Raw genomic sequence first — 115343 nt, forward strand, 5'->3', positions numbered from 1 at the left:
TTTACTTTTTTGAAATAGCAAAAGTTATTGTCAGTATTCTAGTCAAAAAAATACATGGTCTTGAAAAAAATTTTTTTCAAGACCATGTACTTTATTTAAGTCGATCTAAGCTTTTTCTCTAAATAGAAATGAGTTTCATTTGACCAATAATCTAAAATGTTGATTGTCCAATTATTGCATCTTGACTAAAGAATGGCTTCGATTGCTTCTTTCATTTTTAATGGTGAAGTTTTTGGCGCAAAACGTTCAATTACTTGACCGTCTTTATCAATAAGGAATTTTGTAAAATTCCATTTGATTGCAGGTGTCAAAGTACCTGGTGCTTGTTCTTTTAAATAATCAAATAGGGGATCAGCATCCCCGCCATTGATTACCGTTAGTTGATGCATGGGAAATGTAACACCATACGTTGTTCGGCAGGCTTCCGCAGCCTCATTTGCAGAAGCTACTTCTTGCTTGAATTGATTCGATGGGAAACCTAACACTACTAACCCTTTTTCCTGATACATCTGGTAAAGCTCTTCCAACTGTTCAAATTGCGGCGCCAAACCACATTTTGTTGCAGTATTAACGATGATCATAGGGTGGCCCTTGTATTTGTCCAATGAGTAAGTTGTCCCATTTTCTAATGTGACGTTAAAATCATAGATATCCATTCGTTTTTTCCTCCTATTTGTTGATGTATAATAAAGGGTTTGCTGACGTAGTCCCCTAAACTGAAAACATAATGAGCGAAAGTCAATGCCTTCGATCATTAGCCAACATGGAAGACTAAGAGATATTATTTGAGTTTTCTCTTAAAGTTCACGCCAAATTGTCTTTCTCATAACTTACCAAAACAAGCCGTAAAAGACAAAGATTTGGCATGTTCTTTTGTCTTTTACGGCTTATGACTATGAGATAGAGGTCACTTTCCTCAATCTCTATTATGATTAAATAAATGTATGGTCTGTTTATACTCCGACGTCTGACCATTCATCTCGTTTTGCTAAAAATTCACGCGCTAAAGCTTGTGCGCCTTCTAACGTATGGTTTGCAGCCCAGCCACATTGGATTTCGTTACTTGCTGGAACTTCTGTTGCTTGTAGCACATCTTTCATCGTTTTTTCTAAAACATCTAAAATATCGTCATAATTTTCATGATTGATGACAGTAAGATAGAAGCCTGTTTGGCATCCCATTGGTGACCAGTCTACAATATAATCTGCATGATTACGGATGTTTTCGGCAGTTAAATGTTCTAAAGAATGCAAACCTGCCATATCCATGTGTTCTTTGTTTGGCTGTTTGAAACGGACATCATATTTGATGATCAAATCGCCATGCTCGCCTTTTTTACGATCAGCTACACGAACATAAGGGGCTTTTACTTTACGGTGGTCTAAATTAAAACTTTCGACATTCATTTTCATATTGAATTACTCCTAACTATCTGATGATTCTTTTTAGGGAAATGAAAATCCTCTAAAAAGATTGGGTCGATTTATCTAAATTCTAACACTTATTGCAGGTCAGGTGTAGAAAACTGATTGATTTTTTTTCAATTCTTTAAAGATAAAATGGATCAGTGATTTTTCAATTGGGTAAAGGCTTGGTTCAAATCATCTAAAAGATCTTGGGCGTACTCGATTCCTACGGATAAACGAATCAATCCGTCTTTGATTCCAGCTTTTTCGCGTTTTTCTTTAGGTACAGAGGCATGAGTCATCACAGAAGGAATTTCCACTAAACTTTCGACACCACCTAAGCTTTCAGCGAGGATAAATAGTTGCAAAGCTTCTACAAAAGGAATTGCATCTGCGTCGTTTTTCAAGGTAAAGGAAACCATTCCGCTATAGCCGGACATCTGTTGTTTCGCAATTTCATGATTATTATGGGTTGTTAGACCAGGGTAATAGACTGCTTCAACTTCAGGATGGTTCGCTAATAATTCTGCTACAGCATAGGCATTTTTTTGATGTTCTTCCATACGCACACTAAGAGTTTTGATCCCGCGTTGCATCAACCAACTATCTTGTGGACCTAATACGCTACCGATGGCATTTTGATAGTAACCAATTTGTTCCGCCAACTCTTGGTTGTTTGTCGTAACTAATCCAGCAACGACATCACTATGCCCGCCTAGATATTTTGTGCCACTGTGTAAAACAATATCAGCGCCTAATTCTAAAGGTTTTTGAAAGTATGGTGTAGCAAATGTGTTATCCACGATTGTTAACAGGTCATGATTTTTTGCAATGGCAGCCCCTGCTTTCAAATCGGTGATTTTAAGTAGAGGATTACTTGGTGTTTCTAGGTACAAAGCTTTTGTATTGTCTTGAATTGCTTCTTCAATCTGTGCAAGATTACTTGTATCGACGATCGTATACTCTAACCCATTTTTTGTAAGAACATTATCAAATAAACGGAAAGTTCCACCATAGACATCATCGCCTAAGAGAATGTGATCTCCAGATTGGAATAAGGAAAAGACTGCATGGATTCCTGCTAGACCTGAGGCAAAGGCAAAGCCACGAACGCCACCTTCTAAGTCTGCGATCAATTCTTCTAAAGCAAAACGTGTTGGATTACCTGAACGTGAATATTCGTATTCTTTCGGTTGTCCAACTGCATTTTGGCGGTAAGTCGATGTTTGATAGATCGGTACGCTAACTGCACCGGTTGTCGGATCTTCACTAATACCACCATGGATCAATTTTGTTTGAATATGCATAATTATTTCCTCCAATTTCTTCATTGAGTTTATTGTGTCGTTTGTTGCTTACAGATAAATATTTTTTGATAAGTAACGATCGGACGTGTCTGGAAATATGGTCAGGATAGACTGTCCGTTCGGTAGACGTTGTGCTTCTTTTAAGGCTGCGGCAAAAGCGGCTCCGCTCGAGCTGCCTACTAATAATCCGTGTTCTTTTGCTAGTTGACGTGTGTAAGCAAATCCTTCAGCATCAGAAATCGTTTCAAATCGATCAATTGTCAACTCACTAAGAAAAGGGGGGACAAATTCAACGCCGATGCCTTCAATTTCGTGCCCATGTGAAGGACCACCATTCAAAATTGATCCTTCTGGCTCAACACCAATCAGGCGAAGTTCAGGTAAACGATCTTTTAGAAATTTTGCGGTTCCAGCAAACGTACCACCACTTCCAATACCGGCAACAAAACTATTGATTGACCCTTCCAATTCTTGAAACAATTCAGGCCCCAATGTTTGGTAATAAGTGGCTGGATTGTCTGGGTTTTCAAACTGCAAGGGAACATAACTATTTGGGATCTCAGAAGCTAATTGTTTACTTTTTTCGATCGCACCAACGATTCCTTCTTCTGTAGGAGTGTGTACGATTTTTGCGCCTAGTGCCTGCATGATTTTTTGTTTTTCTATACTAAATTTTTCTGGTACGACAAAAATTGTTTTTAAATTGAATTTCAAAGCTGCCAGACCTAAACCAATCCCTGTGTTACCAGCAGTTGGCTCAATGATCGTTGTTTCTTGATCGATTTTTCCGCTCTCAAGACCGGAAGTCAATAAATACAAACCTAAACGGTCTTTGATACTACCTCCTGGATTCAAGTATTCCAGTTTTGCATAGATCACGGAATCTTTTGGCATAGGAAAATCTTGCGCAGTAAATTTATAGACGGGTGTATGCCCGATTGCTTCAGTAATTGATGAAATGATCACGAATCCAAACCTCCAAAAAAGTAAAATAAAAAGGAGCTGACTATTTAATCAGCTCCTCGTAAGATCATAAATTGAAAAGACCAAGAAAGAAAACACTTTCACTACAGAAAGAGATCTTTCATTCAACTATGAAGGGCAATTAATAGACATGGCAAACAGTATGCTGTTTTTATACACCATACAACAACACTTCAATTGTTTTAAGTAATTGATTGCCATGTTTATCCCTCCAATAATGATTTAATTAAAAATAGCATGAAAAAATAAGAAAGTCAAAGACTATCATTTGAAAAGCAATAATTTCCTAGTTTTATAGACGTTTGTCTGATACAATAAGGGTGATTATGATTAAGAAAAAAAGGAGCAAAAAATAATGATCTCAGCAAGCGATTTAAAAGCCGGAATGACATTTGTCCAAGACGGAAAATTGATCAAAGTAATTGATGCAAGCCATCACAAACCTGGTAAAGGAAATACTGTGATGCGTATGAAGCTAAAAGATGTTCGTACTGGTGCTACTTATGATACGACACTAAGACCAGACGAAAAATTTGAAAAAGCACACATTGATACAAAACCAGTTCAATACTTATACACAATGGATGATACAGCATTCTTTATGGATCTAGAAACATACGAACAATATGAGATCCCTGTAGAAACTGTAGCTGAAGAAATGAAATTTATCTTAGAAAACATGGAAGTTAAAATCCAATTCTTCGGTAGCGAAGTGATTGGTGTCCAATTACCAACAACAGTTGTCTTACGTGTCGTTGAAACACAACCATCGATCAAAGGTGCGACAGTGACTGGTTCTGGTAAACCTGCAACGATGGAAACAGGCTTAGTAGTCAATGTTCCTGATTTCATTGAAGCGGATGAATTACTAGAAATCAATACAGCAGAAGGTTCATACGTAAAACGTGCAAAATAACCGAGTGTAGTAAAAAAGCTTTTAAGCAGGATGCTTAAAAGCTTTTTTTTATATTAATCAGTTAATCAGCAAACAATGTTTGTAGTTTTAAATGATGGACTTCTAACAGTCGTTGATACAGATTTGTCTCAAAGTCTCTATAATGACAAAAATCAAGGACTGTATACTTAGAAGAATCAAGACCATTAGGAATCAGCAGGGGGGAACCAAAGATGAAAAAGTCATATTCTTCAGTGATGGGAAGCGTGAGTCGCTCGATATCTACAAAGGGGATCTTCTTGCCTAAATTCAAGATTTCTGCGGAGATCAGATGCTCAGAGACGTTGACAAACCCAACTTTCAATTTATAGTTTTCATCGATTTCTGAATAATATGGATAAAGTAAACTGGCTTGTAGAAAGGCTAATTCACTTACGCAAGATTTCAACCAGGTATAGTTTTTTCGTTGTGCGATTTTTTTCCAAAACCCTTCGATTTTGATTGTCAAGATACGTAAAAGTGGGTATTTATCTTGAATATAAGAAGAGATAAATAATGTGGTCAAAGGAATTTTTTGCTTGAACATGCTAAAGTTACCGATGGATAGATAGAGATTCAAAAGCAAAGCGGGCTCTTTTTCAAAATGGAATGTACCAATAAATGTCTGACAGTGCTCTTGAAATTCCTCTAAAATAGCTTTGATCTCATTACTCGGTTGTTGATAGGAATGTTGCACGATCGGCACACGAATATCTTGATTAGAGGTAAGAAACGGCCAATAATAGAACAAATAAAACAAAGAGTTTACCTCTAAGATATCTAAACGAAGATTCGCAATTTTGAAGAAGTCGTAAAAAAAGTCAATGTTTGTTTCACTTGGAATAAAGGAATCTCTCGATAATCGATAGATATCCGTAAAATGATTATTTTCGATCCTCAGCAAACAAATCAGACAATGGAGACTAGCTTGTTTTTTTCCTAAATCAAACTTATTCTTGTGTTGCGATCCTTCGTGCTTATAAATCAATGCGCGAACTTCTTGGCTGTAAGGAATACTATCCAGACTTTCTCCTAATGAAACAAACCAAAAGAAGTTGAAAAAAATGATACGAATCAGCATTTCAGAACCAGATAAGGTAAGATTCGATAAATTCAAATTGATATTGTACTCCTTCAAATATTCAGCCAATTTTTTTGTTTGTCGAAAACATGTTGAGCGGCTGATAAAATGGCGATTGCAAAAAGCTGCAAGATCTTCATCTTGTTCAGTCAGAAGACTGATCAATAATTTATAAGGAACACTTTCTGTTGATAGGAAATGTTGGTATTGGGTATATTGAACAAGTTGTTCAGGAATGGATAACTTGTTTTTAGTATGTAACAGTTTAATATCAGTAAATTGTTCTAAATCATCTTGTATAGCACATAGGATTTTTTTGAAACGGGTCGGACTGAAATAGAAATCTAAGTTTTCTCGTACATGATCTAAACTATATTCCCCCGGCCATAAGGTCATTATCTTTCCATACACATTTAATTTCATTCTTGCATGGTCATCTAATAAAATTTTTTCAATCAATTCTTCACCTTCTTTTTATATTTTTATTATTAATACCGTATTTATTTTTCCTTGTAAATACTTGTCTCAATTTTCTAAAAAAACTCTACCGGATTTAGAAATATTTTTTTAAAATTTGTCTCAAAATTATTGCTCAATGAGTATATTTTGTGAGAGAAAAGAATAATAAATCGGTTTTAAATAACTAATCATTCAATGTATTCGTTTTACTATATCAAATTTAAAGCTCCTTAAAATAACTGTAATTTAATAGTTAGAGACAAAAGAGAAGAGAACTAGAAAGATTAGTGAATTTTTTCTTTTTTTTATATTATCTAATTGAATTTTAAAGTTTTTCTAAGGAGGTATCCATAAATGAAGAAGCGAAATTATTTCATCGTTTTCTGTCTATTTTCTCTATTTTTCGTCACCTATTTCTATTTCCAAAAAGGAAAGACTGTGGCAGCTAATGAAGAGGCAACCATTGAAGTCTTAAATAATGAATATGGCAAAGTAAGTATTAGGAAAATAGATCGTCAGCTAACGGTCGTGTATCGATTAAATGAGCAAACACAAGAAAACAGATTTTTATTCCAGTTACATCCAAAAGATGCACCTGAAACGAATCTGCTTTCCTCTGTTTCTCAGGAATATCAAGAATACACAGATGAGCAACAACGAAAATGGCTAGCAGGTGATTTTTCTCAAGCCATTGAAGAAAAAGAATTGACCATTGAATTGCCGAGTACGAGCAAAGAATTTCAACTCAATATTCAGATAGAAGAAAAAACGGGTCAGTTACTTTTATCTGACCCAGCTTCCTTTTCATTTTCTATAGATAACGAGAATCAGGAAACTGCACAAACGAGTGAACCAACGTCTGAAACCACGACTTCTTCTGAAAACAGTGAGGTGTCGGATGATTCATCGATAGCTAAAAACGAATATCGTCCGTTTGAACAACCAAAATTATTCAATGAACAGTTGAAACCGAAAGGGTTAGCGACGATTGAACCGGAATATACCACAGATGAGCAAGGAACCTATCCGCAAGCGATGTGGCAACCGGAAAATGACGAGAATGTACGAAATCATCAAGGGAATCGTCATGGTCAATCACAATGGGATGGATTGACGAATTGGGATGGTGACCCAACCAATCAAAACAATTCTTATATTGAATATGGTGGGGAAAAAGAAGAAGCCGATTACGCAATCCGTAAATTTGCCAAAGAGACAGCGACTCCTGGATTGTTTGACTTGTATCTGAATGTTCGAGGAAATACCCAAAAAAATATCCCTCCTTTAGATGTCGTTCTGGTTGTTGACTGGTCTGGCAGTATGAATGAGGACAATCGTATTATTGAAGTGAAGAATGGGATTGATCGATTTGTCGATACCTTATCAGAAAGTGGTGTAACGGAAAAAATCAATTTAGGTTATGTTGGTTTTTCTAGTGAAGGCTACGACAATCGAACGATACCGATTGCAGGATTTGATTCTGTAAAGGAAGAAATCCAAGCAGCCACACCTGATTCAACAAGTGGTGGTACGTTTACTCAAAATGGTTTACGTCAGGCAGGCGAGATGTTGTCTGAACAAAATGGTCACAAAAAGGTGATCGTTCTTTTGACTGATGGTGTTCCGACATGCTCCTATCACGTATCAAGTGTGGTGACTGAAGAGGACGTTAGTTATTATGGCGCGACTTTTAGCAATCAAGTCGATCATCCCGAATATACTTCAAAAATTTCCCCGCCTTATCTTGTACCTGTTAGAGACCAATATTCACAATGGCGTTGGATCAATTCAACGTTTACAGCAACGATTGGTGAAGCAATGGCATTGAAACAACGAGGAATCGAGATCCATGGCTTGGGTATACAGTTGCAAGGAGATGAAACTGAAGGCATCACGAAAGAGGAAGTAGAACGTCGAATGCGTAAGATGGTTTCCACTGGCGAAGACGGCACGGCATATTATGAATCTGCCAATGAGTCTACAGATATTGCTGATTATCTAGCCAAAAAAGCTGTGCAGCTTTCTGGAACAGTCGTTGATGGAAAAATCACTGATCCAATCATTGATCCATTTGTTTATCAACCAGACAGCGCTTCTGTTACAAGTGTAGGGACAACCCCTCTATCGATTGAGCCACTTCTCTCTATTGATGGGCAAACGATCAACGTCGATAAAATCTATTTAGAAAAAGGGCAAGAAATCCAACTACATTATCAAGTGAGACTCCAAACAGAAAGCAAAATGTTCGAGACTGATACTTGGTATCAAATGAATGGGCAAACAATCTTCCAACCAACGAGCAACCCAGATGTTCTTGCTAAATTCGGTGTGCCGTCAGCCAAAGCACCAGGTGTATCTCTTGATTTTTTCAAAGAATGGGAAGAATTTGATCAAGATACGACGACTCGACCAGAGAAAGTGATTTACGAAATCAAGCGAACAGGAATCACCGAAACATCTAGTTGGGAAAGTGGCTATGTACAATTAAGTAAACCGGAAGAGGAGAACACCAATGTTTGGGAGCGAACCAATATCACCAAACTTCTAGCGTCCAGTGAAGCGTCTCGTGAAACCCTCAGCTTGCCAAAACACAACAATCAAGGGCAAGAATTTCACTATGAAGCGGTGAATGAGTTAGATGTACCAGGATATCAATCAGAAAAAGTCAACGCAACGACTTGGAAAAATAAAAAACAATTTGTTCCTTTAGATTTAAAAATAACCAAGAAAACTTCGTCAGCTGACCATCTCCTAAAAGGAGCAGTGTTTCAACTAACGATTGAAGGTCAGGAGATTCAGCTGATCGACCATGAGGATGGTACCTATTCATTGCCAGAAGGCACACGCCTTGAAAAAGGAAAATCTTATACATTGACAGAAATCAGTGCACCTGCTGGACATGAAAAATCGGAAAAGCAGGCGTGGGAAATTGCTATTTCTGACAATGGGGAAGTAACAGTGGACAAACAACAAGCTACAGTCACTGATCAAGTGATCCAATTGACGATTGAGAATCCATTTGCAGACCTTCCGATAGCCATAAGAAAATATACCGAAAAGGACAAACAAAAAATCAATCTGGCAGGAGCAACTTTTGCTTTACAAATAAAAGGAGAAACAGGAACCTATCATACACTGAAAGAGGAAGTTACCGCGTCATCAGGATTGGCAGAATTCGTGATACAAAAAGCGGGTGAATATCGCTTAGTAGAAACAGCAGGACCGCTTGGTTACGATACGATTCCAGGAAACTATGAATTTAAAGTTGACCCTTACGGTACGATTCTCTATGACGGAGAAAATGTAGAGGAAGATACCGTTTGGACATTGACGCATATGAATCAAATCAAACCTTTTGATTTAACAGTCCTAAAGCAAACGGATACAGGACAGGTGTTAAAAGGGGCAGTCTTCCGACTATCCGGTTCAGATGGACAGGTTGAATTACCAAACGACGATAAAGCAACTGATACATTTGTTTTTGAGAACCTAAAACCGGGTGAGTACACGTTGGAGGAAATCAAAACACCAGAAGGTTATCTGGGGTTAGAGCAACCCGTACAGATCGTTATCCAAACGGATGGAAAAGTAACTGTAGATGGTGAACCATCAGAAATCCAGTTACAAACTGATCATACGAACAACCAAATCCATTTGGTCATCACCAATCAGGCATTGATCCCACTGCCTGAAACCGGAGGATCTGGCCGACTTGGCTTCCTATTATTAGGTATCCTTGCGATTGTTTCATTTGTCGTTTATTTAAGGGGGATGAGACGAGGAGGCATTTCAAGTTGACCAAGTATTATTGGTTCTTGCTGTTGTTGCCTTTTCTGTTAGTTGGTGGTGCCAAAACGTGTATCGCCCAAACACAAGAGATGGTCCAGTTGATTGTCCATACTACGCAACCCTCATCAGATAAACAAACGGAATCTCATAAAGCGAGTTTTGCGGTTTACGATGTGACAAAATCATTTTATCAATTACGTAAAAAAGGATTTACTGTCGAAGAAACACAACAAATCATTGCGCGACAAGGTACTTCAGCAGGTTCTTTTCTAATGGAAAAACTGGTGAAGTCGAACAATGATGGAGAAGATGTAGCAATCTTTGATCTACGTGAGTCAACGAATCAAATAGGTAACGTTTATTTAGTGAACGAAACCACTCACATAGCAGATGCGTTTGTAGGATCACAAAATGTAGTCGTGGTTTTGCCTCTTTATGATTCATATGATCACCCACAAAAGGCAATCCATCTCTATCCTAAAATGAACCAAGAGCCATCTGCGATCGTCTTTGAAAAAAAGCTTGTAGAGGAAAAAAACACTTATTCGATTGGTGAAAAGATCTACTATCAATTGGATATCCAGTTTCCAAATGGAATAGCAACTGAAGAAACATGTGTAGTCACTGACAGTGCGACGAAAGAGTTGGAGTTGCTAACTGAATCGCTCAAAGTCCACAGTGAAGAAAAACGCTTGGAAAATCTGACGTTTCATAGCCATAGTCAAGGATTCAGTATTGCGTTTAACGGTCAAGACTTGCAAGATCTGGCAGGTAAAACAGTGAGGATCAACTATCAGATGCGTTTACGACAAGATGCAATCGCTGATCAATCGATCATCAATCAAGCGACATTAGATATCGGAACAGCATCATTGTCACGAAGTACACGTATTCGAACAGGAGGGAAGTGGTTTCAAAAAGTTACAAAAGATAAGGAACAACAGGTGCTAGAAGATGCAATGTTTATGATCAAAAACCAACAGGAAGAATACCTGCATTTGAAAGATGGAAAATATTGCTGGAAAAAACGAGCAAGAGATGCAATAACGCTGACTTCTGATCGAAATGGCTTATTTTCCATCAATGGCTTAGCAGACGGAGAATATTTACTTGAAGAAATCAAAGCACCAAAAGGGTATAAAAGAAATCCTTATGCTGTCTCGTTTGTCGTAAAAAGTATGTCATATGCCATCAATGGACAACCTAGTGAACCTTTGAAAATCACTAATCAGAAACAAGAAACGAGTTTTCTTTTTCCAAAAACAACTGACGAAAAAATAAGTGTTGGTATGATTGGTGGCATATCGATCATAGGTAGTTTCATTATTTATCAAAAGAACAGGAGTAAAGAAGAATGAAGAATAGAAAAAATTTCAAAAAAGTATTACTATGTCTTATTTCATCACTACTTACACTGGTGGCATTACTTCCTAATCCACAAGTGTTTGCTGAAGGAATGGATGCACAATTGGTGATCCACAAAAAGAAAATGTTAGATTTCCCACAACAAGAGATCCAAAATACAGGGAAAGAAATGACTGAATTCAACAACTATCAAGGGTTGGCAGATGTGACGTTCCATGTGTATGATGTCACTGAATCATTTGCTGAAGCAAGAAAAAATGGCGCGACGATTGAAGAAGCAAAAGCGATCGTCCAATCACAGACTTCTGGCACAGCTCTTCTTTCTGGTACCACAGACGCTCAGGGGGATCTTTCTTTAGCATTGCCAAAAAAACAAGCTGGAAAAGATGCAGTTTATGTGATTGAAGAAGAAGCAAAATCAGGAGTAACAGCTGCTGCAAATATGGTTGTGGCATTTCCAGTATATGAACTGATCAAACAATCCGACGGTTCATATCAATATGGGACAGAAGAACTAGACGTAGTTCATTTATATCCTAAAAATGTCGTGGAAAATGAAGGAACGCTGAAGGTCAAAAAAGTAGGTTCAGCAGAAGGTGAAGCACTAAACGGTGCGGAATTTGTCATTGTGAAAGAAGATGCAGGTGTTGCCAAATATTTGCAAGGTGTAGCACAAGGAATGTATACATGGACAACTGATAAATCTAAAGCAAAACACTTTGTGACTGGCAAAAGCTATGAAATCGGTGAAGAGGACGTTGCTGAAAATGAAGCAGAGAAAGGTCAAATGCTCATTACTGGATTAGAAGTTGGCGAATATGTGTTAGAAGAAGTAAAAGCACCTGAAAATGCAGCGATGATCACTGAGCAAACGAAGACACCATTCACAATTGTTGCTGGTAGCCAAACGCCAGTTGAACTTACAGTGAAAAATGATACGACGAAAGTAGAAAAAGAAACGCCGCAATTAGATAGGCAAGACGTAGCAATCGGAGAACCGATCAATTATGAGATCAGCGTCAATATTCCTCTTGGGATCGCGGATAAAGAAGGATCAAACAATAAATATACCACCTTCAAATTGATTGATACACATGATCCAGCTTTAACATTCATGAACCAATCAACGGGAGAAACAGGTTATGCACTTTACGATGGTGAAACGATCATTGATTCAACAAATTACCACGTAACTGAACAAACAAACGGCTTCACAGTAACGATTGAACCAACTTATATTCCTTCATTGACTCCAGGTGGTACGTTGAGTTTTGTTTATTACATGCATTTGAATCAGTTAGCAGAACCAACCCAAGGCTATAACAACGAAGCAAATGTTGATACTGGACATACGACAGATCAAACACCACCAACTGTGGAAGTACTGACAGGTGGGAAACGATTCATTAAAGTAGATGGAGCAGTAGCTGATATCAAACCATTAGCAGACGCTTCGTTTGTGGTACGTGATCAAGATGAAGCAACAGCGAAATATTTGATCATTGATCCAGTAACAAAAGCAGTAGCGTGGACGACTTCACAGGAAGAAGCAACGATTTTCACGACAACAAGTGATGGATTAGTGGATATCACAGGCTTGTCTTATGGTACGTATTATTTAGAAGAAACAAAAGCACCAAACAATTATGTGAAACTAACTGAACGAATTGCGTTCAAGGTCGATCAGCAATCTTATGCTGTTGCAGGTGAATTGGTTGCACCAGAGAAAGTACCAAACAAACACAAAGGGACATTACCAGCAACTGGTGGCAAAGGCATTTCATTGTACATTTTCTTAGGTGTGGTTTTACTGACAATCGTGGGTGCATACTGGCTAAAACGACCAAAAGTTAAATAGTATCAAATGAAGAACAAGTGACTCGCTGAGGAGAATAAAATGAAACAAAAAAAATGGCGTCTGTTAGATCTAATCATGTTCTCGGTATTTTTTATCGGTGTCCTCAGCTTGGCGTATCCTTTTGTCAGTGATACGTTGAATAATTATCTCGACCAGCAGATCATCAAAAATTATCAAAAAAAGGCAAAGTCTGAACATGCGACAGAACTTGCTGAATTACAAAAGCGGATGATCAAAAAAAATGAACAACTGGCATCAAACGTAGCGATGCCAGAAGCAGACCCATTTTCCAAGAAAAAAAAGAATGATCAAAAATCTCAGAAATCGTATATCGAATCACATGCCGTTGGTGTTTTGACGATCCCCAAAATCAATGTCAGCTTACCGATTTTTGATCAAACAACGACGAAACTATTGGAAAAAGGCGCTTGTCTGCTCGAGGGCACCTCATACCCGATCGGAGGCAAATCGACACATGCGGTACTTTCCAGCCACCGAGGCTTGCCGCAAGTAAAATTGTTTACAGATTTACCTCAATTAAAAATAGAAGATCACTTTTATATTGAAATCAATGGACAGTATCTTGCGTATCAAGTCGATCAGATTAAAACCGTAGCACCGACAGAAACAGAAGCGCTACAAATCCAAGAAAATCAAGATTTAGTCACACTGGTTACTTGTACTCCGTATATGGTCAACAGTCACCGTTTATTAGTACGCGGACACAGGGTCGCTGTTGAACCAGAAGAAATAAAAGAATCGTTAGAAAAAGTGAAACAGGCGAAGCGTACTGCATTTTTACTCGTAAATGGCTTGATCAGTGTGTTTTTGTTGCTATTTATTATCATGATGATAAAATATTTTACAAAAGTTATTAAAAAATGATATAGTTTTGGAAACTAGATGCTAAAGTTTTTGTAAACAGAACATCCTTCATGTATAATGAAATTGAACAAACGAAATGGAGTGGATCAAGATGGAGATAGAATTTAGCCGAAAGTACCAAATCGTCAATGAAGTATTAAATGCGGTGACCCATGGGATTGCAGCTTTGTTAAGTCTGCTTTGCTTCAATTTGCTGATGGATCGCGCCCATACAACCTTAGATTATGTCGCTTTTGCGATTTATGGTAGTTCTCTTTTTCTGCTATTCTTTTCTTCTACGTTATTTCATAGTTTGATTTTTACGAAAGCAAAAAAAGTATTTCAGGTATTTGATCATTGTTCGATCTACCTTTTGATTGCTGGAACCTACACGCCATTTTGTCTGCTAGTCGTGCAAGGAACGACAGGACTAGTTTTGCTAAGTGTTATTTGGGCGACAGCAGTGATCGGTATCATCTATAAATGTTTGACTTTAACAAAGACAAACAAGGTATCAAAAGTTTCAACGATCATTTACAATGTGATGGGGTGGGCAATCATCGTTGTGCTACCTAAGCTCTATCAGAATATCGATTTGACTGGCTTGCTACTGCTAGTTGGCGGAGGAATCGCCTATTCTGTGGGATCACTATTTTATAGCATGAAAAGCAGACGATTCACCCATGTGATTTGGCATCTATTTGTCATGTTAGGTGCAGCGTTGATGTTTTTAGCAATCTATGTAAGTAATTGATTTAAGGAAAATATGCTTCAAAAAACTGACCAATTTATTGGTCAGTTTTTTTGTCTATTTCTAAGAGAATTATGTGAAAATAAATAGTGGTTTTTATTTTTTGTTTTCTGTATGCAATAAAATTGAAAAATTAAACATTTTTGCTGAAAATAGCGATTTAAACTAGACAATTCAAACAATTTTGTTTAATATTATTCAAATAAAATTCAAATTATAATCTAAGGATATTTCAATTTGATGAGAAAATAATTTTTTGAAAAGAGGGAAAAGAGAATGACAGAATTAACGATCGGCGAAATTCCAGTGAGTCAATTAGCAAATGAATATCAAACACCCCTATATGTGTATGATGAAAAAAAGATGGAAGAAACGATAAAGTCGTTTAAGCTGAACTTTGATTCTGATTCTTTTCAAACAAAGATCTTGTATGCGTCTAAAGCCTTTCAAACGGTAGAATTACTCCATCTAATTGCTGAACAAGGGTTAGGTCTAGATGTCGTAAGTGGTGGGGAGATTTATACCGCGTTACAAGCTGGATTTCCTTTAGAAGATATTTATTTCCATGGCAACAACAAAACGATTGATGAATTAAGATATGCCATTGAAAATGATATACGCCATTTTGTTGCAGATAATGGGATGGAAGTCGAAGTCTTGGAAGAGTTAAGCCGAGAATATCAGAAAAAGCTACAGATCATGTTGCGATTGAACGTAGGGATCGAAGCACATACCCATGAATACATCGTCACCGCACATATCGATTCAAAATTCGGCATGCTTTACGATAGCGATGTTTGCCAACAAGCGATTGCACGTATCCAACAAAGTGAATTTCTTAGATTGGAAGGCTTTCATGCCCACATCGGCTCACAAATCTTTGATATGACTGCTTGGCTGGCTGAGATCGACCAGCTGGTTACCTACCTTGAAGATTTTCAACAACCGCTTTCTTTAAATCTGGGAGGGGGCTTTGGTATCCGTTATACCGAAGCGGACACACCTTTACCAATTGCAGAATCAGTCAAACATCTGGTTACACACACAGAGCAGACGCTAGCTGACAGAAACTTAACGATCGATCGCTTATTGATTGAACCTGGGAGAAGTATCGTTGGTGAAGCCGGAACAACACTTTATACAGTCGGCTATATCAAAGAAACACCTCACAAGAAATATTATTTTGTGGATGGTGGGATGACAGATAATATTCGACCGGCACTTTATCAAGCAGAATATACCTGTGATTTGGCAAATAAACTAGACATTGAAAAAACAGAAAAAGTGACGGTTGCCGGAAAAATGTGTGAATCAGGAGACGTGGTGATCCAAGAAACACAGTTGCCTCCTGCAGAGCCAGGTGATCTTCTGGCAGTGTATGCCACAGGAGCCTACGGATATTCGATGAGTAGCAATTACAATCGTGCACTGCGACCAGCAGTTGTTTTTGTCAAAGATGGCGTGTCGAGAGAAGTCGTGCGTCGGCAAACTTATGCGGATCTATTGAGAGGAGAAGTCTATGCAGATTTATAAATATAATGGTTGTGGCAATGACTTTATTCTCTTAGATTACGATGAAACGATCGACTATAGTCATTTGGCTCAAAGCTTATGTGCACCTACGGCTTACGATACGGATGGATTGATTGCTGTTAAAACCGAACCTTTAGAAATGATCTACTACAATAAAGACGGTAGCCGTGCGCCGATGTGTGGCAATGGTATCCGTTGTTTTGCCAATTATGTCAGCGATCAACAATTACTTGAAGCGCCACAATTTGCGGTCAAAACGCTTGCTGGGATGATCCATGTGACAATCCATTCACGAAAGCCTTTTTATTGCACAGTCGACATGGGTTCGCCGGACTACCGACCAGAGAAAGTAGGCGTAGCGCAATCAACACCTATCATCAAACAAACGCTGACGATTGATGAGCGAAAGGTAGAGCTGACTAGTTTATTCATGGGGACGATCCATACAGTTGTTTTTGTTGAAGATGCGTTGGCTGAATTAACCAAAGAGACTGGAGAAAAACTCTGCCATCATCCCTTATTCAAAGAAAAAACAAACGTCAATTTTGTCCAATCTGTCAATGAAGAAGAATTGATCGTCCGCACGTATGAACGTGGGGTCGGTTGGACACTAGCTTGTGGTACAGGTTGTTGTGCAGCGTATGTCGTCGCAAGAGATCAAGGATACCTTTCCGGCTTACAAGCGACGATTCATTTAGAGCAAGGCGATTTACTGATTTCTGGCGATAAAACGATCACGATGGCGGGACCAGCCACCTATGAATGGCATAAAAATTTGGAGGTAGAGGCATGATCAAAGGTTCGATTGTCGCGTTAGTGACACCAATGACGGAAACAGGTGCAGTGGATTATCTAGGCTTGGAGCAGCTGATTGCGTTTCATCTGAAAGAACAAACAGACGGCTTACTGGTCCTTGGAACAACTGGGGAATCACCCACACTATCTGAGGAGGAAGAGGAAGAGATCGTACGATTCACCGTTGAAAAAGTCAATGGACGTATCCCAGTGATTGCTGGTGCAGGATCAAATGCAACGGCGAAAACGGTCAAGAAAGTCCAACGCTTTGCTGAACTTGGGGCAGACCAATTATTAGTGATCACCCCTTACTATAATAAAACGAGTGATGTAGGGTTACTGGCTCATTTTAAAGCGATCGCAGACGCTTCCTCGCTACCAATCATCATATATAACGTACCGTCACGAACAGGGATGACGATTTCGTTACCTGTATTAACAGAACTAGCGAAGCATCCACGAATCATCGGCATCAAGGAAGCCTCTGGTGATATGTCCTATACAATGGAAGTGGCGCAACTGATTGATGAATCATTTGCACTATACAGTGGCAATGATGATTTGATTTTACCTATTCTAAGTATTGGTGGTATCGGTGTGATCAGTGTTTGGGCAAATATCCAGCCAAAAGTAGTCCATGAAGTAGTTCATGATTACTTAAACGGAAACAGTCCTTCAGCAAAAGAAAAACAATTGACTCATTTAGCGTTGATCAATGCCTTATTCAGTGAAACCAATCCAATTCCAGTGAAAGCAGCAATGAATCATTTAGGCTTACCTGCTGGACCATTAAGACTACCACTGATTGAATTAGGCGAGGAGAAAAAGCAACAACTTATCGCACTGTTAACAGAAAACGGAGGGGCAAGCACATGAATATAGGGATCATCGGAAGTGGAAAAATGGGTAAGCGAATTGCAGAAGTTACCGAAGAATATCAACATCAGCCATTGAGTTTGACCGAATCCTTACAAGCAACGGAGGAATTATCGTTTGCTCAGACACCAGCAGTCATGATCGATTTTTCTCATCCAGCTGGTTTGGATAAAATCTTGCGATACAGCAAAGCTCACCAAGTCCCACTGGTGATTGGCACAACAGGCTATACCGAAGAGCAATTTGCTGAAATCGCCCAAGCAGCTCAAACGATCCCTGTACTCTACAGTGCTAATTTTTCATTAGGGATCATGGTGATGAATCGCTTGATCAAACAAGCAGCTAAAGACTTAGCCAGCTGGCAGATCGAATTAATCGAAAAACACCACAGCCAAAAAAAAGACGCACCTTCTGGCACAGCCAAGCGCTTAGTAGAAACACTACAATCTGTTCGAGAGCTGACGCCTGTCTATCAATGGGCGGACAAATCACGAGAAGACCAACAAATCGGTGTCCATAGCCTACGTGCAGGCTCTTTTCCAGGAGAACATGAAGTCCTTTTTGCAACCAAAGATGAAGTTCTTTCAGTGAAGCACGAAGCCTTTTCAAATCGAATTTTTGCAGAAGGGGCAGTTCAAGCAAGTATCTGGTTGGCCGAGCAGTCAGCCGGTTCATATCAATTAGAAGATTTATTTGAACCTAGAGGAGGAGCCTAAGTTGAACGCACAAGAAATCATTCGTTTTATTCAAACAGCAGAAAAAAAGACCCCAGTCAAAGTTTATTTAAATGTATCAGAACCTGTCGAGTTTCCGAATGCGAAAGTATTTGGTGAAGTGCATAGTCCAATCGTTTTTGGAGATTACAAAGACATCGCGCCGGTACTAGAAAAAGAAGCGGAAAAAATCTTAGCGATCGAACTAGAACAAACTGCTAGAAACAGTGCAGTTCCTTTACTGGATGTCAAAGACATCAACGCTCGCATCGAACCAGGCGCTGTCATTCGTGATCAAGTGACCATCGGCGATCAAGCAGTGATCATGATGGGCGCTGTGATCAACATCGGTGCTGAGATCGGGGATCATAGCATGATCGATATGGGAGCAATCCTAGGCGGACGTGCGACTGTCGGTAAGAATTGTCATATCGGTGCTGGAGCTGTGTTAGCTGGAGTCATCGAGCCAGCTTCCGCTCAACCAGTAGTGATCGAAGATGGTGTATTAGTTGGTGCGAATGCAGTGATCGTCGAAGGCGTTCGTGTTGGAAAGAATGCAGTCGTCGCAGCAGGTGCAGTCGTTTTAGAAGACGTTGCCCCTGAGACGGTCGTTGGTGGTACACCGGCACGTGTATTAAAAATAAAAGATGATCAAACCAAAGAAAATACCGCATTGATTGCAGCACTAAGAGAATTGTAGGCAAAGAAAGGATGAAAAACATGCGCGAAATAGATACCTGTATTGTCGGAGCGACGGGATTAGTCGGTCAAACTATGTTAAGAGTATTAGAGGAGTACGATTTTCCAGTAGGAAAACTCAAGCTTTTAGCATCCAAACGCTCTGCGGGGAGTCTGTCTGTGTTTAAGGGAAAAGAGTATGTTGTCGAAGAACTGACTGAGACTTCTTTTTCTGGGTATGATTTGGCGCTTTTTTCAGCTGGAGCATCCGTGTCTCAAACATTTGGCCCAATTGCACGTCAAGCCGGCTTAGTAGTCATCGATAATTCTTCAGCGTGGCGAGAAGATCCTACGATCCCGTTGATCGTCCCTGAAGTAAATCTAGAGGATCATACGTTAGATCCATTGATTGCCAACCCAAATTGTTCGACGATCCAGTCCGTGTTACCACTGAAAGCACTACAGAATACCTTTGGTGTGACACGTGTCAATTACACGACGTATCAAGCTGTTTCAGGTTCAGGGCAACAGGGAATCGCTGATCTACAGGCGACAAAAAATGGTGAACCAGCAACTTTTTATCCCCATGACATCAGTCAAACGGTCATTCCAGAAATCGATCGCCCAATGGAAAATGGGTATACCAAAGAAGAACAAAAAATGATCAATGAAACAAAAAAAATCTTGCATCAACCAGATTTGCCTGTATCTGCGACTTGTGTCCGTGTACCGATTGAAAATGGCCATGGTGTCTCGATTGCTGTTGAGTTAGAAAAGGAATTTTCATTGGAACAAATCCGTGCTTGCTTCAGTCAGTTTCCAGGGATTTTGGTTGTCGATAACTTAGCAGAACACCAATATCCCACAAGTACATTAGCAAGAGGCACAGACCAAGTATACGTTGGGCGTATTCGTCGCGACCTCTCTGTTGAAAATGGCTTACTCTTTTACACCGTGGCTGACAATATTCGCAAAGGCGCTGCGGCTAACGCGGTGCAAATTGCTTTGGCGCTTCTACAAGAGGAGGTCCTTTCATGAAAGTCGCAAAATTTGGTGGAAGCTCGATGTCTCATGAAGAACAGTTCCGTAAAGTCCGTGAGATCGTGTTAGCTGATCCTAATCGAGAAGTCGTTGTCGTTTCCGCTTTAGGAAAAAGAACCGATGAAGACGATAAAGTGACCGATTTACTCTATTTGATCCATGCGTATCTTCAACATAAGGTTGATTGGACGCCACTATGGGAACGGATCACACAACGTTTTATTCAAGTTAGGGATCTTCTGTCACTCGACTTTCCGATTGAAAAAGAATTAACCACGATCGAAACACATCTAAAACAGGAAAAAGTGACGATCGATTATTTAGTCAGTCGTGGGGAGTATCTGACTGCGCAATTGATGGCGGAATATTTAGGGTATACCTTTGCAGACGCAAGTGAGCTGATCTACTTTGATTATGAAGGAGGCATCGACTTTCCGCGTACAGAGCAAGCAGTACGCGAGATGTACCAGAAACACCAAAAGTTGATCGTCCCAGGATTTTATGGTGCCAACCCAGCAGGAAAAGAAAAATTACTTGGTCGTGGGGGCAGTGATATTACCGGCTCCGTTTTAGCAAGTGCCTTACAGGCAGATCTTTATGAAAATTGGACGGATGTTTCAGGCATCATGATGGCAGACCCAAGAATCATTGACTCACCGAAAGTCATTGAAGAGATCTCTTTCCGTGAATTACGAGAAATGGCTTATATGGGTGCCAATGTCTTGCATGAATCCGCGATTTTTCCTGTACAAGAAGCTGATATCCCGATCCAAATCAAAAATACGAATCGACCGAATGATCATGGAACAAAAATCTCAAATCATGAAGTCGAAAAAGAAAATGGATTGACGGGGATTGCAGGAAGAAAAGACTTTCTTTCAATCACCTTGTTCAAACGACATATGTCAGACGAGATCGGTTTTATTTGGAAAGCCATGAGTATTTTTGCAAAACATGGCATCTCGATCGAGCATATCCCCTCTGGCATCGATAATATCGGTGTCGTCGTTTCGGCGGAATTGATCATGGATAAATTGTTTTTGATCACGAAAGAATTACGTGAGGAATTAGGCGTAGAGGAAATCGAGATCATCGAAGACTTGGCTTTGATTTCTGTTGTAGGTGGCCCACATAAGGAACCAATTGGACTTTCTGGAAAAGTATTATCGATTTTGAATGAGTTAGAAATCAGGACCTCGATTTTATCGCAAGGTGCGCAAGAGTTGAATTTGATCATCGGCGTACCCAATACACAATATGAAACCGTGGTAAAAGGAATCTATGAAGGGATGGTGAGGCGACATGTTGGCAACACACCGAATGGCGTTACATCAAATTCCTGAACTTGGCTTTCATGAATTTAAAACGAAAGAATACCTTTACGAACAAATCAAAAACTGTGGTGGCGTGATCCATGAAATCGATGAGACAGGCTTGTTGGTTTATTTTGATCAGCAACAAGACACAACGATTGCTTTTCGGACAGATATCGACGCGTTGCCCATCACTGAAGCCACAGGGTTACCTTTTGCGTCTACACACCCAGGATTCATGCACGCCTGCGGACATGATGGTCATATGGCAATGCTCTTAGGATTGACCGATTATATTGCTACGCACCGTCAAGAGATGCGGCACAATATCGTCTTGATTTTTCAACCCTCAGAAGAAATTGCTGGCGGGGCAGATAGTGTGATCCGTTCTGGGTGGTTGGAACATTACAAGGTACAGGCAATCTTTGGTTTTCATTTATGGCCAGGCTTGCCAGAAGGAAAAGTATTTTCACGACCAGGTGCGTTGATGGCGCAAAGTAGTGAAACAGATATCATCGTCCAAGGCAGATCTGCGCATATCGCCTCAAGCAGTCAAGGCATCGACAGTCTAGAAGCAGCTGTGCGTTTTATGAAACAAGTCTATGACTTTGATGAATCTCTGCCAGAAAACCTTGAACATCTCTTGAAATTTGGTCAGATTACAGGTGGGACGATCCGCAATGTCTTAGCCAATGAAGTCGTGATCTCAGGCAGCATTCGTTCATACAGTCGTAAGACCCAAACGGACTTAAAGATGCAACTAGCACGACTAGCAAAAGAATTCCAACAAACTTCCCCAGCGAAAATCTCATTTCGTTATAACGATGGGTATCCTGCTGTACGTAACGATGAACAGTTGTATGCAGCACTTGCCCACTCAGAGTTATTACATGAGTTGGCTGAGCCTGTCTTACAAGCAGAAGATTTTGGTGTTTATACGGAACACTATCCTTGTGTCTTTTTCTTCTTAGGTGTAGGTGATACACCAGCCCTGCATGATGCCACCTTTGATTTCGACATGGCTGTTTTAGAAAAAGGATTGGAATGGTACCAAACAATCCTTTACACCGAGGAACTTTTCTGAAAAAATAAGGATAGTAACCAAAAGGGGAGAAGTCTATGAATCTACACCATCGTTTTAATCCAAGGCTGGCTAAAATCGAAGTCTCGCAGATCCGTATGTTCGATCAGCAAATCTCAAGCATTCCGGGCATCATCAAATTGACATTAGGTGAGCCAGATTTTTCAACACCTGAAGCAGTCAAAGAAACAGGGATCACAGCCATCAAAGAAAACTATTCTCATTATACCGGGATGAGAGGTTTACCAGAATTATGTGAAGCAGCTTGTTTCTTCCAAAAAGAACGTTACGGTCTTTCTTATGATCCGCAAACGGAAGTACTAACAACGATCGGTGCCACAGAAGCGATCGCGACAGCTTTATTAGCGGTCTTAGAAGAAGGGGATAAAGTATTGATCCCAGCACCTGCATATCCCGGCTATCAACCAATTGTTGATCTAGCAGGCGCCGAATTGATCACGATCGATACATCAGACACTGGCTTTATTTGTCAGCCAGAACAACTAGAAGAGGCGTTTGCCAAATACGGAGACGAAATCAAAGCAGTGATTTTGAATTACCCAAGTAATCCAACGGGAACATTGTTATCTGCGGAGCAAATGAGCAAACTTGCAGAAGTTTTAAGCCAGCACCCAGTCTTTGTCATCAGTGACGAAGTTTACTCGGAGTTGAACTACGTGGGAGATCATGTCTCGATGGCTACGTACTTGCCTGAACAAACGATCGTCGTGAATGGACTCTCTAAATCTCATGCCATGACTGGTTGGCGCATTGGGTTTCTCTTTGCTCAAAAACCAGTGATCGATGAATTGATCAAGGTCCACCAATATTTAGTTACTTCTGCCACAACGATTTCTCAAAAAGCTGCGGTCGAAGCCTTGACAACGAGTATGGACGAAGGGGAAAAAATGAAGGCCCGCTACGTCGAACGCCGAGATTATCTATTGCCGCAACTTACGGAATTAGGTTTTCAAATCTCTCAACCTGATGGTGCGTTTTATTTGTTCTGTCGCTTACCAGAAACAATCCAGATGAATTCGTGGGATTTTTGTTTAGCACTCGCAGAACAAGGTAAGGTTGCCTGTATCCCTGGCTCAGCTTTTGGACCGGAAGGTGAAGGATTTATCCGAATCTCTTATGCAAGTGGGATGGATGACCTACAAGAAGCGTGTAAACGTATCGGCACATTTTTAGCACAATTAAAAAAATAATATTAAAATAACTAATAAAATTTTTAGGCAAGCCTTTTCATTTGCATTATTATTCTTAGAATGATATCGTAAAATTGTTTAGAATGATTCTAAACAATTGTTATGAGGAGGGTTTTGTCAATGGAAAAAACGAAAGTAATTATTGTCGGTGCATCACATGGAGGGCATCAATCCATTTTAGAATTACTATCTAGATACGGAGAAAATGTGGATATCACCTTGTTTGAAGCAGGCGACTATGTTTCATTTATGTCATGCGGCATGGAATTATATTTAGAGGATCAAGTCACTAGTGTGAATGATGTCCGTAATTTCAGACCGGAAAACTTTCCGCAACCAAATGTGGCGATATTAAATAACCACGAAGTAAACACAATCAATGCAGATAAAAAAACAGTTACAGTTACACGTAAAGAAGATGGACATACAGAAGAGTATGCTTACGATAAATTGATTTTGAGTTCAGGTGTTAAACCAAACTCATTACCTGTTCCAGGAACAGACTTAGAAAATGTATATTTGATGCGTGGCTATAATTGGGCAACGAAAATCAAAGAACGCATGACAGACCCAGCAGTGAAAAAAGTAGCTGTGATCGGTTCAGGTTACATCGGGATCGAAGCAGCAGAAGTTTTCTTGAATGCAGGGAAAGAAGTAACGTTATTAGATATGATCGATCGTCCTTTAGGTACTTACTTAGATAAGGAAATGACAGATATCTTAGAAGCGCACTTAAAAGAAAAAGGCATGAACATCAAAACTGGCGTGAATATCAAAGCCTTCACAGGTGACGGTAAAGTCGCAGCCATCGAAACAGACAGTGGCACGATCGAAACAGATTTGATCATCCAAGCTGCCGGTGTCAAACCGAATACCGAATGGTTGAAAGGCATCGTTGATTTAGATGAACGTGGCTGGATCATCACAGATGAATACCTACAAACAAACTTACCTGATGTTTATGCAGTAGGAGATGCAACACTTGCTTATTCGATCCCAGCAGGCAAAAAAGTGCCGATCGCATTAGCAACAGTTGCACGTCGAGAAGCACGCTATGTCGTTCAACACTTATTTGAACAAACACCAAGCAAACCATTTGGTGGCTTAGTCGGCTCATCTGCGTTACGTGTGTTTGACTATCATTTTGCTGCAAGTGGCTTGAACAGCTTCACAGCTGATCGCGCTGGCGTAGCCATCAAAACAGCCTTCTATGAAGATACGATCCGTCCAAAATTCGTACCAGAAGAATTTGGGAACGGAAAAGCAGCTGTACAATTAGCCTATGATCCATTTACGCACCAATTGCTAGGTGGCGCTGTTTTATCAACGAAGGACATCACTGCACAAGGCAATGTCTTAGCACTAGCAATCCAACAAAAATTAACGATCGAAGACTTGGCAGAAGCAGATTTCTTCTTCCAACCAGGACACGACCGTCAATGGAGCTTACTAAACTTAGCGGCACAACAAGCACTAGGTGAAGAGCCATTTGTGGAGTAAAAACTAAATTTAAGTAATAGTAAATACGGAATAACAGGTGGATGGAAACATTCAGCCTGTTGTTCCGTTTTTTTATTTATTCGTAAGAGTTGTTTGGGTTGAAGGGAAATGTTGACGATTATGCTGTTAAAACAGCTTTTTAGGAATGTAATAATTTTTTTTGATATTTTTTGATATGATTAAGATGGAAGTTATTTTAATTTGTTAAAGTAATATTTTAGTGCTTTACGTATATATATTTGTAGAGAGGGATCGGTTACTATTTATACATAGAATGGAGAGATGAAAGATGACCTACATTCGAATATTCAAAATAATCCAACTGGTTTTATTGGCGCTAAGCATCTATTTTGCTGCAATGAAAAATACGATCTATACCATACTGATTATGCTATCACTATTTATTGAATATACCCAATCCGAGCAACCTAAAACTCCTTACAAATCGGGAAAAAATTCAATCTATCTACCGAATCAAACATCTAGAACGGAAGTGGTGTTTGCGCTGATTCCCACGATTTTAGTTCTTATGATTTGCTCCATTTTGGAATTAGAATTGTATCATTTTTAGTAACAGGAATAATTTGAACCACATCTATTTAGTTAGTAATAAAAATGAATACATAAAAGTATCGATCGTATGAGAATTTTAGAGAAGGTGAACCGAGTGAGTCAAATAATTGTTCTCACCTCCTATCTAGTGATTGGGAACAAAAATAAAATTCATTTTTGTTTCTAACCTTAAACTTAATAAACGGTGTTCCAGAAGTAACTCCTTCAGAAATAAGCCGAGAAATCCAAAAATTTGAAGAACAATTTTCGTTTTTCTCGGCTTATTTCTCGGAGCTAGACACTTCTGTCACAACCTCATGGAGGTATAAAAATAATAGAAAATAGTTAGAAAACAGGACAGAAAATCTACAAATAAAAGAAGAATAGAATGGAGAGATAACAATGACCTACGCTAGAATACTCAAAGGGACTAGTTTAATTTTATTAGCTTCAAGTATTTATTTTGCGGCCCAGCAAAATACTATTTACTTCACACTGATTTTATTATCAATACTTATTGAGTCTGCTCAACCCAACCGCCCTAAAATTCCTTATCAATCGGAACGAAAAGCCATCTATCTACCGAATCAAACATATGGAACGGAAGTGAAGGTTGAATTTGTTTTGACAGTTGTAGTTTCGATTATTTGTTTTGTTTTGGCATTATGACAAGACATGAATGTAGATGAACGTCATGAATCAAACGTAAATAAAATTGAATGAACTCTTTCGTAAAGAAGCACCAATCACCGAAAAAACTTCACATTTTCGGTGATTGATGCTTCTTATACTTGTTCCTCAATCCCCCTTCTTCACCCGTATCGCATACGAATCCAGCAAGATCCGCGCAATCACAGAAAGTGGCAGGCGAGAGCGGACTTCATATTCAGGGAAAAAAGAGATTTCGGATTTGAAGCCGATCAAAGATAATTCTGCTAATCGGTTCAAGCGACTTTCCCGTGATGCGGTGATCAGGATCGAACTGATTTCCTCGCGGTAGCAATTCTCCGCTGCTGCTACGAGTTCTTCTGTTTCACCGTTTAAGGAAATAAAAAGAACGACATCTTTTTTGTGCAATTTGCGACTAACGGTTTTGATGATATTTGGATCGGTATGAAGGACACAATACTTATCGAGTAGTTGGAATTTTGTTTGTATTTCTTCTCCAATCATTTCTGAAAATCCTCTGGCAAAGATAATGATTCTTTGTGAACTCCAGATTTTTTGAATCGCATCTTCGATTACCCCTGTATCCAATAGATTGATGGTACGCACGACTTCCTGTTCGTTTTTTAGAATGGAGGTTTTTATTTCTTCATCTACTTTATCGACCGTAGCAAAATTGATGGTGGTATTCTTCTTTTCCTTTAAATGATGCTTAAAAGAAGTATAGCCTTCGTACCCTTTTTTCTTCATGGTACGAACGATGGTCGTGGTGGATACGTTGGCTCGTTCGCTTAGTTTGATAATTGATAGATTTGGGATTTCTTGGATGTGATTCATCATATACTCCCATAAAAAATGTTCTGCCTCGCTTAATTTAGTTTCCATTTAGTCCTCCCCCTTTTCTTTTTATTCTACCATTGATGTAAACCCTTACTTAGATGAGTTTTATTTTGTAAACATTTACCTAAAATTTTGCTTATTTAGAAAACATGTACATCCAAAAACAGGCCATACTGTAGATAAAGTGAGGAGGGATACAGGTGGCTAACGTATATACATGTACGATGAATCTGGCGATTGATCTGTTTATTGAAGTGGCACAACTCAAACCGAATGTCGTGAACCGCTCAATCGATGATGATATCCAAGCAAATGGGAAAGGTGTCAATGTTTCATTGATTTTAAAAAAACTCGGGATACCAAATACTGCATTGGGCTTTAGCGGAGGATTTACTGGGGCTTATATTGAGGAATGCTTGACGAAGGAAGGAATCGACGCTCATTTTGTTTCTATACCCGGAATGACTCGCATCAACGTATTTACACAAGTGAATGAGGAATCAAGTGAATATAAATTGGTCAATCGTGGACCAGAAATCGACCAGTTAGCGATGGAAGAATTGCTTGAGACAATCAGTCATTTGTCAGCTGGAGATTATCTTTGTGTTTCTGGGAGTCTGCCAAGAGGTGTACCAGAAGAAATCTTAGTAATGATCAGTAAAATCTGTCATGAGAATCAAGTGCGCTTGATCTTAGATACGAGTGCTAAAATCGTTAAACGATGTCTAAAGTATCAACCATTTTTACTAAAACCGAATGAGCAGGAATTGGCAGAATGGTTTGATGAAGAAATAGCAGAAACGGAATATGTAAACTATTGCAAGAAACTATTAGCCGCAGGTGCACAAAATGTATTGCTGTCATTAGGTGGAGCGGGTGGGATCTATGTGAACGAAAACTATTGTTTGACAGGAAACGCCCCGCAAGGAAAAGTCGTTAATACCGCTTGCGCCGGGGATACACTCCTAGCCACTTTTCTGGCAGGATTGATCAAAGAAGAAAATAGTGCGGATTGTTTCAAGGACAGTTTAGCTGCGGGTAGCTCGACTGCGTTTCAAAAAGGATTGACTGATTTTACCGATGTCGCAGAGTTGAAAAAACAAATCACCATTCATAAGGAGGAATTCAGATAATGGCTAAGTATCGATTAATTGCTGCAACTGGTTGTCCCACAGGTATCGCCCACACGTATATGGCACAAGAAGCACTGGAACAGGCAGCAAAGAAAAAAGGCATTACGATCAAGGTGGAGACCCATGGACAAGTAGGGGTAGAAAATCGTTTGACAGATCAAGAAATCATTGAAGCGGAAGCAGTGATTATTGCGGCGGATAAAGATGTTCAGCCTGAAAGATTTGCCGGGAAACGGATCATTGATGTTTCTGTTTCGAAAGGGATCAAAGAAGCCGATCAATTGATTGCTGCGGCTTTAAACGGTGAAGGAGTGATTTCTGAAAAAATCGAAATGGCAGAAGGAGATAAGGAAAAACAACATGCACAACAGAGTGTTGGTCACAGCATCTATAAGAACTTGATGAATGGTGTTTCCCACATGTTGCCTTTTGTTGTCAGTGGGGGAGCCTTGATCGCCATTTCTTTTTTATGGGGGATTTATTCTGCCGATCCTGCCAATGCGCAATACAATGAATTTGCTGCGAGTTTGAATCGAATCGGTGGTTTTGCAATGAGTATGATGGTGCCGGTCCTTTCCGCGTTTATTGCTGAAGGAATTGCAAAACGTCCTGGATTGGTTGTGGGGTTTGTCGGTGGATTGATTGCCTCAGATGGTGGTACAGGTTTTTTAGGTGGAATTATCTCAGGTTTCTTGGCAGGATATGTGGTGTTGGGATTAATAAAAGCGTTACAACCTTTGCCTAAAACACTAGATGGTTTAAAGGCAATTTTCTTATATCCCGTACTAGGGGTGTTGATTACTGGATTGATCATGACAGTCATTTCAGGACCGATGGCTAGTATCAATGAAGGAATGATGGATTTTCTAGCAGGGTTTGAAAACTCAAGTCCTTTAGTATTAGGGGTGATCGTCGGTTGTATGTGCGCATTCGATATGGGGGGGCCGATCAATAAAGCAGCCTACGTTACTGGAACTGCCCTGTTAGCACAAGGAAATACTAGCTTTATGGCGGGAGTTTCTGCAGCCTGTATTGCTCCGCCGTTGATTACTGGCTTTGCGGTCTTGCTTTTTGGGAAATACTTCGAGCCAAACGAAAAGAATGCTGGTCTAGTGAATATCATTCTAGGCTCAACACATATTACGGAAGGTGCGATTCCTTTTGCAGCAAAAGATCCGCTTCGTGTCTTGCCAATCATGATGCTTGGTTCGTCGATCGCCGCTGTATTGACCTATTTCTTTCGCGTGCAAGTACCAGCACCCCATGGCGGATTTCTCGTTTTACCAGTAGTGACGCATGGCTTACTTTGGATTCTTGCGATTCTTGCTGGTTCTATTGTAGGGGGAGTATTACTAGGCTTGGTTCAAAAAAGAAAGTCACTGAGTGTGTGAAAGGGAGAGGATTCATTTGATGGAAAATTTATTTGTTTATACCAATGTGGCGGCGAATACTTGTGAAGCGGTGTTTGCGTTTCTTTCAACAAAAATCGTTGAGGTAGGTAAAGCGACCAATGAACAGGCGGTCGAAATCGGCTTGAAACAACGCGAAGCAGAAGGTACGACTGGTATGATGGATGGCTTTGCGATCCCTCATGCGAAAAGTGAAAGTATAGAAGAACCAACGATCATTATTTTGAAATTAACGAATGCAGTCGCCTGGGATAGTTTAGACGGTCAACCGATCAAGTATGTGATTGCGTTGTTTATTCCAGCTGCAGAAGCAGGAACCAGTCATTTGGCGCTTCTTTCACAAATGGCACGAATGTTGATGGATGAAGGCTTTAAACAAGCATTTATCACTGCTTCCACTCAAGAAGAAATTGTTGGCTTGATTGATTCTAAGTTAGAAGGGATGTTGAAAAAATGAGGAAAGTATCAGAGGGGAAATACCAAGCATTGGTAAACATGAGTAATCCAGACGGGATCATCGGGGCTTTAGCGATTGACCAAAGAGGCGCATTGAAAAAAATGATGGCGAGACATCAAGAGGAGGTCAAAGTGGATGATTTGATCCATTTCAAAGAACTCGTGTCCGAAGAATTGACACCTTTTGCTTCTTCGATTCTTTTAGATCCAGAATATGGGTTGCCCGCTGCTGAAAAACGCGCTAAGACAGCTGGACTATTGTTGGCTTATGAGAAAACAGGATATGATACAACGATACCTGGACGTTTGCCAGATACCTTAGCTTTTTGGTCAGCCAAAAGACTAAAGGAAGCTGGAGCAGATGGCTGCAAATTCTTGCTTTACTATGATGTAGACGAAAGCGAAGAAGTCAATGAACGGAAACAGGCATATGTAGAAAGAATCGGTTCAGAATGTCTGGCGGAAGATCTTCCTTTCTTTTTAGAATTGCTATCTTATGATGCAACGATCCCAGATACGACCTCCAAAGAATATGCCAAGATCAAACCGAAAAAAGTCATTGAAATGATGAAGATTTTCTCAGAGCCGAGGTTCAACGTAGATGTCTTGAAGGTAGAAGTACCTGTCAATATGACTTATGTTGAAGGTTTTGGAAAAGAAATCATTTATTCCAAGCAAGAAGCATCCGCTTTGTTTATCGAGCAAAGCCAAGCCACTGACTTACCGTTTATTTTTCTGAGTGCAGGTGTCAGTGCCGAAGGATTCCAAGAAACGTTGCATTTTGCCAAAAACGCTGGCTCTTCGTTCAATGGCGTTTTATGTGGGCGAGCTACATGGGCAGATGGTGTGGCACCTTTTGTGGATCAAGGGAGACAGGCAGCAATAAAATGGCTAGCTGAACAAGGGAGAAACAACATTGAGGAATTAAATGGAGTATTGAGGAAGACAGCTTCTTCTTGGCAAAATAAGATTAGTCGCTAGTTGATTAGTCATCTTGAAATAGCAAAAGAGAAACACTTTGAGCGCCTAGACGTGGGAAATGAAGTGTTTCTTTTTTTTTGTTATTTTTCATTGGAATTTAGCGGAATGCAAGAAAAAGAACCGTTGGATTTGTTCATTATTTTATAAATTTTCTAGGATAAACAAGCTTTTTAAGGCTAAGCCTTATGCTTCTTTTTATGAAGTTTATGCTGTTTTTTTATTTTAAGTGGTATTTTCGAGGTATTTAAAATGTTTTTATATATAGTTAGTGAAAACGTTGTTATATAGCGGTTTTTAAGCGATTTTTATGTTGACAGGTAGTTATTATTACTTTACGATTGTCTTGTGGTTATAACCAGTTGGAAGGGGTAAAGAAATGGAAAATTCTCGTAAAGGGAAACCGTTATATTATCAACTAGTTGATGTACTAAAGAAACGAATTGAAGCAGAAATGATCCCGCATGATAAATTGCTGTCTGAGAGGGAGTTATGTCTGTACTATGGTGTGAGTCGGACGACGGTTCGATTAGCATTGCAGGAATTAGAAACACTTGGCTATATTTATAAAAAACATGGAAAAGGCACGTTTGTCAGTGACTTATCGCATCAAGCAGCGAGTTTAGCAGGTGCTTACAGCTTCACAGAAGAAATGTTGGCATTGGGGCGTACACCGAAAACGATTATTTTAGCTTTTGAAAAACAAGCAGCGACAAAGCAGTTGGCTGAACGATTGAATCTCAATCTAGGAGAAGCAATCTTCAAAATCAAGCGGCTACGTTTAGCGGATGATGTCCCTTTGATGGTTGAACGGTCTTATTTACCAGCAAAACTGTTTCTTGGCCTTGATTTGCCGATTTTGGAAAGCAAGCCTTTGTATGATGTTTTTCTGGAAGATTTTGATCAACATGTCCAAGTGGCAGAAGAAGAATTCTATGCCAGTATTGTTTACGCAAATGATGCCGAATTACTGCATATATGCGATGGGGCACCAATTTTACATTTGAAACGGACGACCTTCAATAGCAAAAACGAGATCATCGAATACACAGATAGTGTCGCCAGAGCAGACCAATTCCATTATAAGATCCGTCATGTTCGGAGTAATCTAGGAGGAAAATAACATGTTTGAACTGTCGAAGGATGAATTAGAAAAAATAGGTGCAAGGATCACTACAGAAGAAATCAAACAACAACCAGATCTGTGGGAAGAGGTTGTGGAAATCTTAGAAGAGAAGAAAAATGAATTAGCCCTTTTCTTTGATGCACTTGAAAAACAGGCAAACAAGCAACAAATCCAAGTCATCTTTACCGGTGCAGGCTCTTCTCAATATGTAGGCGATACGCTTGTTCCTTACTTGAATGAGCATGGAGACACCAAACGGTTTGCTTTTCATAGTTTTGGTACGACCGATATTGTTGCTTCTCCAAGAGAGTATTTGTTTCCTGATCAACCCACGTTATTGATTTCGTTTGCTAGAAGTGGCAATAGTCCGGAAAGTCTGGCAGCAGTCAAAATTGCCGATCAAGTTGTGGATACGTTGTTCCATTTAGTGATTACGTGTGCAGAAGAAGGAAAATTAGCACAAGTCTCACGTAAACAATCGCAACATTTCTTGTTGTTGATGCCAAAAAAAGCAAATGACGCTGGCTTTGCCATGACAGGTAGCTTTACATGTATGCTATTGAGTGCCCTTTGGCTGTTTGATCAAACGAACCAAGAAACAAAACAAAAGTATGTCACATCCTTGAGCCATATCGGCAAAGATGTTCTGAAAAGAGAGCAAGAACTGATCCAAGTGTTAGCAGTACCATTCAATCGGGTTGCATATCTTGGCTCAGGTAGCTTGGCTGGTGCCACAAGGGAAGCACAGCTGAAAATCTTAGAGTTGACGGCTGGGAAAATCGCGACGATCTTTGATTCTTCGATGGGTTTCCGTCATGGACCAAAATCCTTTATCAATGAGCAAACTTTAGTGATCGGGTTTGTGACGAACCAAGCGTACACACGCAACTATGATTTAGATATTTTGGAAGAAATCAATGGCAATGCTATTGCTGCAAAGGTGTTAGCCATTGCTCAATCGACGCAAAGAGACTTTTCTGGAGCAAACTTTTTCCTAGAACCAGCCGCGCTAGAATTACCCGATGCCTATCTATCCGTAGTGATGATTTTGACCGCACAAATCATTGCTCTTCAGATGTCGATCAAAGTTGGTAATACGCCTGACACACCTTCACCGACAGGAACGGTGAATCGAGTAGTCAAAGGTGTGACGATCCATGAGTACCAAAATGAATAACAAGGAGGTCAATAAAAACGATGACACCAAATAAGAAAAAAGCGATGGAACAATTAGCAACAAAAGACGGCATCATCAGTGCATTAGCAATCGATCAGCGGGGAGCATTGAAGAAAATGCTGTCGGCTTTAGGAGAAACACCCACAGATGAACAATTGATTGAGTTCAAAGCGTTGGTTTCTAGTGAGTTGACGCCCTATGCTTCAGCTATTTTATTAGATCCTGAATATGGTTTGCCCGCTGCCAAAGTACGTGATCAAACCGCTGGTTTGCTCTTGGCGTATGAAAAAACGGGATATGATGTATCGACTCCTGGACGGTTACCGGATCTATTAGGAGACTGGTCTTCCTTGAGATTAAAAGAAGAACAAGCAGATGCAGTGAAATTTTTACTTTATTATGACGTTGATGAAGATCCAAAAATCAATCATTTGAAACACGTCTTTATTGAACGTCTAGGAAGTGAATGCGCAGGAGAGGATCGACCGTTTTATTTAGAACTGCTATCTTATGATGCGAAAATAAATGATAGCGCTTCACGTGAGTATGCAAAGGTCAAACCGCATAAAGTGATTGAAATGATGAGAGAATTTTCCAATCCTCGTTACCAAGTAGATGTTTTGAAAGTCGAAGTACCAGTCAATATGAACTTTGTCGAAGGTTTTGGTGACAAGGAAATCGTCTATAGTCAAAAAGAAGCAGCTGACTTTTTCAAGGCGCAAAGCGAGGCGACTCACTTGCCATTCATTTTCTTGAGTGCGGGTGTATCTTCTGAATTATTCCAACAAACGCTAGTCTTTGCTCATGAGTCAGGTTCCACCTTCAATGGTGTCTTGTGCGGAAGAGCGACTTGGAAAGATGGCGTCAAAGCTTATGTAGATGCTGGGAAAGAAGGAGCCGTCAAATGGTTACGGACACAAGGTAGACAGAATATTGAGAACTTGAATCAAGTAATCAATCAGACAGCGACACCTTGGTATCAAAAAACAGGTGAATAATGTAAGCGTTACCTTTAGTTTGAGAATGAACAATTTATTTGTAAAGGAGAATGAACAATGGCAATTATTGGTGTAAGAATCGATGGACGTTTGATCCATGGGCAAGTCGCGAATCTTTGGGTAACGAAGTTGTCGATTACTCGGATATTAGTTGTAGATGATGAGGTCGCAATGAATACAGTAGAAAAAAGTGGCTTGAAATTAGCCACACCAGCAGGAGTAAAGTTAAGTGTCTTACCGATTGAAAAAGCCGCAGAGAATATTCTCGCTGGGAAATATGACTCCCAACGCTTACTGATCGTCGCAAAAAAACCTGATCGATTATTGAAACTTGTTGAACGAGGCGTGCCGATCAAGGAAGTCAATGTAGGGAATATGTCTCAGACAAATGAAACCAGATCAATCACCAAATCGATTAATGTGGTGGAAAAGGATATTGAGGATTTCAAACAGTTAAATGCGCGTGGGGTCCATTTGACCGCACAAATGGTACCAAGTGATAAGTCAGAAGATTTTATGAGTCTTTTGAATAAATAAGGGGGTTAAGTAGATGTCCATTCAATGGTGGCAAATCTTATTATTATCTTTATATGCAGGTTATCAGATTTTAGATGAACTACAAATTTATTCCTCAATGAGTGCCCCCGTTTTTGCCGGTTTGTTCACCGGATTAGTCATGGGGGATTTACAAGCTGGATTGATCATCGGTGGTAGTATGCAATTGACCGTTCTAGGTGTTGGGACATTTGGCGGTGCTTCAAGGATCGATGCAAACTCCGGAACGATACTAGCGACTGCTTTTTCCATCTCATTAGGGATGAATCCAGAACAGGCAATTGCAGCTATTGCAGTTCCTGTCGCTAGTTTAATGATCCAATTGGATATTTTAGCTCGATTTGCGAATACGTACTTCGCTCATCGTATCGACCAACATGTCGAAACAATGAATTATAAAGCAATTGAACGCAATTATTTATTAGGTGCTCTTCCTTGGTCCTTGTCACGTTTGATCCCCGTCTTTTTAGCCTTAGCATTTGGTGGCGGACTAGTCGAAAACGTCGTCGCTGTGCTAAATGGCGATTTGAAATGGTTAGGAGATGGCTTATCTGTCGCAGGAGCCGTTTTACCAGCAGTCGGTTTTGCTATTTTACTACGTTATTTACCAGTCAAGAAACATTTTCCTTATCTGATTTTAGGTTTTACGATCACTGCTTTATTAGCAACGTTGTTCTCAAATGTCCAGTTGCTTGGCACGAGTGTCGCAAGTGTCGTCAAAGATTTGCCAGCAACCTTCAATTCATTACCGATGTTGGCAGTAGCAATGATCGGTTTCTCTTTAGCAGCGATCAGCTATAAAAACAATCAACGAACAGAAAACCAGCAAGTAGCAAGTCCCCATACAACCTCTGAGGAAGGAGAAATCGAAGATGACGAAATCTAATTACAAGTTAACGAAAGAAGACTTTACACAAATCAACCGCCGAAGCTTGTTGACTTTCCAATTAGGCTGGAATTATGAGCGGATGCAAGGTTCAGGCTATCTCTATACGATCCTGCCACAATTGCGAAAAATCTACGGAGATGATACGCCGGAATTAAAAGAAATAATGAAGACTCATACACAATTTTTTAATACCTCTAACTTTTTCAACACGATCATTACCGGGATCGATTTAGCAATTGAAGAAAAAGAGGGCATTGCTGCAAAAGAAACTGTCTCTGGGATGAAAGCTGGATTGATGGGACCTTTCGCCGCAATTGGCGATTCCATTTTCGCCGCATTGATCCCGACCATTTTTGGGGCATTAGCCGCAAATATGGCGATCAATGGGAACCCCGCGGGTATTTTTATCTGGATAGTAGCACAAATCGCAGTCATGGTCTTTCGTTGGAAACAATTGCAATTTGCTTACAAAGAAGGGATTTCTTTAGTGACCACGATGCAATCACGATTAACAGCGCTCACAGATGCCGCAACCTTGTTAGGGGTGTTTATGGTAGGTGCATTAGTTGCTACAATGGTGAATGTGAAAGTTTCCTGGGCGCCGAGCATTGGTGATGTGACGATGAACATGCAAAATAATATTGATATGATCCTTCCTAAACTATTACCAGCAGCGATCGTTGGCGGTGTCTATTGGTTATTAGGCAAAAAGAATATGACATCAACAAGAGCAATTTTTATCGTCTTGATTATCTGTGTCGTTTTATCCGCTTTAGGTGTGATCTCAAAATAGGAGGGTGTTGAAAATGAGCAAACAGTTAGTTCTTGTCAGTCACGGACAACTTTGTGAAGGACTAAAGGCAAGTACCGAAATGATCATGGGGCCACAAGCTCATATTCATACAGTGCCTTTATTGCCGGAAGAAGGAACAGAGGATTTCAAAGAAAAATTTCTTGCGGTGGTTTCTTCGTTGGAAGACTATGTTGTCTTTTGTGATTTGATGGGCGGGACGCCAGCCAATAGTATTGTCCAATTGATCATGGAAGGCGAAGCGATCGAATTATATGCGGGCATGAATATGCCAATGGTCATCGAGTTTATCAATAGTCAAATGGTTGGATCGGCGCCGGAATATGTTCGCTCTGGTGCAGAGAATATTTTGAATGTGAACCAAGTGATTGTTGCATTGGCTGAAGATGACGAATAAATCAATGTTTGACAACGTTTACAAAAAATAGTATCTTTTTAGATAGGATAGTGATTATTCAGTTAAGCTAGACCTGATCAACGGCCTTTTTAGGTGGTTGATTAGGTCTTTTTTTATACTCAATAATAAAATAACAGTAAGGCTATCATATCAAACTGAAAAGGGGCAATGACTGATGAGTTTTCCGAAGAATTTTTTATGGGGTGGCGCAACAGCGGCAAATCAATGTGAAGGAGCATGGGCTGTCAATGGTAAAGGAGATTCGATCAGCGATCACAATCGTGCAGGCAATCGTGAGATGGGGAAACGACGTACCTTTGATTTGGTGATCGATGAAACCAAGTATTACTATCCGAGCCATACAGCGATTGATTTTTATCATCGCTACAAAGAAGATATCGCATTATTTGCGGAAATGGGCTTTAAAGCCTATCGTTTATCGATTGCGTGGACACGGATTTTTCCTAATGGTGACGAAGAGCAGCCAAATGAAGAAGGGTTGAAATTTTATGATGCAGTGTTTGATGAGCTACATAAATATGGGATCGAACCGATCGTGACGATCTCACATTTTGAGTTACCGTTTCATTTGGGAAAAACGTATGACGGATTTTTAGACAAACGAACGATCGAGTATTACGAACGTTACGCAACGACACTTTTTGAACGCTACAAAAGCAAAGTGAAATACTGGTTGACCTTCAATGAAATCAATTTTGGTGTCTTAGAACATGGCAAACAAATCAATGGATTATTTAATCGAACTTATACGGAAACAGAAAAATATCAAGCCTTACACAATGTCTTCCTTGCTTCTGCTCGAGCGGTGATTGCTGGACATAAAATCAATCCTGATTTTCAGATCGGCTGTATGTTGGCGTATATCACGATGTATCCTAAAACCTGTCATCCATTAGATGTATTGAAGACGCAACAAATGAATGACCGGTTAAATTATTTCTGTGGCGATGTCCAAGTCAAAGGAGCCTATCCTTATTACATGAAACGCTACTTTGAAAAAGAAAAAATCGAAGTGGATATCACAGAAGAGGATTTGGCATTCTTGAAGGAAGGCGTTGTCGATTATTATACGTTCAGTTATTACATGAGTACGTGTATTGCAGATGATTTAAATACTCGGTCAGATAAAAGTGGCGGCAATTTATTTGGCGGGGTGGCTAATGAGTATCTTGAAACAAGCGAATGGGGCTGGCAAGTTGATGCGGTCGGGTTGCGATATACCTTGAATCAAATCTATTCTCGCTATGAAATCCCAGTGATGGTCGTAGAAAATGGACTCGGGGCTGTCGATAAAATTGAACCAGATGGCTCGATCCACGATGACTACCGGATCGATTATCTCGCCCAACATATCCAAGAAATGGGGAAAGCAATCGATGATGGCGTGGACTTGATTGGTTATACTTCTTGGGGCTGTATTGATTTGATCAGTGCAGGAACTGGTGAAATGAGTAAACGATACGGCTTTATCTATGTCGATCGAGATGACGAGGGCAAAGGAACGCTGGCCCGCTCGCCTAAAAAATCATTTTACTGGTATCAAAAAGTGATTGCGACTAATGGTGAAAGCGTAGAAATGAAATAATTCGGTAGAAAATAGCTCACCTCCAATCGACTGGATGTGGGCTATTTAGTGAGAGATTTTGTAGGTTATGAGTCCAAAACCAACGATTATGATCGGTTTGATCTAGACGAAGTCAACTCATGTTATAGTAAAAAAAGTTGCTTCTGGCAGATAGTGGAGGTTGGGGAGCAGAGGTAACAGAATAGAACGCTCTTTTAACCAAATAATTAAAAAATATCCTAAGAAAAAGAGAAAGGGTGTTATTGTTAGACGATAACCGCTAGGATAGAAGGAGAGAAATAGTGAGAAAAATCAAAAATATCCAAATCATTCGATTGATCAAAATCATCCAGTTCGGTCTTTATTTTATGTCATTGTTTTTGTTTGCAAAATCCAGATATAAAGTGGCACTCTTGCCTTTATCAGGTGGGATGATATTAGAAGTACAACTCCCTAGAGAGTTTGGTTGGGGATTTGTAAAAAATAAGAAAAATGTCTTTCTTTCTTCGAAAAAAACATGGGTCGAACCAATGATTGCTTTGATTGTTTTAATATTTTTGGTTGGTTTCGCATGTTATTTCCTGTAAAGATTCGAACAAATCGAGGAGGAGCAGAAACGATGGATCATATTTTTGTGAAAAGCGAGTTTGCACCGCTAAAACGGGTCGTTTTAGCACAGTCTGAATTTGGCTTTCCTACGAAAAAATTAACCGGTGTCGATTTCTTGACAGAAGAAAACCATGAATTATTTAGTGGGCCTGAAGTGATAGGCAAAGACTTTAGTGAAGCTTTCCCAGAACAACAAAAAGCTTGGGAAGTCGAACGGAAGAATTTACAAAAAGTACTAGAAAAACATGAGGTAGAAGTCCTTTTACCAAGAAAGTTGACCTCTTTTGAAAAAAAACTAGGGCTAGAGTATGGCTACAGTAACTTTTTCACTCGAGATCCCTTTTTTACGATCGGGGATCTATTGATTGAAGGCTCATTGAAGCTCCCACACCGCAGAAATGAGATTCTACCGATTCGTGAGCTACTCATGAATGAATCGAATGAGAATGACTGCTTGTATTTTTCTATTCCTAAGCCGGATATTTCGCAAGGTATCGATTCAGATCAAGGGCCTTTCTTAGAAGGTGGAGATGTTTTAGTATTAGGAAAAACGATTTTTGCAGGTAACTCAGGGTTAGCATCCAATACTCGTGGTATTGAATGGTTAAGAAATCTAGTCAAACGATTCGGCTACAAAGTGATCGAAGTGCCACTTCATCCGACGATCCTGCATTTAGACTGCGCATTAAGCCTTGTCAAAGATGGATTGATGATCGTGTGTGAAGAAGCGTTCCTAAATGGTATCCCAGAACAGTTAAGCCATTGGGATCGGGTAGAGGTGTCTTTAGCACAAGCCTCTCGATTGGCGACGAACGGACTGCCGATCAACGAGACAACGTATATCACAGATCCAGAATTTACTTTTATTGGTGAAGAATTAGAGAAACGAGGAATCACAGTCGAGTATATTGACTATAAATTGACAAGGATCTTTGGTGGTTCTTTCAGATGCAGTACGCAACCGCTTCTGAGGAACTAAGTGGAAACGATCCTAAAATATAGGAAAAGGAAGGTCATTGCAGAAATGGTAAAAATCACAAATTTTCGCGATATCGGTGGCATCAAAAATAGAAATGGCAAAGAAGTTTTAACAAATGTTTTCTTGCGTTCAGGTGAACTATCTAGTTTGACAGAAGAAGATGCTAGACATTTAGAAACCACCTATCGTTTAAGTAAAATCGTTGATTTACGCGGCGAAGATGAAATTCAGGCTCGACCAGATAAAACGGTTCCACAGACGAAATATATCCATATCGACATCATGAAAGATGTGGCAGACGAAGGCGCTGGGCTGGAAGATTTTGTGAAAATCGGCTCACCTGAAAAAGCTACGAACTATATGACAAAAATATATGAAGATATCGCATTGAATCCGACTTCGCAGAAAGGGTATGCTCATTTCTTCCAAGAAGTACTTACTTTGGATCAAGAGGAAAGTCTTTTATTCCATTGTTTTGCTGGGAAAGATCGAACGGGGATCGCAGCCTTACTAATATTAGAGTCATTAGACGTTCCTCGCAAGGCAATCTATGTCGATTATTTACGTACGAATGAACTACGTAAAAAAGAAAATGCGTTGATTTTGGCGCAAGCAAAAAAAGTCCACTTGACTGAGGGGAATCTAGCTGCTTTAGATGTTGCGTTGAATGTGGACAGTAGTTACTTGGACCGTTTTTATCAAGTGGTAGAAAAGGAATACGGGTCGATCCCAACTTATTTGAAACAAGCACTGGCTATCGATCAACTAAGTTTACAGGCAATGAATCATCAATTTCTTAAAGGTTGAGTTGCTATTTTTTATTACTTCAAAAATTTAAACATTGATTTTTCAAAAAAATTGTAAGAAACCAACCATTTATAATCAACTGTATCGATAGACTTGCTGATCTAAGAAATTAGGTCAGTTTTTTTTGTCTTCCAATAATCCAAGGAACAGTTGAAAAGGGATTCGGTTTATTTTGAGGAATAAATATCTTTTTTTAGGGGAATTGGAGTGGATCTCAGGTTGTGCATCACATTGTCTTAATGGTTATAAAGATGTGTTTTTTTAGTATAATGTAATTTTTGCTTTTAGTTTATTCTAAGTAAGGGTTTGAGCTGTTTTTATCTTTTCTTTCAAACGTTATTTTATTTTTACTTAATCATTCTTTTATATCAGGGAAATAGGCGTGAGTACAGTAATTTTTCTGAATTAGAAAAAAATAATAAATGGATTAAGATTAAATGAGGTGATATATTATTGAAAAAGAGAGAGCTTTTTTATTAATAGCTGAGAGATTAGATACATGATTAAGATATATTGTTTATTTGAGTAGGCTATAAGCTATTAATGACAAATTCTTTCACTTATATAGAGTTAGGGTGGGTGGCTACATGAGAAAGAAAGGTTTGTGGAAAAAACAACTTTTGATTTTCAATGTTGTGATGATGATGATGCTTTTGCCAGTTGGGCAAGTAATTGCGATTCACGTAGAATCGGAGGAATCACCAGAAGCACATAGCAATGACGAATTGGTTTTAAAAGACGATGTGTTCCATTTTAATAATATTCCGCAAGAAAACGGGATAGAAGAGTTTTCTCAATTTGAAGAAATTGAAAATGATAGGCTCTATGAGGGAGCGGAGATAAGTACTGAACTTATAGAAGCGCCTGAGTGGACTATTGAGCAAAGCGATGTAGAAGCGTTTGTTAATGAGACTGAAGGGTTTGATCCTGCAGTCGTTGAATCTGGTCAATTAGGAACGATTCCATGGACAGTCGATGCTTCTGGGACACTGACTCTAAGTTCTGGCATCTTCGATGAGGAAAATAATGTTGGTGGTCGATATGGAGCGACGGATTATTTTAATCATACGTCCGCGAATCAAGAAATGATCAAGGCATCGTTATCACGGGGAGGATCGAATTACGGGGAAGTTTGATTGGAACAAGAAATAGTGTCTTATCGAATGCTGAGCAGGGGGAACATAACCAAGGATTTTTTGAAAAATTTACGAAATGTCCAAACAATTGAAGGAATGGAGTATTTAGATACGAGTCAAGTAACAAATATGGAACGTATGTTTACCCAGATGCGCAATTTAAGAGAAATAGATGTGAGTCATTTTGATACAAGAAATGTAACGAATATGAACAGTCTGTTTTATCGAATCTCATCGGTTTGCTCTTTCATGTTATCTGGTCAAAAAGAATAGCTGAAAAATATCATCTTCTTATTGATCAGATAATCCGTTTAGGAGGTAACTAACAAGTTTTTCTGTGTTGCATCAAAAAAAGATCCGTTCGACTAAGAAACAGAAAGTCGAACGGATTTTCTTTTTATTGATTGACTAGCAACCATCATCTGCGTCTTGGTTTTAGAATTTTTAGACCATGTCTAAACATTGCATCAAGAAGCGGTGACCAAGCGTTGGTTGTAAATTTAGCTTCTTTACCAGTCGCTAAGCGATTCATTTGTTGTTCATAATAAGAAAGATTAATAATGCTCCCAGCTTTTTTGTCGAGATTTTTCAGATGTGTCGTTAGACGTGGTAACTGAATGGATTGAGCATGTCCTTCTGCTAGTTGATTTGGCAACTCTGGATTCATTGCTAGTGCTCGTGCTAGTCCAACCATCGCAATTTTTTCTTTAATGATTACTTCTTCCATTGTTTCTGGTTGTGTCAGTCCACCAGTTAGAATGATTGGGGTTGTCACTTGCTGTTGGATATCTTTAGCAAAATCAAGGAAAAATGCCCCTTCCCCAACCTCCATGAATTTTGTTTTTTCGTAATTACCACCAGAAATCTCAACAAAATCGATCCCTAGTTCCGCCATTCTTAAAATAACTTGACGCGAGTCTTCTTCACTAAACCCTTGAGCAGTAAAATCTGTGGAATTAAGTTTTAAACCAACAATAAATTCCGGTGTAGTGGCTTCTCTTAGCCCTTGGTAGATCTCAAGAAGGAAACGCATCCGATTTTCCAAAGAACCACCGTATTGGTCGGTTCGCTGATTATCTGCTGGAGAAAGAAATTGGTTGATGAGATAGCCGTGTGCACCATGGATCTGTACCCCAGAAAAACCAGATTCTTCCGCTATTTTACCAACTGTGACAAATTGTTCCACCAGTGTTTTGATCTCTTTAGTAGTTAGTTCTCTTGGAGGATTAAAAAATCCTTGAAGTTCTTCACCTATCGGTTGAGCAGTAGGGGCAACCGGTTGTGAGTTCATTGTTTTGGGTGACTGTTTGCCGGGATGATTGATTTGTAAAATAAATTTTGTATGGTTTTCTGTTCCAGCTTTGGCCCAGGCTTTTAAAATTGATTTATCTGTATTTTCATCTATAACAACATTTCCAGGTTCACCTAAATGATCACGATCGACCATGACATTTCCTGAAATTAAAAGTCCACTACCGCCTTGAGCCCAACGGTGATAAAGATGAATATGTTTTTCAGTTGGGTTATTTTCTTTGTCGGCAAGTGTTTCACTCATTGCAGATTTGACGATTCGATTTTTTAAGATTGTTTGATTTGGTAAAGTGATTTCTGATAATAGCATTGAATTCTCCTTTTATTTCAGTATTTTTTTTAAAAGTTTCAACGATCGATTTGAATAAGGTGGGAATAATCCAGGAACATTGAAGGTTAAACGATTTTCATAGACTCCTTTTTGATGAGAAAAGGTAAGAAAACTATATTTTCCGTGATAGCCACCGATACCAGATTCTCCTACACCACCGAAAGGTAAATGAGGATTGGCAATATGTTTCAGAACATCATTGACCGTCACATTTCCTGATGAAATAGCGGTCATGAGCTGTTCTTTTTTCCGATTCGATGTTGTAAATAGATATAGTGCTAAAGGTTTTTCATACTGTTTAACTTGAGAAATCGCATCATCGATGGTATCAAAAGTCAAGATTGGTAAGATCGGCCCAAAGATTTCTTCTTGCATGGTTGCGGCATCATGACTAGGTAAATCCAAAATTGTGGGTTCAATATATAAATCTTCCCGATCTGTTTCACCGCCAAATACGACAAAGGAGTGGTCAGCTTCTAACATCTGTTGCAATCGGATAAAATGGCGATCATTGATGATCCTGCCATAGTCTGTGTTATTTCGGATATCAGAACCATAAAATTCTTTCGTGGCAATAATCATTTCTTTGATCAATGCTTTTTTTCGTTTACGGGACACTAAAACATAATCTGGCGCAATACAAGTTTGTCCGTTGTTCTGCAATTTTCCCCAAACGATGCGCTTTGCTGCCACTTTTAAATTAGCAGTATCATCGACGATCACGGGACTCTTGCCACCTAATTCTAAAGTGACGGGTGTCAAATTCTTTGCGGCAGCTTGCATTACGATTTTTCCTACTGGGACACTGCCAGTAAAGAAGATATAATCGAATCTTTGTGCGAGTAATTCAGTCGTTACGTCCACACCGCCTTCGACCGAGGCAATGTATGTTTTGTCAAAAGTTGAATGAATCAATTTTGTCAGAACTTTAGCCACATTTGGTGCTAATTCGCTTGGCTTTAAAATCACCGTATTCCCTGCCGCAATTGCCCCAATCAGTGGTTCAATAGCTAAATGAAATGGGTAATTGAAAGGAGCAATGATCAACACTTGTCCATAAGGTTCATACTCAAGATAACTTTTCCCCCACATATAAATCGGTGTATGAACGTTTTTTCGCTTAGCGTATTTCTTTAATTTTTTGATCATCTCAGAAATACTTTGATAGACAACACCAATTTCAGTGACATATGCTTCGTGTGCTGGTTTTCGCAAATCTTTGAATAATGCTTGTGTCAATTCAATCTCTATTTCTTGCATCGCCTGTTTCAGTTTGATTAATTGGGCTAATCGAAAGTCGATTGATTTTGTTTTTCCTGTTTCAAAAAAATGTTGTTGATTCTGTAAAAGTTGGTTGATCATGCGTTTTCTCCTTTTAATATATTTATATGTTCGAACTTATGAACCTATTTATTTAAAAAGAAAGGCCGAAGCCTTTTTATATTTTTTCTAATAGTTGCATAAATCCTTTCAAATTACGTTTGATACAAGCAACATCTAAATAATAGATCCGCTCTTTGCCACGTTTTTCGACATACACAATCCCTGCTTGTAAAAGCAATTTTAAATGATGAGAAATAGCGGGGCGAGAAATAGACATTTCTTCTGTGATTTCTGTCACACTTAAACCACCTTTTTCTACTAGTAAACTGACGATTTCTTGACGATTTTCTTCTTGTAATGTCGTAAATAGGGGCGTGGAATCGCGTAATAACGCTAAAAATGTTTCTCGCATAGTGACCTCCTTCAATTTGTTAAAGTGAGTATAGCACGATATGTTTAAACTTGTCAACGCGTTATGGAAAGCCATCATAAGTATGTTATTTTTTAGTTTATTCACTTATTTATTATTAGTATTTTCACATATTTTTTGATATACATGTTTACAATCTATTTTTTTTTAGAATAGATATAAAAAGCAAAAGAGGTGTGAAAAATGCGAGAGTTACAGTTAAAATTTATTACAAATACGATTACAGAAAGGTGGATGCGGATTTTAAATGTGATCGAACAACAGAATATGTTTACGATTGTCGGATTGTCACAACAACTTGGTGTTTCTAAGCGTACGATCCTAAAAGATGTCAGTGAACTGAAAAATTACTTTGAAGAGAGTGCGATTTTTGAGTCAAATACCACTGGCTATTTTTTTAAAGAAAAAAATCGACGACTGTATCATGAAGACAAAGAAGCATTGTTACAATCGGAGATTTGGTTTGAAATTATCAGTGACATTTTTTATGGAGAGCTAGTATCTGTCGGAGAATTAGCTGATCGCTATAATTATTCAGAAAGTACGATGCTACGATCAGTCGCTCAAATCAAAGAGGTTTTAAAAGAATATCAGCTTTCACTTAGCTTAAAACCAGTGGACCTTGTGGGAAAAGAAGGAAATATCCGCAAGTTTTTTTTATGAAGGAGAACCAACACCGTATACGGTCTATCCCCCGGAAAGTATCCACCAAATGTTTTTGGATAAGTTAGGTGAGCGTCTTGGTAAGTATGAGATAGGTACAGGGGTCATGGTCACAGGATTTTATTACTGTTTGTATATCACGATGATCAGAAACAAGAATGGGCATATCATCTCTTTACCTCGTAGGATAAAAGAGATCGATTTTAGCAATGAGACAGATTTTTTATTGATGTCCGAATTGATTCCACTGATCAAAAAGGAGTATGGTATTTCGATCCATCAAGATGAAATCATTTGGCTTTTTTTGATCATAATTAGCAAACGAACAATTGATCATATCGAGCAAGAGACTGTCTTTTTGGAGAAGTATAATCAGTGGCCTGAAATAGATCCAGTGATTGAATCTTACTTCCAATTATTCAACATCGACCGTAAGACTAATCCTATATTATCCACCTTTCTTTCTGCCTTTTTTCTGGGGAGGAAAATCAATAATGAAATGGCACCAATACTGAATAAATTATTAAATGAAGAAATTATTATCATCAAAGGTCTCTATGGTTTAGCCTATGAGAAAAATCGACAATTTATTCAAAAAAATCAACCATTGCTGTCTTTCTCAGAGAAATATTTAGAAGATATCATAGCAAGTTTAACGATGTATACAGAAATCTTGTTCTCTTATTATTCACCTAAGAAAACAGTGTTGTTTCTTTTGGAAGGTAATCATTTACTCGTTCAGTTGATCAAAGTCCAAGCCAATCAACTGTTGTCGAAGCAGTATCATGTGCTGTTTGTTCCGTTACATGAATTGACAGAAGAACGTTTGAACGTTGAGCATGTTGATTTGATCGTAACGAATTATCGTCCTTATTTATTGGATTACCAGTTGAACAAGGACTATTTGTTGATCAATCGAGTCCCTAATAGAAATGATTGGGTCAACATTTTTACTCAGTTGAATCCTTTACTCAATAGTATGCTGTAAGAAGCAAAAAACGACGTTAATCGATGAAGTAACTAAAGAGATTAACTGATCTCCGCGGTTCTTCATCGATTTTTTGTTGTGCAACTAAAGGAGCGAATCTATCAAAGTCACATAGTGAAAGTGGGAACAAGCCACTTCACTAGTTAGTGAAAAATATGAATTTCTTTTCTTTTTGAGCTACGTTAATCTTATTTATGCAGAAAGTAATGATAATTACTATTATGTAAGAAAGGTTATAGGAGGAGGGAAATGAATCGTAAAAAAAAATACATACTAAGCCTGAGTATGTTACTTATTCAATGTTATGCACCCTTGGTTGTATACGGGACAGAGGTTCGATCGGTTGAAACAGAGGGGACAGTCGGTTTTACAGGCATGTATGAAATGCCTGGAGATCCAGTACCAGCTCCAGAAGTTGAAATCAAACCAGATTTCCCGAAAGAAATCGCTCAACAACCGTCAGAGGAGAGAGATGCCAGTCACAGAAGATTGCCAAAAACGAATGCACAACAAATGAGTAGTTGGATAATTTTAGGGGTTTTTCTTGTGATAGTGACACTTAGTTTTTGGTTTTGGAAATACAAAAAGAAAAAACAATCATAGAAAGTAGGACGTGTATAAATGAAATTAGTTAGATTAGCAACAATTGCAGCCTTATCATCAACAGTTTTTGCCGGAGGTATGACTGTATTTGCAGAAGATGGTTCCACAAACACATCAAAAGAAGTGCGTAATGTAACAACTAATGGAACGATTGAATTTACACCAAATGAAGATGAAGAGCTAGTCGTTGTTCCGCCAGTAAAAGAACCAGATGTCGAGATTGAGCCTGAAGTGCCAGGAACAACTGGACCTTTATCGATCATGAAAGCTGTCACAATGGATTTCGGTTCACAAGTCATTTCAAATCAAGATCGAACATACAATATGGTTGCAGAAAAACAACAAAAAAAGGGGACAACTGGTGAAGAAAACAAAGTTCCGTATGTCAGTTTTGCGCAAGTACAAGATGTCCGTGGAACGAATGCTGGTTGGAATCTGCAAGTACGCATGACCGACTTTAAAGCAACGAATACAACAAATGATACATTGCTCGGTGCAGAAATTTCATTGTTGGATCCAAGAATCCAGTATGAAGGAAGCACGCCTGGTAATGCGCCAGTAGCTCATCCAGCTGGAATGAAATTAATACCAAATGCTTCTGCGGTATCCGTGATGACAGCAGAAAAAGATAAAGGTGCAGGGGTATCTTCAGTTGTTTGGGGAAACCAAGCAGACCTAGATGCACAAGAGATGAACGATGAAGTTGAAGTAGTAACAAATAATGCGATCCAATTGTTTGTTCCTGGTTCTACAGCAAAAGACGCGACACAATATAAATCAACATTGACTTGGGAATTATCCAATACACCTGATGTTAGTGGTGTAAATTAACAAGAAAAAAAATATGAGTAACATAACGAATCATAATCATTAAAAAGCAACCGATTTTTGTTTATAGAAGTGAATGTGGTAGCGTTACAATTTTGTAGCGCTACCTCCTTTAAAGAAGGGGGTAAGTTTATGAAAAAGACAAGTACATATCGAAAAAATAAAATCCAACAAGTGGGGATCGTATTACTCGTCATGATTGTCAGCCTGATGGCTCCCATGTTGGTTGGAGCGGAAGAAGGAACGTTGAATTTTTATGTAACGCCTGAGTTCTCAGAAAATCAAAAATCAGGAAATGATCGTTATTTTCAATTGAATCTTGCACCAGACACGACAGAAAAGCTAACGTTGAAACTACAAAACGCAAACGCAGAAGCCAAAAAAATCAAAATCACCCCACATACTGCTTATACCAACGTGATGGGGGTCGTAGAATACGGACAAGATGCGGAAGAAGCAGATCCAACGCTCAAACATTCGTTGGCTGAGTTGATTGAACAACCAGAAATCATTGAGCTTGCTGGAAATGAAACAAAGACCGTTACGCTTGATTTGAACATGCCTAAAGAAGAATTTGAAGGATTGTTAGCTGGTGGATTACGAGTGTCAGAAGTCAAAGAAGAAGCAACAGAAGAAACGAGTAATGAAGAAGGTGTCGCCATCCAAAATGATTTTGCGTATATCATCGGTGTGGTTGTGAGCAACAAACAAGATGCTGTACAACCGGACTTAGAGTTGTTAGATGTTTTTGCTGACCAACTCAACTATCGCAATGTGATCAGTGCGAATCTACAAAACTTCACCCCGACATTCGTGAATCGCTTAGAAGTCGAAGCTACGGTTCAAAAAGTGGGCGAAGAAGAGATTTTATACCAAGCCAGTCAAGAACAGATGCAAATGGCACCCAATTCCAATTTTAATTTCCCGATTTCTTTAGAAGGTGATCGTTTTCGCAGTGGTGACTACGTATTGAAAATGACGGCACGTTCTGGGGAAGACGAATGGCAATGGGAAAGAACCTTTACGATCGAAGCAGATGAAGCACGAGCATTGAATCGTGCGGATGTTATGGTCGATACGAGTATTAATTGGTGGATGATTGGTTCAATCATGTTACTTGTTTTATTGCTTGGAATAATTCTTTACCTAATCCATAAAAGAAAAAAAGAGCAACCGAATAAGAGTAATGAGAAGGAGTGAATACAATGCCCTCAAGATTAAGAAGAACGATGCTTTTTTTAGGGACGACAATTTTAGTGATACAAACAGTAACTATACCGTTAGGCATGGTCTACGCAGAAACCACGATGGACAATGTGGAACATGAGCCAATGGAACGTCCTGCTATCCAAAACTCCTTAAAAGAACTATCCAGTAATCCTAACTTTTTCTTTTCTCAATCTCAATTGCAAGGAACGATAAAAGTTCCGCTACAAGTGACGTTCTTTTCTGATCAAGAAGTGTCAGAGGCACGAGTGATCTTACCAGAAGAAGCAACGCTTATCCAAGACCAATTGTCGGCAGGGATTTCAATCGAACAAGGAGAGCAGCCTCATGAATGGATCGTTCACTCAAAACATGCGCAAAATACGTTTGTTCTTCCTTTGGTATTTGACAAGATAGGAAACTATGAACTGTCTGTGGAAGAAACGACGACTCAGCTAAAAATCAGTGAGCCAGAAGCAATCAGTGATGAACTTCCAGCTGAAGAAAGTGACTCCCCTGATGATGAGCTAGGCGGACAAAAGGAATCAAAAGAGGGAGAATATATAATAGAAGAAAATCAAGAGGATGATCAGACATCCGAAGAAGTAGATGAGCCTAAGGAAGAAGCTCCGCAGGATCAACAAACAAAGGAGAAAGAGCCTTTCGTAAGTGTTTCTACATGGGAAGAATTTCAAAAAGCCATAAGTAACGATGATGTACAAAAAATTATTTTGGAAAACGACATAGTCAGAAACGCTGGATCGGCAGGAACGATCAACAGAAATATCGAAATTGACGGACAAGGATGGTCGATAGATTTTGCTAATAATACTGCTGGATTCACACTTGGAGCAGTGAGCGTAGAGACGACAATTACTTTAAAAAATATAACAATAACAAAACCAGGAACTACAGCAATTTTTACAGGTACAGCAGCCAACAGTCAAAGATGGACATTAAATTTTGAAAATGTTCATACGGGAAGTGGGAATGTATCTGGTTTAGTTAATGCACCGAATGCAAAGGCAGGATATATAGGTGGCGAAAATACTTATAGGTCGACTATGAATGGGCGTGATGATGCTGTCTTCCGAGTCAATAAATTTTTTGCTCGAAATGGAAGTAAAGTAAGTATGGACCTGCAAGCAAAGTTAGCACAAATTTCAGGCGTATTACCGGTAGTTCAAATTACGGATGAAGACACTACAGTTTCTATTAATACAACTTCAACAAGCTCGGGTAGAAACGGAGGGGTTATTAGATTTGATTCAAATGAATCGCTTATTGAGGTTAACAATGGAGCATCTTTGAAAATAGAAGCCCCTCAAACTAGTGCGCTTCTTTATGATACTGCTACGAATTCAAGAATTTTGGTAGACAATGGCTCTAAAATGGAACTTTACTCTTCTCGTCTTGATGGAAATGATGCAACAGTTAGATTTTATGGGGCTGCAAGCCGAGGTTCTCGATTTGATATAGATAATAATAGTACTGTTATTATTGAGGCTGAAGAAGGAGCTGCTCCGGCAGTAAGATTTCGTGCGGATGGTCAATTCTTTGTAAAAGGAAATAGTAAATTACAAATGTACAATGGTGGAAACGGATCACCTAATAATTCGGCGAATCAAGGTATAGAATTTGCTAATGATGGTGGAGTTTTTGATTTGAGTGGCGTGGGAACAGAAGTAAATATTGTCTCTGATTTTGGACCTGCTATTGGTGGAAACAGTTCGATGGAAATCAATGTTAGGGAAGGAACTAGTTTTACAGCAATTGGAAGATCGAGCACTGCATCAGGTGCAATATTTAATGGTTCAATTAGTAATATAACTATTGATAATCCACTTTTTTTTGATTTTAAAAATACACGTCCAAACGGAGGCAATATATATAGTGTATCGGCATCCTCTATATTTGATTTGAAAAATTCTAATTTTGCAGCATGGACTAATGGTTCTAATTTTGATCTTGAAGCAGAAAAGTATTGGAATATGATTGATTTTGAATTAACGGGAAGCAATTTTAATACTATTAGACAGACTAGCGATCCGGAATCATTTAATACAAGTACTTTTGGACCAGCTGGAATGACTGCATATAGTAGAATTAGTGCAAATAACGCACGTGCTGTTGTAGATGAATTAAGAGTTCCTACCAATGCAGATAAGTCTATTTTTGGTCATGTAAGTATTCCGGAAGGGAGTGACTATAGATCAGCGTTTGAAGGCGAGGTAGAACTAGAGATAGAAATTGAACGACTTACTGGAGAAAAAGAAACACATAGAGCAGTTACTAAAGTAGATAGTATCTATGGTGAAGCAGATAGAGAGGGAATATTTGAAGTAAAATTACCGGAACTTTTAAATGAGGGAGATCGGATTAGCGTTCTATCTGCTTTTCGCGGTGTTGGTGAAGTTGGAGTTCCCAGTTTGCCGGACGATATCAAAATAGATAGTGTTGTCGTCTTTCCAATTATCCCACCAAAACCAGCGGAGTTCCCTGTGAATATCATCGGAAAAACAGCAACACATGTTCAGGGATATGTTGAAAACAAAGAGGTTGAAATAACCGCAACTCATAATGGACAAATCTTTGACACTTCTGATGTAACGGTAGACGACGAGGGTAACTTTATCCTGAATTTATCTGACTTAACTTTAAAAGAAGACGATGAGATTCAGGTCTTTCTAAGAGATGCGGAAGGCTCGGCAGAAGCCGCAGGTGTGATCAATCCGCCAGAAACAAATAACGCACGTGGAAATATTAACCCAGCCGCTGACTTAACATTTCACGATGTAACTTTTGAACCGGCTACGACATTAATCGTTGAGGATGTAGGACCTTTCTCACCGGTAGATCCTTTGGATCCAGAATTAGAAGTGGAACCTGAAAATAAACCAGAATTGCCAGAAGATCAAGGGCAACTAAGCATTGACTTTATTTCGTCCTTCAATTTTGGCTCACAAGCTATTTCTGTTCATGAACAAACCTATTATGCCCAACCTCAACGTTTACTGAACGAAGATGGCACGGTCAATGAAATACAAGAACGACCAAACTTTATCCAAATCAGTGATCGTCGACCGGACAATGAGCGAAGTGGTTGGCAATTATCGGTTACCCAGAATGGACAATTCAGTAATCAAAATGGTCATGAATTGATTGGTTCTGAGATCCAGTTACTCAATCAAGAACTAGTGACAGCTCAAGGCGGAACAGCGCCTGCGCTAAAAGAAGAAACTGGCCAAAAAATCATACCAAATACTAAAAGAATCTTATTACAAGCAGATGAAAAATCTGGAACAGGAACCTGGATCTATCGTTTTGGTAATGCAGAGACAGCTGATAAAAGTGTTGGTTTGTATGTACCGAAAGGAACGAATCCAGAAGCCAAAGAATATTCAACGACACTTACTTGGGAATTGAGTAGTGTTCCAGAAAATCAATAAAAAAAAGAGTTGTGATAGCCAGATACAGCTCCAAAAAATAAGTCAGAAACCGCTAAGATTTTCGGGATTTCTGGCTTATTTTTGCTAACATCCTTTTTTTAATTACATTTACTCAGTTTTAGGGAGTATGAGATGATGAATATTATCTCACTTCTTTCATTTTCTTAAAACTGAGGGAAAAAAGTATTTTTCTATTAGTTGAAAACTTTCTGTAAAAAAGTGCGAAGAAAACGAGAGATTTCTTTACACTAGAGTAACTATAACGTATATAATCTATATAAGGTGTGTTGTCACCATTAACGTTGATTGGCACAGAAAAAAGAAGCAACAAAAAAACGAAGCGAGCGAATATGGAGATAGATATGATAAAGAATAAATTGCAACAATACAAAATATTATTGATATTATTGATTCTTGTAGCTGTTTCGCTGATTATTTTTTTGAATCAAATCATTTATGCGTGGCTGATCGTGGAAATTTTTGCCTTTCTTCTTTGTGGCTATTTAGTGATTTTTGATCAAAGAGAAGCAACCTCTAAAATTGCTTGGATCTTAGCGTTATTATTTTTACCGGTCGTCGGGATCATGCTGTACTATCTGATTGGTCGTGAGCCACGATTACGCAAGTTATCGAAACAGCAACTAGACAATGAACGAAACATACAAGAGACGGTGTCCAAGATCCTTCAGGAACATTCAGAAATCATTCATGCCAAGCACGATCTTTCCAAAGAAATTTTCCATCTTTCCGCAAAGTATCCCACAAAAGACAATCAATTGACATTGTTAAAAGAAGGGACGGATGCTTTTGCTTCATTGTTGCAAGATATCAAACAGGCAACACATCATGTCCATGTTTTCTTCTATATTATAAAAGGGGATGAAACTGGCGAAGAACTAGTTGCTGCTTTGATCGAAAAAGCTCGACAGGGAATCAAAGTACGTTTTATGTATGACAGTGTCGGATCAATTGCTTTCCCGAATCAATTATTAGATACGATGCGAGAAAATGGTGTAGAGGTAAGAACCTATGATCTATTGAATTCACCGTGGCTGAGTAACAAAGCCAATTGGCGCAATCATCGGAAAATCGTTGTGATCGATGGGGAAATTGCACACACTGGTGGTATGAATATCGGGAATGAGTATAGTGGACGCGGGAAAAAGTTTTCTTATTGGCGGGATACGAATGTTCGAATCGAAGGGCCTTCTGTACTCGAGTTGCAGGAATGTTTCGTTTATGATTGGTTATTTCTCGATGAAGGGACGGAAACGATCACTTATTTCATCAATCAGCAAGAGCTGTATTTTCCATTACAAACGGAACAACCAAAAGGTTCGGAAATCGTACAGGTCGTTTACGGAGGGCCGTATGATCAGGAGAGGATCATCAAAGACTCTTTCAATGACTTGATTGGTAAAGCAGTTGATTCGATCAAGATTGCTATGCCTTACTTTATTCCAGATGAAGAAACTCTTGGGGCACTCAGACGAGCAGCTCGCTGTGGGATCAAAGTACAATTGATCATACCGGGAAAAGGCGATCGCGGGATTTCATTTCATGGGACGAACTCGTTTATTGATGAGTTGTTATCGGCAGGAGTTGAAGTGTCGATCTACGATACGACTGCATTTATCCATTGTAAATATATGATCGTTGATGATGTGGTTGCAACGATTGGATCAACTAATTTTGATATTCGCAGTTTTTATCTCAATCATGAACTGTCAATGTTCATTTATGGTCCATCAAAAACGATTGATGAATTGAACGTCCATTTTACAGAAGATTTAGCCCACGCTGAAAAGGTCAAAAAAGACGAATGGCAAGAGCGAAGTGCATGGACGAAAATCAAAGAGAAAATCAGTGGCTTGTTTGTGCCGATACTTTGATAGAAGCAACGGAATCAGCGCATAAGAACGTGCCATTAGCTTAAGACAGAATAGACAAAGCGTTTCATACGTGTTTGTTTCTTCTGTTTTTTCTTTTATCCTTTCTTAGTGTTTTATAACAATACAATGCGCAATAAAATAAGTTTTTTTAGAGATATGCTACTATAGAGATAGATATAAAGTGTTTTTTTACAGTTGGATCTTACGAATTTACATCTGTGAAAATGTGCTTTAAGACTTAGAAAGTAAGAGGTGATTTTGTGAAAAACAAACAGAAATCAGTCATTGTTCTGGGAGGTGGACTTGGTGGTTTGTCTGCAGCAGTTTCCTTAGCCCAAGAAGGATTCGACGTATCGCTATATGAAAAGAACGATCATTTAGGGGGAAATTGAACCGTTTAGAAGCAAATGGGTTTGGCTTTGATCTAGGTCCATCGATTTTGACGATGCCCCAAATTTTTGAAAAACTGTTTCTCACGAGTGGCAAACAGATGGCAGATTACATTCCGATCGAACGGTTAGATTTGCAGTGGCGTTCTTTTTTTCCTGATCACACAACGATTGATCTATACAGTGATTTAACGAAAATGGCCCAAGAAAATCCTTTGCTGACTGAAAAAGATATGAGGGAGTATCAAGATTTCTTAGACTATGCGAAGGAAATTTATGCGGCCACAGAAGTCGGTTATTTTGACAAAGGGCTTGATTCGACAATGGAGATTTTAAAAGAACATGGTGTGATCAAAGCGTTGAAAGGGTTTGATTATTTTTCTTCGATGCATGATGGAATCGCTAAACGTGTGAGTCATCCAAAAATGCAAGATATCTTAGGGTATTTCAGCAAATATGTCGGTTCCTCTCCTTATGATGCGCCAGCGGTTTTAAATATGATGAGTTACATGCAGCATGAGCAAGGAATTTGGTATGTTCCGGGCGGGATGCATAAAATTGCTGAAGGAATCGTCAATCTTGGGAAAGAGCTCGGCGTAGCGTTCCATACTGGCTGTCAGGTTGAAAAACTAAATGTAGTGGATGAACAGATCCGTTCGGCACGACTAGCGGATGGGACGGTGATCGAAGCAGATTATTTTGTTTCGAATATGGAAGTCATCCCAGCTTATGAACAATTATTAGATGAAAAACCAGCGTTTACAGAGAAATTAGAAAAGAAATTTGAACCCGCAAGTTCTGGTTTTGTCTTGCATCTAGGTGTTAATAAAGAATACCCACAATTAGCCCATCATAATTTTTTCTTTTCGAATGCTTCTAAAGAAAACTTTGATCAAAACTTCCATCAGCATCAGTTGCCAGACGACCCAACGATCTATCTTGTGAATGTCAATAAGACTGATCCTTCTCAAACCATCGAAGGACATGAGAACATCAAGATTTTACCGCACATCCCTTATTTACAAGATCAACCATTTACAGAGGCAGAATACGATGCCTTTCGGGAGCGTATCTTGATCAAATTAGAAACGATGGGATTAACGGATTTGAGAAAACATATTGTCTATGAAAATCGTTGGACCCCGGAAGATATCCAAAAAAATTATTTATCCCATCGTGGAGCAATCTATGGGACTGTCTCTGATCGTAAGAAAAATCATGGGTTCAAACATGCAAAACATAGTGAGCGCTATGACAACTTATACTTTGTAGGTGGGACAGTCAATCCAGGTGCAGGTATGCCAATGGTCACTTTGAGTGGGCAACAAGTGAGTGACAAGATTGCTCGAAGAGAAGCGGATGTATAGGAAGGAAGGCTAATTTTGTTACTAATAATGATCGTCCTTTTTGTTGCTTGGCTTTCAGGTTGGTGTATCTTTTATCGACTGCCATTCATCACAAACCTAACCTCTGCAAAACGTTTTGACACAAATGTTTCAATCATTATTCCTGTACGTAACGAAGCAAATACGCTCCCCAAATTGCTACAATCGATCCAAAGGCAAACGATCCAACCACGAGAAATCATCGTCGTGGATGATGATTCCACTGACGGTACAGCAGAAATCGCCAAGAACTTAGATGCAACAGTTTTCTCAAATGATCGTGAGCAGCATGGCAAGGCGGCTGCCTGTTGGTTAGGTGCAACAAAGGCCCAAAGTGAGCATTTCTTATTTTTAGATGCAGATACATTTTTTCAGACAGACAATAGTTTGGAAAGACTGTTGAATGAATACGAAAAAAGAGGGAATAGTGGCTTGCTGTCGCTTCAACCGTTTCATCAAACTGTTCGCTTTTATGAACAGCTCTCGTTTGTTTTCAATGTGGTCATTCTGGTAGGGTTGAATACTTTTTCTGTGCTAGGTGAAAAATTAAAAGCAGCGGGGGCGTTCGGGCCGTGTATCTTATGCTCGAAAACCGATTACTTCCAAGTCGATGGGCATAAAGATATGCCTAGTGGGATCTTAGATGACATGGCTTTAGCCAATCGTTTTCAAAAGGCAGGATTTCCCATCCATTTATATGGTGGGAAAGAGTTGATTGCTTTTCGCATGTATCCTGAAGGTTTCAAGCAATTGATCCAAGGATGGACAAAGGATTTTGCCACAGCTTCTAGAGCAACCAATCCCTTTATTTTGTTAGGAGTCATCCTCTGGATAAGTGGTGGTGTTGGCTCAGTGTTGGCTTTTGGTATGGAACAATGGCCGCTCGCACTGGTCATTTATTGCCTGTATGTGCTCCAATGTATTGTATTTGCCAAACGTGTAGGAAATTTCAAGCCGATTTTCTTGTTCGTTTTTCCGTTCTTTTTTATCTTCTTTCTTTTCTTGTTTTTGTGGTCATTGATCCAAACCTATCTTTTGAAATCAGTGACTTGGAAAGGAAGAAAAATCAAACTTTAGGAGGTTTTTATGCCACTGATCCATTTGACCACTGGAGTATTAGTGATGCTCGACATTCTTGCCTGGTTTATTTTTCATTTGGTTATATCCTTTGGTGTACGTCAAATTTCTGACTCTTTTTTTGAAAGAAAGCGTCGTTGGTTTCGTTCTTTTTCTTTTGAAAAGCAAGGAGTTATTTGGGAGAAAAAATTTCGAATCAAAAAATGGAAAGACAAGCTGCCAGATGGTACTGTGATTGCCAAGAGTGGATTCGATAAATCAAGACTCGGTAAGACTGATTCTGCCGCACTGAAGAAATTCATCATTGAAACACAAAGAGCAGAGCTGACACATTGGCTATTGATTGCGCCAGCGTTCCTTTTCTTTTTGTGGAATCCCAAATGGGCGGGGTGGGTCATGGTTTTTTATGCGCTTCTTGTCAATATCCCATTTATTATGATCCAACGCTATAATCGGCCACGATTGGAACGAGCGTTCATTAGAAGAATGAGGAATAAGTAGGTTCTTAAAACGGATTTATGTTTCTTTTATGTTGTTTATATGTTGAAAAATAGCAGAGGTGATGACATGGAAACGACAAAAAAGAAACCAATCCATATCTCAATTGATGAGGATTTGAAAAAGGATGCTGAGCAATTATTTGCTGAGTTGGGTATGAATATGATAACCGCAATTACAGTTTTTTAAAAACAGTCTGTAACTAAACTGGTACTTCCTTTTAAAATTGAAAGGGAAAATTCGGCTACTTTGCAAGCGAGAAAAGATGCTAAAGATGGCAATATTCATGGTGGATTCAGCTCTGTTGATGAGTTGCTGGAGGACTTAGATGCTTGATATTTTTTATACCTCACAATTCAAGCGAGACTATAAAAAAGCAGGGGAAAGATTTAGCCAAATTAAAAAAGGTGCTATCTCTTTTGCAATGCCAACATAAATTGCCCAAAGTGTATCGTGATCATCATTTGACCGGCAATTATGTGGGATTTAGAGAATGTCATATCAGTCCTGATTGGCTATTAGTATATAAGATTGATAATGATCAATTAATATTGATACTTGCTAGGCTGGGATCTCACAGTGAATTCTTTTAAAGAAGTTGTGAAATAAATGGACAACTCAGAAAAATAAACGAGAAAATCTAAAACTTGTTTTAAAAGTGTTTGGATTCTCTCGTTTATTTTGTTCTAGGAGTTACTAGAGAAATAGTGTAATCGTTTTTTTAGGAAGAAAAAACAAATTTTAGGAGCTTTTTATGCTACTGATTCATTTGATCACTGGAGTGTTAGTGATGCTTGATATTCTTGCCTGGTTTATTTTCCACTTGGGTCTATCCTTTGGAGTACGTCAAATCGCTGACTCTTTTTTTTAAAGATATCATCGTTGGTTTCGTGCCTTTTGAAAAGTGAGGAGTTATTTGGGAGAAAAAATTTCGGATAAAAAATGGAAAGATAAGCTGCCAGATGGTACTGTGATTGCTAAAAACGAATAAATGGTTTTCTAGAAGTGAATACTACATAAACAAGCACCAAAATCCATCGATGAATAATTGTGGGGATTTGGTGCTTTTTAGCGGAGCTTAACACTTTTATCAGAATCTCACAAACTGTCTTTTGTGCAAAGTTAGTGATTCAAAATAAAGTTGATTTTTTTGAAACTTTTCTTAGAAAACGATCGTCTAATTAAGTATAAAAAAAGAAAGCGGAGTGAGCGTATGAAACATGAAAAAAACTATTCATTTTTAACGATAGAACTAATTTTCCTAGTCTTATTGTTCCTGTTTACCAGCCTTTTTTTATGGATGTATTCAATGGATACATTTTCGATCATAGAAGAAAAGCCACAAGAGATAGGGACAAGCGAGTCGACTAGAACGAAAGATACACAACCACGTAAGGAAGCAAACAAGGATTTTATGCGAGAACTGGGTGAAATTTATTATTTGAGATAGGGAGGGATCTAATATTTTTAATCGGATAGCAAAAAAGCAGCGAGTCAGACATTATGAATCTCAGTTAGAACAGCTGATTGAGACACAATATCAAAAAATGTATCGAATCGCTTATAGTTATACACACTGTTCGGAAGATGCACTAGATGTTATCCAAGATAGCTTTCAAAAAGCGCTGATGGATTTCTCAAAGGTAAAGAAGATCGATCATTTTCAAGCTTGGTTTTATAAAATCTTAGTCCGCACAGCAATTGATTATTGGCGCAAGAATAAACGAATGCCTTTGAATTTTGAATTGGAAGACTGTCCAGAACTTGAATTCATCGATTGTCAAAATGATGTTTCTTACATGGAATTACGTGAATTATTGAGCCAAACGCCTAGCCCAGAACGCGAGATTATTATCTTGAAATTTTTTGAAGGATTTACATTGAAAGAAATTGCTCAGATTTTAAATTTAAATGAGAATACAGTGAAAACAAAAATGTATCGCTCACTAGATAATTACAAAGAAATTTTAAAATAAAGGAGAGTGGATAGCGAAATGGGAGGAACAAAGAAAAAAATAAGTATGATGAATCAGGCGTATCGAGCGGGGGAAATTCCTGAACAGCTAGAAGATGAGCTATTCAAGCGTTTTACGATTGCCAAGAAAAAAGTGAAGGTGAAACGACAAGTAAAACATGCTGTTCATATCGGTTTGGGGATCGTCTGCTCTGTACTTATTTTGTTCGCAGGTGTTCAAAATAGAGACTTTCGCGTATGGGCGACAGAAATCCCTGTTCTCGGAGAATTGGTTTCGATCATTACTGGGAAAACCTATTCATTCCAAGAAGAGGAATCGGGTATCAGGATTGCTGTTCCAAAAATAATTGGAAAAGAAGAAATCCATGACCAGTTGAATCGAAAATATCTCGCAGAGGGACAACAAGCTTATGAGGAAGGAGTGAAAGAAATCAAGAAAAACGGGCAACAGATTGATACAACAGGTGGATATCGCATATTGGTCAATGATGAGCGATTTTTAGTGATTGATCGTTCAATCGAACAGACAATTGCAAGTACGCAAACGAACAATCAATTTGACACGTTAGATAAACAAAATGAGGTACTTGTGTCTTTGCCTTTATTATTTAAAAATGATGATTATCTCATTGCTCTTTCAAAGGAAATTGAAGAACAGATGAAAAATCGTATGGAAAAAAATCCAGAATCAACTTATTTTGCTCTAGAGGATAATGGCTCATTTTTATTAAAAAAAGATCCTAGTTTTTATATCAATAAAGAACACCAGCTGGTTATCTTCTTTGATAAATACGAGGTAGCACCTGGTGCTATGGGGACACAAGAATTCGTTATTGATACAAATAAAATCCAATCTTTATTGGCTGACCCAAACTATTTGAACTAAAGCTTTCAGACTTTACGAATAGAATCGTTCTTTGCTGAGAATAGTAGCATCAACCGGTAGAATCTTTTTTACATGTTTACCGGTTGATGCTTTTTAGGTTGAGAGAAATAGCATTCAATAATGGCCGAAGAATCCAATGCTTATCTGAATTACTCAATCGCTTGCTTGACGATTTCTTGCCAAAAATGAAAATATTCCTCTTCTAAATCGATCGAATCAAGTTCATCCCAAGCAATAAAGCCCTCGTTTACATAAAAGCCATCTTCTGTCATCTTTTTTTGAATCTTTCCTCTATAGTTTTCTCCCTTTTTTGTTTGGATCGTAATTTCTTGTTTGGCAATATAAGCAGTGATTATGACAGTTTCGAAATGATTCTTTACCATTGTCATCGGCAACGCCTCCCTTTTAGTCATTTTCCTCTTCAAAAGCTTGATAAAATTCATCTTTGATCAATTGCAACTCAGCTTGTTGGTTTGGCTTGTTCCAATCGATTGATCGGGAAACTTGTTCGTCATATGTCTTGTTGGTACTAAACTCAAACCATTTCATTTCTTGTTTCAAACCAACGTGACGAATGTTCTCCCAGAGAATCTGGTACTGGTCAATCGTCAGATATTCTTCATCACATTCGCCTAAGAAAACGCCCTCGATATTTTCTCTATATCGACCAAATTCATCTTTTGTGTTTAATTGGATGGTCACTTTTTGTCGGTAGAGAAAGGACTGTAATAGTACTTGGTCGATTTCCTCTCTCGTCATTTGCAATTGGGGAGGGAGGTCTTTTAAGGCGACTGCTGCATTTTCTTCGATCCCTTTAACTAGCTCATCCATGGCAAAAGCGGTTCCCCATTTCAAGCCAAAGGGGCGATCACGGTATTCATTGTAATCGAGAAATTCTTTTTTCGTGCGTCGCATGTCCCTCACCTTCAATACCAGCCATTCCGCCAGCATGACCGCCTACAAGCGAACTGCGGGCGATTGCTCGACCACCTTCTAGTAAACTATGTGCATGGACGATTGCTTTAAATCCATATTTTTGTCGAATCTTATCCACGACAAAGTCAATCTTTGCCGCATTGACTTGCTCTTTAGGATCATCGAATAGATTCAATTGCAAGCCAGTCGCATAAACTAAGCGAGAACAGTTGACGCCGATACTTCGGATATCTTGCCGTTGATAATGTCGATCAAAAATCATCAATAGTGCTTCTGCTAAAACATGACTGGCATTGGTCGGCTCGATTTTCATCTGTTGGTGAAACCCAGTTTTTCCTGAAACATCTGTGTAGCCCAAAGAAAAGCCGACCCACAGACTAACTACTTGTGCTTTTGCTTCTTCTCGTCGTAAGCGTGTGCCTACTTGATCTGCCATTTCCTTGATCACGATTTCAATCTCTTCTCGGCGGGTATAGTCCTTATTGAGGATTTGACTATTTCCGATGCTTTTTGATTTAGGGGTGTAGACTTCACCAAGAAAGCTCCGATCGATTCCCCAGGCATGGGCATAAAGTTGTGTACCAATTACCCCCATTGCACTTTTTAAACGATAGTAATCCGCATGTGCAAGCTCATAGATGCTATGGATGTTCATTTTATTTAAACGAATCGCTGTTTTTCGACCGATCCCCCAAAAATCTGTCAGCTGAGGAATCCGCCAAAGTTTTTCAGGGACGTCTTCATAACGCCATTCGGCGATCATGTCTCGGGTATCCTTCGCTTCATTATCCAGAGCTAATTTTGCCAATAGTGGATTATCACCGATACCGATCGTGGTATAGATCCCTGTCTGGTCATAAACGTCTTGACGAATTTTTTTTGCAAGTGTCCGGGCATCAGGAGCATCGAACAAATTCAAACTATTTGTGATATCCAAAAAACTTTCGTCGACCGAATAGACATGATGGTTACTCTCGTCTGCATAGGTTTTATAAATCGCATTGATTTCTTTGTTCTTCTCCATATAATAAGCCATTCGTGGTGGGGCAATATATAGATCACTGGGATAAGGAAAGGGCAAATCACGCGCACGACTGATATTCGTGATCCCGTAGGCTTTTTTTGCAGCTGGACTAGAGGCAAGGATCAACCCGCTACCACGTTCTTCCCATGAATTTCCGGGGTACGACATAACAACTAGTTTGGTTGTTAAAGGGTCTAAACCAAGTGAGACACATTCAACAGAAGCATAGAACGACTTACAATCAATACATAAAATATCTCTAGAAGGTTCTTTATGATAGTCAAATACAGGATTTTGATTTTTAAACATAACAGTCACCTCTTCTACATGATTAGAACACACGTTCGCGTTTTTTGTCAACGAAAAAATCAATAGGAACTTTAAAAAAACATCGGTCTTCTAAAGGATCATTAGCATAAAGAGAAAAAGATTTGAAAAAGTAGTTGACTTATTTCAGAAAGAAATCTATACTTAAACCAATCTTAAATCAGTTTGGAGCGATTTCTTATGAAAATCACATTGAATTCACAACTGAATACGTATTACTTTAGCTATTTTAGATAGGTTTGTATTCATGACATTCATGGGTGCAAACACAACGTTTGTATCTATGATGGCTAAGGATGTTTGAGATGACTTGTCCGCCACATAGATGAAAATCTATAGTGGCTTTTTTGTTAGAATTGGTGAAGGCCCACTGTAGATTTGTCTACGGCGGGCTTTTTTTATACCTAACGAAAGGAGAACCACATCAGTTCATTTTCCAACGAGTTATTTTAAGTAAACAACGAACGATTTTCCATTGTCGATCAAGTGTTCAAACAGTGATAAAAAAATAAAAATAAAAAAGGATGTTATCTTATGATTTTAATTATTAAACCAGGAATTGAAGTAAACCAACTAGAACCAGTACTTTCACGTATCAAGGAAGAGGGCTTGGACGTTCAGATCAACCATGGCAAAGATCGTCTTGTTTTAGGATTGATCGGTGATCCAAAAATTATCCAAGGTGTACCATTTGAAAGATACGACACGGTGGAGCGTGCAGTAAAAATCTCTAATACGTACAAACTGACTTCTCGAGAATTTCATCCGCAAGATACAGTCGTTGATGTGGATGGTTTGAAAATCGGTGATGGTAGTTTTGTGACGATGGCTGGTCCTTGTTCAGTAGAAGGCGAAGAACAAATCATGGAAACTGCTCGTATGGCAAAAGCTGGTGGGGCAACAGTCCTACGTGGAGGAGCCTACAAACCTAGAACGTCACCCTACGCTTTCCAAGGATTAGGAGAAGAAGGACTGAAAATGATGCGTAAAGCAGCGGATCATTACGGCTTAAAAGTCATTACCGAAGTCATGGATGAAGCCCATATCGATGTCGTTTGCGAATACACAGATATCATTCAGATCGGCGCCAGAAATATGCAAAACTTTCGTCTATTAGAAGCTGTTGGGAAAACAGGAAAACCAATTGGCTTGAAACGCGGGATTTCAGGAACGATCGAAGAATGGTTGAACGCGGCGGAATACATTGCGGTACAAAACAATCCAAACATCATCTTTATCGAACGTGGTATTCGTACTTACGAAACAGCGACACGCAATACCTTCGATCTAAGTGCTGTACCGATCATTAAAAAATTAAGTCATTTCCCGATCATCGTTGATCCAAGTCATGGTACAGGGGTTTGGGATCTCGTATCACCAATGGCAAGAGCCGGTGTTGCTAGTGGCGCAGATGGGATGATCGTAGAGATCCACCCTGATCCAATCCACGCATGGTCAGATGGACAGCAATCATTGAATGAAAAGAACTACCTACGAATGATGGAAGAAGTCGAGATTTTAGTTGAAGCAATGAATAAAATCAAAGCCTTATAGAAAAGAGGAGCGTCATGTTAGAAGTTGTCTTACCAGAAAAAAGCTATGAGATCATCATTGAACGAAATGCACTCGATCATGTGTCTGAGTGGATCGAAGGAATCTGGAAAAATAAAAAAATCGCGATTATCAGTGATACGAATGTTTTTCCGATATACGGCGAAAAAATTTGTCAACAGTTGCGGGCAAGCTACGAAGTCGTCCATTATGTTGTTTCAGCTGGGGAGAGCAGCAAATCATTCGACATGGCAGCTCACCTCTATGCGTTTTTAGCAGAAGAACAATTTACGCGTAGTGATGCGGTGATTGCGCTTGGAGGGGGAGTGATCGGCGATTTAGCCAGCTTCGTTGCTTCCACCTATATGCGAGGGATTTCATTTGTCCAGATCCCGACTTCCCTACTGGCACAGGTCGATTCAAGCATTGGAGGAAAAACAGCAATCAATGCACCCATGGCGAAAAATATGATTGGGACATTTGCACAACCAGACGGGGTATTGATCGATCCAGAGACGTTAATGACGTTATCAGAGCGTAGAATCCAAGAAGGGATCGCTGAGATCATCAAGTGTGGTGCAATCAGTGATGAAACGCTATGGCAAGATTTGGCAAAATTAACAGGAGTTGCTGACTTACTGGCTAATAGTGAAAAAATCATTGAAAAGGCGTTGCGTGTGAAGAAACAAGTTGTTGAAGAAGATCAATTCGATAACGGGAATCGTTTGTTACTGAACTTTGGCCATACGATCGGACATGCCATCGAAAATACTGCTGGTTATGGTCAGATCAGTCATGGCGAAGCCGTAGCGATCGGTATGGTGCAAATCACCAAACAAGCCGAAAAGATGGGAAAATCACCAGTGGGCATCACTGCGCAATTGATCCAAATGATCGAAAAGTATCAGTTACCGATCAAGTACCAACCTTGGGAGGAGCAATCCCTTTATGATGCGATCACCCACGATAAAAAGGCACGTGGAAAGACATTGAAAATTATTTTATTAGATAAAATCGGACAAGCAAGAATCCAAGAAATTCCGCTTGAGTCCGTGAAAGACTATTTAAAGGAGGGGAACTAAATGCGTTTTTTAACAGCAGGAGAATCTCATGGTCCACAGTTAACTGCCATTATTGAAGGTATCCCGGCAGGTTTAGAAGTTTCACTTGAAAAAATCAATGAAGATCTTGCGAGACGACAAGGGGGGTACGGTCGTGGTGGCAGAATGAAGATCGAGAAAGATCGTGTCCAAATCACCTCAGGTATTCGACATGGTAAAACGCTTGGTTCGCCAATCACAATGATCGTGGAGAATAAAGACTGGAAGAATTGGCAAACGGTGATGTCAGCCGAGCCAATCGAAGAAAAACATGTCACACGTCGTCGAGTAGCCAAACCTCGTCCAGGACATGCGGATCTAGTTGGTGGAATGAAATACCAACATCAAGATCTTAGGAATGTGTTAGAACGGTCTTCAGCTAGAGAAACGACCATGCGTGTAGCAATCGGCTCTTTAGCAAAACAGATCCTAGCAGCACTAGATATTGAAATTGCCAGTCACGTAGCAGTTCTTGGAGGGGTCAAAGCAACGATTCCTGAAGTGCTACCTGTGGCGGTGATCAAGGAAAAAACAACGATCTCCGAAGTCAATATGGTAGACCTTGAGATCGAAGAACAAGTCAAAACATTGATCGATGAGACGAAAAAAGCAGGTGATACCTTAGGTGGTGTCGTCGAAGTCCGGGTTGAAAATGTACCGGCTGGTTTGGGTAGTTATGTCCAATGGGATAAAAAATTAGATGGAAAATTAGCACAAGCCATGCTGAGTATCAATGCCTTCAAAGGGGTAGAATTTGGGATCGGTTTTGATGCAGCGACTTTACCAGGTTCTAAAGTTATGGATGAAATCACCTGGGATCAAGAACAAGGCTACCGCCGGACAACCAATCATTTAGGTGGATTTGAAGGTGGGATGACAAATGGGGAACAAATCATCGTTCGTGGTGTGATGAAACCGATCCCTACACTTTACAAGCCGTTGATGAGTGTGGATATCGACACGAAAGAAGCCTATAAAGCAAGTGTCGAACGTTCCGACAGTACCGCTGTACCAGCAGCTTCTGTGGTGGCTGAACACGTCATTGCAACAGCACTTGCCGTGGAGATCCTTGAACATTTCCCAGCGGATAACATGAGTGAGCTGAAAAAATCTGTTGCCAGTCATCGGCAGATGATCCAAGACTTTTAGTGAGGAGACTGATATGAAGAAAAAGGTATTTGTCTTAGGTTTAGGTCTGATTGGTGCTTCGCTTTGCCGAGCCATCAAAGGATCGAATGTGACTCTTTATGGATGGGATCATTCAGCAGAAACAAGAAAAATTGCAGAAGAAGTCCAATTAGTGGATCATCTGGTGTCTGGGATCGAAGAAGCAAGTCAAATGGATGTTATTTTATTAGCGGTTCCTGTACAAGTTAGTTTGGACTATTTGCAACAATTAGCGACACTTCCGCTAAAGGAAACTGTATTGGTCAGTGATACTGGCAGTACGAAAGCAGCAATCATGACAGCGGCTAAGGAATTACCTTTTACTTTTATTGGTGGACACCCAATGGCAGGCTCGCATAAATCTGGAGTAAAAGCCGGCAATCCTAATTTGTTCGAGGAAGCTTATTATATATTGACCAATGATCATGAGAGTGATCGTGTAGCTGAACTGATGGAACTATTAGAACCGACTCGAGCAAAATTTGTATTGATGGAAGCCAAAAATCATGACGAGATCGTCGGCGTTTTAAGCCATTTGCCTCATATCGTGGCTGCTGGTTTAGTGCAAACCAGTGATGAACTCAATCAAAAACATCCAAGAGCCTCCCAACTTGCAGCCGGAGGGTTTCGAGATATTACGCGTATTGCTTCTTCTGATCCAAAAATGTGGACAGATATCTTATTAACGAATCAAGAAATCATGCTGTCTTTACTAGAAGAATGGCAATCCTCCATGGAAACATTGAAAACACAACTTGCGAGAAATGATGAAGAGGCCATTTATCGATTTTTTGCACAAGCGAAGCAAACAAGGGATCAGTTGCCGAAGAAACGACAAGGAACGATTCCAGCGTTCTATGATCTATACGTTGATATTCCGGATATTTCCGGTGCAGTTGCTAAGGTGACAACGGCTTTGAGCCAAGCAGATATTTCAATCATCAATCTAAAAATACAAGAAACTAGAGAAGATATTTTCGGAGTCCTTGAATTGTCCTTCAAAAATCAAACCGATTTAGAAAAAGGACAAGCATTGATTCAAGCGGAAAATTTTCACTGTTGGATCAGGAGTTGAGACAATGCAATTACTTAATGCTACACATGGGATCAAAGGTGAGCTAACGGTTCCAGCAGATAAATCGATTTCTCATCGCAGCATCATGTTTGGTGCAATCAGTCATGGAAAAACGACGATAACGAACTTTTTAAAAGCAGAAGATTGCTTGAGTACGATGTCCATATTTAGACAATTAGGTGTGAGAATAGAAGAGGAAGAAGAGAAAATCCATGTTTATGGTTATGGCGTAGAGGGATTACAAACACCAACAGAACGTTTAGATGCAGGTAATTCTGGTACAACGATCCGTTTACTTTTAGGGATTTTAGCTGGAAGTAAGATTTCGGCAGAAGTGTCTGGAGATGACTCGTTGAATCGTCGCCCGATGGGGAGAGTGATGAATCCTTTACGTGAAATGGGTGCAGATCTTAAAGGGATCGAACATCCAGATCTACCACCTTTACGAGTGACTGGTGGGCCTTTGAAACCAATCGAATATGAGATGCCGATTGCCAGTGCGCAAGTCAAATCAGCGATTTTATTCGCGGCACTTCAAGCAGATGGTGAGACAACGATCATCGAAAAAGAACGCTCACGGAATCATACAGAAGAAATGATCAAACAATTTGGTGGAGAAATCAGAGTAGAAGATAAAGTGATCACACTTGCTGGCGGACAACGGTTAGTTGGACAAAACGTGGCGGTACCTGGGGATATTTCGTCAGCAGCCTTTTATCTAGTCGCAGCAAGTATTTTGCCAGATAGTGAAGTCTTATTGAAACAAGTAGGAATCAATCCAACACGAACAGGGATTTTAGATGTATTGATCGAAATGGGGGCTTCGATCCAAGAAATGCAAATCGATCAACAAAATCAAGCGGCTGACTTAATGGTACGTTCTGCCAACTTGCAGGCGTGTACGATCGAAGGAGAAATCATTCCTCGCTTGATCGATGAATTACCGATTTTGGCATTAGCTGCAACACAAGCACAAGGCACGACGATCATTCGGGACGCACAAGAATTAAAAGTGAAAGAAACAAATCGCATCGATGCGACAGCGGAAGAATTGATAAAAATGGGCGCAAACATCGAAACAACAGATGATGGGCTGATCATTCATGGTCCGACACCTTTGCATGGGGCAATTGTTGACAGTCATGGGGATCATCGCATTGGCATGATGTTACAGATTGCCGCATTATTGACCGATGAGCCAGTTGAATTGAACCATCCAGAAGCGGTAAATATTTCTTATCCTGACTTCTTCACTGATCTAGCTGGTCTGATCAAGGAGAAAAACTAATGGCTGCAATTGTGCTGATTGGTTTTATGGGCGCCGGTAAAACAACGATCAGTCGCAAGCTTTCTATGCAGTTAAAGAAACCATTGATCGATATGGATACAAAACTAGTCGAGGAGTTTGGCTGTTCGATCAGTCAGTATTTTGAATTACATGGCGAAGCTGCCTTTCGACAGGAAGAAACGAAGCTACTGAAAAACTCATTGCAAGAAGAAGCGATCATTGCGACAGGTGGGGGAGTTATCCTACAAGAAGAAAATCAACGACTGCTGACAGATCATCTGGTGGTTTACTTAAAAGCTGATCCCGATCTTTTGATCAAACGTATCCGCCAAGATCACAAACAAGCCCGTCCGTTGGCACTCGATAAAGATGATACAGAGTTAAAAGAATTATTTTTTTCGCGGAAAAAACACTATGAAACATTAGCAGATCTTACGATAGAAACAACTGGTAAATCACCAGCAGAAGTTGTCTCAGAAATCATAAAGCAGGTGATGAATCGATGAAAATTGGTTATCTAGGCCCAAAAGGTTCCTTCACATATAGTGCAGTAAAGAATTATTTCAACGAAGGCGATTGGTCTCCGTATCAAGCTTTAACAAATTTGATTGATGCCCAGATCAACGATGCGATCGATTATGCGATGGTACCGATCGAGAATTCCATCGAAGGTTCTGTATTGCCCACATTAGACCATGTCTATGAAACCTTACCAACGATCCAAGGAGAAATCGTTTTACCAATCAAGCAACAATTGATGGTACATCCTAAGCATCAACAGATGTGGCAAGAGGTAACAAAAATCTGTAGTCATCCGCAAGCGTTGGCACAATCGCAAGTATTTTTGAAGCAACAGTTCCCTGACGTGGAAATCGAGCAAATGGGTTCGACTGCCCAAGGTGCCCAACAAGTTGCCGAGCATCCTGAACAAAAAATCGCGGCAATCGGACCTAAAGAAGCTGCGGAACAGTTTGGTTTGACCATCGTTCAGCAAGATATCCAATCGATCCGCAACAATGAAACCCGTTTTTGGCTACTAGGTTCCTCACCGATGTCATCTCAATTACCAGTCAGTACTTACAAAGCAACGCTATTTGTAGACTTGCCAGAAAATCGCCCAGGTGCGTTATATCAAGTACTTGCGGTGTTTGCAGAACAAAAACTTAATTTGACCAAAATCGAGTCTAGACCGCAAAAAACCTCGTTAGGTGAATACTTTTTCGTGATCGAAGTAGAGATTGAACAGGCAGATACAAAATTGAACGAAGCAATCAAACTACTGGAACAGCGAGCATTTCCGGTCCAATTGATCGGAGAATATCCAGTGTACCGTAGCCGTGAGGATAAAAAAGCGACATACAGAAAATAAATCAAAGCAGCTGAACCTAGATAGCTGCCTTGGTTTTTTTTGAATAATTTTTCTATATTTGCTTTTACACGTATAGCACGTGTTTTTTATTTTTTTCACGTGTTACACGTGTTAGTATAGATATGTCAGGAGGTATTGTAACAATGCCAATGACATAACAGGAAATGGTCAAACTCTTGATTTCCATAAGTGGGTTAAAAGTTAAAGGTGGAAAAGGTTCTCATATAAAAGTGAAACTACCAGGAGTAAATCGACCAATTATTGTTCCTTCCAAGCTACCTAAAGGGACAGAACATGCGATACTGAGGCAGGCAGGGTTAAAATAGCTTTGTTCCTGCTTCTTGAGAGAGGAGGAGGATCATGCTTATTTCATATCCGGCATTATTCTATTCAGAAACAAGTGAAGGCTATGACTCGGGATTTTCTGTTTTCTTTCCAGATTTTCCGGAGATGGCTGGTACAAGCGGATCTGACATTCCTGAAGCGCTCGAAAATGCCTCTGATTACTTAGGTATTCTTTTGGCGGCTGAGATAGAAGAAGACCGAACATTACCTGAACCATCTCTTATCAGTTCATTGTCACTTATAGAAAATAACCCTTTTAAAAGTGACTCTGAGTTCATATTAGAATATGATGCTGAAAAATCATTTATTTCAATGGTCTCTGTAGATCTAACAGAATATTTAGGCACAGAGGAACCTGTAAAAAAGACGTTAACGATCCCAAAATGGGCAGATAAGTTAGGTAAAGAAATGCATCTAAATTTTTCAAAGACATTGACTGAAGCCATTGTTCGTGAAAAACTAGGTGCTTAACTTTAAAAGAGAAACTATCATCTTTCTTTTAAATAAAATAGGTTATAAATCATAAACAGATGATTTGCACACTTTTCTGAAATCCTTTAGGCTAGAATCAAGCGATAAGAAAGGAAGAGGAAAAATGGCAAAAAAAATTGCAGCAATCGTAACTGATTTAGTCGAAGATATTGAGTTGACTTCACCAAAAGAAGCATTGGAAAATGCGGGGAATGAAGTGACAACGATTGGTTTTGAAGCAAACCAAACGATCAAAGGCAAAAAAGGTGGCGAGTTCACGATCGATCGCAGCATTGATGAAGTTTCTCCTGAAGATTTCGATGCGCTCTTGATCCCTGGAGGATTCTCACCGGATCAATTACGTAAGGATCAACGTTTTGTTGATTTCGTTACTTACTTCTTGAAAAATGACCAACCGTTATTTGCTATCTGTCATGGCCCACAATTGTTTATCCAAACCGGTCTAACAGAAGGTAGAACAATGACTGCTTACGATACTGTTCGTCCAGATGTGGCTTACGCTGGCGCCAATGTCAAAGATGAAGCAGTGGTGATCGATAATCAATTAGTTACTAGCCGTACACCAGATGACTTGCCTGAATTCAACAAAGCAATTGTTGAGATCTTGGGTTAAACGACTGAACACTTTGTAGCGTTGCAAGTCAAAATAGTGATACGAGGAATAAAGAATTTTAGAATGATTTGGGACAGAAAGAATGCAAATACATTCTTTCTGTCTTTTTAACTGAAAAAGAAATTTATAATTAAAATAAGATGCAACTAATCAACAGCTGATTTTTAAATTTTTTCAAAATTATTTAACCTAGATTCAAAATCATGATTCAATAAAATATGCGCCTGAGTTTGATTGTTTGCCAAGCCCAGACGCATGTTTCTGTTTTTAACTAAATTTTCGTCGTACCGCTTCCGATATGTGCTACATAAAACTCTGGCTCATATCCTACAACCTCTAAATAACGTGCATGGACATTTTCTTTAAAGGCGGGGATTTCCTCTTCTTTGACTAGAGCGATGGCACAGCCACCAAATCCTGCGCCTGTCATTCGTGCGCCTAATACACCAGGTTGCGCTTGTGCGGCATCTACAAGTGTATCTAATTCGATGCCTGTGACTTCGTAATCATGACGGAGTGAGTAATGAGAATCATTCAATAATAGACCGAAAGCTTCTAAGTTTCCTTGCTCTAATTCAGCTTTTGCTTTTAATGTTCGTTGATTTTCAGTGACGGCGTGACGTGCGCGACGGATCAAGGTATCATCGCCAATCAAGTCCGTATTCGCTTCGAAAGTCGCTTCATCTAATTCGCCTAAAGCTTTGATGTCCAGCTTCGTTTGTAGACGTTTCAAGGCTTCTTCACATTCGCTGCGACGTTCATTATATTTTGATTCCGCTAATTCACGTCGTTTATTCGTGTTCATGATAACCACGGCGTAGCCATCTAATTTAACTGGGACCATTTCATAGTGTAATGTATTCGTATCTAGCAAGATGGCATGGTCGATTTCTCCAAAACCGATCGCAAATTGATCCATGATCCCTGAATTGACACCAATGAATTCATTTTCTACTTTTTTTCCAGTTTGAACGAGTGTCAAGCGATCGATCGCTAAATCAAACAAATCTTCCAGAACAACCCCCACTAATAATTCTAACGAAGCACTGCTAGAAAGTCCGGCACCATTAGGGATCGTTCCTTCAATCACCAATTCAAAACCGCTCTCGATGGTATAGCCAGCTTCTTTTAGTTTCAAGATCATTCCTTTGACATAATTTGCCCAGTTGTCTTTTTTATCAAATGTCAGGTCATCAAGCGTGAATTCGATCACGCCGATTTCCTCAAAGTTTGTTGAGTAAACTAATACTTTGTTGTCTTCTCGACGTGCAGCAACGCCGTAAGTGCCATAAGTGATTGATGCAGGAAAAACGTGTCCACCGTTGTAGTCCGTGTGTTCACCGATCAAGTTGATTCGCCCAGGTGAAAAATAGTTTGTTGTTGGTTTTTCACCAAATAATTCATTGAATTTCGTTGTTAAATGTGCTGTTTTATTCATCTGTCTTGTTCCTCTCTTGCTTCAAGTTTGAATTCTGTAATCGTCTCAAATGGTGTTTCCGGTACCAAAGATATGTCGCCGAAAGAAGGGTAACGTTCTGCTCCTGGAGCGATTTGTGTTTCAAAAGTGATGCCGCCATGGTTCGCTAAACGTTGCCCGCGCATTTCAGGTGTATCTTCCCCAAAGTTGGCAGTGAAAATGACGATACTCGATGCATCCGTCCTGACACTGACTTTGATTGTTTCATCTGGACTTAAAAGAGAAGCGGCCGTTTTATCTAAGCCTGTGTCCTTTAAGAAGAACGGATGATCGATTCCATCAAATAATTCTTTTTGTGGAAAGTCACTGGTGAAAACAGTCGTTAGTTTTGTTGGTGTTTGAAAATCAAACGGTGTTCCAGTCACTTCTATTTGTTCACCTGTCGGAATGCTATCTGGTCGTAAAGCAGCAAAGGTTTGACTGTTGACCCACAAAGTATGGTCATCGATTGGTTGCGTCACATCACCACTCAAGTTGAAATAAACATGATTGGTTGGGTTGAATAGTGTCAATTGATCACTGACTGCTTTCGTTGTGACACGCCAAATATTATCTTCTGTAAGGGTATAGCGAACTTCTACGGATAAATTCCCTGGAAAACCACGCTCTTTGTCGGGACTAGTCGTGGTAAAGACCACAGTGGCTTCTTGTTCGCCATCAATGATTTCGTATTGCCAGATTTTTTCTTCAAAACTTGGCGTACTGCCATGTAAGGAGTGACCAGTTGCAGGATCGACAGGTAGTTGATACGTCTGGCCGTCGAGGGTGAATTTGCCTGCATCGATCCGCCCAGCAGTTCGTCCGATCGTTGCTCCGATAAAGGCATCTTTTTCGAGATACTCTTCTGCTGAATCAAAACCTAGAATCAACTCTCTACCCATGAATGTCAAACTGACGATCCGTGCGCCTAAATCGGTAACAGCGAGGGTCGTACCCTGTTGATTGGTTAAAGTAATTAAATGTGCAGATTGTCCAAATGTTTTTTTAGTAATGTCCATTTAAGTAGTCCTTTCTTGGTGCTGGATTAGTAGTTGGTGTAGGCGCAGTTTACGCCTAATCAAATTAACTATACCATTAAATGAAGCGTTTACAATGGGGCGTTTACTGTTTTTACCATTCAATCATATCAAAGAAGAGCACTTGCTTGAATGTATTTCTGTGAGCAGTATTTAACTTTTTGTTGCATCTATAGTAGAATAAAGAAAATACGAAAGAGGGTACGTCAATGGAAAAAGCGATTTTTTTGAAAAAAGAACATCAATCCATCTCACAAGAACTATACTTTGACTTTTGCGGTTTTTCTAAAACATTGCCCTTTCATTCATTTGGACCAGCTATTCGTCAAGATTATATTTTGCATATCGTGATGGAAGGAAAAGGAGTCTATCGCGTAAAAGATCAGCAATATCAATTAAAAAAAGGTGATCTTTTTTTGATTAGACCGGGTGATTCTACTTTTTATTTGGCGGATGGTGAAGATCCTTGGGTCTACTGTTGGATTTCCTTCGGTGGGGCAGTAGCCGATAAAATCATTCAACATTCTTTATTCAAAGATGATCAATACACGATGGTTTCTTCAGAAATTGCTAGATATGTGGAGATTATCTTGGCATGTATGAATTACTCGACAAAAAATCTAGTCGATGAGCTGCAATTAAATGCGTTGACGTATCAATTGCTCGCGCTCTTATTAGAAGATGGTGGCTATGTTCATTTAGGAGAACAAAAAAGTTATTCAGCCCTCGCTGTTGATGCGGTACAGTATATCGAAGAACATTACAGCGAGCGTTTGACTGTTGAGGAGATCGCAAAAAAATTATCCGTTAACCGAAGTCATCTCTCTCGTGTGTTCAAAAATCATATGGGGATCAGTATCAAAGAATATATGATTGGTGTTCGCATCAATCGGGCAGCGTTTCTCTTATCTCTGACGGAAGAATCCGTTGAAGCAATCGCTTATCAAGTCGGCTTCAATAGTTTGGTCGTATTTAGCCGCATGTTCAAGAAATTCACTGGTGAGACGGCGACAAACTATCGTAGACGAATGAATAACGAAAAGATCAAAGGAGTTTCCGCAGAACAATTAAAAAAGCAATTAGAAGAACAAGCCATCATTTCTTGGGCGACCTAAGACATAAAGGCATTGTTGACTGGGTTTTTCTTGGGATATGCTAGACTAGAAAACGGGAGGAAAAAGCTATGAAAACATTGATTATTGTCAGCCATCCGACAATTGACACATCGTTGAACCAACAGTTTTTTAAAGAAGCATCCAGCCAGCTATCGACTACTTGGCATCATCTAGAAGCTTGTTATCCAGATGGGGAAATTGATCTTCAAGCAGAACTTGCTTTATTGAAAGAGCATGACCGGATCATCTTCCAATTTCCTTTCTATTGGTATAGCGCGCCAGCCCATTTGAAAATGTGGCAATACCAAGTGTTAGAAGCGGCAACAGCAGTCTTATCAGGTAAAGAATTAGGGATCGTCTTAACAACCGGCGTGAGTGAAAAAGAATACCAAGCAGGTGGGAAAGAAGAGTATACGATCTCGGAGTATTTGCGTCCGTATCAACGAATTGCCCATAAATTCCAGATGACCTTTTTGCCTCCGTTTGTTTTAGCACAGTTCATGTACTTAACTCAAGAACAACGGTTTGAACGCCTGATCAGTTATCAGCAATATCTCACATTAGTCGAAAAACCTTCACTGATCAATCGGATCGATTGGTTTATCGAACGATTTGCACAAAATGAACGCATCAAGGAAAAAGCACCGATGAAGCAGCAGATGATCGAAACGATGTTAGAAGAAGCCAAAGAAAATATTGAAGATCTGACATTTATACTACAAGAGATGAAAGGAAAGACCTTATAATGGATCAATGGTTGACAGAACAATTAGCCGAATTGAGTACGCAAGCGGATTATGAGGGCAAAGCCTTACTTCATGAAATGTCACGCTTATTTGTCGAAATCAATGAACGGATCGAGCAGTTGCAAGGAGAAATCGATGGAGAATCTTGGAATCATCAAAAATGGTGATTTTTCTTCAGTAATAACATAATAAAAAATGTTCATAACGCTTATTATTTGCTACAATGGAACTACAAGAAAGTTGGTAACGCTATTTTTTTACAGAAATAACAGGTGGTGAATGAAATGAATGAAGAAAATGAACAGCGTGGCAATGTTCGATCAGCTCGAAGACAACAACAGAAACAAGCATCACGCATGCGTATGATGAAAATCGGTGCCGCTGTTGCAGTAGTCTTACTACTGGTTGGTGCAGGTACTGGATTATATCTCCATAGTAGAAACAATGCCAGTGAAAACTCGGTAGCAAAGACGAGTGAAACGACGCAATCGTCCACAGCTTCAACTACTGCTTCATCTGAAACTGAAGCAACACAAGAAAGCAGCGAAGCAACAGAACCTTCAGGAGCTATTTCTGAACAACTACAAGCAGTCGTTGCAGATTATTCGAAGAAAATCGAAGATAAAACCCCAGTGTTGATCGAAGAATACCAAGCAGAGATCCAAAACAATCAAGACGGTGTCAATGGTCTTTCGGTCATTGCCAACCGAAAAGCAAGAGAACTTCAAGCCTTGTCGGATGAAGGAATCAGTAAATTAAGAGGGATGTACCAAGATGCTTCCAACAAGGAGGATATCGACCTAGATACCATGATCAATCAGCTATCTGCAAGTTATACGGCGCAGGTCGCTCGGATCTCCGACATTTATCTGCGAACAAGTGCGGAACTTCAAGCAGCGACACCTAGTAGCGAATCTTCTTCGGAAGAGACGACACCTTCGACGGAAGCGACACCAGAAACAACAGAAACGTCGGAGTCACAAGCCGATCAGTACACGGCACAGTCCACAGAAGATACGAGCAATCAAGCCAATCAAGCAGCTACAACCGTTGTACGTGAAGGCGAAGGTCCAAATCAAATTGCGCAACGGACGGGTGTGCCAGTTGAGACGATCTTGTCCTTGAATGGCATGACGATGGATGATTTCTTCTTTAACCCTGGTCAAGAATTACGTTTGAATTAGGAAGATCAAGAAGAAAGATTCAACTTCAATTGATTAGATGAAGTCACAAAAATGGTTCTTTTTGCCAATTTTTGTGGCTTTTTTGTTCTAAATACGTTTCGTTCTCCACTGGCTCATCATGAGTGGGTTGTGATTGGTTGTTTTTTTGTTAAGATAAAGAAGTGAATGTAAACCGTAAAGGAGAAGATCATGAAAAAACGAGAATTCATCGTCCAAGATTTATTGAGTAAGATCTATCAAGAAGAATTTAAAGATGGAAAATTACCGAATCAACGAAAACTAGCGGAAATCTATCATGTTTCTCGCTTTACGATCCAACAAGCGATCAAAAACCTGGAAGAAATCGGTATTGTCCGTGTCGTTCAAGGATCAGGTATCTTTATCCATGAAAAATGGGTCAAAAATCCCTTGATCTTCAATTCTTTGACACGTACCCCTTATGATCGGATCCATTCAAAAATGATCAGTTTAAACAAAGCACCAGCAACGGCGGATGAGCAAAAAATCTTTCAACTTGATGACGGCGCCGAAGTTTGGACATTTGAACGTATTCGAATCGTTGATTATAAAATCGAGCAGTTAGAAATGTCAAAAATGCCGGTAGCAATGTTTCCCGACTTATCCCAAGAAGTCATCGAACATTCCATACAAAAGTACGTGGAACAAAAAGGCTATCGAATTTCTCACTATATCACGAGTTATGACCCAATCACGACTTCCAAAGAACAATCAAAAATATTGCTATGTAAACGCGGTACACCAGCCATGCAAATCACGAACCGAGCTATATTAGAAGATGGACAAGTCTATGAATACAGCAGTATCATTGCCATCGACTACTCTGTGACTTACATCCGCCCCTTTGACCGTGAGATCCATCGTTCGAGGATTGATTGAGGATTTGAGTAGTCTCAAAATAGCTTAAGGAAAAAACTTCTGTAAAAATGTAGCTTTTTTGAAAGTTAAGGAAGAAAACATTAAAGCGAATTAGTTGATAGTGATTGTGAAGAAAGCACTGATGAAGCGTAAAACGCAATCATCAGTGCTTTCTTACAAATGCTTGATAAGTGAAGTAAGTTATATTATTTATAATAGAAAATATAAAACACAAAAAAATAACTTACAATAAGTATGAACCAAATAAGTCTTTCAACTATTTGAGCTATTGTTGATTGATTGTATGTAAAAATGATACCAAATTTATAGTTCCTGTTACTGCGTATAAAAATACTCTGTAAACCTAGAGAGAGCATGATAAGTAACTTCATGATCAGATTCGATAGCTGATAGGATTGATCGTTAGTTGTTAGGAAAAAAGTATACAAAGTTAAAAGTTGTAACAACCAAATAACTTGAACAAGTTTTCTCGCAGCTTGGGTTTTATTCGACATAGATGTTCATCCTCCTTAAAATTATTATTGTGATTTAAGTTGATTATATGCCTTTTTTAAGTCAATATTCAATAAGTGTTTAATGAGAATGTGGCATTAAATAAAAGATTAAGAAGGTCTGAGACACTCTATTGATTTATTTTTGTATTAGTATCTTTTACGTTATAAAATTAAATTTTACATAATAAAATTTGCTGTGTGAGGAGTGATAAATGATGATTAATGTAAAAGCTCGTAAAGTAGGGAATTCTATCTCTATTTCAATTCCTAAACAGTATCAGGTTAAAGCTGGATCAAAATATGTCGTATATAAATCTAAGAATGGAGGATTAATATTCACACCAAAAATAGAAAATCCATTTTTATTGGATGAACCATTTCAAAAGGATGAAGATGAGGGATGGCAAACAATAGCAAAAGAGGAGATTGGGAAAAATGTATGAACCTCAACAAGGTGATTTGATCTGACTTAATTCTACGCCTTCTTTTAGCAGGGAAATAAGAGGGAAGCAGCCAGCTTTAGTTGTTTCCTCAAATGCTTACAATAAAAAAACGAACTATATTATTGTCTGTCCGGTAATGACTGGGGGAACAACTTTTCTGGGTATGTTTCTTTGAATGATTACAAGATACGTGGAAGAGTGAACGCTACACAAATTCATAGTTTTGATACTGACCGGATTATTAGTAAAGAATTTATTGATCGTCTAAGAGGAGACGATTTTCTTCAAGTCAAACAGATTTTAGATTATTCTTTAGAAACTGATTTTTGAAAACTATGTTTTACATAAAAAGCTACTAAGGTTTACACGGGTATTCATTATTATAATAATAGGAATACAGCGGAACCAAAAAAAGCTATCCTTACATATTTCGTGTAAGGATAGCTTTTTTTTGGAATTACGGTGTCACGATCGTGCCGTCTGGTGTACGGCTTTGTGTCCATTCGTGTGGACGATAGACAACTGGAAATTCTGCCGCCTGTTCTTCATTGAATGTGACACCGATCCCACTTTGTTCGATCGGATAGAAAAAGCCTTTTTTTGGTGTGGGGATATTTCCGAAAAGTTGTTTCGTATTTTCAGGAACATCGATGTTTTCTTGGATCGCCGCATTGTGCAAATGGATGTTCAAATGCGTATTCACTGCTAAGCCGATCGGTGTGATATCAGATGGCGTATGCCAAGCGATTCGTATCCCCATCGCTTCGCAAAAGTGTGCCAATTTCAAGGCAGGCGTGATCCCGCCGATTTGTGAGACATGGGCACGCATATAGTCGATTTGACGATTGCGAACTAATTCTTTCCATTCCATTGGATTATTGAACAATTCTCCAGTAGCAATCGGGGTCGTTGATTGACTTCGCAATTGAGCCAACCATTCATTTTGGTTTGGCGGTAGAATATCTTCTAAAAAGAAAAGATTGTACTTTTCTGTTTTTTTTGCAAAACGGATCGCTTGGTTAGGATGCAAGCGTTCGTGAACATCGTGTAACATTTGGAAACGATCGCCATATTTGTTTTGGATATGTTCAAACATGGATAGCGTAGTGGACATGTATTCTTCTTGATCGAAATAAGAGCCAGCAAGTGGTTGTTCAGGTGTTGCTAAATTCGTTGGATTTCCCCCATAAAAACCTAATTGACAACGAATATAACGATACCCTTGTGCGAGAAATGTTTCGATTTCACGATCGAGGTCCTCTAGATTAGCTGCGACAGCATGCGTATACGCAGGAATTGCTGTTCGAGCTTTTCCGCCGAATAACTGATACAATGGCATATCAGCGATTTTCCCTTTGATATCCCAGAGCGCCATATCGACACCTGAAATGGCGTTATTTGTGATTGGCCCATTCCGCCAGTAAGAATTGACATTCATGACTTGCCAAAGGTCTTCGATTTGATTCGCATCGCGTCCAATCAGTAAAGGTTTTAAGTATTCTTCAACTACGGTCTGGACAGCCAAAGGACGAAATTGGAAAGTGCCGCAACCGAAGCCGGTCACGCCTTTATCTGTTTCAACTTTTACGACTAACAAGTTGTGACGATCTGGTTTGATTGCGTAACTTTTTATATTTGTAATGATCGTTGGTGTCATTTTTTTCACTCCAATATACATAAATATGAATCATGTGCATCCTCATTGAAACATGGGGAAGAACATCCTGTCAATTTGGTCTAATAAAAACATCTAAACCGACTAAAAATCAATCCAATTTTACGTTAGTATTTTTATAAACGTTGATATTAAAGCTTTTTCGTTGGTTATTTACTAAAAAGGACTGGTTTTACAAGTGGCGTTCCACATGCTACTATTTGGGTGAAAGCGGAAACAAGAATCATTGTTTGATGAGAATAAGGGGGAGAACATGTGAAGCATGAAGAAATAGCAAAACAAATCATACAACATGTGGGTGGAGCAAGTAATATCAACAACGCTTGGCATTGTATGACAAGATTACGGTTTGATTTAAAAGATGAGAAAAAAGTGGATTATGCTGCGTTGGAAAAAACACCGAAAGTGGTGGGGACAAAATATCAAAGTGAACAACTGCAAGTCGTGATCGGTACAGAAGTCGCTGACTATTTTGCACCAATTGCGAAAGAATTAGGGTTAGATGAAACAAGTGAACGAAGTGAAGGAGAGAAAAAAGGCGTCGTATCCTTATTTATGGATACTGTTTCCGGTGTATTTGGTCCGATCGTACCAGCAATTGCTGGGGCAGGAATGATCAAGGGTTTGATGGCCGGTTTAGTGGCATTGAATGTCATTTCGAACCAGACGGATACGTATTTGATCATTGATATGATTGCGAGTGGCGTATTTACTTTCTTGCCATTTTTCGTTGCTGCTTCTGCCGCTCGGATCTTCAAAACGAATCCATATTTAGCGATTGCGATCGCTGCAACTTTACAATTTCCCACCATGACGACAGCGGTTGCTGAAGGTTCGATCTCTGCTTTCCAACTGTTTGATCTCATTCCAGTTCCTGTCTTTAATTATGCAGGAACAGTTATCCCGATCATTTTTGCGGTATTGGCACTCAGCTACATTTATCGTTGGGTGGATAAGTTGTTGCCACAAGTGTTACGAACGGTTTTCACACCAACCATTTCCCTGTTTGTTGCAGGATTGTTGACACTCACAGTGATCGGCCCGATCAGTATTCATTTAGGTAACCTCTTAGCAGCTGGTGTGGCATGGTTATTCTCAATCTCACCAGTGTTAGCTGGTATCGTGGTCGGTGCGATCCGTCCAATTGCAATCTTTACTGGGTTGCATCATGCGATGACCCCAATTGCCTTACAAAATTTTGCGAATCAAGGCTATGACATGTTGATGCCGATGATGTTCATGGCGAACATGGCGATCACTGGTGCGACAGCTGCAATTTATCTCAAGGTAAAATCAAAAGAAGAAAAGTCATTGGTACTATCTTCTGCTGTTTCTGGTCTATTAGGAATCACTGAACCAGCGCTATTTGGGATCTTATCAAAATACAAGAAGGCGTTTATGGCGGCTACAATCGGTAGCTCGATCGCTTCAGCGTTTATCAGTTTCTTCGGTGTTCGGATCTACGGCTATATTTTATCAAGTATTTTTAGCTTACCAGCTTATATCGGTCAGTATTTTGTTTTTGCGGTACTTGGGATAGTGATCGCTTTGGTTTCCTCATTCGCCATCACTTATTTCTTAGTACCAAACGAACAAGCTGAAGATACTGAGTACACGAACGAAGTGAATCTACACGCTGTAGCTAAAGGAGAATATATTCCTTTAGAAGATGTGCCTGATGAAGTTTTTTCAACGAAAATGATGGGGGATGGTTTTGCAATCGAGTCAATCGATGGCGCCATCTTTGCACCGGTCAGCGGAAAAGTCACTACGATTTTCCCTTCCAAACATGCGTTAGGAATTAAAACTAGTAATGGCGTCGAAGTATTAGTCCATATGGGAATTGATACTGTTAACTTGAATGGGGCAGGATTCGATGTACTTGTAAAGGTCGGTGATCAGGTAACCGTTGACACTAAAATTGCTCAAATGGATTTGCCTTATATCCATAGTCAAGGGAAAAAGAGCATGGTCATCGTTGTGATCACGAACATGGATCGTGTGTCGAAATTCTCCGGGGAACGAAACCTAGAAGGGCAGCACCAAGCTGGAGCGCTCTTAGAACGTGCCTTGTTGAATGGGTAAAATGAAAATAGCATGATCAAGAGAACATACGCCATCTTCAAAGATTGGCGTATGTTTTTTTGTTGGTAACCTTATTTTTTTGTTTATTTAGTTATCTATATTTTTATTTAAAGTTATTTAATTTATCGGGTGAAACATGAATAGATTTTATGCGATTCCATGATTTGCTAGGTGTTAGGGGACTTTGATAATACTGGTTTATCAGCTGGTTTTCATTGTTTTATGAGGGCTAGTGGTTTTTAATGTAGTGGGGAATGGTATGGTGGATAGGCGAAGGAGGAGAAATGTGAAAAAGATTCATTCAGTGTATGGAATTCTTTAGGTTGTTTTATTTGATGTTTTTTTAAAAATGAATTATCTTTATTTTTAAATGCGGTAAGCGCTTTTAATATAAGCTTAGGAAGCGATAGATATGACTGATTTAGCTGGAGGAATCACTATTCCAGACGCACCAACGATTACAGATGAACACAAGAAGCTGGTAGAAGAAGCACGCAAAACGTTAGATGACAGTAGTGAAGCTATACCATTTGCGCTATTAGGAACACAAGTAGTTGCTGGGACAAACTATTGGATCTTGTGCAAAGTCAACATGTTTGGCCCCACACAGAGCAAAAAATTAGTGACTTACAAAATCAACAAAAATCCACAAGATGAAGTGACGCTTTTGGAAGCGGAAACATTCGAGTTTTTGATTGACCCAACTTTTTAAAATACTTCCCCACTTTCCCATACGGTCGATAAGAGAAGATGTTCATTCTACTATCAACTATATGGGATTTTTATTATCTCAAGAACTGTCTTTACTGTGATAGAAAAACCATCTTTCCATCATTTACAGAATCAATCCGCTATATCCGTTGAAAGATCAGCAACGACTTCATAATAATGATCGCCCCAATCGCAGATATGTTGGACGATCGTTGAGAGTTCGCGCCCGATCTCGGTCAATTGATACTCTACTTTTGGCGGGACTACGGGATAGACTTTACGTGTGAGTAAATGATCGCTTTCTAATTCTCTTAATTGGAGAATCAACATTCGCTGGTTGATGTCTGGTAACATTTTTTCAATCTCACTTAATCGTAAAATCGGTTGTTGTAAAAAACATCAAATCAAGACGATCTTGTATTTTCCACTCAGGACGTGCATGGCTAAATCTTTCGTATTGGTAAACTCTTTTTCATGGTATTGATACATAAAGAACCTCACTTTGATTTATTTATTCGACAGCAATAGTTGCTATTATACAAATCTTACCAATGGAAGTAAAGAAATTGAGGATACTGACAAGTTTGTCAGTTTTGTTTCTCAACACAGCCTATGATACGATGAAGTGGAAAGATTGCGGTTTCGCTCGCTAACTAAGAACCAGACGAGCGGAATAAGAAAGAAGGAAGAAAAATGAAAAGTAGAGCTGCCGTAGCATTTGAACCAGGAAAACCGTTAGAAATCGTTGAAATCGATGTTGCTGATCCGAAACCGACGGAAGTCATGGTAAAAATTTTGTACACTTCTGTCTGTCATACAGATGCGTTTACCTTATCAGGGGAAGATCCAGAAGGAGTTTTTCCTGCGGTCTTAGGTCATGAAGGCGCCGGTATCGTTGTCAAAGTTGGTGATGACGTGTCATCTGTTGAAGTGGGGGACCATGTGATTCCGTTGTATACGCCAGAATGTGGGAAGTGTGAGTTTTGCTTGTCAGGAAAAACCAATCTATGCTCTGCTGTCCGTGAAACGCAGGGAAAAGGTCTAATGCCAGATGGTACGACACGTTTTTCTTACAAAGGCGAGCCGATTTATCACTATATGGGTACGAGTACGTTTAGTGAGTATACTGTCGTCAATGAAATCAATTTGGTGAAAATCACAGAGGATGCTCCTCTAGATACCGTTCCACTATTAGGGTGTGGCGTAACGACAGGGTTAGGTGCTGTTGACAACACGGCAAAAGTTGAAGAAGGTGCTGTCACAGCTGTTTTTGGACTAGGAGCGATTGGTTTAGCAGTAATCCAAGGCTTGAAAAAAGCTAATGCTAAACGAATCATTGCAATCGATATGAACCCTGAAAAATGGCCGTTAGCTAAAAAAATGGGCGCAACGGATTTTGTTGATCCTAAAACACACGATCGTCCAATCCAAGAAGTCATCGTAGAAATGACCCAAGGTGGCGTAGATTATAGTTTTGAGTGTATTGGCAATGTGGAAGTGATGCGTTCCGCGCTTGAAGCATGTCACAAAGGCTGGGGCGAAAGCATCATTATCGGTGTAGCCGGAGCTGGAAAAGAAATCCACACGCGTCCGTTCCAACTAGTGACTGGTCGTGTCTGGCGTGGTTCGGCTTTTGGCGGTGTCAAAGGGCGAAGCCAATTGCCAGGTATGGTGGAAGATTACTTGAACGGTGGAATTGATTTAGATTCATTCATCACCCATCGTTTAGATTTTACACAAATCAATGAATCACTTGAGCTGTTGCATCGTGGAGAATCCATTCGTACTATGCTCACTTATGGAGGTGATACTGATGGAACTACAGAAAATTGAAACACATCGGTCGTTTGGCGGGCAACAAATCAAATATCGTCACCTGTCAGAAACGCTACATTGTGAGATGACATTCAGCGTGTATCTACCAGAAACCACTGTTGAAAATCAAGAAATCCCACTCATTTGGTGGTTAGCTGGTTTAACAAGTACAGATGATAATTTTAGTATCAAAGGTGGATTCCAACGCTATGCAGCAGAACAGCAAATCGCCTTCGTCATGCCGGACACATCGCCTCGGGGGATGTTGCTGACAGTGAAGATTGGGATCTCGGTCAAGGGGCTGGCTTTTACTTGAATGCAACACAAGAACCTTGGAAGAAAGACTTCCAAATGTACGACTACCTTACGAAAGAGCTGACTGAGATCATCTACTCCTTGATCCCAAATCTTTCTGGAAAAGAAAGTATCATGGGTCATTCCATGGGTGGGCATGGTTCGTTAGTGATCGGTCTGAAAAATCCAGCACGCTTTGCTTCGATCTCTGCTTTTGCACCAATTTCGAACCCCTCAAACGTACCATGGGGACAAAAAGCATTCACCGCTTATCTAGGTCCTGACCAAGCGACATGGAGTGAATGGGATGCCACTGAGCTGATCAAAAAAGAAACAACCAGTCAACCGCCTATCCTGATCACACAAGGGACGGCTGATCCATTCTACGAAGTCCAGCTCAATGAAGAAGCTTTTTTATCAGCAGCAGAATCAGTGAAACACGAAGTTTTCTACCGAAAAGAAGAAGGCTATGATCATAGCTACTTCACCATTGCTACATTTGTAGAACAACATATTGCTTTTCATGCGAGCTATTTGAAACAGTGAAAAGACCATTGTAAGAGATGGAATGTGAGTCAGACAAACGAGCAACTAACTGGAAAATCAGAAGAAGACAGAACGATGCAACTATAAGCAATAAGCAGTGAAACCTGAAATTTTTTTTGAGAGATACCTCTTTAGTTTGACTAGATCGTGCACAGAGCCACGAAAGCCAATTAGTGAAAGGAGTTCTGCCGGATACTAGTTTCAATTGTTTATAGCGGTGTAATTCTATGAGTCAAAATTAAAAAATAAAATTAACAGGTTTACTTTTTAGAATAGATGTGTTAACTTAATTAAAGTTTCGGAGGATCCAAAGGGATTAGATAAGAATATTCTTATCTAATCCCTTTTTGTGTTCTTGCATTAAAAAATATTAGGAGGCGCATATGAAAAATCTATTCAAATATTTAACGATTACTTTGGGGCTGTGGATACTATCAATTAGTATCAATATGTTTTTTGGCCCACATTATATTGCTGCTGGAGGAACGAGTGGTCTAGGAATATTACTTGAATACCTTGTTCAAGTAAATCGTTCACTCGTCGTGCTAGCATTAAATTCAGTTATGTTGCTATTAGCAATCATTTATTTAGGTAAACAAGTATTTATGAAAGTTTTATATGGCAGCTTAGTTCTACCGTTATTGTTAACTTATGTACCTAAAATAATGTTTACTGAAAATAAAATTTTATCGATCGTTTTGGGGAGTCTAATTTTTTCTGTAGGTATGTCCATTGTTTATTCACAAAATTCTTCTAGTGGAGGAACGTCCATTCCACCGATAATTTTAAAAAAATATTTCAATATAAAACTCTCTACAGGCTTGTTTTTCATAGATGGTATAGTCATACTGCTAAATTGGAGTATTTTTGGTTTTGATCAATTTTTACTTGCCTTGACTTCAAATATTCTAGTTTTTCTAACGATGAACCTATTCTCTAAGATATCCTATAAATCTATTGAGAATAGACAAACTTCTTAGAGGTGGATAATTTAGTTATTCTTGGAGTTTAGGAGATACTGTAACGCTCTTTGACAATTTCTAGTGGATCACCGAAGCGTTCAGCGATTTTCGGAAGGCTCAATCCTTGCGCATATAGACGATTGAAGACACCTTGAATGCTTTCTGAAACTTCAACGATATGTTTATCGTAGTCGTAAAAACGAAACACTTTTTGTCCCCAGTCATAGGTCAATGTATCGTGGATCACTTCGATTTCTGAATCAGAAGTTGTAAGTAAAAAGCCTTTCCACTTGATTTTATTCATGATTTCATCTCCCTGAACTTGATCGAGCAACTATAGCATGAGAATTTTAGACTGTATTGTAAATACACGACATCTCACTTTGCTCACGACGTATCATCTAATCCAAAGGTTGTGCTTTGAACTCTTTACAAAGCTGGACAAATTCGAGTGGTGTAAAGCCGATATGTTTTTTTTAATCTTTGATCAAGTGAGACTGATCGTAGTAATGCAACGCAATTAACTTTTTTTCACTAGCGTGAGGATCGGTTAGTATTTTCAAGCAGTACTGAAAACGCAATGTAAGCAACATCAGTTGCGGTGAAATGCCATAATACTTCTTAAATAACTGTTGGCATTGCCGTGTGCCTACAACTAAATCCTGACACAAATCTTGAATTGTAGAAGCAGGGATTTGGCTAAATCGATCAATCAATTTGATAAACTGGTTTGGTGTATGTCCTTCAATCAATTGATGGAGGTAATCAATAAAATATTCTTTTTGTTGAGAATAGGATAGGGAGAAGAAATAGTCGAGGTTGAAAGGTATCTTAAACTCACTAATTGCTATAGAAATCATACTCTGTTTTACTGATACCTGAAAATTCGATGATTGCTTTTTGAAATCAATGAAAAGATCGATACACCCATCTGGAATGATCAAATCATTCACTTCGTAGGAATCCTGAGTCAAGGATTGGTGTTCCCATAGACAAATCACAAAGTCTTGTAATGAGGGAATGACAATTGCTGGATACTTGAAATATTTCTGATAGATTGGGTTGACGATATAGGGTACTTGAATTGGAGAATACATGGATCACCTACTTGTTTATGGTTCTGTTCCTTTCTATCAATTATAGCATGTTGATGAGATGTATCTGTCTATATCACTAAAGTAAGTACGCAATTGGGATTGTCGGTGATAGTGTCAGCGTATCTAGGCGAAATGAAAAAAGGCGTTGGATTGCTATTTGTCGCTAAATAGGATGCTGGTGTGAAAAAATCAAAGAGATAAGCAGAGATCTGTTAATTGGTAGAGGGGTAAATGAGTGGATTGGCTAAGGGAAAAAATATGTATGCTCAAGCTAGACAGTAAAAACCTAGGATAGATACCACAGTGATCGCTGGTTCTTATCCTAGGTTTTTGACTATTCTGACTGGTTATAAGGTTACGCATTTACCGTTCTGATTTCTCATCTTCTATTCCATAGGTAAGTGATTGTTAAAGTGAATAAAATAGTCGTTGTTAATGTTAACAGTATTGGTGAAAGAGAAAACTCTCCACGTTGATCCCAATAAATTATTTAATTGGATATGAACAAAATATTCAACATGTATTTCTTCTACGTATTATCTGACGAAGGAGAAAGACATGTTTTTTTATTTATTGGATTTGTTTTGTAGGATACTAGAGCAAGGAAGACAAAAAACGATAATAGCAAATGGATTTTAAGGGAGATCAAGAACTTGAGTTTATGGATAATAAGCAAGAATACATGAACAAATTGTTATAAATAAGTTGGTTCTATGTAAGGTGTATCAACTTTTTTGGATCATACATGGTTAATAACTAATAAGATTGGTCAGTTAGCAAAAATACTCCTTTTTATTTAAAGAATGACTTTGTTGGTAATGCTGTTTATAACAGTAGGATTCATTTGGAATCCTGAAAAAAATATAAAAATGGGTACAAATGATCATTTAGAAAGCGTTGTGTAACTATTGAATAAATCATAACTACCATAAGGTTAAGAAGCAAAATAGAACGTTAAAATCTGTCACTTTTACGTTCGTTTTTTCTTTCAAGGAGAAACAATATAGTTTATCATTCCGATTGGTTGTGTTATTTATATGTAAGTATAAAGAAAAGTGTTCATTTAAAAAATGAGGTGGAAAATTGAAAGACTTACAATTGGCATTTATCAGTAATCGAACGACGAGTCGTTTGTTTCGAATATTGAGTATGATTGAACGAAGACGATTGTTTACGATTGGAGAATTGGCCGAAAAACTGCAAGTGACAGAACGAACGATTGCCAATGATATCAAGTACATCAAAGACTATTTTGATGATTGTATCAGTTTAGATTCAGGAAATAGTGGAATCTTTTTTGAAGAAAAAAAAGCTTCGATGTATCAAGAAAAAAAGCAGAAATTACTTGAGAATGAGTGTCTATTTGAAATCATCGGGAATATTTTTTTAGGAGAATTATCAACAATCGATGAACTTGCCCATCACTATCATTTTTCAGAGAGTACCTTTCGCCGGCTATTGAATCGAACAACCACAGTATTGAAGAGCTATGGACTGCAGTGGGCATCCAACCCGTTGTCGATTGAAGGAAGAGAAGCTAATTTGCGAAAATTCTTCAAAGATTTTTATTATGAAGGAGTAGAAACGCCCTATACGCTTGTTCCTGATATTGAATTACATGAATTGGTTTTAAAAAAATTAAGCAATAAATTGGGCCAAGATGAGGTTGGATCTGGAACTACGCCAGCAGCCTTTTATTATACTTTTTATATCGCAATCAAACGTGCAGGACTGGGTTTTTCTATAGAGATTCCAAGAAAATTAGCGAAATTAGCATACAAAGCAAAGAATTTTTCTCTCCTTCATTCTTTGAAAGATGACATCAAGAAACTTTATAAGGTCGAATTATCAAAAGAAGAATTCGCTTGGATTTATTTAGTCACTGTCTGTAAACGTACCCTAGATCATGAAGAATCAGAGAAAAAGTTTTATAAAGATTTTCATGAAGGCACAGAAATTTCTCAACTCACGAATCGATATTTAAAGGAATTTGATTTCCCTAAAAATATTGATCAAAAAATCACAACATTCTTACGCTCGTTTTTTCTATCTAGAAAAATAAATGATTTGTTATCACCTGTGTTAAATAAAGAGGCGATAGAGATAAAAAAAGCAGTCATACGCTCAGATAATGAGAATTATCAGCGGAATTTAGGTTTTTTAAAAAAAGAAAGGAAAAGCTACTCTATTTCTTCAAAATACATGGAAGATATAAGTGTGAGTTTAACGATTTATAGTAATTTGATTTTCGATTTTTATTTACCAAGTAAAACAATTTACTTTCTTCTGGAAGGGGATCATTTTGTTTGTCAACAAATTATAACTCGTGTACGTCAACAATTTGGGAGTAAACATACATTAGTTTTTTTACCGCTTTATTATCTAGCAGAAGAAGTATTGAACGCCGCACATATTGATTTAATTGTGACAAACTACAATCGCTATCTTTTAGATTACATCATTGAGAGCGATTTTCTCTTGTTAAAAGCTGTTCCAGATGAACATGATTGGCAACGATTAGAAAGAAAAATAAATCCTTATCGTAAAAACTATAATTAATATTTTTCCACAGTTGCTAATAAAAATAGCGACTGTTTTTTTTCATTTATTTCAGACGTTAATGAAATAGATGATTTTATTTCATTAAAAAATCAATGTAATCTTAGTGAAGTAATAAACATGCAAGTTGACTTACAGAATTTTTGAAAGAGAGTTATCTTCGAGCCAATAAAAAATGACAGTTGATAAAAAGAATGTCTAAACTTTGTTCGCTATAAGTTTCTAATAAGAATAATACAGTAGGTCAAATACTAGGAGGAGTGGTATGAACATAAATACAATTAGCCGAATCGTTGGAAAGTTATTATTGATCATGGTTTTGCTTTTGCACCATCTCCCGTTTCAACTCACCCATGCGGATGATCAGTCAAGCTCTTCTGATAATCATGAAGTAACAGCGATTTCGGAACATCTAGAAAAGACAGAAGAATCAGAAGAATTAGAAAATAGTAAAGATGGAAGTAATCGCACGACTGAGTATCGTTTAGAATTAGTTGCAAGCCCACTAGCTGGTGGTAATCCTAGACGAACTGATTCGTCAGGATCGAATGTGGTATGGCTCCAGGTAGGACAGAGCATGGGTAATATGCACGCGTTCCCCAATCCCGGTTACCGATTTTTACGCTGGGAAGTCGTTTCAGGTCCAATATTCATATTTAGTCCAAATATCCCAGATCTTGCTGTAAGCCAAAGTGAAGCTGGAAACTCTGTGATTCGTGCAGTCTATGAATCGGTTCCAGGTGGGAATATTACTGTAAAGCATGAAGATGAGGAAGGAAATCAATTAGCTAATCCTAGCGTGCTGACTGGATTAGTTGATCAAACCTACACAACCGAAGCGTTAAGCATTAGTGGTTGGCAATTGAGTAAGACTCCCGAAAATGCCTCTGGGACTTTTAGAGTAGAAGAACAAACGGTTGTCTATACTTATGAGCCTGAACAGAATCTATGGGGAACGGTCCCTTGGTCGTATGAGGAAGGAACGGAAACAATCACATTATATGGTGGGGAAGCTGGCGAAGTAGCAGATGCTCCATGGAAAGTATACTCTTCTGTAAAAGAGATTATAGTTGAAGAAACGGTTGTCTTACCTGAAATATCAACTAGGTTATTTAGCGGATTGACAAATTTAGAAGTGATAGAAAATGCTGGAAATTTGGACGTTTCAAATGTAACAATGATGGAGCAAATGTTTTCATACGCAAGCTCTTTAAAATCAGTAGATGTCAGTCGATGGGATACTTCTCAAGTAACGAGTATGGGTTGGATGTTTAATCAAACATACTCGTTACAGGCCTTAGATGTCAGTCAATGGGATACTTCTCAAGTAACGTCTATGCGCACTATGTTTCAAAATTCACATGAACTTAAAGAACTAGATGTCAGCAACTGGAACACTTCCAAGGTTACGAATATGAGTTTTATGTTTAATCAAACATACTCATTACAGTCCTTAGATGTTAGTCAATGGGATACTTCTCAAGTAACGTCTATGCGCACTATGTTTCAAAATTCACGTGAACTTAAAGAACTAGATGTCGGCAACTGGGATACTTCCAAGGTCACGGATATGGACTGGATGTTTAGTCAAACACACTCATTACATAACTTAGATGTCAGTCAATGGGATACTTCTCAAGTAACGAGTATGAATGGTGTGTTTCAAAATTCACGTGAACTTAAAGAACTAGACGTCAGTAACTGGAATACTTCCAAGGTTACGAGTATGAGTTGGATGTTTAATCAAACACACTCGTTACAGGTGTTAGATGTCAGTCAATGGGATACTTCTCAAGTAACGTCTATGCGCACTATGTTTCAAAATTCACGTGAACTTAAAGAACTAGACGTCAGCAACTGGGATACTTCCAAGGTCACGGATATGGGTTGGATGTTTAATCAAACACACTCGTTACAGGCCTTAGATGTTAGTCAATGGAATACTTCTCGAGTAACAAAAATGAACCATATGTTTTTTGGGACAAATAATTTGAAGAGGATTAGCCTAGGTGAAAAATCAATTTTTGATTCTTCAGTAAATTTGCCAAATAGACAACAAGATAACCTATACACGAGCAGATGGGTCTTAGAAGAAAGTTTGACTAGTGGATCTGGGGTTATAGCATTTGAGAATTCAACAGACTTTATGACTAATTATGACGGCTCCAATCCAGGTACGTATATCTGGGAGCCAGTTCCTCCTGAACAACTCATTGCCAAATTTGACCCTGTGAGTGACCAATCTGTAGCGATTCATGGTCATGCCACAGAATCAGTTGACCATTTGACGATTACCTATAAAAACACAGAAGGAAGTACAGTAGTTCTTGAAAAAGATTCTCCTCGCATCGTCTGGGGAGAGTATCAAGATACCCAGGAGAAGGTTCGCTCGTTCCAAATCAATTTGACAGAAAATGAACGGCTTGAAACGGGGTCAACGGTCGAAATCAAACTGTCCAAACCTTCAGGAGACACAACTGGTGATGTAGCAGAAGAGCAAACAGTCATCAAAGGGATTGATTATCGGAGCAATAACTTTACGTTAGATCGTTCTAAGCTCAATGAGTTAGCTACTGTCGAAGCATTACATGCGCTTATTCTTCAAGAAAGTCGTGCACAAGCAAAAAATATCTTATCTGAAGAAGACATGACCAATGATTTTCGCATCGTTGAGACCGATCTTTCGTTAGATAGCGAAGAAGACGGAAGTTACTACGCGATTCTTGAAGTCGGCGATAAAGCGTATCAGATGACGATCGGTATCGATCTGACCTCAAAAGTTGAACATTTGCGGGTAACGATTCCTGTCAAAATGATTTTTGAATCATTGTATGACGAAAAAGAATCAAACCGCCAGTTTGAGAGCCAAACCTATGAGATCCACAACCAATCTTCGGTAGCTATTGATACGTATATCAACCAAGTTGCTATTGATGATTCTGCTGGAATCGTTCTTTTAAAAAAAGGGGAAGATCCACTGGATTATGCAGAAAGTGCAGTGGAAGATCCTAGTTATGAGGATATTACGAAGCCGTTGTTGCGCTTGCATCTCCAAACGCAAGAGACTAAAAAACAGTTATACGCAACGATGCCAGAGCAACATTTGATTCGTTTATCTGAAGGAGATCGTACCCCCCTTTCCTTATCGGGAGAATTTTATGGGAATTATCCACGGTGGATTGATCATCCTGAACTTGAGCAAGGGGGCTATTACGAGAGCACACTTGTACCTAATTACCGAATCGTGTTACGATTCGTCCCACGAATTTAAAGAAAAAAATAGTTAACAAGGAGGTGAAGCCATTGGAGGAAACGAACCAAGCACAAAATAATAATAAGCGTAAATGGCTCTTGTGGTTTTTGCTATTTTCGTTGATTGCCGGTGGTCTTGCCTATTATTTCAATCAATCAAAAGATCAGGTTCCATTGATCAGTGCGGATCTTTTACCAGCAGTTGGTGATGCCTCTGATCAACGCTTGGCGAAACGTGCGCAAGAAGTAGCCGATGCCAATTATTTTACATTACAAATCAATCCAGAAGCCGTCTTTGAGAACGGACAGAGTGAAGGCTCGATCGAGATTGTCAATCCTGGGACGAATGTTTATCCGATCGCAGTTGATATTTCTTTACTCTCTACTGGAGAGTTGATTTATTCTTCGGGTGCCATCCATCCAAACCAATTCGTAGAGAATGTAAAATTGGAAAAACAATTAACTAAAGGAGAGTATCCTGCTAAAGCCACCGTTAATATTTATGATCCTGAAACGAAAGAAAAACAAGGGGTCACTGAGGCGGAAGTAATGATTATCGTTAAAAACTAAAAAAAAAGAAAATGAGGGAATTTAGATGAAAAAAATAGTAGCAGCACTTATAAGTACAGCAACAATCGCAGGGATTATGGCAACTGGGACAATCGCTAGAGCGGAGCAAGTGATTGACGGGCGTGAAGGAGAGACGTCAGGAGACGTTCTTGTACGGGGGATCATCGGTGAATTCGATAATACGACACCTGGACCAAATCCTGAGGATTTGGATCAATGGATCAATGTGACGATTCCAACAACCGCCTTATTTTACACAACAAAAGCCTCAAATCATACCACAATTACGTCACCTGAACACACGATTACGAATAATTCTGCTGTTGGCGTGATTGCTTCCGTTTCTGGCGTAGATACACCAACGAATATGGCTGAAGTAGACTCATTGAAAGTGAATACGATTGATTTGTTTGAAGATGGCAAGCCAACAGAAACGGTAGCTGAACTTTTCAGACTCCAAGGAAATCAAGGGACGAATGAAGGGAAATTTACTTTCACTGGTAAAGTCACGCCGGTCAATGCCTCAGCAGAGTTAAACCCAACATTTAAATTAGTTTTGAGTTTCTCTCCTAATGTAGCATAAAAAAGAATCACTTAAATCCCAAAAAGAAGGGATCAATCGTATGCAAAGAAGAATGAAGTTGTTCTATATCACGGGACTATTCTTTATTATCGCTAATGGATTGCTTACTGAGGTAGTTGGTGCAGATACGAAAACGGGACAAATCACTGTCACTGGACGAATTGGAGAAGACACTAGCACAGAAAAAAGTATAACGATCAATGGATCACATGGAAACGAGGACAAGAAGCACACCCTTGTCGCTGATATTTCCGAACTAAAACAAGGGAAGCTACCAAAAACAAACGCTTTGAGCGGTCAGCGTTTCTTGTGGCTTGGCTATTTACTCGTTACCGCCTGGCTTGTTATTTCGACTAGAAAGAATCATCGCTCAGGTAACAAACGTCCGAAAAAGAATAGTTACTAAAAACAAAATAATAAAGAAGAAACAAACCAATAGGTCTCCGTCATTGAAAGGGGCTTATTGGTTTGTTCGTTTCATGGTGGATGTATATGCCGAATGAGCACAACTTCTAGTTGTAAAAACAGAAAAATTCTTGCTTTGCAGAAAAAACATTTTTGATATTCCATTTTGCTTTCAGGTATGATCGCTTTATAAAAGGAAGGCGTGTTAGATATGAAAAAAATTATGCAGCTCAATTTGGTATTTTTTTTAGGAGGAATAATAGGCTTACTCTTTGTACGTTCAACAACAAGTGAAGCGACAATGCATGATTTCCAAACAAATCTTGGAATCGGAGTGAAAGAATCGGTCAATGGGATTTTGCTGGAAGATGGTGAATCATTAGCCGATAACGTCCATCATTTTATCAGTGAAGATGGGGCGTACTATGTCGTAAACAAGGAAAATCGTAAAACAGTGGAGGTAAGAACGTGGTACCAATTTCGAAATGCTATCAATGATCAAAATGTCAGCGTTATCAATGTGTCAGCTAGCTTCAATACGACCTTTCATTCGTTGGATACGATTGATCGCCCATTGACGATCAATTTTATCAATGCTGCTCGTATAGATTTAGAAAATAATCATGCACTCAAGCTGGCAAAGCATTCTACTTTAGAAATCAAAGCGAACGCCAAGTCGCCTATATTTGTTAGTCAAAATCAATTAAAGCAACCATTTATCCAAAGTTCTTATGGGAGTACGATTCGTCTAGAAGGTGAGGTGGTCATCGGAGATGGTTCAACTGAACTGAGAGAGCAACCTTTTATTCGAACAGAAGGATTGATCGAGGTTCCGTCTGGCTCCAATGTAAGGATATATGAAGCAATCGAAGCAAATGATTTATTTGTGATCAACTATGGTCGTTTAGAATTACGCGCACATGAAATCACCCCCATAAAAATGGGGATCAATGGGACGATTAGAGTCGGTGAATTTTCTTCGTTAAAAGTGACGCATGGGGGGAGTCATTCAGTGATCAAAATGACTGGCGGGGAGATTTTTTTTGATAATCCGTACAGTATACATTTAAAACAGACTGGCTTCGGTGGGCTTGTCGCTCCATTGATCGATTCTTCTGCCGTACTCATGGAAATCAATGCCGTGAGAAACGCTTTTTGGGAGAATTATAATATGAGTTTTCGTCCCACCCATGTTTGGAATAGTCAATTACAGACACGACTGGGTGGCCCCCATGGTTCGCAAGTTCTTCGTTCAAATTCAGTTAGTTTTGAAAATCATTTTTTAGGATTTGATTCTTATCGAGAATATACTGCTGGAATGGAGATGCCATTATTTCCTGATACATTCCCGGAGTAACATGATTGAAGTAGAAATCACAACAGCTTTTGAAGAACCTTGAAAGAATCAATTAAAAAATTTCGTATAGTTACGAAAAAACACTTTTGATTCAATGTGAGTTCTTCGTTAATCTTAAATTATCAAATGAATGGAGGAAAGAAAATGAAACGAATGACTCTGATGAGTACCTTATTATTAAGTGGTATGCTCCTTGCTGGCCCAATTTCAGTAACGAATGTCGCTGCAAGTGAAATCGTACCAGAAGCACAATTATTGACAGAAGGCGAAACTGCTGGTGGTGTTTTTCTGAAAGATGGGGAAACATTATCAATGTATGGGGAAACATTTACAAATGATGAGGACGTGGAATTTTTTGTAGATGATCAAAATCGCACAACTGCATCCGTAAGAACATGGTCTGGATTTAGAAGTGCCATCAATAATTCAAATGTGTCAGTAATCAATGTCACTTCAAGTTTCAATAGCGCTTTAACTAGTCTAAACACAGTCAATCGAGCGGTGACAATCAATTTCCTCAATAATTCGACTATCAATATGAATAATAATCATTCCCTACATGTAGGGTTTGGTGGACATGTTCATTTTAACTCTAGCTCGAATCGACCAATTGTTACAAACGGAAACCAAGTCAGACAACCATTTATACAAGGTGTCTCTGGTTCAACAGTAAGTTTTTCTGGGAATACGTTGGTTGTTGGGAATGAACAAACAAGACAGAGACAACAACCATTTATCCGAACAGATGGTCTAGTGCAAATCGACTCTGGCTCCCAAGTGATCATGAATGAAGCCATCGTGGCGAATCAATTGAATGTGATCAACAATGGTAGTTTGACTGTCAATTCGAATATTTTATCACCTGTACAAATTTCAACAAATGGTCGGATGTATGTGGGGGAATTCTCAACATTTAAAGCAGATCATACTGGTGGAGAGCCAGTAGTAAAAGTCCTTGGATCTGGACATTTAACAATTGATAATCCTTACCAAATCCATTTAAGACAAACGGGTTCTGCCGCTTATTCTAGTCCATTGATCCATACGTTAGGAACAAATATCCAGATCAATGCCGTTCGAAATGCTTTCTGGGCGAATAATAATTTTGGACCAACACCGACTCATGCTTGGACAGCTCATCTACAAACACAGTTAAGTGGTGCAAATGGGAGTCAAGTGGTTTCTTCGAACATCAATAGCTTTACACAGAATTTCTTAGGATTCAATGGTTATCGAGAGTATACTGCTGGAAGTGCTAGTCAGCTGTACCCAGATACATTTCCCTCAACTGAATCAATGAACGACTAACGTTATCACGTTTTTACTCCCTCAAAGATTATTTCCATTTGAGGGAGTTTTTTTTGTCTTAAAAATCGATACATATTTGCAAATCTAAACAACAAGCATTTCATGATACAGGTGCTGATAAAATAATCGTAAGCCAAGGTTAGGAGTAATCGTAGACATAGTTAAAATCTGCTTAGCAAAGACCCATTCGAAAGGCCATTGGAGTATGGTGGATTTATCATTCGCATATGGATGAGGGAAAGCTCGTTTTGTCAGCTAAAAAATATTGATTGATGATTTTCGGATTGATTTTTTCGAGTAAGCGATTCCAATCAGAAGCAGAAGGAATAGACCGAAAAAGAATACATTCTGTTACTTCTTGGAATTCTTCTACATGTTCAGGATGATTAGTGATCAAAAAATCAATCTTGTTTTTAAGAAGATAGTTCTTGTTTACTTCACTAGCGTTTGGATAGAACACACATTGATATTCCATAAAATATTTATTCGATATGGCTTCAATGAACTGTATGACATGATTATTGCCTTCAAAAAGAAAGGCAATATTTTTTTTGTTTTTCCAGTAGCGTTCTCGAATGGTTTCAACGTAGATCACTAGGCTAGAAGCGAAATCTACTAAAAAGTCATGAGAGTATAGCGAATGATAAGCCGAGCTGTTTTCTAGAAAATATTGGTACTTACGACACTCATTCGGGAAGATTTTTTTAATAAATCGATTGATATCTTGCGTATTTCGATTAGCAGAAATGCACAAATATTCTTTCAGTTTCGCGGTTGTAAAAAAAGATTCTAAAAAGATCAGATTGACGAGCTTATTTTCATCGCTACAGTCTAATATCTCTAGAAACTCTTTTGCAAGTCGTTTGCTTTCTGGCCACTGATTGTATGTTGAACAAAATTGTTTTTCAACAATGATATCACTCATTTTTCTCTGTGTAATAATGCTACAGAATAAGAAAATCAGTTCATCTTCAGGCAAACGGATGCCGTAATATTTTTCAATTACGTCATTTATTTTTTCGGCATGTACTTGTTGCATCCGATCAGTCAGGACACAGCGCAAGTGGTTATTTACGTTCACAGTATTTCCCTGCATGAATCGCTCAACCGAGATATAAAGTAAGTAAGTGTATAAGAAAAATGAGGTATTTCGATAGAAGTCATTCTTATACAGACAACTGATTTCATTCACCGCTTGCTGAGCGGAAACAGAAGGGAAGATGGTGTGCGGAGTGATTTCAGATTCATAAAAGAACGTGCAAAAAAAATGTCGTATATCTGCTTCTTGACCAATGATATTTACGGGATCATGCGTGATATCCAAATCAAAATGAACTAACTGTGATTGGATTTTTTTGAGGTATTTCAAGAGGGTCGTTTTAGAGAGATGTAACTGATCGGACCAATCGTCAAGGGTATATAATTCAGCAAAAAAAATTTTCTCAAGAATTAAAAAAAGTGGCTCGTTCTCAAGTAAAGCAGTTTTTTTCTCTTCGTAAGTAACTAATTTTAATTGTTTGAATACATACCCCTGATGGGTAGATTCAATCGTGATCGAATCTTCAAAATAATCTCGGATCTGACAGATATCTTTACCAATTGTTCTAGAAGTGCTCTCAGTAAGTATTGCTAAGTCATTCGCGTTGCAACAAGCATTCTTTTCAAATTCATTGAGGATTTGAAGCCATCGTATCAGTGGTTTATTGGTAATGAAATTCAGTTGGAATGTTTTCAATGTACCCACCTCTCATAGATCAGTTTAGTTTAGGGTAGTTGATTCTTTGTTTTAGGTGTAGCTAATTTTAAGTAAATTATATCTATTAAGTATAATTAGTAAATAGTAATAATTTCAGAGTATGGTGAAAAACGCTAATTGCGAAAGAATGCGTGTGTTGTTTAAAGTATATAATGTACTCTTCTAAAAAACAAACTTGAGTCATAAAAATGTTATTTAGAAGAAAATAAATGTAGTTACCTAGAATAGGAGGAATGAAATAAATGTGAAAAAGAAGCCTTGGTATTTGTTATGGACCATTTTATTGTTTCTTGGGATGCTTCATCAACCAGTTCAAGTCTTTGCGGCAGAAGGCTCCTCTGTAGAAACGAATAAGAATGTAGGGTTTTACGGAGAAATCGATTATGAAGGGGACCCTAAACCACAACCACCTTCTGAAGAGCAGGCGCAACCCTCAGATAGAGACGAATATGTACAGGTAAATGGACAATTACCAAAATTAAATCAAGTGATACCAAGTTACGGGTTGCTGGGTCTACTAATTCTTTTATGGGTCATTCGAACTTGGTTAAAACGAAGAGATAAGAAAATAAACGAGCAAGTCGCACTATCAAGTAGATGTTTTACAAAAAAATAAAACAAATAGGGAGAACGAATAAATGAAAGCATTAAAACTAGTATCAATGTCAGTGTTATTAGCAAGTCTAGCAACAGGAAGTATGGTTGTTCATGCAGACAATACAGATCAGGATGGAACACTAAAAACGAATGGACAGATCCAATATCGTGAAGCGGATGAGGACAACGGTGAAACAATTGATCCAAACCCGGGACCAGAAGAAGTCATCGTACCTCCTACTCAAGATGGTGCTTTTGCAATTGCATATGTTGGTGATTATGATTTTGGTTTACGTCAAAATTCAGCATTAGATCAATCTTATCCAGCTGCTGCTTGGTGGTTTGACATCGATGAAGAATCAACTGATTTTCCTAATCCTGATATGAATAGCCCATGGGTCAATGAAGCGACAAAACAAGCTGCACGTGCACAATTTGCTCAAGTACGTGACTTACGTGAAGACCTAACAGGTTGGAACCTGGCATTGAAACAAGAAGCACAATTTACGAATGGGGAAAGAAGCTTAAATGGTGCTCAAGTCAAGTTTGCGAATGGGACAGCTCAAAATACAAGTGACGAATTACCAACGATAAATTCAGGTTTCACGTTGATTCCGGAAAATAGCCGCGTGATCATGACTGCCGGAAGCAACATAGGCTATGGACTAAGTACTGCCATGTGGGGAGATAAAACCAACTTAGTGCAAGACAGTGAAGTAGATGGAGGATTGGCTAATCCTTCTGTACAATTAAGTGTACCTGGCACAACACGTACAGATGCTAATTCCAAATATACGACTAATTTATTATGGACATTGTCTGCAACACCGGCAAATATCAATTAACTAGCTAGAGATTTGAAAGGTTGATAAAAAACAACGATGCAGTCAGCATCGTTGTTTTTTAGAAAGGAGATAACTATGCCTTTATTGAACAAGTTTACAGCATCTTTTCTGGTTATGCTTTATGTAATGATCGGGTTTGTTGGTTTTTCTCAAGAGGTATTTGCCAATGGTGAACTAAATTTTAGTGTTCGCACAATTACGCCTGAAAGTCAATTTGGGGATGATAAAGGCTACTTTGATGTGGAATTGCAACCAGGAGAAACAGAAGAACTCACGTTAGTGGTGAAAAATGTTAGAAATATCCCGATCGATCTCTCGATCACAGCTCATACTGCCTACACAAATATCAATGGTGTGGTTGAATATGGCGGAGAAACTGACCAGCCCGATCCTACATTAAAAGTGGAAATGAAGGACTTACTGGATGTCGAAGATGAACCCATTCGTTTAGAAGCAGGAGAGGAAAAACGGATCGTTACAACCCTCACTATGCCTCAGGATGAGGTAAAAGGATTATTAGCCGGTGGCTTACAACTAAGCGAAGTGACACAAGAAGAAGAGGAAGAGGATTCTGAGGATAAAGGAATGCAGATCATCAATTCTTTTTCTTATGTAATTGGTGTCGTAGCGAGTAATGATCGTACACAAACGATTGTTCCAGAATTGGCGCTTTTAGATGTATTTGCGGATCAAATAAATTATAGAAACGCCTTTAGTGCGACGATTCAGAATTTCTTACCTACTTTTGTGAATGAACTAAGTGTGGAAGCCTCGATACGTAGAGAAGGATCTGATACGATTTTATATCGAGCATCAGAGGAGATGATGCAAATGGCACCTAACTCCAATTTTAATTTTCCAATCTCACTCAATGGCGAACGTTTTAGAAGCGGGACATATGTGCTGAATATGACGGCTCGCTCTGGCGAACATGAATGGACTTGGGAAGAAACTTTTGATGTGACAGCAGACGAAGCAAGACGCTTGAACCAATCAGATGTTTCCGTTAAAGATACCAACTGGTGGTTGATTGCAGCAATCGTTCTAATCGTGATCATTATTAGTGTACTCGCCTATACGACATACAAAAATAAGAAAAAAGCAAAACTAATGCAAGAAAAATACATGGATACACTTTCAGAAAATAAAACAGATGACTAGAGGAGGAGGACCAATGCGTCAAAAAGTATGTAAAATGATGACTAAAATAAGTATTTCAATCTTTGCACTATATACTTTGGGTATACCTTTCCTCGCTGTTGCGGAGACAATCGATCAAGGGAGTCAACCTATAAACACGCCGAACAGTAATAGTCAATCAACAGAATCAGCTGAAGTGAAGGATACCCAGTCACTGGCACCCGCTTTTTCTTTGGAGCAAGCGGTAATAAAGGGAACTGAAAAGACGGTAACTGCCCTTTCGTTTATAAGTACAGAAGAAGTGGATAACGTGGCAATCAAACTTCCGTCAACTGCTGAGATCATTGAAGATGAATTGTCATCAGGGATGAGTAGCAGTTATGATGAAACGTTCGACCAGTGGCTCTTATCATCAGAAACTCCGAAAAAGGAATTTACCGTACCTGTGATGTTTGCAGAAGCAGGAACCTATTCAGTAACTGTAGGAGAAGTGGCAACTGTTAAAGTAGAAATCACGAAGGCTGAGCCGAACCATTCTTCAGGAGAAGAAAAGTCAGAAAACGACGAACCAAAGGAAGAAAGAAATCGCTCGGAAGAGAAACAGGACGAAGAAATTCAAGGAGCAACGGTACCGGTTTCGACTCGTGCAGAATTTTTAAGTGCACTCGCCAATCCAGAGGTTTCTATCATCAATTTGGAACGTTCGATCGATATAGGCTCAGTTATCAGTCCAGAAAACTTGGACATTGATCGTTCACTAAAAATCAATGGGCAAATGAATACTTTGAATATCGGCACCGGACAAGTGCGTTTATTGACGACTACTGAGAGCAAAACTTTAAGAATTGAAAATACTTTTCTTAATAAAACAGATACCAATCCCTTTGTTATCGGGCAATCGTCTGGTGAAAATTGGACCCTTCAAATGGAAGATGTTTCAAGAGACAGCTCATCGATCAATTATTTTAGAGTAGCTGATATCTCAAGCGCAGTGGTACGAATAACTGGCGGTGGGTTAACCATAGATAATAGGATCAATCTACCAGGCGCGCTTTTTACGACAAAAGAATTTATCGTAGAAAATCAGGCAGTCGTGAAGCTAGGGAATACTCAAAATTCTGCGTTGGCATTTACGAGTGCGAATGCAAAACTGACCGTCGCAGATGGAGCAGAACTGTTTATTACGAACAGTGGAACAACCGCTTTGCAAAATTCCGTCTATTTTACGGGAAGCAATGCGACAGTTTCTGTGAAAAACAACGGTAACTTACAAATACAAGCGGATGGTGCAGCATCTACTTCGACAGACGCTACAAGTAGGAATGCGCTCTCGATGACAGGGAATCAATCGAGCATTGAGCTGGAAAATGGAAGGTTAAATGCGACAACTACAGGTGGACAGGCAATTATCATGACAGGGGAAAACCCAACAATCGATGTGGCATCAGGTAGTCAATGGCAAAGTCAATCGAATACAGCGCATTCCATCAACCTTACAGGTGCAAATGGCGCATTCAACATAGCTAAATCAACGGCAGTAATCCAATCGACTACAGGAAATAGTCTAGTCATGTCTGGAAACGATGCAACTTTTGAAGTAAGTGACGCTAGTAATGTAACGATCAACTCTAGTACAGGCAATCGGCTGACAATGACTGGTATAACGCCGACAATGACGATTAATGACAGTGATTTGAAGATGACTGCGACAACCGGGGCAGGTATTCGATTGTTGAATCAAGAAGCGATGTTAACTGTTGATAATAGTGCTGTTGCTATTACAAATACAGGGAACCGAACCGAGGATATCAATCAACTCGGCACCACCAGATTAGGTAAAAATTCTACGTTACGTATGCAAAATGGTGCAACGCTAGACGTGCAAGGTGCGTTAGTATCTACCGCAGGTGCGAATAGTTTGATTGGACTTTACGGGGAAGAGTCCAAAGCGACTCTTTCAGAAAATGCTCAACTGAATCTGACAGTCAACAGTGGAACAGGCAATGGCATATATTTACAAGGAAAGAAAGCGGGTATTACATTTGCAGATTCTAAGGCTGACATACAGACCGTGACAGGAAGAGCAGTGGAACTATCTGGGGCTGAGCCATCTGTCCATTTAGATAGAAGTGACTTGACAACGAAATCAACAAGTACCGGTGGAGCTGTTCTTCTGACGGGTGAAACTAGTTTATTTACCCTAGATAACCAAAGTAATATGAGTGTAGAAAATGAAGGCGGAGCAATTGCTAATGTTTCTCTTCAAGGAAATCAAGCAAAAATGGTTGTTGACAACCAATCACAACTATCTGTCGCAGTTCCAAGTACTAATTCTGCTGACACCGTCATAACGAATAATAGTATCTATTTAAAAGGAAATGCTCCTACTATGGAAATTACTCGAGGAGCTAGCGTGGATGTATTGGTCCGCTCGGGTACGAAGAGAGGGATTCGCTTAGACGGTGCGAATGCTGTTTTATCACTTAATCAAGGCGGAAAGTTAACTGCGGAAACGCAAGCAGCGACAGCGATACAATTGAATGGTGATTATGTCAAACTCCTCGCAGAGAATAAAGAGACAAGTATCAATGCGAAAAGTAACTATATCGCAACAACTGTAAATGGTGTATCCACTGTGAAGTTAGGCGAAGAAGAAACAGAAAAAATTGGGCGTGAGCCAATTGTAGGAGCATCCGATTCAGCAAATATCACACTTTGGGCGAACTCATCCTCTGCATTAGTCTTGCAAGGCATCAATGGACAGTTCAATGTAAATAGCAAGGCGACATTAAAGTTAGATTCAGGTCCTTCTGGACAACTTGAAGCAAATAATGCGAATGCTACTTTAAGATTCTTACGTTCCGGTCCAAATAATACAGGAACGACGCACGGTGGCTATCAATTTAATATCAATGGTGGGGATATGACCGTGACTAAGAGAAAAGGTAACGCAGGGGGGGCGGCGCAAATGGCGCCAGCAATCCGGATGTGGGGCAGTAATAATCAAGTGACTGTTAGTAATGCGGGGCGATTGTTAGTAGTCAATGAGGGGACTGGTATTGCTCATAATGGGAATACAGGTGGTGGAAACCAAGGAATCCATTATACTGCTGGATCAAATAATGGGTTTTCTGTCAATGATCCGGGTTCAGAAGTAAGAATCTATGCGAATGATGGTCCCGCATTGGATATGAGTGATGCGACAGTAGCCGGTGGAAATACAGCCGGTGGAAATGGTGAGATCAGAGTGAGTAATTTAGGTTATTTTGAAGCTTCCGGTCGTACGGCAAGCGCAAATGCAGGTATTTTTCGTGGTCGTTCAACTACTGTGAATTTCGATAATCCGCTATTTATGGACTATCGGAATAATCGTGTAGGTGGCGGGAATATTTTTAGTAATATTGCGAGCTCCACTTTAACTGCTACTGCAAGTGATTTTGCTGTTTGGAAAGATGGTACAGACTTAGATGCCGATCCGTATCTTCACTCGAACAATATGGATTATACTTTCTCTGGCACTAACTTTTCTACGCTCACTTCAATGGAACCAGCAGAACGTTTCGATTTTGAAGCATTTGGCTCAGCGGGCTTGACTTCTTATTCTCGACTCAGCTCAAACAATGCACGTTGGGCAATCGTGAATGAATTGAGAGTACCGACAAATGCGGATAAAAAAATCCACGGGTTGATCCGTATGCCAGTTGGTCTCCATGACAGCCGCCCCGCGTGGCAAGATGAAGTGAAGGTAACTGTGGAAATCGAAAGAGATGGGGCAGTGATTCAGACATACGAAACCTTGACACATGGTCACACAGCGGAAAAACCAGGTATTAGTATCTATGATGAAGAGCCACAAGGCGGCGTTTTTGAAATCGAACTTGACGAATATTTACAAGCAGGCGATCTTGTACGTATAACAGATGTTGAGGTTTTAGCAGGTGAAATGGAAGGCGATTTTCAAAATGTGTATGAAGTGGAAGATGTCACCGTATTTCCTATCATACCACCTTCACCTGCGACTTTCTCCAATCATTTAGTTCCGGCAAATGCGCGGGTTATTTCAGGTCATTCCGACGATCCTGAGGTAGAGGTTACGGCGACTCATAATGGAGAAACAATCGATCCTACACTCATTACCATAGATGATAAAGGGGATATCAGGATTGCTGTTGAGAAGTTAAATTTAGCAGTAGATGATGTCATCCAAGTCTTCTTAAGAGATCACCAAGGTTCTGCTAGTGAAGCTGGTGTCATGAATCCACCAGAGACGAATAATCACGTAGGAAACATCAATCCGAAAACGCCATTAGTATTTCGGGATGCAACGTTTGTTCCTGCTACCACATTGATTGTCGGTGGTATGGTCGATGGAGAGCTAACGATCGATCAAGCAAGTAATTGGGACTTTGGGACCCAACCGCTTACGACTAAAACACAAACGTACCATGCATTACCGAGTCAGGTAGGCGGTACGGCGCAAGGAACTTCCAGACCGAATTTTGTTCAGGTGACAGATGAGCGACCGGTATCAGAAATAAGTGGCTGGAGTTTGTTCATCAAACAAGAAGAACAATTTTCTAATCAAAAAACAGGTGAATTGAAAGGTGCCCAACTTAGTTGGAAAAATGGACAAGCCATTTCAAGCACTGGAGAAATCGGCAATGAAGATAATTTAGGTATCATCCGCACGAGTGGGATCTTGATTCCTAATAATAATAGTATTCAATTGATCGATGCAAATCTATTCATAGAGAAGCAGACATGGTTTTATAATTTTGGGGATGATTCGAATAAAGAGAGCAGTATCTTTCTAAATGTGCCGAATACAGCAAATGCAAAAGCAACAAACTATACGACGCACATCAATTACTCGTTTCAAGCCACTCCTAAAAATCGAATAGAATGAACCAGTCAGTGGTGATTAAAATTGACTGGAAATGAAAAAAATAAAAAGGAATTCAATTGATCGGTACATTAAGGTCAATTGAATTCCTTTTTTAGATGTAAGATGTAGCAAGTGATGATTATAAGTATAAATTCACTGAAAGAGTCGTCCGAAGACCATCTACTCCGAATCGGTGGAGTTGTATTTACTTGTTTGGATCACTACATTATGCAGTAGAAAAAATGAATAACTGTAAGTTTTACTAATGTTGCGTTCTAAATTTTTGTAATAATTGAGGATCAATTTTATTTAGTAATTTTTTCCAATCTGAGGCATCAGGTACTGTTTTTAATAAAAGACATTCAAGACCTAACGAAGAAAATGTCAAGTATTCATTGTAATTCGTGACTAAGAGATCGATCTCATGATTTTCAATATAAGAGGCGCATAGCTCATTTGGACGAAGAAAGTAGATATTTTGAAATCCCCCTAAATATTTTCGAACTAAGGCTTCGAGATGTTGACTGATATACTCATTTCCTTCAAAAATAAATGCGATATTCGTAGGGTTTTTCCAATATTTTTCTTTGATTGACTCAGTGAATATCGTTAAACTAGCACAGATATCATCCAAATGATCATCAGAGAACAAATGATGGAAGGAGGGATTTTTTTCTAAAAAAGCTCGATTTTTTTTATATTCATTGCTAAACAAGGTTTTGGCATACTCATTTGTATCTTGGATATTTTTATTTCCGCTTTTAGACAATAGACTACGTAGCTTGATGGACGTGAAAAAAGATTCTAATAAGATTAACTCGTGTGCTTGTGTGTGCGTATTTCTCTTGATCATTTGATAATAGCTACTTGTAAGCGCTATTATTAGTGGCCATCGATTATACCTTTCACAAAAATATTTTTCCTGTTTCGGATTTTCGATACCTCTACGGCATAAAACAGAACTAAAAATAAAAATGGCTTCTTCTTGTGTTAGGTCAATATTAAAATAATCCTTCACAATCGAATATGCAGGTGAAAGTCGGTGAAACTCTGGATCATTAAGGACAATATCTTTTAATTCAGGGTCGAGTTCCACCATACAACCACATAATATCCGTTCAATAGAGAGGTATAATAAATAACTAAAATAACCAAATGAAGAAACTTTTTGATTAGGACGCTCCAATAGGTTAACAATTTTAATCACTACTTCTTGCGTCGCAATTGATGGAAAAACCGTGTGGGGTGTAATATCTGATTCGTAATAGAAAGCAAAATAAAAATTTCGAATATCGGCTTCTGATCCGATCAAATTGACGGGATTTAGCTCAAGGGTGATATTGAATTCTTTTACTTGATCTGCAATTTTTTTAACGTACGTGATCATCGTGCTCTCAGAGATATGAAAATAATCTGCCCAATCATAAATAGACTGAAGTTCGTTGAAAAAAATTTGTTCAAGAATAATAAAGAGTGGTTCATCTTCGAGAATCGCTCTTTTTTTTTCTAGGTAGGTTTCTGAAGAATGGATGTTTAAAGAATAACCTTGTTTCGAGGATTGGATATCCGCGACGTTCTCGAAATATTCTCTCAAATAATTGATGTCGTTGACTAATGTCCTGGCTGTACTGTTTGTCATGCCAATCAGTTGGGCTGTCGTACAGATTCTAGTAGACTCTAACTCTTTCAAGATTTGGAACCAACGTAATTTTACTTTATCTGTTATAAAATTTAATTGAAAATTTTTCAATAGAACTTTTACCTCCTATCTAAATCTTTCTAGGGAATAGAAAATAGAGCATAGGCTTGCATCCATTGCGAAAGTTAAAGATATATTTTTGGAATTTTCCAATTTCTTATTTGTTAACAAGTGAGATAGAAATTCAAAAAAAGCTAGAATATTTTCAGATGTATATTTTTAATAAAAGAGTAAAGGAGAATTGCTTTTATCATAGTATTCATTTAGTTAGGAGCTCATTAGATCTAAGTTTCTTATATGTTGAATATGAGAGTAATGTTCAAATTGAGTAGTGGACATTCATATAAATTAAAAGTAACTTATGTTATCTTTTGAGTGAAAGGTTAACGTTTTTTATTTGCTTATTGGAGCGTTCGATTTTACATGGTTATTTTAATCAGTATCAAATGAGTTGGTTTTACTTCTATGATCAGTTTTTGATAGTGGTTCAAAGTGTTCAGTAGATAAACGAGCTACTAATACCATTAATTACCGGATATTCGTCCTTTCTATTTTTTTTTTAGCAATCCACTTTTGCACTAGCGTAAGGTTAAAAAACAAATCGCTTTCAGATTGATAATTAATATTACCTAATAACTATATTAAAATAACTTAATGACAACAATCTATAAATTTCAGAAAACTATGAAATTATTCAATTGAAGTATTATTTGAATACTGTAAAATTGCATGAAGAAGTTAGAAATTAGGAGTGTTATTAGTTCAATTTGTTTGTTAATTATTGCGACGAAAGAGGCTTGTTCTTAAGGTAGTCTCACATAAACAATTTTAAGTAATGGGAAAAACTGATTTGGATCTAGTAAGATGTTCTCTGCATTAAATGTTATTATGAAACACATCAAATATAGAATCTGTTACTTTCATTAATGAGTAAATATAAAAATAATCTGTGAAGAAAGATATATTTTTTTGTAATTATTTTCTTGAGTGAAGTATCAAAATGTAAGCGTAATTAAATTTAGTGAATCTGACAAATAAATCTTAAAAGAAACATTAATGTGGTTTTTAATGTTTTAAGGAGGGAGCGAATGGAAACGAAAAGAATTGAAACGCCTGAAGAATACTTGGCCTATTATGATCAGAGAGTAATCAATCATTCTTTTATCAGTAAACATCCAGAAATGTTTGAATTTTATCTTGATTTACGAACAAAATTCCTAATGACTTATCAGCAAACAGATGCCACTCTTTTTCTGAAATTAGCAATATTATTAGATATTGATGCACAGCTACAGATCCTATTAGAATTGATCAAAAGTACAAACAAAAGTTTATGTGAAGAATTAGGGATGACAGAATCAGAAATCATTTCAATGATCGCCAAAGATAAAAAATGTTTTTACAGAGAACTAACAGGTCTTGACATGAATCACTCAGTACCATGGCAGTTGATTTATCTTAGTGAATCTTGAGGAAGCTTGATTGCTCTCATTAAGGTAGAAAAAATTCAACGAACTAGTCGCAGGTAAAAAAACAAAGGTCGGGACAAGAGAAGTTATCTCTATCCCGACCTCATATACATATAAAAATTAATAGATTGTTTCCGTGTCTTGATCATATCAAAAACGTCATAAGCAACAAATCCCATTGCAAGCAAATAAAGCGCCCAAGTAAAGATCGAATTTGTGATGAATTGGTAGTATAGATTTAAACTGCAAAGGGTGTATAATGCCAAGCGTAGGAATGTGAATGGTTTGGAATGATAATTAGTCAAAATAAAAGCCTCCTGAAAGATACATATCCTATTTAAACAATAAAATACTAGTTACTTATAGTGTACGGTGAAAGCTGTTTCATTGTCAAATATCGACAGGGGATAAAGCCGATTAGCTTGCAATAAGATATGAGTAAAAGCAAGTTTATCTATATGAGATAAATCACGTTATCTTATCTTTATTCTGTTATGATAAGGGTAGTAAAACAAATAGATAGAAAGGAGCTGAATGTATGGCAAAGAAAATTGCTTCTCCAGAGCTGCCCGAATTAGTTGAGGGAAACTTTTATTTAGAGGATGAAACAACCTTTTCAGGTATTTTTTCTGAAGGGGAAGATCAAAGTTATCTTAGTTCTCGCAATATCGTGTTGAAGAGTAGCCATATCAAAAAATTAGCGATGCAAAAATCTCGTTTAGAGCGGTTTGAATGTAGCGATGTCATTTTTGAGAAGTGTGATTTCTCAAATTTAGAATGGTTTGGCGCAAGCTTTCATCGTGTACACTTCAAACAATGCAAATTGACTGGAACCAATTTCTCAGATAGCTTCTTGCGTGATTGTGTTTTCGAAGAGTGCGTAGCAAATCTCTCTTCTTTTAGCTACACGAATATGAAGTTCGTCAGATTTAGCGACAATCAATTGAAAAATACTGATTTTTTCGATAGCAATTGGAAAGATCTAGTAGTAGAAAACAATGACCTTTCAGGCTCTAATTGGGTCAATACGCCACTGAAAGGTTTAGACTTTACAACAAATACATTTTCTCAAATCAATCTATCTATGGAATTACTTCGTGGACTGATCGTTAATCAGGAACAAGCGATCATTATTTCGGCTGGGTTGGGATTGGTAATTGAATAGATAAAACAGAACGAACAATGTTAAGAAATTAGTCAATCTGATCGAATACATCCTAGAATCAACCTAGAGCATAGTTGAATTATTTCATGACCACTTAATTTAGTTTATTGGCAGAAAGGAGAACTTACCAATGGATTTGACAGAAAAACTTGTCGATTTTGCTACTACCTTGGAAGCCGTCCAAATGGATCATCCTTTTGGAAAATTTCCAGATTATATCGTGTTTCGACATCAATCGACAGGTAAATGGTTTGGTTTGATCGTATCTGTTGAAAAAGACAAATTAGGCATAGAAGGCGAAGGTCAAGTCCCCCTCGTCAATGTCAAAGCAGATCCAGAGATCATCCCCATCCTGAAAAAGAGTAAAGGCTATTATCCTGCTTATTATATGAATAAACAACATTGGATCAGTGTAGCTTTGAATGGTGCAGTCACAGAAAAGCAACTCTTTTATATACTGAAAGAGAGTTATGATTTAACGTAATTAGGCAGAAGTCGCCCATCCTCTCTAGGTGGGTGATGAATGTCGTTCGGTATGAGGATTGCCGTTGGCAACTCGAAACCCGACAGGTTATTATGTTCGACGTTATTATCAATCTATAGGAGAAATGAGTGGATAGAACAATGGCATTCGACACGAATCACCATTCAGAATTTCTCCTCTATTCTCACCTTGTGTTGGTAACTAAATACCGTAGACAAGTGATTGACGCTGAACGATCTGAATTTGCTAAAACCACTTTTGTACGAATGGCAGAATCTTATCCCTTTAGTTGAGTGGCATCATGAGAAAGATCATGTGCAAAACCCATCTAAAACAGAACTGACAATATTCATCACTGCTTATCAACGTGATTTCCCACGAATCAAACAGTTTCTTTGAAAAGAAATGGTTTCGTCTAAAAATTTTTGACTACTGGTGACGTATCTATTAGTGACATCAAGAAATAGAGTCAAAGCCAAGGAAACAATCACAAGGAGTAGATGAAGCTGATGGAACGACTGAAAGCATATAAATTTAGAATTTATCCAACAGAAGAACAAGAAATTTTCTTTGCCAAATCTTTTGGTTGTGTCCGTAAGGTCTACAATCTAATGCTTGATGACCGAAAAAAAGCCTATCAAGAAGTAAAAAATGATCCTTCTAAAAAAATGAATTTTCCAACACCCGCTAAATACAAGGAAGAATTTCCGTTTTTGAAAGAAGTAGATAGCCTTGCTTTAGCGAATGCACAACTCAATCTAGACAAGGCGTACAAGAACTTCTTTCGTGATAAATCCGTTGGATTTCCTCGTTTCAAAAGCAAAAAAAATCCAGTTCAAAGTTACACCACCAACAATCAAAATGGAACAGTTAGTTTGATTGATCATAAATTCGTCAAAGTTCCTAAATTGAAGTCATTAATTAAAATCAAGCTTCATAGAAGACCGAAAGGAATGATCAAATCAGCGACCATTTCGCGTCATTCAAGTGGTAAATACTATATTTCATTGTTGTGTAAAGAAGAAATTAGCGAACTACCTCAAACGAATTCCGCTATTGGGATTGACCTTGGGATCACTGATTTTGCCATTTTTTCAACTGTTCAAAAGATTGATAACAATAAATTTACCTCAAAAATGGCAAAGAAACTTAAACATGAACAACGTAAATTGTCAAGACGTGCGTTATTAGCTAAACAGAGAGGGTTCAATCTGTTTGAAGCGAAGAATTATCAAAAACAAAAACGGTTAGTCGCTCGATTACACGAAAAAGTAATGAACCAACGGAATGATTTTCTAAATCAATTGAGTACAGAAATGATCAAAAATCACGATATTATCTGTATTGAAGACTTGAATACCAAAGGTATGTTGCGTAACCATAAATTAGCAAAAAGCATTTCTGATGTGTCTTGGTCTAGCTTTGTGAAAAAACTACAGTACAAAGCTGACTGGTACGGTCGGAAAATGATCAAGGTGGATCAATGGTTTCCATCTAGTCAAATCTGTTCGAAATGTGGACAGAAAGACGGCAAGAAATCCCTCGAAAT

101 protein-coding genes and 5 pseudogenes (1 of these 106 cut by a window edge) are annotated in these 115343 nt (G+C 38.8%); 86 read left to right on the forward strand and 20 right to left on the reverse strand.

Going from position 1 to position 115343, the window contains the following annotated elements:
* Positions 1 to 185: 185 nt before the first annotated feature.
* The 4 genes from HZ311_RS10115 to HZ311_RS10130 form a co-directional block, all read right to left on the reverse strand.
* A complete protein-coding gene (locus HZ311_RS10115; protein WP_010736340.1) occupies positions 186 to 656 on the reverse strand; it encodes a glutathione peroxidase in 471 nt (156 codons plus the stop codon).
* A 297-nt stretch (positions 657 to 953) separates the two neighbouring features.
* The gene (locus HZ311_RS10120) at positions 954 to 1412 is read right to left on the reverse strand and encodes an S-ribosylhomocysteine lyase (protein ID WP_019724149.1); all 459 of its coding nucleotides are present in this window, start codon (positions 1410 to 1412) and stop codon (positions 954 to 956) included.
* Positions 1413 to 1564: 152 nt separating this feature from the next.
* The gene (locus HZ311_RS10125) at positions 1565 to 2713 is read right to left on the reverse strand and encodes a cystathionine gamma-synthase (RefSeq protein ID WP_023519092.1); all 1149 of its coding nucleotides are present in this window, start codon (positions 2711 to 2713) and stop codon (positions 1565 to 1567) included.
* 48 nt (positions 2714 to 2761) lie between these two features.
* Entirely contained in the window at positions 2762 to 3679 is a 918-nt protein-coding gene (locus HZ311_RS10130; RefSeq protein WP_023519093.1) for a PLP-dependent cysteine synthase family protein, read from the reverse strand.
* A gap of 373 nt (positions 3680 to 4052) precedes the next feature.
* Between HZ311_RS10130 and efp the strand changes: the two genes are divergently transcribed.
* Positions 4053 to 4613: an elongation factor P gene (gene efp / locus HZ311_RS10135; RefSeq protein WP_010736336.1), complete on the forward strand. Its 561-nt coding sequence runs from the start codon at positions 4053 to 4055 to the stop codon at positions 4611 to 4613.
* Between the two features lie 61 nt (positions 4614 to 4674).
* Here the strand turns inward: efp and HZ311_RS10140 are convergent, their stop codons facing one another.
* The gene (locus HZ311_RS10140) at positions 4675 to 6171 is read right to left on the reverse strand and encodes a helix-turn-helix domain-containing protein (RefSeq protein ID WP_010736335.1); all 1497 of its coding nucleotides are present in this window, start codon (positions 6169 to 6171) and stop codon (positions 4675 to 4677) included.
* Between the two features lie 354 nt (positions 6172 to 6525).
* Here HZ311_RS10140 and HZ311_RS10145 point away from each other — a divergent pair, with 354 nt between their 5' ends.
* The 17 genes from HZ311_RS10145 (at position 6526) to HZ311_RS10225 (ending at position 26760) form a co-directional block, all read left to right on the forward strand.
* Positions 6526 to 9969, forward strand: a complete 3444-nt coding sequence (locus tag HZ311_RS10145; RefSeq protein WP_023519094.1) for a vWA domain-containing protein — start codon at positions 6526 to 6528, stop codon at positions 9967 to 9969.
* The gene (locus tag HZ311_RS10150) at positions 9966 to 11318 is read left to right on the forward strand and encodes an isopeptide-forming domain-containing fimbrial protein (protein WP_023519095.1); all 1353 of its coding nucleotides are present in this window, start codon (positions 9966 to 9968) and stop codon (positions 11316 to 11318) included. The genes HZ311_RS10145 and HZ311_RS10150 overlap by 4 nt, the downstream gene beginning before the upstream one ends.
* A complete protein-coding gene (locus HZ311_RS10155; RefSeq protein WP_178946647.1) occupies positions 11315 to 13183 on the forward strand; it encodes a SpaH/EbpB family LPXTG-anchored major pilin in 1869 nt (622 codons plus the stop codon). Before HZ311_RS10150 ends, HZ311_RS10155 begins: the two co-directional genes overlap by 4 nt.
* 39 nt (positions 13184 to 13222) lie before the next feature.
* Complete coding sequence (locus HZ311_RS10160) at positions 13223 to 14068, forward strand: class C sortase (protein ID WP_023519097.1); 846 nt, start codon at positions 13223 to 13225, stop codon at positions 14066 to 14068.
* Between the two features lie 91 nt (positions 14069 to 14159).
* Positions 14160 to 14801, forward strand: coding sequence for a PAQR family membrane homeostasis protein TrhA (trhA, locus tag HZ311_RS10165; RefSeq protein ID WP_010736330.1), 642 nt, complete (start codon positions 14160 to 14162; stop codon positions 14799 to 14801).
* A 273-nt stretch (positions 14802 to 15074) separates the two neighbouring features.
* Positions 15075 to 16331: a diaminopimelate decarboxylase gene (gene lysA, locus HZ311_RS10170; RefSeq protein ID WP_019723557.1), complete on the forward strand. Its 1257-nt coding sequence runs from the start codon at positions 15075 to 15077 to the stop codon at positions 16329 to 16331.
* The gene (dapF, locus tag HZ311_RS10175; protein ID WP_019723556.1) at positions 16318 to 17124 is read left to right on the forward strand and encodes a diaminopimelate epimerase; all 807 of its coding nucleotides are present in this window, start codon (positions 16318 to 16320) and stop codon (positions 17122 to 17124) included. Before lysA ends, dapF begins: the two co-directional genes overlap by 14 nt.
* Positions 17121 to 18002 (forward strand): 4-hydroxy-tetrahydrodipicolinate synthase, encoded by an 882-nt coding sequence (dapA, locus tag HZ311_RS10180; RefSeq protein WP_178946648.1) that lies wholly within the window; start codon positions 17121 to 17123, stop codon positions 18000 to 18002. The genes dapF and dapA overlap by 4 nt, the downstream gene beginning before the upstream one ends.
* A complete protein-coding gene (dapB, locus tag HZ311_RS10185) occupies positions 17999 to 18718 on the forward strand; it encodes a 4-hydroxy-tetrahydrodipicolinate reductase (protein WP_023519098.1) in 720 nt (239 codons plus the stop codon). Before dapA ends, dapB begins: the two co-directional genes overlap by 4 nt.
* Before the next feature lies 1 nt (position 18719).
* Positions 18720 to 19415: a 2,3,4,5-tetrahydropyridine-2,6-dicarboxylate N-acetyltransferase gene (dapD, locus tag HZ311_RS10190; protein WP_019723553.1), complete on the forward strand. Its 696-nt coding sequence runs from the start codon at positions 18720 to 18722 to the stop codon at positions 19413 to 19415.
* Between the two features lie 20 nt (positions 19416 to 19435).
* Positions 19436 to 20431 carry an aspartate-semialdehyde dehydrogenase gene (locus HZ311_RS10195; protein WP_023519099.1) on the forward strand — a complete coding sequence of 332 codons (996 nt, stop codon included), beginning with the start codon at positions 19436 to 19438 and terminating at the stop codon, positions 20429 to 20431.
* Positions 20428 to 21777 carry an aspartate kinase gene (locus HZ311_RS10200; RefSeq protein WP_023519100.1) on the forward strand — a complete coding sequence of 450 codons (1350 nt, stop codon included), beginning with the start codon at positions 20428 to 20430 and terminating at the stop codon, positions 21775 to 21777. The genes HZ311_RS10195 and HZ311_RS10200 overlap by 4 nt, the downstream gene beginning before the upstream one ends.
* Positions 21737 to 22831 carry an amidohydrolase gene (locus tag HZ311_RS10205; protein WP_023519101.1) on the forward strand — a complete coding sequence of 365 codons (1095 nt, stop codon included), beginning with the start codon at positions 21737 to 21739 and terminating at the stop codon, positions 22829 to 22831. Before HZ311_RS10200 ends, HZ311_RS10205 begins: the two co-directional genes overlap by 41 nt.
* 35 nt (positions 22832 to 22866) lie before the next feature.
* Entirely contained in the window at positions 22867 to 24039 is a 1173-nt protein-coding gene (locus HZ311_RS10210) for a pyridoxal phosphate-dependent aminotransferase (RefSeq protein WP_023519102.1), read from the forward strand.
* A gap of 120 nt (positions 24040 to 24159) precedes the next feature.
* Positions 24160 to 25539 (forward strand): FAD-dependent oxidoreductase, encoded by a 1380-nt coding sequence (locus HZ311_RS10215; protein ID WP_010736320.1) that lies wholly within the window; start codon positions 24160 to 24162, stop codon positions 25537 to 25539.
* A 289-nt stretch (positions 25540 to 25828) separates the two neighbouring features.
* Positions 25829 to 26110: a hypothetical protein gene (locus tag HZ311_RS10220; RefSeq protein WP_010736319.1), complete on the forward strand. Its 282-nt coding sequence runs from the start codon at positions 25829 to 25831 to the stop codon at positions 26108 to 26110.
* 383 nt (positions 26111 to 26493) lie between these two features.
* On the forward strand, positions 26494 to 26760 hold the full coding sequence (locus HZ311_RS10225) for a hypothetical protein (RefSeq protein WP_019723856.1): 267 nt from the start codon (positions 26494 to 26496) through the stop codon (positions 26758 to 26760).
* Between the two features lie 129 nt (positions 26761 to 26889).
* On the opposite strand, the gene HZ311_RS10230 is transcribed toward HZ311_RS10225, so the two are convergent.
* Entirely contained in the window at positions 26890 to 27642 is a 753-nt protein-coding gene (locus HZ311_RS10230) for a MurR/RpiR family transcriptional regulator (protein WP_010736317.1), read from the reverse strand.
* A 155-nt stretch (positions 27643 to 27797) separates the two neighbouring features.
* Between HZ311_RS10230 and pfkB the strand changes: the two genes are divergently transcribed.
* The 17 genes from pfkB (at position 27798) to HZ311_RS10315 (ending at position 42915) form a co-directional block, all read left to right on the forward strand.
* Positions 27798 to 28730 carry a 1-phosphofructokinase gene (pfkB, locus tag HZ311_RS10235; protein WP_023519103.1) on the forward strand — a complete coding sequence of 311 codons (933 nt, stop codon included), beginning with the start codon at positions 27798 to 27800 and terminating at the stop codon, positions 28728 to 28730.
* Entirely contained in the window at positions 28730 to 30121 is a 1392-nt protein-coding gene (locus tag HZ311_RS10240) for a PTS fructose transporter subunit IIC (protein ID WP_178946649.1), read from the forward strand. Before pfkB ends, HZ311_RS10240 begins: the two co-directional genes overlap by 1 nt.
* A gap of 19 nt (positions 30122 to 30140) precedes the next feature.
* A complete protein-coding gene (locus HZ311_RS10245) occupies positions 30141 to 30596 on the forward strand; it encodes a fructose PTS transporter subunit IIA (RefSeq protein ID WP_041684169.1) in 456 nt (151 codons plus the stop codon).
* On the forward strand, positions 30593 to 31576 hold the full coding sequence (lacD, locus tag HZ311_RS10250; protein ID WP_023519106.1) for a tagatose-bisphosphate aldolase: 984 nt from the start codon (positions 30593 to 30595) through the stop codon (positions 31574 to 31576). Before HZ311_RS10245 ends, lacD (HZ311_RS10250) begins: the two co-directional genes overlap by 4 nt.
* Before the next feature lie 376 nt (positions 31577 to 31952).
* A complete protein-coding gene (locus tag HZ311_RS10255; protein WP_023519107.1) occupies positions 31953 to 32696 on the forward strand; it encodes a GntR family transcriptional regulator in 744 nt (247 codons plus the stop codon).
* Position 32697: 1 nt separating this feature from the next.
* Positions 32698 to 33876 (forward strand): SIS domain-containing protein, encoded by a 1179-nt coding sequence (locus HZ311_RS10260; protein WP_023519108.1) that lies wholly within the window; start codon positions 32698 to 32700, stop codon positions 33874 to 33876.
* A gap of 20 nt (positions 33877 to 33896) precedes the next feature.
* A complete protein-coding gene (lacD, locus tag HZ311_RS10265) occupies positions 33897 to 34874 on the forward strand; it encodes a tagatose-bisphosphate aldolase (protein WP_137071990.1) in 978 nt (325 codons plus the stop codon).
* Positions 34875 to 34931: 57 nt separating this feature from the next.
* Positions 34932 to 35411 carry a PTS system mannose/fructose/N-acetylgalactosamine-transporter subunit IIB gene (locus tag HZ311_RS10270; protein WP_010736309.1) on the forward strand — a complete coding sequence of 160 codons (480 nt, stop codon included), beginning with the start codon at positions 34932 to 34934 and terminating at the stop codon, positions 35409 to 35411.
* Between the two features lie 13 nt (positions 35412 to 35424).
* A complete protein-coding gene (locus HZ311_RS10275; protein WP_062805684.1) occupies positions 35425 to 36315 on the forward strand; it encodes a PTS mannose/fructose/sorbose/N-acetylgalactosamine transporter subunit IIC in 891 nt (296 codons plus the stop codon).
* The gene (locus tag HZ311_RS10280) at positions 36302 to 37111 is read left to right on the forward strand and encodes a PTS system mannose/fructose/sorbose family transporter subunit IID (RefSeq protein ID WP_010736307.1); all 810 of its coding nucleotides are present in this window, start codon (positions 36302 to 36304) and stop codon (positions 37109 to 37111) included. The genes HZ311_RS10275 and HZ311_RS10280 overlap by 14 nt, the downstream gene beginning before the upstream one ends.
* A 13-nt stretch (positions 37112 to 37124) precedes the next feature.
* On the forward strand, positions 37125 to 37526 hold the full coding sequence (locus tag HZ311_RS10285) for a PTS sugar transporter subunit IIA (protein ID WP_023519111.1): 402 nt from the start codon (positions 37125 to 37127) through the stop codon (positions 37524 to 37526).
* Positions 37527 to 37701: 175 nt separating this feature from the next.
* On the forward strand, positions 37702 to 39132 hold the full coding sequence (locus HZ311_RS10290; protein ID WP_023519112.1) for a glycoside hydrolase family 1 protein: 1431 nt from the start codon (positions 37702 to 37704) through the stop codon (positions 39130 to 39132).
* A 281-nt stretch (positions 39133 to 39413) separates the two neighbouring features.
* Positions 39414 to 39698, forward strand: coding sequence for a hypothetical protein (locus HZ311_RS10295; RefSeq protein ID WP_023519113.1), 285 nt, complete (start codon positions 39414 to 39416; stop codon positions 39696 to 39698).
* A gap of 32 nt (positions 39699 to 39730) precedes the next feature.
* Complete coding sequence (locus HZ311_RS10300) at positions 39731 to 40699, forward strand: dimethylarginine dimethylaminohydrolase family protein (protein WP_023519114.1); 969 nt, start codon at positions 39731 to 39733, stop codon at positions 40697 to 40699.
* Between the two features lie 45 nt (positions 40700 to 40744).
* The gene (locus tag HZ311_RS10305; protein WP_070097503.1) at positions 40745 to 41506 is read left to right on the forward strand and encodes a tyrosine-protein phosphatase; all 762 of its coding nucleotides are present in this window, start codon (positions 40745 to 40747) and stop codon (positions 41504 to 41506) included.
* 587 nt (positions 41507 to 42093) lie between these two features.
* Positions 42094 to 42642 carry a hypothetical protein gene (locus HZ311_RS10310; RefSeq protein WP_023519116.1) on the forward strand — a complete coding sequence of 183 codons (549 nt, stop codon included), beginning with the start codon at positions 42094 to 42096 and terminating at the stop codon, positions 42640 to 42642.
* A complete protein-coding gene (locus HZ311_RS10315) occupies positions 42643 to 42915 on the forward strand; it encodes a BspA family leucine-rich repeat surface protein (RefSeq protein WP_023519117.1) in 273 nt (90 codons plus the stop codon).
* 145 nt (positions 42916 to 43060) lie between these two features.
* Here the strand turns inward: HZ311_RS10315 and HZ311_RS10320 are convergent, their stop codons facing one another.
* The 3 genes from HZ311_RS10320 to HZ311_RS10330 all read right to left on the reverse strand — a co-directional run bounded on the left by HZ311_RS10320 (position 43061) and on the right by HZ311_RS10330 (position 46019).
* A complete protein-coding gene (locus HZ311_RS10320) occupies positions 43061 to 44263 on the reverse strand; it encodes an NADH:flavin oxidoreductase/NADH oxidase family protein (RefSeq protein WP_178946650.1) in 1203 nt (400 codons plus the stop codon).
* Positions 44264 to 44275: 12 nt separating this feature from the next.
* Complete coding sequence (locus tag HZ311_RS10325) at positions 44276 to 45646, reverse strand: aldehyde dehydrogenase family protein (protein WP_178946651.1); 1371 nt, start codon at positions 45644 to 45646, stop codon at positions 44276 to 44278.
* Between the two features lie 76 nt (positions 45647 to 45722).
* Positions 45723 to 46019, reverse strand: a complete 297-nt coding sequence (locus HZ311_RS10330; protein WP_010736298.1) for an ArsR/SmtB family transcription factor — start codon at positions 46017 to 46019, stop codon at positions 45723 to 45725.
* A 201-nt stretch (positions 46020 to 46220) separates the two neighbouring features.
* On the opposite strand from HZ311_RS10330, the gene HZ311_RS15795 reads away from it, so the two are divergent.
* From HZ311_RS15795 to rsiV, 13 genes and pseudogenes are all read left to right on the forward strand, one after another.
* Complete coding sequence (locus HZ311_RS15795; protein ID WP_232092479.1) at positions 46221 to 46700, forward strand: helix-turn-helix domain-containing protein; 480 nt, start codon at positions 46221 to 46223, stop codon at positions 46698 to 46700.
* A complete protein-coding gene (locus HZ311_RS10335) occupies positions 46660 to 47688 on the forward strand; it encodes a BglG family transcription antiterminator (RefSeq protein ID WP_232092480.1) in 1029 nt (342 codons plus the stop codon). The genes HZ311_RS15795 and HZ311_RS10335 overlap by 41 nt, the downstream gene beginning before the upstream one ends.
* Before the next feature lie 249 nt (positions 47689 to 47937).
* Positions 47938 to 48291 (forward strand): LPXTG cell wall anchor domain-containing protein, encoded by a 354-nt coding sequence (locus HZ311_RS10340; protein ID WP_010736296.1) that lies wholly within the window; start codon positions 47938 to 47940, stop codon positions 48289 to 48291.
* A gap of 18 nt (positions 48292 to 48309) precedes the next feature.
* A complete protein-coding gene (locus tag HZ311_RS10345) occupies positions 48310 to 49122 on the forward strand; it encodes a WxL domain-containing protein (RefSeq protein WP_178946652.1) in 813 nt (270 codons plus the stop codon).
* 129 nt (positions 49123 to 49251) lie between these two features.
* A complete protein-coding gene (locus HZ311_RS10350; protein ID WP_023519121.1) occupies positions 49252 to 50319 on the forward strand; it encodes a DUF916 and DUF3324 domain-containing protein in 1068 nt (355 codons plus the stop codon).
* Between the two features lie 5 nt (positions 50320 to 50324).
* Positions 50325 to 53774, forward strand: coding sequence for a WxL domain-containing protein (locus HZ311_RS10355; RefSeq protein ID WP_232092481.1), 3450 nt, complete (start codon positions 50325 to 50327; stop codon positions 53772 to 53774).
* Between the two features lie 362 nt (positions 53775 to 54136).
* Positions 54137 to 55666, forward strand: coding sequence for a cardiolipin synthase (cls, locus tag HZ311_RS10360; RefSeq protein ID WP_010736291.1), 1530 nt, complete (start codon positions 54137 to 54139; stop codon positions 55664 to 55666).
* Between the two features lie 260 nt (positions 55667 to 55926).
* Positions 55927 to 57422 (forward strand): annotated as a pseudogene (locus HZ311_RS10365) (phytoene desaturase family protein).
* Positions 57423 to 57437: 15 nt separating this feature from the next.
* Positions 57438 to 58517, forward strand: a complete 1080-nt coding sequence (locus HZ311_RS10370) for a glycosyltransferase family 2 protein (RefSeq protein WP_023519124.1) — start codon at positions 57438 to 57440, stop codon at positions 58515 to 58517.
* 9 nt (positions 58518 to 58526) lie between these two features.
* Positions 58527 to 59018 (forward strand): glycosyl-4,4'-diaponeurosporenoate acyltransferase CrtO family protein, encoded by a 492-nt coding sequence (locus tag HZ311_RS10375; RefSeq protein ID WP_023519125.1) that lies wholly within the window; start codon positions 58527 to 58529, stop codon positions 59016 to 59018.
* 325 nt (positions 59019 to 59343) lie between these two features.
* Positions 59344 to 59608 (forward strand): annotated as a pseudogene (locus HZ311_RS10385) (type II toxin-antitoxin system YafQ family toxin).
* Between the two features lie 870 nt (positions 59609 to 60478).
* Positions 60479 to 60991: an RNA polymerase sigma factor gene (locus HZ311_RS10390; protein ID WP_178946812.1), complete on the forward strand. Its 513-nt coding sequence runs from the start codon at positions 60479 to 60481 to the stop codon at positions 60989 to 60991.
* 18 nt (positions 60992 to 61009) lie between these two features.
* Positions 61010 to 61876: an anti-sigma-V factor RsiV gene (rsiV, locus tag HZ311_RS10395; protein ID WP_023519129.1), complete on the forward strand. Its 867-nt coding sequence runs from the start codon at positions 61010 to 61012 to the stop codon at positions 61874 to 61876.
* Between the two features lie 149 nt (positions 61877 to 62025).
* Here the strand turns inward: rsiV and HZ311_RS10400 are convergent, their stop codons facing one another.
* The 3 genes from HZ311_RS10400 to HZ311_RS10410 are packed head-to-tail and all read right to left on the reverse strand — an operon-like array spanning position 62026 to position 64145.
* Positions 62026 to 62265, reverse strand: coding sequence for a hypothetical protein (locus tag HZ311_RS10400; protein ID WP_010736276.1), 240 nt, complete (start codon positions 62263 to 62265; stop codon positions 62026 to 62028).
* Positions 62266 to 62281: 16 nt separating this feature from the next.
* The gene (locus tag HZ311_RS10405; protein ID WP_023519130.1) at positions 62282 to 62791 is read right to left on the reverse strand and encodes a hypothetical protein; all 510 of its coding nucleotides are present in this window, start codon (positions 62789 to 62791) and stop codon (positions 62282 to 62284) included.
* Positions 62754 to 64145, reverse strand: coding sequence for a Y-family DNA polymerase (locus HZ311_RS10410; RefSeq protein WP_071866707.1), 1392 nt, complete (start codon positions 64143 to 64145; stop codon positions 62754 to 62756). Before HZ311_RS10410 ends, HZ311_RS10405 begins: the two co-directional genes overlap by 38 nt.
* Positions 64146 to 64697: 552 nt before the next feature.
* On the opposite strand from HZ311_RS10410, the gene aroF reads away from it, so the two are divergent.
* The 10 genes from aroF to HZ311_RS10460 all read left to right on the forward strand — a co-directional run bounded on the left by aroF (position 64698) and on the right by HZ311_RS10460 (position 73163).
* Positions 64698 to 65717, forward strand: coding sequence for a 3-deoxy-7-phosphoheptulonate synthase (aroF, locus tag HZ311_RS10415; protein ID WP_019722398.1), 1020 nt, complete (start codon positions 64698 to 64700; stop codon positions 65715 to 65717).
* A 14-nt stretch (positions 65718 to 65731) separates the two neighbouring features.
* Positions 65732 to 66796 carry a 3-dehydroquinate synthase gene (gene aroB, locus HZ311_RS10420; protein WP_023519134.1) on the forward strand — a complete coding sequence of 355 codons (1065 nt, stop codon included), beginning with the start codon at positions 65732 to 65734 and terminating at the stop codon, positions 66794 to 66796.
* Entirely contained in the window at positions 66797 to 67963 is a 1167-nt protein-coding gene (gene aroC / locus HZ311_RS10425; protein WP_023519135.1) for a chorismate synthase, read from the forward strand.
* A 13-nt stretch (positions 67964 to 67976) separates the two neighbouring features.
* On the forward strand, positions 67977 to 69056 hold the full coding sequence (locus HZ311_RS10430; protein WP_023519136.1) for a prephenate dehydrogenase: 1080 nt from the start codon (positions 67977 to 67979) through the stop codon (positions 69054 to 69056).
* A 4-nt stretch (positions 69057 to 69060) separates the two neighbouring features.
* The gene (gene aroA / locus HZ311_RS10435) at positions 69061 to 70344 is read left to right on the forward strand and encodes a 3-phosphoshikimate 1-carboxyvinyltransferase (protein WP_023519137.1); all 1284 of its coding nucleotides are present in this window, start codon (positions 69061 to 69063) and stop codon (positions 70342 to 70344) included.
* Positions 70344 to 70850, forward strand: a complete 507-nt coding sequence (locus tag HZ311_RS10440) for a shikimate kinase (protein ID WP_010736267.1) — start codon at positions 70344 to 70346, stop codon at positions 70848 to 70850. The genes aroA and HZ311_RS10440 overlap by 1 nt, the downstream gene beginning before the upstream one ends.
* On the forward strand, positions 70847 to 71713 hold the full coding sequence (pheA, locus tag HZ311_RS10445; RefSeq protein WP_023519138.1) for a prephenate dehydratase: 867 nt from the start codon (positions 70847 to 70849) through the stop codon (positions 71711 to 71713). Before HZ311_RS10440 ends, pheA begins: the two co-directional genes overlap by 4 nt.
* 164 nt (positions 71714 to 71877) lie before the next feature.
* A complete protein-coding gene (locus HZ311_RS10450) occupies positions 71878 to 72039 on the forward strand; it encodes a type II toxin-antitoxin system HicA family toxin (protein ID WP_023519139.1) in 162 nt (53 codons plus the stop codon).
* A gap of 34 nt (positions 72040 to 72073) precedes the next feature.
* Positions 72074 to 72529: a type II toxin-antitoxin system HicB family antitoxin gene (locus HZ311_RS10455; protein WP_010736265.1), complete on the forward strand. Its 456-nt coding sequence runs from the start codon at positions 72074 to 72076 to the stop codon at positions 72527 to 72529.
* A 124-nt stretch (positions 72530 to 72653) separates the two neighbouring features.
* The gene (locus HZ311_RS10460; protein WP_010736264.1) at positions 72654 to 73163 is read left to right on the forward strand and encodes a type 1 glutamine amidotransferase domain-containing protein; all 510 of its coding nucleotides are present in this window, start codon (positions 72654 to 72656) and stop codon (positions 73161 to 73163) included.
* 271 nt (positions 73164 to 73434) lie between these two features.
* Here the strand turns inward: HZ311_RS10460 and HZ311_RS10465 are convergent, their stop codons facing one another.
* Both HZ311_RS10465 and HZ311_RS10470 read right to left on the reverse strand, forming a co-directional pair.
* Positions 73435 to 74601: a galactokinase gene (locus HZ311_RS10465; RefSeq protein ID WP_010736263.1), complete on the reverse strand. Its 1167-nt coding sequence runs from the start codon at positions 74599 to 74601 to the stop codon at positions 73435 to 73437.
* Positions 74598 to 75638, reverse strand: a complete 1041-nt coding sequence (locus HZ311_RS10470; RefSeq protein ID WP_023519140.1) for an aldose epimerase family protein — start codon at positions 75636 to 75638, stop codon at positions 74598 to 74600. Before HZ311_RS10470 ends, HZ311_RS10465 begins: the two co-directional genes overlap by 4 nt.
* A 227-nt stretch (positions 75639 to 75865) precedes the next feature.
* Between HZ311_RS10470 and HZ311_RS10475 the strand changes: the two genes are divergently transcribed.
* The 7 genes and pseudogenes from HZ311_RS10475 to HZ311_RS16070 all read left to right on the forward strand — a co-directional run.
* Positions 75866 to 76771 carry an AraC family transcriptional regulator gene (locus tag HZ311_RS10475; protein WP_010736261.1) on the forward strand — a complete coding sequence of 302 codons (906 nt, stop codon included), beginning with the start codon at positions 75866 to 75868 and terminating at the stop codon, positions 76769 to 76771.
* Between the two features lie 68 nt (positions 76772 to 76839).
* A complete protein-coding gene (locus HZ311_RS10480) occupies positions 76840 to 77517 on the forward strand; it encodes an NAD(P)H-dependent oxidoreductase (RefSeq protein ID WP_178946653.1) in 678 nt (225 codons plus the stop codon).
* Positions 77517 to 77684: a hypothetical protein gene (locus tag HZ311_RS10485; protein ID WP_010736259.1), complete on the forward strand. Its 168-nt coding sequence runs from the start codon at positions 77517 to 77519 to the stop codon at positions 77682 to 77684. Before HZ311_RS10480 ends, HZ311_RS10485 begins: the two co-directional genes overlap by 1 nt.
* Before the next feature lie 117 nt (positions 77685 to 77801).
* The gene (locus tag HZ311_RS10490) at positions 77802 to 78701 is read left to right on the forward strand and encodes a LysM peptidoglycan-binding domain-containing protein (protein ID WP_071866708.1); all 900 of its coding nucleotides are present in this window, start codon (positions 77802 to 77804) and stop codon (positions 78699 to 78701) included.
* 189 nt (positions 78702 to 78890) lie between these two features.
* Positions 78891 to 79598: a GntR family transcriptional regulator gene (locus HZ311_RS10495; RefSeq protein WP_010736257.1), complete on the forward strand. Its 708-nt coding sequence runs from the start codon at positions 78891 to 78893 to the stop codon at positions 79596 to 79598.
* 706 nt (positions 79599 to 80304) lie between these two features.
* Positions 80305 to 80535: a type II toxin-antitoxin system PemI/MazE family antitoxin gene (gene mazE, locus HZ311_RS10500; RefSeq protein ID WP_010736255.1), complete on the forward strand. Its 231-nt coding sequence runs from the start codon at positions 80305 to 80307 to the stop codon at positions 80533 to 80535.
* A gap of 49 nt (positions 80536 to 80584) precedes the next feature.
* Positions 80585 to 80710: pseudogene (locus tag HZ311_RS16070) on the forward strand (type II toxin-antitoxin system PemK/MazF family toxin); the annotation flags it as partial.
* 282 nt (positions 80711 to 80992) lie between these two features.
* Here HZ311_RS16070 and HZ311_RS10510 read toward each other — a convergent pair.
* Positions 80993 to 82192: an enolase C-terminal domain-like protein gene (locus tag HZ311_RS10510; RefSeq protein WP_023519144.1), complete on the reverse strand. Its 1200-nt coding sequence runs from the start codon at positions 82190 to 82192 to the stop codon at positions 80993 to 80995.
* Positions 82193 to 82465: 273 nt separating this feature from the next.
* On the opposite strand from HZ311_RS10510, the gene HZ311_RS10515 reads away from it, so the two are divergent.
* Both HZ311_RS10515 and HZ311_RS10520 read left to right on the forward strand, forming a co-directional pair.
* Positions 82466 to 84295 carry a glucose PTS transporter subunit IIA gene (locus HZ311_RS10515; protein WP_023519145.1) on the forward strand — a complete coding sequence of 610 codons (1830 nt, stop codon included), beginning with the start codon at positions 82466 to 82468 and terminating at the stop codon, positions 84293 to 84295.
* A 412-nt stretch (positions 84296 to 84707) separates the two neighbouring features.
* Entirely contained in the window at positions 84708 to 85007 is a 300-nt protein-coding gene (locus HZ311_RS10520) for a hypothetical protein (protein WP_023519146.1), read from the forward strand.
* A gap of 131 nt (positions 85008 to 85138) precedes the next feature.
* Here HZ311_RS10520 and HZ311_RS10525 read toward each other — a convergent pair whose 3' ends face one another.
* A complete protein-coding gene (locus tag HZ311_RS10525) occupies positions 85139 to 85387 on the reverse strand; it encodes a winged helix-turn-helix transcriptional regulator (RefSeq protein WP_231867632.1) in 249 nt (82 codons plus the stop codon).
* Positions 85388 to 85699: 312 nt separating this feature from the next.
* Here HZ311_RS10525 and HZ311_RS10530 point away from each other — a divergent pair, with 312 nt between their 5' ends.
* The 3 genes and pseudogenes from HZ311_RS10530 (at position 85700) to HZ311_RS10540 (ending at position 88641) form a co-directional block, all read left to right on the forward strand.
* The gene (locus HZ311_RS10530; RefSeq protein ID WP_137072002.1) at positions 85700 to 86839 is read left to right on the forward strand and encodes an S-(hydroxymethyl)glutathione dehydrogenase/class III alcohol dehydrogenase; all 1140 of its coding nucleotides are present in this window, start codon (positions 85700 to 85702) and stop codon (positions 86837 to 86839) included.
* A pseudogene (gene fghA, locus HZ311_RS10535) lies at positions 86820 to 87661 on the forward strand (S-formylglutathione hydrolase). Before HZ311_RS10530 ends, fghA begins: the two are co-directional and overlap by 20 nt.
* A 383-nt stretch (positions 87662 to 88044) precedes the next feature.
* On the forward strand, positions 88045 to 88641 hold the full coding sequence (locus HZ311_RS10540; RefSeq protein ID WP_023519150.1) for a YitT family protein: 597 nt from the start codon (positions 88045 to 88047) through the stop codon (positions 88639 to 88641).
* Positions 88642 to 88669: 28 nt separating this feature from the next.
* Here the strand turns inward: HZ311_RS10540 and HZ311_RS10545 are convergent, their stop codons facing one another.
* Together HZ311_RS10545 and HZ311_RS10550 are read right to left on the reverse strand one after the other, a co-directional pair.
* Positions 88670 to 88927 carry a VOC family protein gene (locus HZ311_RS10545; protein ID WP_023519151.1) on the reverse strand — a complete coding sequence of 86 codons (258 nt, stop codon included), beginning with the start codon at positions 88925 to 88927 and terminating at the stop codon, positions 88670 to 88672.
* Positions 88928 to 89099: 172 nt separating this feature from the next.
* On the reverse strand, positions 89100 to 89720 hold the full coding sequence (locus tag HZ311_RS10550; protein WP_023519152.1) for a helix-turn-helix transcriptional regulator: 621 nt from the start codon (positions 89718 to 89720) through the stop codon (positions 89100 to 89102).
* Positions 89721 to 90803: 1083 nt separating this feature from the next.
* On the opposite strand from HZ311_RS10550, the gene HZ311_RS10555 reads away from it, so the two are divergent.
* From HZ311_RS10555 to HZ311_RS10585, 7 genes are all read left to right on the forward strand, one after another.
* Positions 90804 to 92279 (forward strand): helix-turn-helix domain-containing protein, encoded by a 1476-nt coding sequence (locus tag HZ311_RS10555; protein ID WP_023519153.1) that lies wholly within the window; start codon positions 90804 to 90806, stop codon positions 92277 to 92279.
* Between the two features lie 265 nt (positions 92280 to 92544).
* Positions 92545 to 95550, forward strand: a complete 3006-nt coding sequence (locus HZ311_RS10560; protein WP_178946654.1) for a BspA family leucine-rich repeat surface protein — start codon at positions 92545 to 92547, stop codon at positions 95548 to 95550.
* A 32-nt stretch (positions 95551 to 95582) separates the two neighbouring features.
* Positions 95583 to 96101 (forward strand): hypothetical protein, encoded by a 519-nt coding sequence (locus tag HZ311_RS10565; protein ID WP_023519155.1) that lies wholly within the window; start codon positions 95583 to 95585, stop codon positions 96099 to 96101.
* Between the two features lie 25 nt (positions 96102 to 96126).
* Entirely contained in the window at positions 96127 to 96684 is a 558-nt protein-coding gene (locus tag HZ311_RS10570) for a hypothetical protein (protein ID WP_010736246.1), read from the forward strand.
* 40 nt (positions 96685 to 96724) lie between these two features.
* Positions 96725 to 97090, forward strand: a complete 366-nt coding sequence (locus HZ311_RS10575; RefSeq protein WP_023519156.1) for a hypothetical protein — start codon at positions 96725 to 96727, stop codon at positions 97088 to 97090.
* A 210-nt stretch (positions 97091 to 97300) separates the two neighbouring features.
* Positions 97301 to 98446 (forward strand): pectate lyase-like adhesive domain-containing protein, encoded by a 1146-nt coding sequence (locus tag HZ311_RS10580; RefSeq protein ID WP_041684173.1) that lies wholly within the window; start codon positions 97301 to 97303, stop codon positions 98444 to 98446.
* A gap of 144 nt (positions 98447 to 98590) precedes the next feature.
* The gene (locus HZ311_RS10585) at positions 98591 to 99754 is read left to right on the forward strand and encodes a hypothetical protein (RefSeq protein WP_023519158.1); all 1164 of its coding nucleotides are present in this window, start codon (positions 98591 to 98593) and stop codon (positions 99752 to 99754) included.
* A gap of 217 nt (positions 99755 to 99971) precedes the next feature.
* Here the strand turns inward: HZ311_RS10585 and HZ311_RS10590 are convergent, their stop codons facing one another.
* Positions 99972 to 101489 (reverse strand): helix-turn-helix domain-containing protein, encoded by a 1518-nt coding sequence (locus HZ311_RS10590; protein WP_023519159.1) that lies wholly within the window; start codon positions 101487 to 101489, stop codon positions 99972 to 99974.
* 265 nt (positions 101490 to 101754) lie between these two features.
* Between HZ311_RS10590 and HZ311_RS10595 the strand changes: the two genes are divergently transcribed.
* The 4 genes from HZ311_RS10595 (at position 101755) to HZ311_RS10610 (ending at position 108998) form a co-directional block, all read left to right on the forward strand.
* On the forward strand, positions 101755 to 102126 hold the full coding sequence (locus HZ311_RS10595) for a hypothetical protein (protein WP_023519160.1): 372 nt from the start codon (positions 101755 to 101757) through the stop codon (positions 102124 to 102126).
* A 22-nt stretch (positions 102127 to 102148) separates the two neighbouring features.
* Entirely contained in the window at positions 102149 to 102952 is an 804-nt protein-coding gene (locus HZ311_RS10600) for a WxL domain-containing protein (RefSeq protein WP_010736239.1), read from the forward strand.
* A 75-nt stretch (positions 102953 to 103027) separates the two neighbouring features.
* Positions 103028 to 104113 carry a DUF916 and DUF3324 domain-containing protein gene (locus HZ311_RS10605; protein WP_178946655.1) on the forward strand — a complete coding sequence of 362 codons (1086 nt, stop codon included), beginning with the start codon at positions 103028 to 103030 and terminating at the stop codon, positions 104111 to 104113.
* A 13-nt stretch (positions 104114 to 104126) separates the two neighbouring features.
* A complete protein-coding gene (locus HZ311_RS10610) occupies positions 104127 to 108998 on the forward strand; it encodes a WxL domain-containing protein (protein ID WP_023519162.1) in 4872 nt (1623 codons plus the stop codon).
* A 241-nt stretch (positions 108999 to 109239) separates the two neighbouring features.
* On the opposite strand, the gene HZ311_RS10615 is transcribed toward HZ311_RS10610, so the two are convergent.
* Complete coding sequence (locus HZ311_RS10615) at positions 109240 to 110727, reverse strand: helix-turn-helix domain-containing protein (RefSeq protein WP_023519163.1); 1488 nt, start codon at positions 110725 to 110727, stop codon at positions 109240 to 109242.
* A 1037-nt stretch (positions 110728 to 111764) separates the two neighbouring features.
* Here HZ311_RS10615 and HZ311_RS10620 point away from each other — a divergent pair.
* The 5 genes and pseudogenes from HZ311_RS10620 to tnpB form a co-directional block, all read left to right on the forward strand.
* Entirely contained in the window at positions 111765 to 112148 is a 384-nt protein-coding gene (locus HZ311_RS10620; RefSeq protein ID WP_019724361.1) for a DUF7006 family protein, read from the forward strand.
* A gap of 535 nt (positions 112149 to 112683) precedes the next feature.
* Positions 112684 to 113310, forward strand: a complete 627-nt coding sequence (locus HZ311_RS10625; RefSeq protein ID WP_023519165.1) for a pentapeptide repeat-containing protein — start codon at positions 112684 to 112686, stop codon at positions 113308 to 113310.
* Between the two features lie 130 nt (positions 113311 to 113440).
* Complete coding sequence (locus tag HZ311_RS10630) at positions 113441 to 113794, forward strand: MmcQ/YjbR family DNA-binding protein (RefSeq protein ID WP_178946656.1); 354 nt, start codon at positions 113441 to 113443, stop codon at positions 113792 to 113794.
* Between the two features lie 140 nt (positions 113795 to 113934).
* Positions 113935 to 114261 (forward strand): annotated as a pseudogene (locus HZ311_RS10635) (transposase).
* Between the two features lie 42 nt (positions 114262 to 114303).
* Positions 114304 to 115343: the 5' portion of an IS200/IS605 family element RNA-guided endonuclease TnpB gene (tnpB, locus tag HZ311_RS10640; protein WP_023519168.1), read on the forward strand. It continues 112 nt past the right edge of the window; only the first 1040 of its 1152 coding nucleotides appear in the window; the start codon lies at positions 114304 to 114306; the stop codon falls past the right edge of the window.

Origin of the sequence: Enterococcus mundtii, from assembly GCF_013394305.1 — a bacterium.
Taxonomy (GTDB): Bacteria; Bacillota; Bacilli; order Lactobacillales; family Enterococcaceae; genus Enterococcus_B; species Enterococcus_B pernyi.

Excerpts from the sequence above, each read along its gene's own strand:
- HZ311_RS10115 (WP_010736340.1), bottom strand. The coding sequence starts at position 656 with ATGGATATCTATGATTTTAACGTCACATTAGAAAATGGGACAACTTAC.
- HZ311_RS10120 (WP_019724149.1), bottom strand. The coding sequence starts at position 1,412 with ATGAAAATGAATGTCGAAAGTTTTAATTTAGACCACCGTAAAGTAAAA.
- HZ311_RS10125 (WP_023519092.1), bottom strand. The coding sequence starts at position 2,713 with ATGCATATTCAAACAAAATTGATCCATGGTGGTATTAGTGAAGATCCG.
- efp (WP_010736336.1), top strand. The coding sequence starts at position 4,053 with ATGATCTCAGCAAGCGATTTAAAAGCCGGAATGACATTTGTCCAAGAC.
- HZ311_RS10145 (WP_023519094.1), top strand. The coding sequence starts at position 6,526 with ATGAAGAAGCGAAATTATTTCATCGTTTTCTGTCTATTTTCTCTATTT.
- HZ311_RS10155 (WP_178946647.1), top strand. The coding sequence starts at position 11,315 with ATGAAGAATAGAAAAAATTTCAAAAAAGTATTACTATGTCTTATTTCA.
- HZ311_RS10160 (WP_023519097.1), top strand. The coding sequence starts at position 13,223 with ATGAAACAAAAAAAATGGCGTCTGTTAGATCTAATCATGTTCTCGGTA.
- trhA (WP_010736330.1), top strand. The coding sequence starts at position 14,160 with ATGGAGATAGAATTTAGCCGAAAGTACCAAATCGTCAATGAAGTATTA.
- lysA (WP_019723557.1), top strand. The coding sequence starts at position 15,075 with ATGACAGAATTAACGATCGGCGAAATTCCAGTGAGTCAATTAGCAAAT.
- dapF (WP_019723556.1), top strand. The coding sequence starts at position 16,318 with ATGCAGATTTATAAATATAATGGTTGTGGCAATGACTTTATTCTCTTA.
- dapA (WP_178946648.1), top strand. The coding sequence starts at position 17,121 with ATGATCAAAGGTTCGATTGTCGCGTTAGTGACACCAATGACGGAAACA.
- dapB (WP_023519098.1), top strand. The coding sequence starts at position 17,999 with ATGAATATAGGGATCATCGGAAGTGGAAAAATGGGTAAGCGAATTGCA.
- HZ311_RS10195 (WP_023519099.1), top strand. The coding sequence starts at position 19,436 with ATGCGCGAAATAGATACCTGTATTGTCGGAGCGACGGGATTAGTCGGT.
- HZ311_RS10200 (WP_023519100.1), top strand. The coding sequence starts at position 20,428 with ATGAAAGTCGCAAAATTTGGTGGAAGCTCGATGTCTCATGAAGAACAG.
- HZ311_RS10205 (WP_023519101.1), top strand. The coding sequence starts at position 21,737 with ATGTTGGCAACACACCGAATGGCGTTACATCAAATTCCTGAACTTGGC.
- HZ311_RS10210 (WP_023519102.1), top strand. The coding sequence starts at position 22,867 with ATGAATCTACACCATCGTTTTAATCCAAGGCTGGCTAAAATCGAAGTC.
- HZ311_RS10215 (WP_010736320.1), top strand. The coding sequence starts at position 24,160 with ATGGAAAAAACGAAAGTAATTATTGTCGGTGCATCACATGGAGGGCAT.
- HZ311_RS10220 (WP_010736319.1), top strand. The coding sequence starts at position 25,829 with ATGACCTACATTCGAATATTCAAAATAATCCAACTGGTTTTATTGGCG.
- HZ311_RS10225 (WP_019723856.1), top strand. The coding sequence starts at position 26,494 with ATGACCTACGCTAGAATACTCAAAGGGACTAGTTTAATTTTATTAGCT.
- HZ311_RS10230 (WP_010736317.1), bottom strand. The coding sequence starts at position 27,642 with ATGGAAACTAAATTAAGCGAGGCAGAACATTTTTTATGGGAGTATATG.
- HZ311_RS10240 (WP_178946649.1), top strand. The coding sequence starts at position 28,730 with ATGGCTAAGTATCGATTAATTGCTGCAACTGGTTGTCCCACAGGTATC.
- HZ311_RS10245 (WP_041684169.1), top strand. The coding sequence starts at position 30,141 with ATGGAAAATTTATTTGTTTATACCAATGTGGCGGCGAATACTTGTGAA.
- lacD (WP_023519106.1), top strand. The coding sequence starts at position 30,593 with ATGAGGAAAGTATCAGAGGGGAAATACCAAGCATTGGTAAACATGAGT.
- HZ311_RS10255 (WP_023519107.1), top strand. The coding sequence starts at position 31,953 with ATGGAAAATTCTCGTAAAGGGAAACCGTTATATTATCAACTAGTTGAT.
- HZ311_RS10260 (WP_023519108.1), top strand. The coding sequence starts at position 32,698 with ATGTTTGAACTGTCGAAGGATGAATTAGAAAAAATAGGTGCAAGGATC.
- lacD (WP_137071990.1), top strand. The coding sequence starts at position 33,897 with ATGACACCAAATAAGAAAAAAGCGATGGAACAATTAGCAACAAAAGAC.
- HZ311_RS10270 (WP_010736309.1), top strand. The coding sequence starts at position 34,932 with ATGGCAATTATTGGTGTAAGAATCGATGGACGTTTGATCCATGGGCAA.
- HZ311_RS10275 (WP_062805684.1), top strand. The coding sequence starts at position 35,425 with ATGTCCATTCAATGGTGGCAAATCTTATTATTATCTTTATATGCAGGT.
- HZ311_RS10280 (WP_010736307.1), top strand. The coding sequence starts at position 36,302 with ATGACGAAATCTAATTACAAGTTAACGAAAGAAGACTTTACACAAATC.
- HZ311_RS10285 (WP_023519111.1), top strand. The coding sequence starts at position 37,125 with ATGAGCAAACAGTTAGTTCTTGTCAGTCACGGACAACTTTGTGAAGGA.
- HZ311_RS10290 (WP_023519112.1), top strand. The coding sequence starts at position 37,702 with ATGAGTTTTCCGAAGAATTTTTTATGGGGTGGCGCAACAGCGGCAAAT.
- HZ311_RS10300 (WP_023519114.1), top strand. The coding sequence starts at position 39,731 with ATGGATCATATTTTTGTGAAAAGCGAGTTTGCACCGCTAAAACGGGTC.
- HZ311_RS10305 (WP_070097503.1), top strand. The coding sequence starts at position 40,745 with ATGGTAAAAATCACAAATTTTCGCGATATCGGTGGCATCAAAAATAGA.
- HZ311_RS10310 (WP_023519116.1), top strand. The coding sequence starts at position 42,094 with ATGAGAAAGAAAGGTTTGTGGAAAAAACAACTTTTGATTTTCAATGTT.
- HZ311_RS10320 (WP_178946650.1), bottom strand. The coding sequence starts at position 44,263 with ATGCTATTATCAGAAATCACTTTACCAAATCAAACAATCTTAAAAAAT.
- HZ311_RS10325 (WP_178946651.1), bottom strand. The coding sequence starts at position 45,646 with ATGATCAACCAACTTTTACAGAATCAACAACATTTTTTTGAAACAGGA.
- HZ311_RS10330 (WP_010736298.1), bottom strand. The coding sequence starts at position 46,019 with ATGCGAGAAACATTTTTAGCGTTATTACGCGATTCCACGCCCCTATTT.
- HZ311_RS15795 (WP_232092479.1), top strand. The coding sequence starts at position 46,221 with ATGCGAGAGTTACAGTTAAAATTTATTACAAATACGATTACAGAAAGG.
- HZ311_RS10340 (WP_010736296.1), top strand. The coding sequence starts at position 47,938 with ATGAATCGTAAAAAAAAATACATACTAAGCCTGAGTATGTTACTTATT.
- HZ311_RS10345 (WP_178946652.1), top strand. The coding sequence starts at position 48,310 with ATGAAATTAGTTAGATTAGCAACAATTGCAGCCTTATCATCAACAGTT.
- HZ311_RS10350 (WP_023519121.1), top strand. The coding sequence starts at position 49,252 with ATGAAAAAGACAAGTACATATCGAAAAAATAAAATCCAACAAGTGGGG.
- HZ311_RS10355 (WP_232092481.1), top strand. The coding sequence starts at position 50,325 with ATGCCCTCAAGATTAAGAAGAACGATGCTTTTTTTAGGGACGACAATT.
- cls (WP_010736291.1), top strand. The coding sequence starts at position 54,137 with ATGATAAAGAATAAATTGCAACAATACAAAATATTATTGATATTATTG.
- HZ311_RS10375 (WP_023519125.1), top strand. The coding sequence starts at position 58,527 with ATGCCACTGATCCATTTGACCACTGGAGTATTAGTGATGCTCGACATT.
- rsiV (WP_023519129.1), top strand. The coding sequence starts at position 61,010 with ATGGGAGGAACAAAGAAAAAAATAAGTATGATGAATCAGGCGTATCGA.
- HZ311_RS10400 (WP_010736276.1), bottom strand. The coding sequence starts at position 62,265 with ATGACAATGGTAAAGAATCATTTCGAAACTGTCATAATCACTGCTTAT.
- HZ311_RS10405 (WP_023519130.1), bottom strand. The coding sequence starts at position 62,791 with ATGCGACGCACGAAAAAAGAATTTCTCGATTACAATGAATACCGTGAT.
- HZ311_RS10410 (WP_071866707.1), bottom strand. The coding sequence starts at position 64,145 with ATGTTTAAAAATCAAAATCCTGTATTTGACTATCATAAAGAACCTTCT.
- aroF (WP_019722398.1), top strand. The coding sequence starts at position 64,698 with ATGATTTTAATTATTAAACCAGGAATTGAAGTAAACCAACTAGAACCA.
- aroB (WP_023519134.1), top strand. The coding sequence starts at position 65,732 with ATGTTAGAAGTTGTCTTACCAGAAAAAAGCTATGAGATCATCATTGAA.
- aroC (WP_023519135.1), top strand. The coding sequence starts at position 66,797 with ATGCGTTTTTTAACAGCAGGAGAATCTCATGGTCCACAGTTAACTGCC.
- HZ311_RS10430 (WP_023519136.1), top strand. The coding sequence starts at position 67,977 with ATGAAGAAAAAGGTATTTGTCTTAGGTTTAGGTCTGATTGGTGCTTCG.
- aroA (WP_023519137.1), top strand. The coding sequence starts at position 69,061 with ATGCAATTACTTAATGCTACACATGGGATCAAAGGTGAGCTAACGGTT.
- HZ311_RS10440 (WP_010736267.1), top strand. The coding sequence starts at position 70,344 with ATGGCTGCAATTGTGCTGATTGGTTTTATGGGCGCCGGTAAAACAACG.
- pheA (WP_023519138.1), top strand. The coding sequence starts at position 70,847 with ATGAAAATTGGTTATCTAGGCCCAAAAGGTTCCTTCACATATAGTGCA.
- HZ311_RS10450 (WP_023519139.1), top strand. The coding sequence starts at position 71,878 with ATGGTCAAACTCTTGATTTCCATAAGTGGGTTAAAAGTTAAAGGTGGA.
- HZ311_RS10455 (WP_010736265.1), top strand. The coding sequence starts at position 72,074 with ATGCTTATTTCATATCCGGCATTATTCTATTCAGAAACAAGTGAAGGC.
- HZ311_RS10460 (WP_010736264.1), top strand. The coding sequence starts at position 72,654 with ATGGCAAAAAAAATTGCAGCAATCGTAACTGATTTAGTCGAAGATATT.
- HZ311_RS10465 (WP_010736263.1), bottom strand. The coding sequence starts at position 74,601 with ATGAATAAAACAGCACATTTAACAACGAAATTCAATGAATTATTTGGT.
- HZ311_RS10470 (WP_023519140.1), bottom strand. The coding sequence starts at position 75,638 with ATGGACATTACTAAAAAAACATTTGGACAATCTGCACATTTAATTACT.
- HZ311_RS10475 (WP_010736261.1), top strand. The coding sequence starts at position 75,866 with ATGGAAAAAGCGATTTTTTTGAAAAAAGAACATCAATCCATCTCACAA.
- HZ311_RS10480 (WP_178946653.1), top strand. The coding sequence starts at position 76,840 with ATGAAAACATTGATTATTGTCAGCCATCCGACAATTGACACATCGTTG.
- HZ311_RS10485 (WP_010736259.1), top strand. The coding sequence starts at position 77,517 with ATGGATCAATGGTTGACAGAACAATTAGCCGAATTGAGTACGCAAGCG.
- HZ311_RS10490 (WP_071866708.1), top strand. The coding sequence starts at position 77,802 with ATGAATGAAGAAAATGAACAGCGTGGCAATGTTCGATCAGCTCGAAGA.
- HZ311_RS10495 (WP_010736257.1), top strand. The coding sequence starts at position 78,891 with ATGAAAAAACGAGAATTCATCGTCCAAGATTTATTGAGTAAGATCTAT.
- mazE (WP_010736255.1), top strand. The coding sequence starts at position 80,305 with ATGATGATTAATGTAAAAGCTCGTAAAGTAGGGAATTCTATCTCTATT.
- HZ311_RS10510 (WP_023519144.1), bottom strand. The coding sequence starts at position 82,192 with ATGACACCAACGATCATTACAAATATAAAAAGTTACGCAATCAAACCA.
- HZ311_RS10520 (WP_023519146.1), top strand. The coding sequence starts at position 84,708 with ATGACTGATTTAGCTGGAGGAATCACTATTCCAGACGCACCAACGATT.
- HZ311_RS10530 (WP_137072002.1), top strand. The coding sequence starts at position 85,700 with ATGAAAAGTAGAGCTGCCGTAGCATTTGAACCAGGAAAACCGTTAGAA.
- HZ311_RS10540 (WP_023519150.1), top strand. The coding sequence starts at position 88,045 with ATGAAAAATCTATTCAAATATTTAACGATTACTTTGGGGCTGTGGATA.
- HZ311_RS10545 (WP_023519151.1), bottom strand. The coding sequence starts at position 88,927 with ATGAATAAAATCAAGTGGAAAGGCTTTTTACTTACAACTTCTGATTCA.
- HZ311_RS10550 (WP_023519152.1), bottom strand. The coding sequence starts at position 89,720 with ATGTATTCTCCAATTCAAGTACCCTATATCGTCAACCCAATCTATCAG.
- HZ311_RS10560 (WP_178946654.1), top strand. The coding sequence starts at position 92,545 with ATGAACATAAATACAATTAGCCGAATCGTTGGAAAGTTATTATTGATC.
- HZ311_RS10570 (WP_010736246.1), top strand. The coding sequence starts at position 96,127 with ATGAAAAAAATAGTAGCAGCACTTATAAGTACAGCAACAATCGCAGGG.
- HZ311_RS10575 (WP_023519156.1), top strand. The coding sequence starts at position 96,725 with ATGCAAAGAAGAATGAAGTTGTTCTATATCACGGGACTATTCTTTATT.
- HZ311_RS10580 (WP_041684173.1), top strand. The coding sequence starts at position 97,301 with ATGAAAAAAATTATGCAGCTCAATTTGGTATTTTTTTTAGGAGGAATA.
- HZ311_RS10585 (WP_023519158.1), top strand. The coding sequence starts at position 98,591 with ATGAAACGAATGACTCTGATGAGTACCTTATTATTAAGTGGTATGCTC.
- HZ311_RS10600 (WP_010736239.1), top strand. The coding sequence starts at position 102,149 with ATGAAAGCATTAAAACTAGTATCAATGTCAGTGTTATTAGCAAGTCTA.
- HZ311_RS10605 (WP_178946655.1), top strand. The coding sequence starts at position 103,028 with ATGCCTTTATTGAACAAGTTTACAGCATCTTTTCTGGTTATGCTTTAT.
- HZ311_RS10610 (WP_023519162.1), top strand. The coding sequence starts at position 104,127 with ATGCGTCAAAAAGTATGTAAAATGATGACTAAAATAAGTATTTCAATC.
- HZ311_RS10620 (WP_019724361.1), top strand. The coding sequence starts at position 111,765 with ATGGAAACGAAAAGAATTGAAACGCCTGAAGAATACTTGGCCTATTAT.
- HZ311_RS10625 (WP_023519165.1), top strand. The coding sequence starts at position 112,684 with ATGGCAAAGAAAATTGCTTCTCCAGAGCTGCCCGAATTAGTTGAGGGA.
- HZ311_RS10630 (WP_178946656.1), top strand. The coding sequence starts at position 113,441 with ATGGATTTGACAGAAAAACTTGTCGATTTTGCTACTACCTTGGAAGCC.